101 protein-coding genes (2 of these 101 cut by a window edge) are annotated in these 114,526 nt (G+C 71.3%); 45 read left to right on the forward strand and 56 right to left on the reverse strand.

The features are described from left to right. The 6 genes from ACWEVS_RS11130 to rocD form a co-directional block, all read left to right on the forward strand. Positions 1-363, forward strand: the final stretch of a protein-coding gene (locus ACWEVS_RS11130) for a CDP-alcohol phosphatidyltransferase family protein (protein ID WP_452551118.1). The gene continues 1,149 nt to the left of window position 1, outside the view; the window shows 363 of its 1,512 coding nt (coding positions 1,150-1,512); its start codon lies off the left edge, out of view; it ends in the stop codon at positions 361-363. After that, positions 360-1,064, forward strand: a complete 705-nt coding sequence (locus tag ACWEVS_RS11135) for a DUF5941 domain-containing protein (protein WP_449916649.1) — start codon at positions 360-362, stop codon at positions 1,062-1,064. Before ACWEVS_RS11130 ends, ACWEVS_RS11135 begins: the two co-directional genes overlap by 4 nt. A gap of 239 nt (positions 1,065-1,303) precedes the next feature. After that, positions 1,304-2,665: a glycoside hydrolase family 16 protein gene (locus tag ACWEVS_RS11140; protein ID WP_452551120.1), complete on the forward strand. Its 1,362-nt coding sequence runs from the start codon at positions 1,304-1,306 to the stop codon at positions 2,663-2,665. A gap of 213 nt (positions 2,666-2,878) precedes the next feature. After that, the gene (locus tag ACWEVS_RS11145) at positions 2,879-3,391 is read left to right on the forward strand and encodes an Lrp/AsnC family transcriptional regulator (protein WP_452551122.1); all 513 of its coding nucleotides are present in this window, start codon (positions 2,879-2,881) and stop codon (positions 3,389-3,391) included. Positions 3,392-3,441: 50 nt separating this feature from the next. Next, complete coding sequence (ddaH, locus tag ACWEVS_RS11150; protein ID WP_452551124.1) at positions 3,442-4,239, forward strand: dimethylargininase; 798 nt, start codon at positions 3,442-3,444, stop codon at positions 4,237-4,239. A gap of 2 nt (positions 4,240-4,241) precedes the next feature. Further along, entirely contained in the window at positions 4,242-5,450 is a 1,209-nt protein-coding gene (gene rocD / locus ACWEVS_RS11155; RefSeq protein WP_354906556.1) for an ornithine--oxo-acid transaminase, read from the forward strand. Between the two features lie 52 nt (positions 5,451-5,502). Here rocD and ACWEVS_RS11160 read toward each other — a convergent pair whose 3' ends face one another. From ACWEVS_RS11160 to ACWEVS_RS11175, 4 genes are all read right to left on the reverse strand, one after another. Continuing rightward, positions 5,503-6,768, reverse strand: a complete 1,266-nt coding sequence (locus ACWEVS_RS11160) for a CU044_5270 family protein (RefSeq protein WP_452551126.1) — start codon at positions 6,766-6,768, stop codon at positions 5,503-5,505. Next, on the reverse strand, positions 6,758-7,336 hold the full coding sequence (locus tag ACWEVS_RS11165) for an RNA polymerase sigma factor (RefSeq protein ID WP_449917561.1): 579 nt from the start codon (positions 7,334-7,336) through the stop codon (positions 6,758-6,760). The genes ACWEVS_RS11160 and ACWEVS_RS11165 overlap by 11 nt, the downstream gene beginning before the upstream one ends. 65 nt (positions 7,337-7,401) lie before the next feature. Further along, entirely contained in the window at positions 7,402-8,103 is a 702-nt protein-coding gene (locus ACWEVS_RS11170; protein WP_354906558.1) for a class I SAM-dependent methyltransferase, read from the reverse strand. After that, on the reverse strand, positions 8,093-9,604 hold the full coding sequence (locus tag ACWEVS_RS11175) for an alkaline phosphatase D family protein (protein WP_449916660.1): 1,512 nt from the start codon (positions 9,602-9,604) through the stop codon (positions 8,093-8,095). Before ACWEVS_RS11175 ends, ACWEVS_RS11170 begins: the two co-directional genes overlap by 11 nt. A gap of 199 nt (positions 9,605-9,803) precedes the next feature. Here ACWEVS_RS11175 and ACWEVS_RS11180 point away from each other — a divergent pair, with 199 nt between their 5' ends. Further along, positions 9,804-11,081 (forward strand): Glu/Leu/Phe/Val family dehydrogenase, encoded by a 1,278-nt coding sequence (locus ACWEVS_RS11180; RefSeq protein ID WP_452551128.1) that lies wholly within the window; start codon positions 9,804-9,806, stop codon positions 11,079-11,081. Between the two features lie 59 nt (positions 11,082-11,140). Beyond that, entirely contained in the window at positions 11,141-11,620 is a 480-nt protein-coding gene (locus ACWEVS_RS11185; protein ID WP_354906561.1) for a cupin domain-containing protein, read from the forward strand. An 11-nt stretch (positions 11,621-11,631) separates the two neighbouring features. On the opposite strand, the gene ACWEVS_RS11190 is transcribed toward ACWEVS_RS11185, so the two are convergent. Continuing rightward, on the reverse strand, positions 11,632-12,003 hold the full coding sequence (locus tag ACWEVS_RS11190) for a VOC family protein (RefSeq protein ID WP_354906562.1): 372 nt from the start codon (positions 12,001-12,003) through the stop codon (positions 11,632-11,634). Between the two features lie 164 nt (positions 12,004-12,167). Between ACWEVS_RS11190 and ACWEVS_RS11195 the strand changes: the two genes are divergently transcribed. Beyond that, positions 12,168-13,067, forward strand: a complete 900-nt coding sequence (locus tag ACWEVS_RS11195) for a trypsin-like serine peptidase (protein ID WP_452412765.1) — start codon at positions 12,168-12,170, stop codon at positions 13,065-13,067. Positions 13,068-13,176: 109 nt separating this feature from the next. Here ACWEVS_RS11195 and ACWEVS_RS11200 read toward each other — a convergent pair whose 3' ends face one another. From ACWEVS_RS11200 to ACWEVS_RS11210, 3 genes are read right to left on the reverse strand one after another with little or no spacing between them, the layout of a single operon-like run. After that, positions 13,177-14,088, reverse strand: coding sequence for a Gfo/Idh/MocA family protein (locus ACWEVS_RS11200; RefSeq protein WP_452551131.1), 912 nt, complete (start codon positions 14,086-14,088; stop codon positions 13,177-13,179). A gap of 44 nt (positions 14,089-14,132) precedes the next feature. Further along, positions 14,133-15,044, reverse strand: a complete 912-nt coding sequence (locus ACWEVS_RS11205; protein WP_452551133.1) for an NAD-dependent epimerase/dehydratase family protein — start codon at positions 15,042-15,044, stop codon at positions 14,133-14,135. A 48-nt stretch (positions 15,045-15,092) separates the two neighbouring features. Continuing rightward, positions 15,093-15,443: a YrdB family protein gene (locus tag ACWEVS_RS11210; protein WP_452551135.1), complete on the reverse strand. Its 351-nt coding sequence runs from the start codon at positions 15,441-15,443 to the stop codon at positions 15,093-15,095. A gap of 113 nt (positions 15,444-15,556) precedes the next feature. Between ACWEVS_RS11210 and ACWEVS_RS11215 the strand changes: the two genes are divergently transcribed. Further along, on the forward strand, positions 15,557-16,255 hold the full coding sequence (locus ACWEVS_RS11215) for a TetR/AcrR family transcriptional regulator (RefSeq protein WP_452551137.1): 699 nt from the start codon (positions 15,557-15,559) through the stop codon (positions 16,253-16,255). Positions 16,256-16,329: 74 nt separating this feature from the next. Here the strand turns inward: ACWEVS_RS11215 and leuA are convergent, their stop codons facing one another. Next, on the reverse strand, positions 16,330-18,036 hold the full coding sequence (gene leuA / locus ACWEVS_RS11220) for a 2-isopropylmalate synthase (protein WP_449916676.1): 1,707 nt from the start codon (positions 18,034-18,036) through the stop codon (positions 16,330-16,332). A 153-nt stretch (positions 18,037-18,189) separates the two neighbouring features. Beyond that, positions 18,190-18,948, reverse strand: coding sequence for a dimethylargininase (ddaH, locus tag ACWEVS_RS11225; protein ID WP_452551139.1), 759 nt, complete (start codon positions 18,946-18,948; stop codon positions 18,190-18,192). A gap of 38 nt (positions 18,949-18,986) precedes the next feature. On the opposite strand from ddaH (ACWEVS_RS11225), the gene ACWEVS_RS11230 reads away from it, so the two are divergent. From ACWEVS_RS11230 to ACWEVS_RS11250, 5 genes are all read left to right on the forward strand, one after another. Next, positions 18,987-19,232 (forward strand): DUF2630 family protein, encoded by a 246-nt coding sequence (locus ACWEVS_RS11230; protein WP_354906570.1) that lies wholly within the window; start codon positions 18,987-18,989, stop codon positions 19,230-19,232. 64 nt (positions 19,233-19,296) lie between these two features. Next, the gene (locus ACWEVS_RS11235; RefSeq protein WP_452551141.1) at positions 19,297-20,283 is read left to right on the forward strand and encodes a GNAT family N-acetyltransferase; all 987 of its coding nucleotides are present in this window, start codon (positions 19,297-19,299) and stop codon (positions 20,281-20,283) included. A 143-nt stretch (positions 20,284-20,426) separates the two neighbouring features. Further along, a complete protein-coding gene (locus ACWEVS_RS11240) occupies positions 20,427-21,740 on the forward strand; it encodes an MFS transporter (RefSeq protein WP_449916685.1) in 1,314 nt (437 codons plus the stop codon). Positions 21,741-21,816: 76 nt separating this feature from the next. Then, positions 21,817-22,479 (forward strand): response regulator transcription factor, encoded by a 663-nt coding sequence (locus ACWEVS_RS11245; RefSeq protein ID WP_354906573.1) that lies wholly within the window; start codon positions 21,817-21,819, stop codon positions 22,477-22,479. After that, positions 22,476-23,819, forward strand: a complete 1,344-nt coding sequence (locus tag ACWEVS_RS11250) for a sensor histidine kinase (RefSeq protein ID WP_449916689.1) — start codon at positions 22,476-22,478, stop codon at positions 23,817-23,819. The genes ACWEVS_RS11245 and ACWEVS_RS11250 overlap by 4 nt, the downstream gene beginning before the upstream one ends. On the opposite strand, the gene ACWEVS_RS11255 is transcribed toward ACWEVS_RS11250, so the two are convergent. Further along, positions 23,798-24,721 carry a TAXI family TRAP transporter solute-binding subunit gene (locus ACWEVS_RS11255; RefSeq protein WP_452551143.1) on the reverse strand — a complete coding sequence of 308 codons (924 nt, stop codon included), beginning with the start codon at positions 24,719-24,721 and terminating at the stop codon, positions 23,798-23,800. The two genes, ACWEVS_RS11250 and ACWEVS_RS11255, sit on opposite strands and share 22 nt — an antisense overlap. Before the next feature lie 185 nt (positions 24,722-24,906). Here ACWEVS_RS11255 and ACWEVS_RS11260 point away from each other — a divergent pair, with 185 nt between their 5' ends. Continuing rightward, positions 24,907-26,436, forward strand: a complete 1,530-nt coding sequence (locus ACWEVS_RS11260) for an endonuclease/exonuclease/phosphatase family protein (RefSeq protein WP_452551145.1) — start codon at positions 24,907-24,909, stop codon at positions 26,434-26,436. A gap of 248 nt (positions 26,437-26,684) precedes the next feature. On the opposite strand, the gene ACWEVS_RS11265 is transcribed toward ACWEVS_RS11260, so the two are convergent. Next, positions 26,685-27,164, reverse strand: a complete 480-nt coding sequence (locus tag ACWEVS_RS11265; RefSeq protein WP_449916697.1) for a MarR family winged helix-turn-helix transcriptional regulator — start codon at positions 27,162-27,164, stop codon at positions 26,685-26,687. Between the two features lie 100 nt (positions 27,165-27,264). Between ACWEVS_RS11265 and ACWEVS_RS11270 the strand changes: the two genes are divergently transcribed. Next, the gene (locus ACWEVS_RS11270) at positions 27,265-28,488 is read left to right on the forward strand and encodes an MFS transporter (RefSeq protein WP_452551147.1); all 1,224 of its coding nucleotides are present in this window, start codon (positions 27,265-27,267) and stop codon (positions 28,486-28,488) included. Positions 28,489-28,666: 178 nt separating this feature from the next. Here ACWEVS_RS11270 and ACWEVS_RS11275 read toward each other — a convergent pair whose 3' ends face one another. Next, positions 28,667-30,019: an erythromycin esterase family protein gene (locus tag ACWEVS_RS11275; protein ID WP_452551149.1), complete on the reverse strand. Its 1,353-nt coding sequence runs from the start codon at positions 30,017-30,019 to the stop codon at positions 28,667-28,669. 361 nt (positions 30,020-30,380) lie between these two features. On the opposite strand from ACWEVS_RS11275, the gene ACWEVS_RS11280 reads away from it, so the two are divergent. Further along, on the forward strand, positions 30,381-30,839 hold the full coding sequence (locus ACWEVS_RS11280) for a hypothetical protein (RefSeq protein ID WP_354906580.1): 459 nt from the start codon (positions 30,381-30,383) through the stop codon (positions 30,837-30,839). A gap of 468 nt (positions 30,840-31,307) precedes the next feature. Here ACWEVS_RS11280 and era read toward each other — a convergent pair whose 3' ends face one another. From era to ACWEVS_RS11320, 8 genes are all read right to left on the reverse strand, one after another. Then, positions 31,308-32,210, reverse strand: a complete 903-nt coding sequence (gene era, locus ACWEVS_RS11285; protein ID WP_354906581.1) for a GTPase Era — start codon at positions 32,208-32,210, stop codon at positions 31,308-31,310. Positions 32,211-32,224: 14 nt separating this feature from the next. Next, complete coding sequence (locus tag ACWEVS_RS11290; RefSeq protein ID WP_452551151.1) at positions 32,225-32,707, reverse strand: NUDIX domain-containing protein; 483 nt, start codon at positions 32,705-32,707, stop codon at positions 32,225-32,227. A gap of 1 nt (position 32,708) precedes the next feature. After that, entirely contained in the window at positions 32,709-33,029 is a 321-nt protein-coding gene (locus ACWEVS_RS11295; RefSeq protein WP_354906583.1) for a cytidine deaminase, read from the reverse strand. 9 nt (positions 33,030-33,038) lie between these two features. Beyond that, complete coding sequence (locus ACWEVS_RS11300) at positions 33,039-33,692, reverse strand: hypothetical protein (protein WP_452551153.1); 654 nt, start codon at positions 33,690-33,692, stop codon at positions 33,039-33,041. A gap of 463 nt (positions 33,693-34,155) precedes the next feature. Then, positions 34,156-35,448 carry a hemolysin family protein gene (locus ACWEVS_RS11305; RefSeq protein WP_449916715.1) on the reverse strand — a complete coding sequence of 431 codons (1,293 nt, stop codon included), beginning with the start codon at positions 35,446-35,448 and terminating at the stop codon, positions 34,156-34,158. Beyond that, complete coding sequence (ybeY, locus tag ACWEVS_RS11310; protein WP_354906586.1) at positions 35,445-35,921, reverse strand: rRNA maturation RNase YbeY; 477 nt, start codon at positions 35,919-35,921, stop codon at positions 35,445-35,447. Before ybeY ends, ACWEVS_RS11305 begins: the two co-directional genes overlap by 4 nt. After that, positions 35,918-36,952 carry a PhoH family protein gene (locus ACWEVS_RS11315; protein WP_354906587.1) on the reverse strand — a complete coding sequence of 345 codons (1,035 nt, stop codon included), beginning with the start codon at positions 36,950-36,952 and terminating at the stop codon, positions 35,918-35,920. The genes ybeY and ACWEVS_RS11315 overlap by 4 nt, the downstream gene beginning before the upstream one ends. A 90-nt stretch (positions 36,953-37,042) precedes the next feature. Continuing rightward, positions 37,043-37,387 (reverse strand): histidine triad nucleotide-binding protein, encoded by a 345-nt coding sequence (locus ACWEVS_RS11320; RefSeq protein ID WP_449916719.1) that lies wholly within the window; start codon positions 37,385-37,387, stop codon positions 37,043-37,045. Positions 37,388-37,687: 300 nt separating this feature from the next. Here ACWEVS_RS11320 and ACWEVS_RS11325 point away from each other — a divergent pair, with 300 nt between their 5' ends. Both ACWEVS_RS11325 and ACWEVS_RS11330 read left to right on the forward strand, forming a co-directional pair. Continuing rightward, entirely contained in the window at positions 37,688-38,167 is a 480-nt protein-coding gene (locus ACWEVS_RS11325; RefSeq protein ID WP_183660508.1) for a SigE family RNA polymerase sigma factor, read from the forward strand. After that, positions 38,164-38,784 (forward strand): hypothetical protein, encoded by a 621-nt coding sequence (locus ACWEVS_RS11330; RefSeq protein WP_449916721.1) that lies wholly within the window; start codon positions 38,164-38,166, stop codon positions 38,782-38,784. Before ACWEVS_RS11325 ends, ACWEVS_RS11330 begins: the two co-directional genes overlap by 4 nt. Positions 38,785-38,786: 2 nt before the next feature. Here ACWEVS_RS11330 and ACWEVS_RS11335 read toward each other — a convergent pair whose 3' ends face one another. From ACWEVS_RS11335 to hrcA, 3 genes are all read right to left on the reverse strand, one after another. Next, positions 38,787-39,518 carry a 16S rRNA (uracil(1498)-N(3))-methyltransferase gene (locus ACWEVS_RS11335; protein ID WP_449916723.1) on the reverse strand — a complete coding sequence of 244 codons (732 nt, stop codon included), beginning with the start codon at positions 39,516-39,518 and terminating at the stop codon, positions 38,787-38,789. A 126-nt stretch (positions 39,519-39,644) separates the two neighbouring features. Further along, the gene (gene dnaJ / locus ACWEVS_RS11340) at positions 39,645-40,781 is read right to left on the reverse strand and encodes a molecular chaperone DnaJ (protein ID WP_449916724.1); all 1,137 of its coding nucleotides are present in this window, start codon (positions 40,779-40,781) and stop codon (positions 39,645-39,647) included. An 11-nt stretch (positions 40,782-40,792) separates the two neighbouring features. Next, positions 40,793-41,797, reverse strand: coding sequence for a heat-inducible transcriptional repressor HrcA (gene hrcA / locus ACWEVS_RS11345; RefSeq protein WP_449916726.1), 1,005 nt, complete (start codon positions 41,795-41,797; stop codon positions 40,793-40,795). Between the two features lie 243 nt (positions 41,798-42,040). Here hrcA and ACWEVS_RS11350 point away from each other — a divergent pair, with 243 nt between their 5' ends. Further along, positions 42,041-42,847 carry a DUF3097 domain-containing protein gene (locus tag ACWEVS_RS11350; protein ID WP_354906593.1) on the forward strand — a complete coding sequence of 269 codons (807 nt, stop codon included), beginning with the start codon at positions 42,041-42,043 and terminating at the stop codon, positions 42,845-42,847. Beyond that, positions 42,844-43,695: a DUF4870 domain-containing protein gene (locus ACWEVS_RS11355; RefSeq protein WP_452551155.1), complete on the forward strand. Its 852-nt coding sequence runs from the start codon at positions 42,844-42,846 to the stop codon at positions 43,693-43,695. Before ACWEVS_RS11350 ends, ACWEVS_RS11355 begins: the two co-directional genes overlap by 4 nt. Positions 43,696-44,193: 498 nt before the next feature. On the opposite strand, the gene hemW is transcribed toward ACWEVS_RS11355, so the two are convergent. Then, the gene (gene hemW, locus ACWEVS_RS11360; protein ID WP_452551157.1) at positions 44,194-45,414 is read right to left on the reverse strand and encodes a radical SAM family heme chaperone HemW; all 1,221 of its coding nucleotides are present in this window, start codon (positions 45,412-45,414) and stop codon (positions 44,194-44,196) included. A 125-nt stretch (positions 45,415-45,539) separates the two neighbouring features. On the opposite strand from hemW, the gene ACWEVS_RS11365 reads away from it, so the two are divergent. After that, positions 45,540-46,787, forward strand: a complete 1,248-nt coding sequence (locus tag ACWEVS_RS11365; RefSeq protein ID WP_452551159.1) for a glycoside hydrolase family 18 protein — start codon at positions 45,540-45,542, stop codon at positions 46,785-46,787. Between the two features lie 437 nt (positions 46,788-47,224). On the opposite strand, the gene ACWEVS_RS11370 is transcribed toward ACWEVS_RS11365, so the two are convergent. Continuing rightward, entirely contained in the window at positions 47,225-47,533 is a 309-nt protein-coding gene (locus ACWEVS_RS11370) for a hypothetical protein (RefSeq protein ID WP_452551161.1), read from the reverse strand. Between the two features lie 512 nt (positions 47,534-48,045). Next, positions 48,046-49,875, reverse strand: coding sequence for a translation elongation factor 4 (gene lepA, locus ACWEVS_RS11375; RefSeq protein WP_452551163.1), 1,830 nt, complete (start codon positions 49,873-49,875; stop codon positions 48,046-48,048). A 56-nt stretch (positions 49,876-49,931) separates the two neighbouring features. Between lepA and ACWEVS_RS11380 the strand changes: the two genes are divergently transcribed. The 4 genes from ACWEVS_RS11380 (at position 49,932) to ACWEVS_RS11395 (ending at position 53,435) form a co-directional block, all read left to right on the forward strand. Beyond that, positions 49,932-50,978, forward strand: a complete 1,047-nt coding sequence (locus tag ACWEVS_RS11380) for a hypothetical protein (RefSeq protein WP_452551165.1) — start codon at positions 49,932-49,934, stop codon at positions 50,976-50,978. A 153-nt stretch (positions 50,979-51,131) separates the two neighbouring features. Further along, complete coding sequence (gene rpsT, locus ACWEVS_RS11385) at positions 51,132-51,404, forward strand: 30S ribosomal protein S20 (protein WP_449916737.1); 273 nt, start codon at positions 51,132-51,134, stop codon at positions 51,402-51,404. Between the two features lie 413 nt (positions 51,405-51,817). Then, positions 51,818-52,747 (forward strand): ABC transporter ATP-binding protein, encoded by a 930-nt coding sequence (locus ACWEVS_RS11390; RefSeq protein ID WP_452551167.1) that lies wholly within the window; start codon positions 51,818-51,820, stop codon positions 52,745-52,747. After that, positions 52,737-53,435, forward strand: a complete 699-nt coding sequence (locus ACWEVS_RS11395; RefSeq protein ID WP_452551169.1) for an ABC transporter ATP-binding protein — start codon at positions 52,737-52,739, stop codon at positions 53,433-53,435. Before ACWEVS_RS11390 ends, ACWEVS_RS11395 begins: the two co-directional genes overlap by 11 nt. On the opposite strand, the gene ACWEVS_RS11400 is transcribed toward ACWEVS_RS11395, so the two are convergent. Beyond that, positions 53,392-54,564, reverse strand: a complete 1,173-nt coding sequence (locus ACWEVS_RS11400) for an MFS transporter (RefSeq protein ID WP_452412754.1) — start codon at positions 54,562-54,564, stop codon at positions 53,392-53,394. The genes ACWEVS_RS11395 and ACWEVS_RS11400 overlap by 44 nt on opposite strands. Before the next feature lie 121 nt (positions 54,565-54,685). Here ACWEVS_RS11400 and ACWEVS_RS11405 point away from each other — a divergent pair, with 121 nt between their 5' ends. Then, positions 54,686-55,093, forward strand: a complete 408-nt coding sequence (locus ACWEVS_RS11405) for a MarR family winged helix-turn-helix transcriptional regulator (protein ID WP_452412753.1) — start codon at positions 54,686-54,688, stop codon at positions 55,091-55,093. A 458-nt stretch (positions 55,094-55,551) separates the two neighbouring features. Here ACWEVS_RS11405 and holA read toward each other — a convergent pair whose 3' ends face one another. Continuing rightward, positions 55,552-56,490 carry a DNA polymerase III subunit delta gene (holA, locus tag ACWEVS_RS11410; protein WP_449916748.1) on the reverse strand — a complete coding sequence of 313 codons (939 nt, stop codon included), beginning with the start codon at positions 56,488-56,490 and terminating at the stop codon, positions 55,552-55,554. A gap of 675 nt (positions 56,491-57,165) precedes the next feature. Then, positions 57,166-58,104 carry an AraC family transcriptional regulator gene (locus tag ACWEVS_RS11415; RefSeq protein WP_452551172.1) on the reverse strand — a complete coding sequence of 313 codons (939 nt, stop codon included), beginning with the start codon at positions 58,102-58,104 and terminating at the stop codon, positions 57,166-57,168. Between the two features lie 70 nt (positions 58,105-58,174). Between ACWEVS_RS11415 and ACWEVS_RS11420 the strand changes: the two genes are divergently transcribed. Then, on the forward strand, positions 58,175-59,059 hold the full coding sequence (locus tag ACWEVS_RS11420; RefSeq protein ID WP_452551174.1) for an SDR family oxidoreductase: 885 nt from the start codon (positions 58,175-58,177) through the stop codon (positions 59,057-59,059). A 417-nt stretch (positions 59,060-59,476) separates the two neighbouring features. Further along, positions 59,477-59,917 (forward strand): nuclear transport factor 2 family protein, encoded by a 441-nt coding sequence (locus ACWEVS_RS11425; RefSeq protein WP_452551176.1) that lies wholly within the window; start codon positions 59,477-59,479, stop codon positions 59,915-59,917. 13 nt (positions 59,918-59,930) lie between these two features. Here ACWEVS_RS11425 and ACWEVS_RS11430 read toward each other — a convergent pair whose 3' ends face one another. From ACWEVS_RS11430 to ACWEVS_RS11455, 6 genes are all read right to left on the reverse strand, one after another. Further along, entirely contained in the window at positions 59,931-62,096 is a 2,166-nt protein-coding gene (locus ACWEVS_RS11430; protein ID WP_452551178.1) for a ComEC/Rec2 family competence protein, read from the reverse strand. A gap of 658 nt (positions 62,097-62,754) precedes the next feature. Beyond that, positions 62,755-63,591: a helix-hairpin-helix domain-containing protein gene (locus tag ACWEVS_RS11435; protein ID WP_452551180.1), complete on the reverse strand. Its 837-nt coding sequence runs from the start codon at positions 63,589-63,591 to the stop codon at positions 62,755-62,757. Between the two features lie 1,667 nt (positions 63,592-65,258). Further along, on the reverse strand, positions 65,259-66,077 hold the full coding sequence (locus ACWEVS_RS11440; RefSeq protein ID WP_452551182.1) for a DegV family protein: 819 nt from the start codon (positions 66,075-66,077) through the stop codon (positions 65,259-65,261). 13 nt (positions 66,078-66,090) lie between these two features. After that, positions 66,091-67,299 carry an imidazolonepropionase gene (hutI, locus tag ACWEVS_RS11445; protein WP_354906614.1) on the reverse strand — a complete coding sequence of 403 codons (1,209 nt, stop codon included), beginning with the start codon at positions 67,297-67,299 and terminating at the stop codon, positions 66,091-66,093. A 430-nt stretch (positions 67,300-67,729) separates the two neighbouring features. Beyond that, complete coding sequence (hflX, locus tag ACWEVS_RS11450) at positions 67,730-69,175, reverse strand: GTPase HflX (protein WP_449917565.1); 1,446 nt, start codon at positions 69,173-69,175, stop codon at positions 67,730-67,732. A 117-nt stretch (positions 69,176-69,292) separates the two neighbouring features. Next, on the reverse strand, positions 69,293-69,991 hold the full coding sequence (locus ACWEVS_RS11455; RefSeq protein ID WP_452551184.1) for a DUF4097 family beta strand repeat-containing protein: 699 nt from the start codon (positions 69,989-69,991) through the stop codon (positions 69,293-69,295). Between the two features lie 132 nt (positions 69,992-70,123). Here ACWEVS_RS11455 and aceB point away from each other — a divergent pair, with 132 nt between their 5' ends. From aceB to ACWEVS_RS11480, 5 genes are read left to right on the forward strand one after another with little or no spacing between them, the layout of a single operon-like run. Next, positions 70,124-71,701, forward strand: a complete 1,578-nt coding sequence (gene aceB, locus ACWEVS_RS11460; RefSeq protein ID WP_452551186.1) for a malate synthase A — start codon at positions 70,124-70,126, stop codon at positions 71,699-71,701. A gap of 48 nt (positions 71,702-71,749) precedes the next feature. Continuing rightward, the gene (locus tag ACWEVS_RS11465) at positions 71,750-73,192 is read left to right on the forward strand and encodes an FAD-binding oxidoreductase (RefSeq protein ID WP_449916767.1); all 1,443 of its coding nucleotides are present in this window, start codon (positions 71,750-71,752) and stop codon (positions 73,190-73,192) included. Next, entirely contained in the window at positions 73,192-74,382 is a 1,191-nt protein-coding gene (locus ACWEVS_RS11470) for an FAD-binding oxidoreductase (RefSeq protein WP_452551188.1), read from the forward strand. Before ACWEVS_RS11465 ends, ACWEVS_RS11470 begins: the two co-directional genes overlap by 1 nt. A 4-nt stretch (positions 74,383-74,386) precedes the next feature. Further along, positions 74,387-75,643 carry a (Fe-S)-binding protein gene (locus ACWEVS_RS11475; protein ID WP_452551189.1) on the forward strand — a complete coding sequence of 419 codons (1,257 nt, stop codon included), beginning with the start codon at positions 74,387-74,389 and terminating at the stop codon, positions 75,641-75,643. A gap of 2 nt (positions 75,644-75,645) precedes the next feature. Continuing rightward, positions 75,646-76,389 (forward strand): IclR family transcriptional regulator, encoded by a 744-nt coding sequence (locus ACWEVS_RS11480; RefSeq protein WP_452412984.1) that lies wholly within the window; start codon positions 75,646-75,648, stop codon positions 76,387-76,389. 9 nt (positions 76,390-76,398) lie between these two features. Here the strand turns inward: ACWEVS_RS11480 and ACWEVS_RS11485 are convergent, their stop codons facing one another. After that, positions 76,399-77,292, reverse strand: a complete 894-nt coding sequence (locus ACWEVS_RS11485; RefSeq protein WP_354906621.1) for an SPFH domain-containing protein — start codon at positions 77,290-77,292, stop codon at positions 76,399-76,401. A 74-nt stretch (positions 77,293-77,366) separates the two neighbouring features. Between ACWEVS_RS11485 and ACWEVS_RS11490 the strand changes: the two genes are divergently transcribed. Together ACWEVS_RS11490 and ACWEVS_RS11495 are read left to right on the forward strand one after the other, a co-directional pair. Beyond that, entirely contained in the window at positions 77,367-77,579 is a 213-nt protein-coding gene (locus ACWEVS_RS11490; protein WP_354906622.1) for a DUF2277 family protein, read from the forward strand. Between the two features lie 31 nt (positions 77,580-77,610). Continuing rightward, the gene (locus tag ACWEVS_RS11495) at positions 77,611-79,515 is read left to right on the forward strand and encodes a hypothetical protein (RefSeq protein ID WP_452551191.1); all 1,905 of its coding nucleotides are present in this window, start codon (positions 77,611-77,613) and stop codon (positions 79,513-79,515) included. A gap of 93 nt (positions 79,516-79,608) precedes the next feature. Here ACWEVS_RS11495 and ACWEVS_RS11500 read toward each other — a convergent pair whose 3' ends face one another. The 7 genes from ACWEVS_RS11500 to ACWEVS_RS11530 form a co-directional block, all read right to left on the reverse strand. Continuing rightward, the gene (locus tag ACWEVS_RS11500; protein ID WP_449916781.1) at positions 79,609-80,268 is read right to left on the reverse strand and encodes an HNH endonuclease family protein; all 660 of its coding nucleotides are present in this window, start codon (positions 80,266-80,268) and stop codon (positions 79,609-79,611) included. A gap of 357 nt (positions 80,269-80,625) precedes the next feature. After that, positions 80,626-81,384: an SDR family NAD(P)-dependent oxidoreductase gene (locus ACWEVS_RS11505; RefSeq protein ID WP_452551192.1), complete on the reverse strand. Its 759-nt coding sequence runs from the start codon at positions 81,382-81,384 to the stop codon at positions 80,626-80,628. Beyond that, positions 81,385-83,667: a tetratricopeptide repeat protein gene (locus tag ACWEVS_RS11510; RefSeq protein WP_449916784.1), complete on the reverse strand. Its 2,283-nt coding sequence runs from the start codon at positions 83,665-83,667 to the stop codon at positions 81,385-81,387. Between the two features lie 19 nt (positions 83,668-83,686). After that, a complete protein-coding gene (locus tag ACWEVS_RS11515; protein WP_354906627.1) occupies positions 83,687-84,442 on the reverse strand; it encodes an SCO6745 family protein in 756 nt (251 codons plus the stop codon). Between the two features lie 55 nt (positions 84,443-84,497). Then, on the reverse strand, positions 84,498-85,304 hold the full coding sequence (gene dapF, locus ACWEVS_RS11520) for a diaminopimelate epimerase (RefSeq protein ID WP_452551194.1): 807 nt from the start codon (positions 85,302-85,304) through the stop codon (positions 84,498-84,500). After that, a complete protein-coding gene (miaA, locus tag ACWEVS_RS11525) occupies positions 85,301-86,194 on the reverse strand; it encodes a tRNA (adenosine(37)-N6)-dimethylallyltransferase MiaA (protein ID WP_449916791.1) in 894 nt (297 codons plus the stop codon). The genes dapF and miaA overlap by 4 nt, the downstream gene beginning before the upstream one ends. A gap of 65 nt (positions 86,195-86,259) precedes the next feature. Beyond that, the gene (locus ACWEVS_RS11530) at positions 86,260-86,784 is read right to left on the reverse strand and encodes a methylated-DNA--[protein]-cysteine S-methyltransferase (protein ID WP_452551196.1); all 525 of its coding nucleotides are present in this window, start codon (positions 86,782-86,784) and stop codon (positions 86,260-86,262) included. A gap of 328 nt (positions 86,785-87,112) precedes the next feature. Between ACWEVS_RS11530 and ACWEVS_RS11535 the strand changes: the two genes are divergently transcribed. After that, positions 87,113-88,009: a ribonuclease Z gene (locus tag ACWEVS_RS11535; RefSeq protein WP_452551345.1), complete on the forward strand. Its 897-nt coding sequence runs from the start codon at positions 87,113-87,115 to the stop codon at positions 88,007-88,009. Positions 88,010-88,245: 236 nt separating this feature from the next. Here ACWEVS_RS11535 and ACWEVS_RS11540 read toward each other — a convergent pair whose 3' ends face one another. The 4 genes from ACWEVS_RS11540 to miaB all read right to left on the reverse strand — a co-directional run bounded on the left by ACWEVS_RS11540 (position 88,246) and on the right by miaB (position 94,007). Next, positions 88,246-88,926 carry a hypothetical protein gene (locus ACWEVS_RS11540; RefSeq protein WP_452551198.1) on the reverse strand — a complete coding sequence of 227 codons (681 nt, stop codon included), beginning with the start codon at positions 88,924-88,926 and terminating at the stop codon, positions 88,246-88,248. 476 nt (positions 88,927-89,402) lie between these two features. Then, positions 89,403-90,137, reverse strand: a complete 735-nt coding sequence (locus ACWEVS_RS11545) for an isocitrate lyase/PEP mutase family protein (RefSeq protein WP_449916802.1) — start codon at positions 90,135-90,137, stop codon at positions 89,403-89,405. A gap of 482 nt (positions 90,138-90,619) precedes the next feature. Then, complete coding sequence (locus ACWEVS_RS11550) at positions 90,620-91,213, reverse strand: hypothetical protein (protein WP_449916804.1); 594 nt, start codon at positions 91,211-91,213, stop codon at positions 90,620-90,622. A 1,312-nt stretch (positions 91,214-92,525) separates the two neighbouring features. Then, entirely contained in the window at positions 92,526-94,007 is a 1,482-nt protein-coding gene (miaB, locus tag ACWEVS_RS11555; protein ID WP_452551201.1) for a tRNA (N6-isopentenyl adenosine(37)-C2)-methylthiotransferase MiaB, read from the reverse strand. Positions 94,008-94,131: 124 nt separating this feature from the next. Between miaB and ACWEVS_RS11560 the strand changes: the two genes are divergently transcribed. The 5 genes from ACWEVS_RS11560 (at position 94,132) to ACWEVS_RS11580 (ending at position 99,283) form a co-directional block, all read left to right on the forward strand. After that, positions 94,132-94,881, forward strand: a complete 750-nt coding sequence (locus ACWEVS_RS11560) for an amino acid ABC transporter ATP-binding protein (protein ID WP_354906638.1) — start codon at positions 94,132-94,134, stop codon at positions 94,879-94,881. Between the two features lie 20 nt (positions 94,882-94,901). Beyond that, positions 94,902-95,771 carry a glutamate ABC transporter substrate-binding protein gene (locus tag ACWEVS_RS11565; protein ID WP_452412736.1) on the forward strand — a complete coding sequence of 290 codons (870 nt, stop codon included), beginning with the start codon at positions 94,902-94,904 and terminating at the stop codon, positions 95,769-95,771. A 76-nt stretch (positions 95,772-95,847) separates the two neighbouring features. Continuing rightward, positions 95,848-96,516 (forward strand): amino acid ABC transporter permease, encoded by a 669-nt coding sequence (locus tag ACWEVS_RS11570; protein WP_449916813.1) that lies wholly within the window; start codon positions 95,848-95,850, stop codon positions 96,514-96,516. Then, entirely contained in the window at positions 96,513-97,427 is a 915-nt protein-coding gene (locus ACWEVS_RS11575) for an amino acid ABC transporter permease (RefSeq protein ID WP_449916815.1), read from the forward strand. Before ACWEVS_RS11570 ends, ACWEVS_RS11575 begins: the two co-directional genes overlap by 4 nt. Positions 97,428-97,465: 38 nt before the next feature. Continuing rightward, positions 97,466-99,283 (forward strand): S9 family peptidase, encoded by a 1,818-nt coding sequence (locus ACWEVS_RS11580; protein WP_452551203.1) that lies wholly within the window; start codon positions 97,466-97,468, stop codon positions 99,281-99,283. 229 nt (positions 99,284-99,512) lie between these two features. On the opposite strand, the gene rny is transcribed toward ACWEVS_RS11580, so the two are convergent. The 3 genes from rny to recA form a co-directional block, all read right to left on the reverse strand. After that, the gene (gene rny / locus ACWEVS_RS11585) at positions 99,513-101,132 is read right to left on the reverse strand and encodes a ribonuclease Y (protein WP_354906643.1); all 1,620 of its coding nucleotides are present in this window, start codon (positions 101,130-101,132) and stop codon (positions 99,513-99,515) included. A 1,000-nt stretch (positions 101,133-102,132) separates the two neighbouring features. Next, positions 102,133-102,597 (reverse strand): regulatory protein RecX, encoded by a 465-nt coding sequence (locus ACWEVS_RS11590; RefSeq protein ID WP_449917569.1) that lies wholly within the window; start codon positions 102,595-102,597, stop codon positions 102,133-102,135. Between the two features lie 3,262 nt (positions 102,598-105,859). Further along, positions 105,860-106,957 carry a recombinase RecA gene (recA, locus tag ACWEVS_RS11595; RefSeq protein ID WP_354906645.1) on the reverse strand — a complete coding sequence of 366 codons (1,098 nt, stop codon included), beginning with the start codon at positions 106,955-106,957 and terminating at the stop codon, positions 105,860-105,862. A 226-nt stretch (positions 106,958-107,183) separates the two neighbouring features. On the opposite strand from recA, the gene ACWEVS_RS11600 reads away from it, so the two are divergent. Next, on the forward strand, positions 107,184-107,474 hold the full coding sequence (locus tag ACWEVS_RS11600) for a hypothetical protein (protein ID WP_354906646.1): 291 nt from the start codon (positions 107,184-107,186) through the stop codon (positions 107,472-107,474). 177 nt (positions 107,475-107,651) lie between these two features. On the opposite strand, the gene ACWEVS_RS11605 is transcribed toward ACWEVS_RS11600, so the two are convergent. From ACWEVS_RS11605 to ACWEVS_RS11625, 5 genes are all read right to left on the reverse strand, one after another. Continuing rightward, on the reverse strand, positions 107,652-108,074 hold the full coding sequence (locus ACWEVS_RS11605; RefSeq protein ID WP_449916823.1) for a MarR family winged helix-turn-helix transcriptional regulator: 423 nt from the start codon (positions 108,072-108,074) through the stop codon (positions 107,652-107,654). A gap of 48 nt (positions 108,075-108,122) precedes the next feature. Continuing rightward, positions 108,123-108,680 carry an AAA family ATPase gene (locus ACWEVS_RS11610; protein ID WP_449916825.1) on the reverse strand — a complete coding sequence of 186 codons (558 nt, stop codon included), beginning with the start codon at positions 108,678-108,680 and terminating at the stop codon, positions 108,123-108,125. Between the two features lie 16 nt (positions 108,681-108,696). Beyond that, positions 108,697-108,891, reverse strand: a complete 195-nt coding sequence (locus ACWEVS_RS11615; protein WP_354906647.1) for a DUF3046 domain-containing protein — start codon at positions 108,889-108,891, stop codon at positions 108,697-108,699. Between the two features lie 243 nt (positions 108,892-109,134). Next, positions 109,135-109,623 carry a VOC family protein gene (locus tag ACWEVS_RS11620; protein ID WP_354906648.1) on the reverse strand — a complete coding sequence of 163 codons (489 nt, stop codon included), beginning with the start codon at positions 109,621-109,623 and terminating at the stop codon, positions 109,135-109,137. A 42-nt stretch (positions 109,624-109,665) separates the two neighbouring features. Then, the gene (locus ACWEVS_RS11625; protein ID WP_452551206.1) at positions 109,666-110,985 is read right to left on the reverse strand and encodes a pyridoxal phosphate-dependent decarboxylase family protein; all 1,320 of its coding nucleotides are present in this window, start codon (positions 110,983-110,985) and stop codon (positions 109,666-109,668) included. 116 nt (positions 110,986-111,101) lie between these two features. Between ACWEVS_RS11625 and ACWEVS_RS11630 the strand changes: the two genes are divergently transcribed. Next, a protein-coding gene (locus ACWEVS_RS11630) for an ATP-dependent helicase (protein WP_452551208.1) crosses the window boundary here: on the forward strand, positions 111,102-114,526 show its 5' portion. Its footprint extends 1,258 nt past the window's final position; 3,425 of the gene's 4,683 nt are visible here — the first part of the coding sequence; its start codon is at positions 111,102-111,104; its stop codon lies beyond the right edge, outside the window.

Below are 114,526 nucleotides of genomic sequence, written 5' to 3' on the forward strand. Positions count from 1 at the left end.
GTCAAGCACCTGCTCGACTTCTCCTTCGGCGCGGCCAACCGGCGCAAGGCGCCGTCCCCGCTGCCCACCACCCCGATGACCGCGCCCGACGACCGCGACCTGCGCAAGGCGCTGGAGCGGCGCAAGGTCGAGCGCAGCACCGGCATCCGCGGCGTGCTCAAGATGTGGACCAAGGCGGGCAAGTTCCGCTTCGTCTACTGGGCGCGCAAGATGGTCGTGTTCCCCATCGGCGAGCGGTTCGCGGCCATCGCGATCACCGCCGCCCTCTTCGACGCCCGGGTCACCTTCATCACCCTGCTGATCTGGGGAAGCGTCGCCTCCGTCTACACCGTCACTGGACGCGTCATGAGGTCTCTCGCATGATCACGCAGCCGCAGACCACCGCCACCTCCGCTCCCGACCCCGACGAGGAACGGCGCCGCATCCAGACCGCCAGGCTCCTGGCCTACCGCGATGACGGTCCGCTGGTCCACGCCCTCGCCTCGCGCCTGGGCAAGGGCCTGCCCCCGGTCCCCACGCTGCTGGTCGCGCTCCTGGCGACGATCGGCCTGGCCGTCGCGGGCCTGTCGCCGCTCGTCTCCGTCGCCGTCATGATCGTGCTCGTGCTGCCCACGGGGGCGCGCGACCACCTCGGCCGCCTCGACTGGCTCGTGCCGCCGCTGCTGCGCGGCACCGAGTTCCTCGTCGTCATCCTGGTCGGCCTGGCCTACGACGCGCCCAAGTGGCTGCTGTTCGTGCTGCTGTACGTGGTCGGCTACCACACCTACGACACCGTCTACCGCACCAGGCAGAGCATCTGGCCGCCCACGTGGGTCTTCATGGCCGGTCTCGGCTGGGAGGTCCGCCTGCTGATCATCGCGGTGGGCGCGGCTCTGGGCGTGCTGACCCCGGTGCTGTACGTGCTGACGGCCTACCTGTTCGTGCTGTTCGCGGTGGAGAGCGTGACGAGCTGGGTACGGCTCGACAAGGCCTCGGCGCAGGCCAGCGCCGACGCCGAGCAGGACCTGGAGGCCTCGCCCGAAGAGGTGCTGGAGCAGGCCACCGGCGAGGCCGAGAAGGCCTGACACCGGGGCTCCGGAGAGAGTCCCTGTCAGGTTTCCCAGTCCGGGGCCGTGTGAATGAACCGCGGCCCCGGCTGCGTGTACGGGGGTCCAGATCTCCTCGGCGAAGAGCGCTCTCCGAGAGCTAGCCCGCCCACCGACAGGGTGTCAATACGTGGTTGACAGCGCTGGAATACCATGGTCACATCAAGGCCAGAGAGCGCTCTCTCGTCCGTTGCCCCCTGCTCGCACGGAGAACCGCCATGCCCTCCACGTTCCTCACCCGCCTGGCCGCGACGGTGGCCGGGATCCTGGCGGCGGGCGCCCTCGTGGCCGCCGTGCCGCCGACCCCCACCGGCTGGAGCCTGGTGTGGGCCGACGACTTCGACGGCCCCGCCGGGTCCCCGCCGTCCTCCGGCAACTGGATCATCGACACCGGGCACTCCTACCCCGGCGGCCCCGCCAACTGGGGCACCGGGGAGATCCAGAACTACACCGCCGATCCGGCGAACGTCCGCCTCGACGGCGCGGGCAACCTGCGCATCACCCCGATCGGCAGCGGGCAGAACTGGACCTCGGCCCGCGTCGAGACCCGCCGCGCCGACTTCAAGCCCGCCGCCGGCCGCATCCTGCGGATCGAGGGCCGGATCCAGATGCCCGACGTCACGGGCGACGCCGCGCTCGGCTACTGGCCCGCCTTCTGGGCGCTCGGCTCGCCGTACCGGGGGAACTACTGGAACTGGCCGGGCATCGGCGAGTTCGACATCATGGAGAACGTCAACGGGATCAACGCGGTCTGGGGCGTGCTGCACTGCGGCGTCAGCCCGGGCGGGCCCTGCAACGAGACCTCCGGGCTCGGCGCCAGCCGGGCGTGTCCCGGCTCCACCTGCCAGTCGGCCTTCCACACCTACCGCTTCGAGTGGGACCGCAGCGTCTCCCCCAACCAGCTGCGCTGGTACGTCGACGGCCAGCGGTTCCACAGCGTCAGCCAGGCCCAGTTCGACGCGGGCACCTGGAACGCCATGACCGGCCACGCCGGCTACTTCCTCCTGCTGAACGTGGCCATGGGCGGCGCCTTCCCGAACGCGCTGGCCGGGCCGACGCCCACCGCGGCGACCGTGTCGGGCCGGCCGATGGTCGTCGACTACGTGGCCGTCTGGCAGAGCGGCGGCGGCACCCAGCCCACCGACCCGCCCACCGAGCCGCCGGGCGGGGTCGACGCCCGCTCCACCATCCAGGCCGAGCGCTTCCAGGCCCAGTCGGGCACCATCGTCGAGGCGACCACCGACACGGGCGGCGGCCAGAACGTCGGCGCGATCGCCAACGGCGACTGGCTCCGCTTCGACGGCGTGAACTTCGGCAGCACGCCCGCCCGGCAGTTCGTCGCGCGCGTCGCCTCAGGCGCGGCGGGCGGGGTGAGCGGTCTGGTCCAGGTACGGCTCGGCAGCCCCACCGCGGCCCCCATCGGCGACTTCGCGATCGCGAGCACCGGCGGCTGGCAGAGCTGGCGCACCGTTCCCGCCAACATCGCGCCGACCACCGGCACGCACACGGTCTACCTGACCTTCGCCAGCGGCCAGCCGGCCGACTTCGTCAACGTCAACTGGTTCACGTTCGCCACCTAGCGTCGCGGCGCCGCGCCGTCGTAGGCCACGGCGGGGGCGATGCGCGTGACCTCTCCTCGCTCGGCGGGCTGGTCCTTGAAGCGCATCAGGTCTCCAACGCGGTCCGCGTGGTTTCGACGCTGAACGCTGATCTCGCGCCCGTCCCGGAGACGCGGGCGTGCCCTGCCTGCGCCGAGCCGCTGGCTGTACAGGACAGGCTGTATACAGGGGGACGTGGAACTGGATCGGTTGGATCGGGACATCATCGGGGCGCTGGTCGACGATGCCCGAGCGACATATGCACAAATCGGACAGCGCATCGGTCTGTCGGCGTCGGCGGTGAAGCGCAGGGTGGACCGCCTGCGCGACGCGGGCGCGATCACCGGGTTCAGCGCCCGCATCGCCCCGCAGGCGCTCGGCTGGACCACCGAGGCCTACGTGGAGCTGTTCTGCCAGGGCAAGACCTCCCCCGCCGCGATCGGCCTGGCGATCGCCCGCCATCCCGAGGTGGTCTCGGCCTGCACGATCACCGGCGAGGCCGACGCGCTGCTGCACATCAGGGCCACTGACGTGCGGCACGTGGAGCGGGTGATCGAGCGGATCGCGGCCGAGCCGTTCGTCGTGCGGACCAAGAGCTCGATCGTGCTGTCGCGGCTGGTGGACGAGGCGCAACGGATCGGCGCCGGAATGCCACAAGACGCAACAGACCCGCCCCAACGCGCAATATCGGGCGCTTGGCCTGCGTAAACACTGTTCCTAGGCTGCTGCCGTCCCCCTCGACGAGTTGGAGCCGCAGCATGCCCAAGCACTTCCTGATGTGCCGACCTGACTTCTTCGCGGTGGAGTACGCGATCAATCCGTGGATGGATCCGGACGCGGGTGCCGACCGCGCCGTCGCCATCAGGCAATGGGAGGGGTTGAAGGCGGCCTACGAGGAGCTCGGTCACCAGGTCAGCCTGATCGACCCGATCGACGGCCTGCCCGACATGGTGTTCGCCGCCAACGGCGCGCTCGTGGCGGGCGGCAGGGTCTACGGTGCCCGCTTCGCCTTCCCGGAGCGGGCCGCCGAGGGCCCGGCCTACCTGAGCTGGTTCGCCGAGCGTGGCTACCCGACGTACGAGCCTGCCCACGTGAACGAGGGCGAGGGCGACTTCCTCGCCATGGACGAGGTGATCCTGGCGGGCACCGGCTTCCGCACCTCGCGCGAGGCGCACAGCGAGGCGCAGGAGTTCCTGGGCCGCCCCGTCGTCTCGCTCCAGCTGGTCGACCCGCGCTTCTACCACCTCGACACCGCGCTGTTCCCGCTGCACGGGCGGAATATCGCCTACTACCCCGGAGCGTTCTCCGAGGGGAGCCGGCGCGTCCTGCGGCGGATGTTCCCGGACGCGGTGATCGCGGGTGCCGACGACGCCGAGGTGCTCGGTCTCAACGCCGTCAGCGACGGCACGAACGTCGTGATCAACGTGGAGGCGCACGACCTCCAGCTGGACCTCAAGCGGCGTGGATACGAGGTGATCCCCGTCGACCTCAGCGAGCTGCGCAAGGCGGGCGGCGGTCCCAAGTGCTGCACACTGGAAATCAGGGGGGAGAACTGACAATGACCACCAGTGCGGAACACATCGAGGTAAGCGAGCGCCGCAGCGCGCACAACTACCACCCGCTGCCCGTCGTGATCCACGAGGCGCACGGCGCCTGGGTGACCGACGTCGAAGGCAAGCGATACCTGGACTTCCTGTCCGGCTATTCGAGCCTCAACTTCGGCCACGGCAACCCGAAGATCATCGAGGCGGCGCAGGAGCAGCTCAGGAACCTCACCCTGACCAGCAGGGCGTTCTACCACGACCAGTTCGCCACGTTCTGCGCCGGGCTCGGCGACCTGACCGGCAAGGACATGGTCCTGCCGATGAACACCGGCGCCGAGGCCGTCGAGACCGCGATCAAGGTGGCCCGCAAGTGGGGCTACAAGGTCAAGGGGGTGGCGCGGGACCAGGCCAACATCATCGTGATGGAGGACAACTTCCACGGCCGCACCACCACGATCGTCAGCTTCTCCACCGACGACGACGCACACGCGGACTTCGGCCCGTACACCCCCGGCTTCAAGATCGTGAAGTACGGCTCGGCCGAGGCGATCCGCGAGGCGATCGACGCCCACACGGTGGCGGTGCTGGTCGAGCCGATCCAGGGCGAGGCGGGCGTGCTCGTGCCGCCGGACGGCTACCTGACCCAGGTGCGCGAGCTGTGCACGGAGCACAACATCCTGATGATCGCCGACGAGATCCAGTCGGGTCTCGGCCGGACGGGCACGACCTTCGCCTGTGACCACGAGGGCGTCGTGCCCGACATCTACGTGCTCGGCAAGGCCCTCGGCGGCGGCGTGGTCCCCGTCTCGGCCATCGCGGCCGACGAGAACGTGCTCGGGGTCATCCAGCCCGGGCAGCACGGCTCCACGTTCGGCGGGAACCCGCTGGCCTGCGCGGTCGCCAACGCGGTGATCGAGCTGCTCAACACCGGCGAGTTCCAGGCCAGGGCGGCCAGGCTGGGCGAGATCCTGCACGGTCGCCTGCGCGAGCTGATCGGCAACGGCGTGGTGACCGTGCGCGGGCGCGGGCTGTGGGCGGGCGTCGACATCGACCCCTCGCTCGCCACGGGCCGCGCGGTGTCCAAGGCGCTGCTGGAGCGCGGCATCCTGGCCAAGGACACCCACGGCTCCACGATCAGGCTCGCCCCGCCGATCGTGATCTCCGAGGAGGACCTGCACCACGCCGTCGACCAGCTGGCCGACGCGATCGCCGCGCTCAGGTAGCCACCCCCGGTACGGCTCGCGCCCCGCGCGGCGCGAGCCGTACCGACGGTGGTCAGCGGTCGGCGCTCGGCATCATCGTCACGGTCACGGTCGGGACGGGTGCCTGCGGCGCCGACTCGGCGGGCACGTCCTGCGGCCTGGGCGGCGCGCCACTGTCCTGGGCCGCGGAGGGCGCGTCCCGATCCGGTACGGGCGTCACGGTCACCGTCGGCTCACCGGGCGCGGGCGCCGTCGACTCGGCGGACCCGGGCAGTGTCGGCTCGGCGGAGACGGGCGCCGTCGGCTCGGCCGAGAATCGCGGGTCGGCCTTCGTCGTCGGCCGGCCCACGTCCTCGCAGCTGCTGTCGTGCGCGGCGGAGGCGCTCTCCGCCGGGAGCGCGTCGACGACGGAGACACTGGTCTGCGCGGTCAGCGCGAGCACCGAGCCGACCGGCGCCCCCGCGCTCTTCGCGTCCACGACCGTCCCGCGCTCCCCCATGAACATGAAGGTCGTGGGGTCGAAGACGAGCTGTTCGAGCATGCCGCCCTGCGCCTTGCTGCCGAGCGCGGTGCCCTTGCGGCCCGCGCCGTCCTCCACTCCCTCGGCGACCTCCACCCCGGGCAGCGCCTTGGCGGCGTTGAACAGCGCCTCGCGTTGTGGCCGTGGCAGATACGTCTCCCTGATCAGGTCGCCCACCACGCCGAAGGCGTTGTTGTTGGTCACCTTGCCGCGCTTCTCCAGGTAGGCGCGCATGCCGTCCGCGTCGGCCGGGAGCGTGGCGAGATAGGCGTGGTCGGAGCGGGCCTCGCCCATCCTGTCGGGGCAGTTGGCCAGCCGCATCCACTCCTTGCCCTGCCGCTTGCCGGCCTCCTCCGGCATCGGCCAGCCGGGGAACTGCTTGGGCTCCAGCCCTTCGATGGACAGCAGGCCGTCGGCGCTGGCGTCCGCCGAGCGCCACAGCCGGCGCTTGGTCCGGTAGAGGTAGCGGGTCTCCTGCTCGCCCATGGACATGGCGGTGTACATCGTCTCCGACTCCACCAGCACGAACTGTCCCGGCTTGGGCGCCGGCTCGTCGCTCACCCCCGCCAGGACCGGCGCCGCGGGACGGGCCACCGTGCCGTCCCGTCCGGTGGCGGACAGCGTGAACGCCACGCCGCCGACCAGCGCCACGGTCAGGCCGAAGGCCCCCGCCGCCTGCCAGCCGATGCGGGGCAACCGGAAGCGGTGCCGCGCCGTGGTCTCCTGCACCAGGCGGCGGCGGGCGGTCTCCCGCGCCTCCGAGGGGTACGGTGGGACGGCCGGCCGTCCCTCGGCGAAGATCCTGATCTCATCGTCCATGCTCGGGCTCCTCCTTGAAGGGATCGATGCCGCCAAGGGCCCTGCGCACCTTCGTCCTGAGCCGGTGCAGGCGTGAGCGGACGGTGCCGACGGGGATGTCGAGTGCGAGCGCCACATCCTCGTAGGTCAGATCCGCCCACGCCACCAGCAGCAGCAGGTCCCGTTCGGCCGCCGACAGGCGCGTGAGCGCCTTGGCGAGCCTGGGTTGAAGCTGCTCCGCGGTGACCCGGTCGGCGCTGCGCTCGTCGAAGGATCCCGGCCGGTCGGGCGAGAGGCGCGCCATGGCCTGCGTACGGCGGCGCTCGGCCCTGCGGTGCTGCGCCACGACCTTGGTCGCGATGCCGTACAGCCATGGCCTGGCGTCGGAACGCGAGCGGTCGTAGCGCGCCCTGCCGCGGAAGGCGGCCAGGAACACCTCGCCCACGGCGTCCTCGGCCAGTTCGGGGCCGAGCCGCCGCGCGGCGTACCTGAAGATCTCATCGGCGTGCCGGTCGAACAGCGTGGCGAACACCTCCGGTTCGCTCACCGACTGCCCGACCAACGTCGCGTCGTCCAACGCCTGCGCCATCACCACGGAGGGATTCCTTTCTGCGGTCACCCTGTACTTGGCCGCAGCCGGGAGTCCGGTTCCCCCTACTTTGCGAGCCTCCATGCCAGCAGCCCCTCGGGCGCCTCGTCGGGCACGAAGCCCGCCTCGGTCAGCTCGGCGCGCAGGGTGGCGGCGGAGGGCCGGTAGGTGACGCTCTCGACGACGTCCTCGCTGATGACGGCGTCCCCGTGGACGATCCGGTAGGTGAAGCTCGCCTCGATCTTCTCGCCCTCGACGGCGTGCGTCCGCCCCCAGATCTCGTAGGTGTGCCTGCCCACCGGGTAGGCGGCCATCCGGGAGGGCTCGCCGGGCACCGGCATGGGCCGCTCGGCGAAGTTGAAGACCAGCCGGCCGCCGGGCACCAGCCGGCGGGCGAGGGTCTCCCACAGCTTCGGCCGGTCGTCGATCGCGTAGAGCACGGCGATCATCACGACCATGTCCACCGGCTCGTCGAGGTCGACGTCCAGCGCGCCGTACGGCAGGACGGTCACCCTCTCCAGCAGGCCGGGACGGGCCGCGAGCCTGGACAGCAGCACCGACCGCATGCCGAGAGAGGGCTCCAGGGCGAAGATCTCGCCGTCGGTGGCGTCGGCGATGACCTCGGTGATGAGGCCGGTGCCCGCGCCGATCTCCAGCACCGACCCGCGCACCAGCGGGGGAAGCTTCTCCCTCACCTCAGGCACGTGCCCGTCCTCGTGCCACAAGTCATAGAAGGGGACAGCCGGGGCGTACTGGTCAAAGGTCATGGACTGTTTCTAGCGGCTGCAGCGACTCGCCGTACCAGACAACGGTGATCCGCTCGCCGAACTCCAGCGCCGCCAGCGCGTTCTGGAACACCGGCCCCTTGGTCACCCGCCAGCGGAACGGCGGGCGCGGAAGGCGGGCGAGCGAGGCGAGCAGGCCGCCGATCAGCGTGGCGACGCCGAACTGGGTGAAGATGTTGGCCAGGCGCAGCGCCTTGCTCAGCGGGTTGCGGATGGGCGAGCAGACGATCTGGTAGATCGGCCCGGGCGCCTGCGCCAGGTACGAGTAGTGCACGTCGCCCGACAGGATCAGCACCGGCTCGCCGAGCTTGACCAGCAGCCGCGCGAGGTCGTCGAAGGAGCGGCGGAAGGCGGCCCAGTGCTCCAGGTCGAAGGTCTGCCGGAACCACTCCGACAGCCGCGCGACGGTCTTGCCCCACTTGCCGTCGCACAGCGCCTCGTTCCAGTTCTGGACGTAGTGGACGCCCTCGGGCAGCAGGAACGGGATCGACGAGCCGATGATCAGCCGTCCTCGCGTGCGCGCGATCTGGTCCCGCAGCCATTCCCACTCGCCGGGGTCGAGCATCCGCCGGTCGCCGGGCGTCAGCTGGCGCGCGCACCTGGTGTCGACCACGATCAGCCGGGAGTGTCCGAGGTCGCGGGCGTAGCTCCACCTGTTGCTGCTCGGTTCGGCGTCGGCCTTGGCGGCGAAGTCGTCGAGCACGGCGGCGCCCTCGCCCCGCTTCAGCGCGGCCAGCACCGGGTCGCCCGCGCGCTCGTCCGGCGACATGTTGCCCAGGTGCTGGTAGATCCAGTAGGCGCCGAGCCCGGCGACCACGCGCCGGTGCCACCAGGGGGTGTGCGCCATCGCGGCGCGCCAGTCCTGGGAGGTGTTCCAGTCGTCGCGCAGGTCGTGGTCGTCGAAGATCATGGCGGTGGGCACCGTCGACAGCAGCCACCGGATGTCGGGGTCGTCGGTCCACGCCTGGCGGTAGAGCGCGGCGTACTCCTCGAAGTCGGCGATCTCCTGGGCCGGCTCCTCGCCGGGACTCCTGCGCGAGGCGATGAGCTCCAGCACGGCCGGTGCGGGCTTGTCGGCGTAGACCTGGTCGCCGATCATCAACAGCAGCTCGGGCAGCGGCCTGTCGCTGCGCGCGTAGGCGCGCAGCACGTCCACGCCGTGGGTGGCGGTGTGCGCCGCGTCGTGCGGCACACTGGTACGGCAGGAGCCGAACATCACCCGCGAGGGCCCTTCGGGCGGCATGAGTTCGATCCGGCTGGGCCGGTCGATCGGCCACACCTGCTCGCCGTTCACCTCGACGGTGTACTCGCCCTGGAAGCCCTCCAGGTCGACGATCGCGTAGTGGTGGCCGTGGACGGTGAAGGTGGGGGTGTCCCACCGCCCGCACACCGTGACCACGCCGGGCTGGTCGGTCTCCACCCAGATGGCGGCGTGCGTGGAGTCGACGTAGCGGAGCATCGGACCGACGAGCAGATCAGCCATTCGTCCCCTCGATGTGACGTTTCGGCGCGGTTCTCGCCTCAAGACTGCCAGAGTGGCATGTTCCCCTCGCGTCGATCTCCAGCTTGGATCTTCAGTATGGGGATCAGCCACGGGTTACGCTGATCATCACAGAACCGCCCATGGGTAAAGCAATGGCGCTTTTCCCGCTTGGGCGTACATAACAGGAGGAATCCTTCCCATGACCGTCATGGTGCCGTCAAGGACGCCGGCCCTGATCACACCCGGGCGACAAGCCCTCGACTCCGCTCTCCACCAGCTCGACCAGGCGGCCGAGCACCTCGGCCTCGACCAGGGCCTGCGCACGATGCTCGCCACGCCGCGCCGCTCGCTGACCGTCTCCGTCCCGGTCCGCCGCGAGGACGGCACGATGGACGTCGTGCAGGGCTTCCGCGTCCAGCACAACGTCTCGCGCGGCCCCGCCAAGGGCGGCATCCGCTTCCACCCGGCCACCGACATCCACGAGGTCACCGCGCTGGCCATGTGGATGACCTGGAAGTGCGCGCTGGTGGGCATCCCGTACGGCGGCGCCAAGGGCGGCGTGTGCGTGGACCCGACCGCGCTCACCACCAGGGAGCTCGAGCGGCTGACCCGCCGCTACGTCAACGAGATCCTCCCGCTCATCGGCCCCGAGAAGGACATCCCCGCCCCGGACGTCGGCACCGACGAGCAGACCATGGCCTGGATCATGGACACCTACAGCGTCAACGCCGGGTACTCGGTGCCGGGCGTCGTCACGGGCAAGCCGATGACGCTGGGCGGGTCGCTCGGCCGTGCCGGGGCCACCTCCAGGGGCGTGCAGATCGCGACGCTGTCCGCGCTGGGCCGCTCCCCCGAAGGGGTGAGCGTCGCCGTGCAGGGCTTCGGCAAGGTGGGCGCGCTGGCCGCGCAGTACCTGTCCGACGCGGGCGCCAAGGTGGTCGCGGTCTCCGACGTCACCGGGGCGGTCCACAACGCCGCCGGGCTCGACATCGCCGGCCTGCGCGCATGGGTGGCCGAGTCCGGCGGCGTCGCCGGCTACCGGCACGCCGACGCGATGGACCACGCCGCGCTGCTGGAGTTGGACGTGGACGTCCTGGTTCCCGCCGCGCTGGAGGGCGCGATCACCGCCGAGAACGCGCCGCGGGTCAAGGCCCGGCTCATCGTCGAGGGCGCCAACGGCCCGACCACGCCCGAGGCGGACGAGATCCTGGCGGCGCAGGGCACCACGATCGTCCCCGACATCCTGGCCAACGCCGGCGGCGTGATCGTGTCGTACCTGGAGTGGGTGCAGAACATGCAGGCCTACTCGTGGAGCGCCGACGACGTCGAGATCAGGCTCCGCGACCTCATGGAAGGCGCCTTCGGCGAGGTCAGGTCGGTGGCGGAGGCGCGCGGGATCACCCTGCGCCAGGCGGCCCACGTGATCGGCGTGGGCAGGGTCGCCGAGGCCCACCAGATGCGCGGTCTCTACCCCTGACGCGTGTCCGGGCGGCGCGGGTGAAGATCCGCGCCGCCCGGGTCCTTAGGATGCGCGCTATGACATATCCAGACCCGATCTACTTCGACGACAAGGGCGAGAACAGCGCCGTCCACCGTCCCGCCGGATCCGCGCCCGACCTGGTCTACCCGACCGGCAACACCGTCGACTACCTGGCCACCGGTGCCTCCACCGGCGGCCTGTTCGGCCTCTACCGCTGGAACATGGGGCCCACGCCGAGCGGCCCCGGACCGCACTTCCACAAGACGATCACCGAGTCCTTCTTCGTCCTCGAAGGCACGATCAGCATCTACAACGGTGACCGCTGGCTCGAGACGAAGCCGGGCGACTGGGTCCACGTGCCCGCGGGCGGCGTGCACGGCTTCCGCAACGAGTCGGGCGAGCCCGCCTCCATGCTGCTGCACTTCTCGCCCGGCGCGCCTCGCGAAGGCTACTTCGAGGGCCTGCTCGACGTCGCCACCATGAGCGACGAGGAGAAGGCCGAGTTCTACCTCCGCCACGACAACTACTGGCTCTGAGCGGTTCAGGCTTACGCGTAGGGGGCGGTGATGACCTCCATGCGGTGGCCGTCGGGGTCGTCGAAGTAGACGCCGCGGCCGCCGTACAGGTGGTTGATCATCCCCGCCTTCGCGTGCCCTGGATCGGCCCAGAAGTCCAGGCCGCGCGCCTGGATGCGCCCGAAGATCTCGTCGAACTCGGCCTCGCTGACGATGAAGCAGTAGTGGTTCGGCCGGACGTCGGCCGAGTCCATGTAGTCGAGGGTGACGCCGTTGGCGGTCTCGACGGGCACGAACGGGCCCCACTGCGGGCCCGCCTTCAGTCCCAGGATCTCCGCGATGAAGGCGGCGGAGGCGTGCTTGTCCCTGCTCGGCACGATGGTGTGGTTCAGGTCGACAGCCATGACACCACCGCACCATCGTTCACCGCCCCTGGCAATTCCGGCACGCGCCGACACGTACACAGTCGCCAAGCCGGCCCACGACCCCGGCCCGCGACATGGCCCGCGACCGGGCCCATGACCTGGCAGAACGCCACCCTGCCCGATAGAGTGCGCAAGATCAAAACTTGGGGGGACGGGTGCTCAGGCTCGTGGTGGCGGCGGGGTTGCTCCTGCCGGTGGGCGCAGGTCCCACCGTGGACGCGCGCGACTCTGCCGGCGGGAGCGGCGCGGCGGTTCCCGCGATGTCAGCGCTGTCGGTGCCGGACCGGCGGGTTCTCACGCCGGGAGGCGACCGGCTCGGGCACGCGCCCGTGGCGCGACCGTACACGGGCAGGTACCGGCTGGCGGGGCTGCTGGTGAGCCACGACCCCGTCAGCCGCAGGGAGCTGACCTGCGGCGCGGTCGTGCTCCGGTCGCACAGCCGCAGCCTGGTGCTGACCGCGGCCCACTGCCTGTACGGCGACGGCCACCGCTTCGACCGGATCGTCTTCATGCCCGCCTACAACCGCGACGGCTCGGGCCGTCCGGCGCTCGGCGTCTGGCCCGCCGTGCGCTTCTGGGTGCCCAAGCGATGGCGGGCCAGGCCGTACTCCACCGCCCAGCTGCCCTACGACGTCGGCGTGGTGGGCGTCGCCGCCGGGAACCGGCAACTGGAGGAGATCACCGGGCCGGGGCTGCGGCCGCGCCTCACCCGCAGGGGCGACTCGCTGTCGCACCTCGAACTGCTCGGCTACCCGATCGGCGGCTCCTACCCCGGCAGCGACCTCCACCGTTGCGTCGGCGACGCCGTCGAGGGCGGCGCGGCCGGGCCCGGGGTGCTCGTCACGCGCAACTGCCACGCCGCGCCCGGCGACAGCGGAGGGCCCGCCGTGCTCGGCCGTGCGGTGGCCGGCGTGGTCTCCTCCTCCAGCCCGTTGCGGGACGCCGCCGGGTTCACGGTGATGACGCGGCTGACCCCGAGACCGTTCGGCAGGCTCCTCGCCGCCGCCGACCGCGCCATGGCCCCCCGGACGTTCACCCGCTGAGAAGACCCGCTCCCCACGGACCATCCCTCGGCCGCCCCGAACCATCCATCGGCCCCGCCGGCCTTCGCCCGCCGAGGTGCCCCGCTCCCCGCGGATCGTCCGCAGGTCCTCAGGCGACGAGGGCCGCCTCGCGGTCGCAGGCGGCGACGATCTCCTCGCAGACCTCGTGCGTGACCAGCGCGTCCTGCGCGCTCAGCACCTCGCCCGCCCGCACCGCGGCGAGGAAGGCCATGCCGGCCTGCTCGACCCCGCGCTGCCGCGACACCGGCACCCAGTCGGGCCGCCGCACCAGCGTCTCCCCCGCGGGGCCGTGGTCGACGACGTCGCCCAGGTTCACCACGCGGCGCTTCACGCCCTCGCCCAGCACCTCCAGGCTCTCCTCCGAGGCCGCGCCGACCCTGTTCATGACGCCGTGCGCCATGAAGCCCTCGCCCGCCAGCTCCAGCACCAGGTGCTCGACCAGCCCGTCACGCATCCTGGTACGGATGCGTGTCTCCGTCACGGGCCCGGGAGCGAGGAAGCGGAGCGTGTCGACCACGTGGATGAAGTCGTCGAACACCGCCCTTCTCGGCGTGTCCGGCAGGGCGGGACGGTTCTTCTGCATGAGGACCAGATGGCGCGACAGGTCGAGCATGCCCGCGTAGCCGGGGGCGTAGCGGCGGTTGAAGCCCACCATGAGGGAGACGCGCCGGTCGGCGGCCAGCCGTACCAGGTGGCGGGTCTCGTCGAGGGTGTAGGCGACGGGCTTGTCCACGTAGACGTGCACCCCCGCCCTCAGCAGCGGCTCCACGATCGCCGGGTGGGCCTCGGTGGCCGCGTGCACGAACGCGGCGTCGACACCCGCCTCGACCACCTCCTCGACCGAGGTGGACCGCTCGGCCACGCGGTGCGCGGCGCCGAGCCGGCGCAGGGTCCGCTCGTTGCGGGTGCACAGGTGCAGGTCGAGGTCGGGCTGGGCGGCCAGCACGGGGAGGTAGGCCTTCTCCGCGATGTCGCCCAGGCCGATCATGGCAATCCTCATGCACCGAGCGTAGTGCGCCCGCTTCGCGCCCGCCCGCTGCCCTCTCACACGCCCAGCGTCGCGCGGAGGGCGTCGTCGATCGGGGTGGGCTTGATCCCGAAGGTGTCGGTGAAGGCCGACGAGTCGATCTCGAACGGCGCCACGAACTGGTAGCGGGTGTGCCGCAGCTCGCCGATCAGCGGGTTGACCAGCCCGATCGCCCGCACCAGCGGCCACGGCAGCCGGCTCATCCGCGGCGCGGGCAGTCCCAGGACGGTCGCCATCCGGTCGCCGATCTCCCTGAACGTCAGCGGCTCGCTCGTCGGCACGTGCCAGGCCCTGCCCCAGGCCCGTTCGTCCGCGGCCGCGACGACGAGCGCCTCGGCCACGTCCGGCAGGTACGTCCAGCTGTGCGGAACGTCGGCCGGCCACACGAGCGGGATCGTCCTGCCCGCCCTGAGCGGCTTGATGAAGCGGTCACCCAGGAAGGACTGGTCCGTCGCCCCGGGTCCGAAGTAGTCGGACCCGCGCACCTCGGCCACCCTGACCCTGCCCGCCTCGTGCGCGGCCAGCATGTCGGCCCACATCGCGGCCCGCACCTGGGCCTTCGGGCTGTCGGAGGCCGGCGGCAGGTCCTCGGTCATCGGCCCCTGAACCGGGCCGTAGCTGTAGAGGTTGCCCAGCGCCACCAGCACCGCGCCGCTCTGCTCGGCCGCCGCCAGGAAGGACGCGGCCATCGGCGGCCAGTCGGTGAGCCAGCGGTGGTACGGCGGGTTGACGCAGTTGTAGACGGCGTCGGCACCCCTGGCGATCTCGATCAGCGCGGCGCTGTCGGCCACGTCGGCGGCCACCTTCCTGACTCCTTCGGGACCGCTGCCCGAGCGGGTGACGACCACGACCTCGTGACCCTGCGCGATCAGCTTGCGAGCCACGTGCCGGCCGACCTGACCCGCGCCCACGACGACATGCTTACCCATGATCAACCTACCTTCAGAAGAGACGCGTACGAGTGTGGCCTGATCTCACTACTGGTGCCACAGCAGGCGAAGGACCCCGTTGACGACGAAGGCGGCACCCAGGACGGCCGCCGGGGTGAGCGCCCCGGCAGCGTAGAGCGCGAGCGCCCCGCCGCCGAACCAGGCGACCTCGAACAGCCCGCGCGCGATCCCCGTGAGGGGGTAGGTGGCGTTGGCGCCACCGCCCGCCGCGAACAGGCCCCACAGCACGCCGAACAGGACAGGCGCGCCGAGGCCCAGCAGCAACCGCAGGGCCCAGGAGGATCCGGCGGTGAAGCCCCAGTAGCCGACCGCGCCGATGACGCCGAGCTCCAGGAAGAACATCAGAGCCAGGTTGGCTCCCTTGGCGATGGCGAGCATGCGAACCTCTTCGTGAGCGCCGTTCATTGACGAGAGCAATGCTCTCCCAAGAGAGCGGAAGAGTCAAGAGCAGTGCTCTCGTTTTTTGGCGGCGCTCTGGTAGCGTGCTCCGCATGACGACCGCAAGCCGTACCGCCAGAGAACGCGTCCGCGCGGAGCTGATCAGGGAGATCACCGACATCGCCCGCCGGCACCTGTCCACCGACGGCGCCGCGGGCCTGTCGTTGCGGGCCGTGGCGCGGGAGATGGGGATGGTCTCCTCGGCCATCTACCGCTATTTCCCGACGAAGGACGATCTGCTGACGGCGCTGATCATCGACGCCTACAACGCGGTCGGCGCGGCCGTCGAGCAGGCCGACGCCGGGTGCGCCCGGGACGACTTCCTCGGGCGCTGGCTGGCGATGTGCCGGGCGATCAGGGCGTGGGCGCTGGCGCACCCCCACGAGTACGCGCTGATCCACGGCACGCCGGTGCCCGGCTACCAGGCCCCGGCCGACACCGTCGATCCCGCGGCGCGTGACGGGATCATGTTCGCGAAAGTGCTGTCGGACGCCCACGCGGCGGGGGCGATCCAGGTGCCCGCCGACACGCCGGCCCCGGAGGAGTTCGCCGGCGACGCCGCCGCGCTCCGGGAGGCGATCTTCGTGGGGCTCCCGGACGAGGTGATCCTGCGCGGCATCCACGCCTGGACGTGGGTCTATGGGGCGGTCAGCTTCGAGCTGTTCGGCATGTACAACAGCGTCGTGACCGCGCCGGCGGCCACGTTCGAGCACGGCGCCCGCTCGATCGCGCACTACCTGGGCCTTCGCTGAAACGCGAGGCCCGGCCGGCCATGACGCCGACCGGGGGTACGGCGAGGCGTGCCGTACCCCCGGGGTGAGTCACGTCAGCGGGAGGCCCGGTTCACCGCCGAGATGATCGCCTTGAGCGAGGCCGTCGTGGTGTTGCCGTCGATGCCGGCTCCCCACAGCACCTGGCCGTTGACGTCGCACTCCAGGTACGAGGCGGCCTTGGCGTCGCTGCCGGCGCTCATCGCGTGCTCCACGTAGTCGAGCACGCGCACCTCGAACCCGAGCGCCGAGATCGCGTCGATGAACGCCGAGATGGGCCCGTTGCCGGTGCCCTCGACCTCACGGATCTCCCCGTCGATGCGCACGTCGGCGCTGATGCGGTCCTTCTCGTCGACGGTGGACTCGTGGCGGTGCGCCATCAGGCTGAGACGGCCCCAGCGGTTGGCCGGGTTCGGCAGGTACTCGTCGGTGAAGATGTCGAACATCTGGGCCGGCGAGATCTCGCCGCCCTCCTCGTCGGTGCGGGCCTGCACGACCTTGGAGAACTCGATCTGCAGCCGGCGCGGCAGGTCGAGCTGGTGGTCGGCCTTCATGATGTAGGCGACCCCGCCCTTGCCGGACTGGCTGTTGACCCTGATGACCGCCTCGTAGCTGCGGCCGATGTCCTTGGGGTCGATCGGCAGGTACGGCACCGCCCACCGGAAGGAGTCGACCGGCACCCCTGCGGCGGCCGCGTCGGCGGCCAGGTGCTCGAAGCCCTTCTTGATGGCGTCCTGGTGGGAGCCGGAGAAGGCGGTGTAGACCAGCTCGCCGCCCCACGGGTGGCGCGGGTGCACGGGCAGCTGGTTGCAGTACTCGGTGACCCGGCGGATCTCGTCGATGTCACTGAAGTCGATCTCGGGGTCGACGCCCTGCGAGAACAGGTTCATGCCCAGGGTGACCAGGCAGACGTTGCCGGTGCGCTCGCCGTTGCCGAACAGGCAGCCCTCGATGCGGTCGGCTCCGGCCATGTAGCCCAGCTCGGCGGCGGCCACGGCGGTGCCGCGGTCGTTGTGCGGGTGCAGCGACAGGATGACGGAGTCGCGGTAGGCCAGGTTGCGGTGCATCCACTCGATCTGGTCGGCGTAGACGTTCGGGGTCGCCATCTCGACCGTCGCCGGCAGGTTGATGATCACCTTGCGGTCGGGGGTGGGCTGCCACACGTCGTTGACCGCGTTGCACACCTCGACCGCGTACTCCAGCTCGGTGCCGGTGAACGACTCCGGGGAGTACTGGTAGTGGACGTCCACGTCGGAGGCCTCGGCCAGCTTGCGCACCAGCTTGGCGCCCTCGACGGCGATCGCGGTGATGCCCTCCCTGTCCATGCCGAACACCACCCGCCGCTGCAGCGTGGAGGTGGAGTTGTACAGGTGGACGATGGCCTGCTTGGCGCCCCTGATGGCCTCGAAGGTCCGCTCGATCAGCTCCGGCCTGGCCTGCGTCAGCACCTGGATCACCACGTCGTCGGGGACGCGGCCCTCGTCGATGATCTGCCGGACGAAGTCGAAGTCGGTCTGCGAGGCGGACGGGAAGCCTACCTCGATCTCCTTGTAGCCCATCCGCACCAGCAGCTCGAACATCTTGAGCTTGCGGTGGGAGTCCATCGGGTCGATCAGCGCCTGGTTGCCGTCGCGCAGGTCGACGGCGCACCAGCGGGGCGCCTTGGTGATGACCCGGTCGGGCCAGGTGCGGTCGGGCAGCCGGATGGGCTCGAACGGCTGGTATCGCTGGAAGGGCATGGAACTGGGCTGCTGAGCGGTCATGTCATGATCCTCGTCGGTCGGAAGGAAACGGCCGACGCGCATGACTCGCTCCGCGACGAGGGAGCCGGCCTTCTAGAGGCCCCCGCCGCGGCGGCTAAGAAGCAGTCCACGCAACACGTCAAGCACGCTACCAGACGCTCAGGAACGCTTGTGTCAAGGTCTCGCATCGCGAGACACGAGCACGGACAGACAGGTCACGCAGCCTTCGAGCTTCTCGAACTCGGAGATGTCCACCTGGACCACCTCGAGCCCGCGCTTCTCGAGCGACGCGGCGGTGGCGGGCGCGGAGGCGGCCATCAGCACGCGGTCGCCGCCCAGCAGGACCAGGTGGGATCCGGCCTCCTCCTCGGGCACGAGCAGGCCGGGCAGGTCGACGTGCCCGGGAACGCCGATGAGGGTCCCGTCGGGCAGCGCGGTGACGGCCGACTTCAGATGCAGCACGCCGCGCATCTCGACGGGCACGACCTCCCGCTCGGGCAGGTGCGCGGCGAGCTGGGCGATGCCCTCGTCGTTGGTCCTGGCCGACCTGCCGACGTAGATCCGCGAGCCGACCTGCAGGACGTCGCCGCCGTCCAGGGTGCCGGGCCCCTCGATGCGCCTGATCTCCAGATCCAGCGCCTGGACGGCCGCCGCCACCGTCTCCACCTCCGGCCGCCGCTCGGGCGCTCCGGGCCTGGTGAGCACGGCGGTGCCGGCGCTGACCACGACCGCGTCCTCGACGAAGACCCCGTCGGGAAGGTCGTCGGCCCGCTCGACGTGGCGGATCTCCCAGCCGTTCGCGCTGAGAGCCTCGACGTAACGCTCGTGCTGGCGCGCCGCGAGGTCGGCGTCGACCGGCTCGCGCTCGATGTTGGTGACGATGCCCTCGGCCAGATGGGGGCCAGGCGTTCTGACCAGCGCAATACCCGACATGGGATGATTTCTACCACGCGATGGTTAGAGTCTGATCCATGCAGGACAACGAGATTCTCAGCAGGATCAACGCCCTCGTGACCGAGGAGCACGAGCTGCGCGGCCGGCTCGCCTCCGGCGAGGTCACCACCGACGAGGAGAACGCCCGCGTCAAGGAACTGGAGGCGGCGCTCGACCAGTGCTGGGATCTGCTGCGCCAGCGCAGGGCCCGCCGCGGCGTGGGCGATGACCCCGACTACGCCGCCCCCCGCCCGGCCGACGAGGTGGAGAACTACCAGCAGTGACCTGCGCCGCGCCCGGCCGGTAATTCGCTGGCGGTCCGCCGCGCTGGTGGGGTTGCCTGGCCTCATGGACATCCAGCGCATCGACCTCGACCCGCCCGGCGACCTGCTGACCGGGCTGCACGCGGCGTTCCTCGCCGCCGACGCCGACCATCCGGGACCGGGCATGTCGCTGCCCGGCTACACCGCCATGGTGTCACGCGGCTTCCCCGGCGACGTGATGGAGGCGTGGGCGGTGGTCGAGGACGGCAGGGTCGTGGCCGGCTACGGCCTGGGCCTGCCGATGACCGACAACACCCACCTGGGCGTGGTGCGCAGCCTCGTGGTGGTCCCCGAGCGCCGTCGCCGCGGCCTCGGCACCGCCCTGGTCGCCCACGCCGCCGACCGGGCCCGTACGGCGGGCCGCCGCATGCTGCTGACCGAGGCCCCGGCGGAGGGCCCGGCCGACGGCTTCGCCCGCGCGACCGGCTTCACCCCGTCACTCGGGGAGGCGCGCAGGGCGCTCGACCTGCGCGCGGCCGACTGGGCCCGCGTCGAACGCATGCTGGCCGACGCCGAGCCGTACGCCGCCGGCTACCGTCTCGAGCGCTGGGCGGGCACGGCCGCGCCCGAGCTGCACGCGGACCTGGCGTTGCTGATGGAGGGCATGAACGACGCTCCCCACGGCGACGACGTCGAGGGCATGCGGTGGGACGCCGGGCGCATCGAGGCGATCGAGGCGACGAACGCCGAGTTCATGCAGCAGACCTACTCCATGATCGCCAGAAGGGCCGCCGACGGGGCCGTGGCCGGCTACACCCGCATCTACGTCGACCGCGCCGAGCCGGACGGCTGGGGCCGCCAGGCCGACACCGTGGTGCTGGGCGAGCACCGGGGGCACCGCCTCGGGCTGGTGCTGAAACTGGCCAACCTGCTGTGGTTCCGCGAGATGGAGCCGGACGTCGACCGCATCATCACGTGGAACGCCACCTCCAACGCGCACATGCTCGCGATCAACGAGGCGATGGGATTCGAGCTGGTCGACGAGTGGACCGAGTGGCAGCGGGAGGTCTGACGGCGCCAGGCCGAATAATTCATCCTACCTTCGGGTGATTTCCGTTGTGTTAAGCGGAGGTTAGATAAACCGTCATCCCCCTGGACGGAACAACCCTCTGTGGAGAGCCTACGACCTGCAACGACTCTCGCAGGAGGTCCCCCTTGACGACACACGCAGCCGCGCGCACCCCATGGAAGGCGGTGCTCGGCGGATCGGTTGGAAACCTGGTCGAGTGGTACGACTGGTTCGTCTACAGCAGTTTCGCCGTCTACTTCGCGAGCTCGTTCTTCCCGAAGGGCGACGCCACCGCCCAGCTGCTCAACACCGCCGGCATCTTCGCCGTCGGCTTCTTCATGCGGCCGATCGGCGGATGGCTGCTCGGCCGCTACGCCGACAGAAAGGGCCGCAAGGCAGCCCTCACCCTGACCGTCACGCTGATGTCGGCCAGCGCCCTGCTGATCGCCATCGCACCCACCTACGCCGCGGCCGGGTACTTCGGCGCGGCCGTCCTGCTGGTGGCTCGCCTCCTGCAGGGCATCTCGGTCGGCGGTGAGTACGCCGCCAGCGCCACCTACCTCACCGAGGCCACGCCGCCCGGCAAGCGCGGCTTCGCCTCGAGCTTCCAGTACGTCTCGATGACCGCGGGCCAGATCGTGGGCCTCGGCCTGCAGATCATCCTGCAGAACACGATGACCGAGGAGGCGCTGAAGTCGTGGGGCTGGCGCATCCCGTTCATCATCGGCGCGCTGGCCGCCGCCGTGGTGTTCTACCTGCGCCGCAACCTCATGGAGACCGAGGTCTACGACGAGCAGGAGAAGGGGGTCGAGCGCGAGCGCGGCACGCTGCGTCAGCTCTTCGCCCACAAGCGCGAGTTCCTGCTGGTCATCGCCCTCACCATGGGCGGCACGGTCGCGTACTACACCTACACGACCTACCTGACCAAGTACCTGTCCAACACCGCGGGCCTGGAGAAGACGACGGCGACGCTGGTCAGCTTCTGCGCGCTGTTCATCTTCATGTGCCTGCAGCCGCTGGCCGGCGCGCTGTCGGACCGGATCGGCCGCCGCCCGCTGCTGATCACCTTCGGTTTCGGCTCGATGCTGGGCACCGTCCCGCTCATGACCGCCCTGTCGGGTGTCAGCGGCTTCGGGGGCGCGCTGGTCCTCTCGCTGACCGGTCTGATCATCATCACCGGCTACACCTCGATCAACGCGGTGGTGAAGGCGGAACTGTTCCCGACGAACGTGCGGGCGCTCGGCGTGGCGCTGCCGTACGCGATCGCCAACGCGCTGTTCGGCGGCACGGCCGAGTACGTGGCGCTGTGGTTCAAGGACTCGGGCATCGAGTCCGGCTTCTACTGGTACGTCTCGGCCTGCGCCGCCGTCTCGCTGATCGTCTACTTCACGATGCGCGAGACCCGCGACGCGGCCCTGTCCTCCAGCGAGAAGGCCGAGCCGCAGCTGGCTCGCGTGTAGGACGCGCGGACGCGTGCGGCAGGCCGCCGCGAACCCGTGGTCCCCATCACGCGTTTGTTGTCACTACGCTCCTCACATGCGAGTTCTCCTGGTCGAAGACGACGACCGGCTCGCGGCCGCCCTGACCACGGCCCTGTCGCGACACGGTCACCAGATCGTGCGCGCGGGGCTGGCGGTCGACGCCCTCCGCCTGGCGGGGGGCGTCGACTTCGTCCTGCTCGACCTCGGCCTGCCCGACATGGACGGGCTGGAGGCGCTGCGCCGCGTCCGCCGGGTGTCCGCGGTGCCCGTCATCGTGGTCACTGCCCGCACCGAGGAGCGTGAGATCCTGCGCGGTCTGCGCTCCGGTGCCGACGACTACCTGGTCAAGCCGTTCCGTACGGCCGAGCTCATGGCCCGCATGGAAGCCGTCGTACGCCGCGGCACCCGCCCCATGCCGGCCAGGGACCACGTGGTCATGGCCGGCGACGTGCGGATCGACCTGGAGACCCGCCAGGTGAGCGTCGCCGGCGAGCCGGTCACGCTGACCAGGCGGGAGTTCGACGTCCTCGCGCTGCTGGCCAGGGAGCCCGGCGTGGTGCGCAGCCGCGAGGAGATCCTCGACGAGGTGTGGGGCGACCCGCTCCTGTCGGCCTCCCGCTCGCTCGACGTCCACGTCGCGGGCCTGCGGTCGAAGACCGGCCGTCCCGGCCTGGTCGAGACGCTGCGCGGCACGGGCTACCGGCTGGGAGGGCAGTGAGACACCGGCTGGTCGTCACCTTCACCACGCTCATCGTGCTGATGATCGCGGCGCTGGCCGTACCCCTGGGGATGGCCTACGCCTCGCACCGCACCAACCGGCTGCTGCTCGACCGCCGCGCCGACGCCACCCGCTTCGCCGAGCTGGCCGACCAGGCCGCGCGCGAGAACGACAGGACGGCGCTGACGGCCGAGGTCATCCGCTACGCCGACCTGTACGGCGCCGCCGTCGTGGTCAAGGGCCGGGACGGCACGACCCTCGTCCAGGCCGGCGACATGCGCGCCGACACGGGCGCCGCGATCCGCCTGGCGCTGTCCGGGCAGACGACCGAGGACCTGCCGACGATCAGTCCGTTCGGGCCGGGCCACGTGCTCATCGCCGAACCCGCCGGCCGCGACGCGCAGCTGTCGGGCGTGGTGCTGCTGCAGGCGCCCACGACACAGGCGCGGGCGGACGTCTCCCTGGTGTGGGCGGGCCTCGCGCTGGGGGCGCTGGTGGCGCTCGGCTACTCGGTGCTGGCCGCCAGAGGGCTGGCCAGGTGGATCCTGCGGCCGGTCACCGAGCTCGACCGCACCACGCAGGCGATCGCCGAGGGCCACCTCGACGCGCGCGCCCATCCGGGTGTGGGGCCGACCGAGCTGCGGCGGCTGGAGGAACGGTTCAACGCGATGGCCGACGCGGTCTCCACGACGCTCGACCGGCAGCGGGCGTTCGTGGCCGACGCCTCCCACGAGCTGCGCACCCCGCTCACCGTGCTGTCGCTGCGCCTGGAGAACCTGGAGCCGCACCTGAAGTCCGAGGGCACGTCGGAGTTCGAGGAGGCGCTGGCCGAGGTCGACCGGCTGGCGGGCCTGGTGGAGGACCTGCTGGCGCTGGCCAGGGTCGAAGCGGGCGCGGTGGCCCAGCAGCTCGACTCGCTCACCCCGCTCGCCCCCCGGCTGGCGGGCTGGCGCGAGGTCTACACCGCGAAGGACCTCACCCTCGAGGTCGACCTCGAGCCTGACGCGACGGTGCCCGAGGCGGCCGCGCGGGTGGCCGACATCGCGCTGGACAACGCCCAGAAGTTCGTCCCGCCCGGCGGCACCGTCACCGTCACCCTGGCCGGCGGCGTGCTGCGGATCGCCGACGACGGCCCCGGCCTTCCTGAGGAGGAACGGGTGCAGGCCCTCGGCAGGTTCTGGCGGGCGGGCACGCACGCCAACGTGCCCGGCAGCGGGCTGGGGCTGGCCATCGCGGCCGAGCTGGCGAGGGCCTGCGGGGCGACGCTGGCGCTGGAGGCCAACCGGCCGCGGGGGCTGGTGGTGGAGCTGCGGCCGGCTCAGCCGTACACGGACCTGTAGTAGCGGGCCGCGCCCTCGTGCAGCGGCACGGCGCCGGTGCCGATCGCGTAGCGCCTGTCGAGCCGCCCGCCGGGCGCGTCGGGGGCTTCGAGCCGGTCGCGGCTGGCGAAGAGGGTCTCGGTGACGGCGAAGGCGACGTCGGCGCCGAGCCCGGCCCTGCACACCAGGTAGCTGGGGGTGCCGATGGTGGGCACCGGGGCCGGCTGGCCGTACTCGCCCGCCGGGACGATCGCGCTCTCGTAGAGCGGGCCGTACTGCCTGCGCAGCGGCCCGACCAGCCAGTCGAGGGGCAGCAGCCGGACCGGGAGGTCGCCGGCGGCCAGGGCCGGGGTGGGCACGCCGCCCGACCAGAAGAAGGCGTCGACGGCGCCGACGGCCAGCGCTCTGAGCGACTCGTCCAGGCCGAGCCTGGAGGTGCGGGCGCGTTCCTTGAGCGCGGCCTTCGCCAGCACGCGCTCGGCGGTGAACGCGGTGCCCGAGCCCTCCGCGCCGGTCGAGACCGCGCGGCCCGCCAGGTCCTGGATCCTGGTGACGGGCGAGTCCTCGCGGACCACCAGATGGACGTAGTTCATGTACATCCTGGCCAGCGCGAAGACGGGAGCGTGGCGCACCCGCACCGCCTCGTCGGCGCTGTCGGCCAGCGACAGGCCGAGGTCGGCCCTGCCGTCGGCGAGCATGGTGAGATTCTCGATGCTGGCGGCCGTCTTCAGCACGGTGACGTCGAAGCCGCGCCGCCCCAGCTCGGCGGCGAACCTGTCCCCCAGCGCCTCGTACGGTCCCCCGGCGGGGCCGGTGGCGAAGCGCAGGCCGGCCACCTCGTCGCGGTCCGCCGAACAGCCCGCCTGCCAGCCGACCGCCAGTCCCGCCGCGACGGCGAGGAAGGCACGGCGGGTGACGGACATGCCCCCCAAGGTATCCGGTCATGAGGCCGGCGGGCTCAGGACGCCCTTTGCGTTCCCATGGCACAGGGAGATCCCCTTAGGGCGGCTTGTTCAGACAAGCTGTGCGCACTTGTCCAGCTAGCAGAAAAGACGACTGGTCAATCTGTGTACATCTGGGCTTTACTCGCGTCATGGATGCTTCCTCCATGCGCAGGACTCTCTCCATCGCGGCCGCCCTCCTCGCCGCCGCCACCCTCACCGCCGCCGCCCCCGACGGCACGCTCACCCCCATCTCCGCCTCGGTGAAGGCCGGCGACCCCGTCCAGCTCCGCTACTCCACCCCCGCACCCGACCCCAAGAACTGGATCGGCCTCTACAGCGACCCCGGCAACGGCCCCGTCGACCAGAAGTACGTCGGCGCCTCGCTGAAGTGGGTCTACATCCCGCAGGGCAGCGGCACCGCCAGCCTCGACACCGACGGCCTCGAACCCGGCAACTACGTCGCCTACGCGCTGGCCAAGGACGGCTACCAGTGGCTGGCCGCCCCCGCCAAACTGAAGATCGTGAGCAACGAGGCTCTGCGCTTCGTCACCGGGACGATCCCGCTGCGCAACGCCCGCGCCAAGAGCCCCTACACCGCGACCGTGCGCGGCCTGGTCAGGGGCCAGGTCACCGGCTTCCGCAAGGTCAGCGGGCCCGAGTGGCTCGACGTCGCCCAGGACGGCACCATCACCGGCACCCCGCCCGCCGCCGCCTCGGCCAAGACCGTCACCGCCACCGTCGAGGCCGTCAACGACGGAGGCGAGAGCGCCACCGCCCAGGTCAGCGTGGACGTCAGGCCGCCCGGCGCGCCTCTCGTGCCCGAGCTGAAGGCGCTCAGCTGGAACCTCTGGCACGGCGGCAGCCAGGTGCGCGGCGGCCGGGAGAAGCAGCTGAAGTTCCTGCTCGACCACGACATCGACGTGGTGGGCGTGCAGGAGAGCTCGGGCACCTCCGCCAAGGACCTGGGCGAGGCGCTCGGCTGGGACCACTACCAGGCCGGTCCCGACGTCGGCTTCGTCAGCCGCTACCCGATCACCTCGCGCGGGCCGCTGCCCCAGCAGTCAGGGCTGCCCGCCGCCAATGTGAAGATCAAGGTCGACGACCGGCGCGGCACCGAGATGGCGCTGTGGAACGTCCACCTCGGCTACACCCCCTACGGGCCCTACGACGCCTGCTTCGGCAAGTACCCGGTCGAGCGGCTGATGGCCAGGGAGGCGGAGTCCGGCCGTACCAGGCAGATCGAGGGCGTCATCAAGGCGATGGAGGGCGACCTGGCCGCCTCGGAGCGCACCCCCGTGCTGCTCATGGGCGACTTCAACGCCCCCTCCCACCTCGACTGGACGCCCGAGGCGAACAAGTGCGGCTACGACGCGGTGGCGTGGCCCACCTCCGTCGTTCCCGAGCGGGCCGGGCTGAAGGACTCCTTCCGCGTCGCCAACCCCGACCCCGTCGCCGAGCCGGGCATCACCTGGTCGCCGATCTACACCACCTTCACCGGCGGCTACGGGCACGACTCCCACAAGGGCGAGCCGGAGCCGAAGGACCGCATCGACTTCATCCACTACAAGGGCGACCTGCGGGTCCAGAGCTCGGCCGCGGTCGTCGAGGGCGACCCGGCGCCGATTCCCGGTCACCGCGACAACCTCTGGACCTCTGACCACGCGGCGGTGCTGACGGTGTTCGGGGTCGAGTAGCCCGAACCGGGTCCGGCACGGTCGCGCGACGATCGGGAGCCCGCGCCTCTACGGCCCGACCCCGCGGCTTACCCCACACGAGCAGGAACGCCTGCTCATCCATGCCGCCGGGTCGCGCGCGGCAGGCGGGCCGGCAGGTGCCGGCCCGCCACGACGTCATGGACGGCACGCCGGGACAGCACGGCCGCCCCGACGGCGGGTGAGGTTGAACCCCGGCGGGGAGGGGCGCCCCGCCATCCCGTGTCGCGTCAGGCCCCCGGGCGCGCCTCGGCGGGCGCGGGAACCTGGGGCCGGGTGGAGTCGAGCGCGCGCAACGCCGCCACCAGGGGAGCCAGCTCCGGTTGCCGGTCGGCCTCGGCCAGCGCCTCGGCCAGCGCCGCGTCGTTGGTCGGCTGCGCCTTGGCCAGCAGGTCCAGCCCTGCGGGGGTGACGTCGGTGTAGATGCCCCGCCGGTCGGTCGCGCACAGGTAGCGCGACAGCAGCCCGCGGTCCTCGAGCCTGGTGACGAGTCTCGTCGTGGCGCTCTGGCTGAGCCCGATCGCGTCGGCGAGCTGGTTCATCATCAGGTGCCCACCCTCGCCCGGGTGCTGCGCGCTGAGCAGCACCAGCGCGGAGTACTCCCGCACGCTGAGGTCGTGCGCGGTCTGCAGAGCGCGCTCGATGTGCGCGTCGATCCTGTTGTGCAGCGCGGACAGCGTGCACCAACTGTGTGCCCGAAGGTTCGGCATGACTTCAGGTTACCTCCTCGTGCAATAGTCGGCGCTTGCATATATCCCGCGCATGCAATTATTGTGGACGCGTTCCATTCTTCTAGTCGAGGGATCTGTCATGCCCATCGCACTCCTGGCCCTGGCCATCGGCGCCTTCGGGATCGGGACGACCGAGTTCGTCATCATGGGGTTGCTGCCCCAGGTCGCCGCGGAGTACGGCGTCTCCATCCCCACGGCCGGATACCTGGCTTCGGGATACGCCATGGGAGTCCTCATCGGCGCGCCGATCATGACGATCCTGGGCACCCGCGTCCCCCGGAAGACCATGCTCACCGCCCTCATGGTCATCTTCGTGGTGGGCAACCTGCTCTCGGCGGTCGCGCCCGCCTTCGGCCTCATGCTCGCCGGCCGGATCGTCACCTCCCTGGCACACGGCGCCTTCTTCGGCATCGGGTCGGTGGTGGCCGCCAACCTCGTCGCCCCGCAGAAGCGGGCCAGCGCGATCGCGCTGATGTTCACCGGGCTCACCCTCGCCAACGTCGTCGGCGTCCCGCTCGGCACCTGGCTCGGCCAGCAGACCAGCTGGCGCCTCACGTTCGCCGCCGTGCCCGCCCTCGGCGTGCTCGCGGTGATCGGCGTCGCCACGCTCGTGCCCGCCGACGAGGCACCCACCGCCGCCAACAAGCGCATACACGGCGGGAAGGGACTGCTCCGCCGCGAGCTGGCCGCCTTCGGCGACGTGCAGGTACTGCTGGCCATGGCGATGACCGTCCTCGGCTTCGGCGGCGTCTTCGCCGCGATCACCTACATCGCGCCGATGATGACCGAGGCCGCGGGCTTCGCCGAGTCCGGAGTCACCTGGATGCTGGTGCTGCTCGGCATCGGCATGGTGATCGGCAACCTGATCGGCGGACGCCTGGCCGACCGCGCGCTGATGCCGCTCCTGTACGGCTCGCTCGCCGCCGTCGCGGTCGTGCTCGCGCTGTTCACCGTCGCCGCCTACTCCCAGCTCGCCTCGGCGGTCGCCGTCGTCTTGATCGGCCTGCTCGGCTTCGCCACCGTGCCGCCGCTGCAGAAGCGGGTGCTCGACCTGGCCTCGGGCGCGCCGACGCTCGCCTCCGCCGTCAACGTCGGCGCCTTCAACCTGGGCAACGCGCTGGCCGCGTGGCTGGGCGGTCTGGTCATCTCCGGCGGCTTCGGCATCACCGCCCCGAACTGGGTGGGCGCGCTGATGGCCGGCTCGGCGCTCGTGCTGGCCCTTGTCTCGGGACTGCTGGACCGCAGGCAGGCCAGGCGCCCGGCCCGCGCCACCGCCGAGGTCGCCGCGGCGGAGCGGGTCTGACCAGGATTCACCTGGTGAAGGTGACACCGTCCGCACGGACCTGCCACCCCGTGACGGCCCAGGGCCCGGCATCGCCGCCGACCCTGGGCCCTCACACGTCCCGGACCGCCACGCGCCCCGGACCGTCGTCACACGCCCCGGGCCGTCACGGCCCGGGGCCGTCATACCTCCCGGGCCGTCACGGCTTCCGTTGGTCGGCCTCCCGTACGTCGTGGAGGTGGATCAGGACGTCGAAGGAGCGGGCGAGCGCGAGGTCGGCGAGCGGGTAGGGGTACTGCGTGCCGATGTTGCGCGTGGGGCGGACGACCTCCAGCCAGGTGCGCGCCGCGGCCGGGGCGGTGCGGATGTCGAGGTAGTAGTCCCGGTGACGGACCTTGTCGAGGGTGTACTCGTTCGTGCCGGGCCCGGCCGCGCCCACCGTGAACTTCTTCCAGTCGCCGCCGAGAGCGGCGTCCTTCGACAGGAAGGAGCCCCGGTCGAAGGTGAACCCGATGGGAAGGTACTTCTGGCCCAGCGTGTCCCGCAGGAACGACCCTTGCGTCTTGGGATACAGCGCGGGCTGGCCGGCCACGTAGCCGACGTGGTCGTTCTGCGCCGACAGCAGCATCTTGTCGCCGGTGCGCCGCTGCCACCAGGCGGTGTTGTCGGCCATCACCTGGTCGCGGTAGCGCTGCGCGACGGGAAGCCAGGCCTTGTCGGTGAGGTCGAAGGCGAGGAACGTGGCCGTCTGGGAGATGGACCGGGCGTTCTGGACCGTGAGCTCGAACTCGTCCTCGTCCGTGCCCTTCAGACTGCTGACCAGGTTCAGGGCCTGCCGTGCCTTGGCGGCGAGCCGCTGCCGTTCCGCGAGCGGCTTGCCGAGGTAGGCGAACACGTCGTCGATCGGGCGCAGACCGGCGTAGAGGTCCGTGACGTGCGGCAGCGACTCCGGGTGGGTCCGCCGCACGTAGCCGGTCACGCGCTCGAAGAAGTCGTCGCTCAGTGTGGGGGCGCCGATGTCGTTGCCGATGAAGTGGACCGTGCGGCCGGGGTGGCGGCGGTTGTGGTCCCGCATCCACTCGATGAGGCTCACGAACTCCTCCCTGTCCCACGGCGAGTTGGCCAGCGCCGCTGTCGCGATCTCGCGTGCGTCGCCCTTGCCGGTCTGGAGGTAGTCGTCGATCTGAAGTCCCGAGGACCAGCCCAGTTCCAGGGCGAAGGTGGTGAAGCCCTTCTCCTCGACGAGGTAGCGGAAGACCCGCTCCTTCATGGCGAAGAACTCGTGCGAACCGTGGGTCGCCTCGCCGAGGCCGACCACCTTGGCGTCGCCGATCATCGCTCCCAGCGCTCGCAGGTCGGCCGTCTTGCTCCCCGGCTCGGTCGAGCGCAGCGGGTGCGCCGCCCGCTCCAGCGCGCGGACCGGGTCCTGCTGCCCGCCGGTCGTGCCGGCCGAGGCCGCCTGGGCCGCCACGGGGGCGAGGACCGCTCCCATCGCGATCACCGCCGTCGCCCGCAACCCCCACCGGCCGATGCGCCTTCGGTCCCTGGCCATGCCTTACCCCTTACCGTTTACCTAGCGTCCTGCCACGTGAGACCGATCAGGCCTCACGGTGAAATCGATACGCCGACGAGAGTATGGCCGCGCGATCGCGCCCCCCATGACGCTGACCAGCATCTTCGCGGTACGGCGAGCAGGCGCGTCAGGGTGGGGCCGGCACTACCCGGAGGCCGCCACGAGCCGGCCCGGCGGCTGTGCTGACCTCATCGCGCGACCGGCCCAACCGCACCCGGAACGATCGGTAGGACGTCGCCCTCGGGACGGCGGGCGCGGGCAGGGCAGGAGTCGCGGGGTCATGGGCGGCCATGGCGTTGACAGCATCGGCCTCGCGGGCGTCGCGGCGTATCGTGAGGGCGTGGCCGACACTCTCGCACGCCCCAGCAAGCGCGGCGTCGCCGCCGCCGTCGTCCTCGCGGGGCTGCTCCTCGCCCTGTCAGCGCTGCTCCCGTGGGCGGGCATCGACGCCAGACTGGACGTGCTGGGGGCCGGCATCAGCCAGGAGATGCGCGGCGTCGACGACCCGTTCGGCGTCTACACGCTGGTCGCGGGCCTGGCCGCCGCCGCGTTCGGGCTGGCGGGCCTGCTGCGCGGCCGCCTGCTGACGGCGCTCGCCGCGCTGCCGGGGACGGCCGCGGCCGTGCTGCTGGTGGTGTACGTGGCCGACCCGCGCGGCATCGGCGACCGGGTGTCGGTGGATCTCGGGGTGCTGTCGATCGAGCCGGGCCTGCGGCCGGGCTGGTACGCCGCGCTGGCCGCCGCGCTCGCCGTCACCGCGCTCGCCCTCCTCGCCCTCCCCCGCCCTCGCCAGCGCTGACCGACCCGCTCCCCGCCCTCACCCACGCTGACCGACCCGTCCCCCCGCCTCGCCCGCGATGACCAACCCGATCCGCGCCGTCACTCACGCTGACCGACCCGACCCCCATCCCGTACGGCAAGCCGGGTCAAGCCCCCCGTGGTCACCGCTGACCGCCCGTCCATCACGCGTACTCCAGCAGGACTTCGGCGCAGCCGCGCAACGTCCGCCCGGCAGGGAAACGGCACGCCGGGGTTCGCCACCCAGGAGCCCGACGGGGCGCCGTGACGGCGGGAACCGGAGTCCTGCCCGGTGAGCGCCCGTGACAGACGGCACCCCGCGCGAACGGAGGCGCTGGAGCCGGCTTGCCGTAAACGAATGACCCCCGAACCGGACGGCCCACGGACGGCGGCGGAACGATCGGCCCGCACGGCTTTCGGTCTGTGCCCCGGATGCCCGCACGGGACGGTCCGGGTGGAGGCGCGGGGATCAGTCGTAGAAGCCCAGGCGGCGCAGTTGTTTCGGGTCGCGCTGCCAGTCCTTGGCGACGCTGATGCGCAGGTCGAGGTAGACGCGGGTGCCGAGCAGCGCCTCGATCTGCTTGCGGGCCTTGGTGCCGACCTCGCGCAGCCGCTCGCCCTTGTGCCCGATGACGATCGCCTTCTGCGACGGACGTTCGACGAACATGTGCGCGTAGATGTCGAGCAGGTCGTCGCGCCCCTCTCGGGGCAGCATCTCGTCGACCACGACCGCGATCGAGTGGGGCAGCTCGTCGCGCACCCCTTCGAGCGCCGCCTCCCTGATCAGCTCGCCCACCAGCACCTGCTCGGGCTCGTCGGTGAGTTGCCCGCCCTCATACAGCGGCGGCGACTCGGGCAGCTCGGAGATGAGCACGTCGGCCAGCGCGTCGAGGTTGTCACCGCGGTTGGCCGACACCGGCACGACGTGCGCGAACTCGGCCAGCTGGGACACGGCCAGCAGTTGTTCGGCGATCTGCTCCCTGGACGCCAGGTCGCACTTGGTGACCACGGCGACGACGGGTGTGCGCTTGACCGCGCCCAGCTTCTCGGCGATGAAGCGGTCGCCCTTGCCGATCGGCTCGTTGGCGGGCACGCAGAAGCCGATGACGTCGACCTCGGTCAGGGTGGACAGCACCAGGCTGTCGAGCCGCTCGCCGAGCAGCGTGCGCGGGCGGTGCAGGCCCGGCGTGTCGACGATGATCAGCTGGGCGTCGGGGCGGTGCACGATGCCCCTGATGACGCGCCTGGTCGTCTGCGGCTTGGAGGAGGTGATCGCCACTTTGGTGCCGACCAGCGCGTTCATCAGCGTGGACTTGCCGACGTTGGGGCGGCCGACGAAGCAGGCGAACCCGGCGCGATGGTTACTGGTCACCTATGAATTCTCGCCTATGCCGACCAGCGCTCTCGCCACCAGGCGAAAGCCTGGGGCAGGACCCGCGGCGCCCAGGCGGGCATCGGCAGGCTCGTGAGCTCGCTCTCGGCGGCGAAGCGGGCGTCGGTGATCTCGTCGCCGTCGGGCGTGATCGTGCCGCCGACGATCGCGCAGCCGTAGACGGCGTTGACGTAGGCGACCTGGTGGCCGTTGGGGTAGGTGGTGCGGAACTCGGGCCCGCCGAACACCCCGATCAGCCCCCGCACCTCGATGTCGACGGCGAGTTCCTCGCGCAGCTCGCGCACCACGGTGTGCTCGGGACGCTCGTCGGGGTCGATGCCGCCGCCCGGCGGCGCCCAGCTGCCCTGCTCGCCGGTGTGGCGGGCCACCAGCAGCCGTCCTTCGTCGTCGAAGACGCAGCCGGTGGCCGCGGGCAGCATCAGCAGGCTGTTGCCGACCTGCCGGCGCAGGTCGGCGAGGAACGGCGACATGGCCATGTCAGGCCCTGAGCGTGCCGTCGGGGCCCGCCACGAACAGCGCCTTGGCGCCCAGCTCGCGGACCACCGCCTCGTCGTTCTCGCTCGCGCTCTCGGCCTCCGTGACCAGTGCCGCCGCCTCGAGCGACCGGGCGCCGCCGGAGACCGCCATGGCCACGGCCACCTGCACGGCCGACAGCGTCAGCGAGGCGAGGGCGACGTTGGTCGCGGCGTAGGTGCGGCCTGTCTCGTCGCGCACCGCCGCGCCCTCCCGCGCCGCGTTGCGCGCCCTGGTCGCGCGGGCCAGCGTGATGATCTTGGAGTCTTCGGCATCGAGAGTCACGAGCCAAGGTTAGCGAGCCAGCTCGGCGAACGTCTTGGCGAGCTGTTCGGTCCGCTGAAGGTCAACGGTGCCCAGGCCGGTGTGGACGAGCGACAGCAGCCTGTCGCCCAGGCGGACGAACACCACGTCGAGGGCGTAGGGGTAGCCGTTCAGCCGTCCGCGCAGCTGCCTGCCGACCGCCTCGTCGCCCAGCGGCGGAAGGGTGAGCGGGGACAGCCGCAGCCGGGTGGCCCGTCCCGGCTCGGTCACCTCCATCCGGGGGCAGCGGTCGAGGGTCCGGCCGAGCTCGTCCAGGTGCCACGCGGCCTGGGCGCCGCCGTAGACGGCCACCCCGACCGCGGCCAGTTCGCCGAGCACGTCGCCCTGGTAGCTGGCCGCCGCGTGCGCCTCCAGCGCCCGCGCGGGCGGGCGTCCCGCCGCGGTCTGGAACGCGGCCGCGCACTGGGCGCCCGTCTTGAGGAACGGCGAGCGCCACGCCGCGCCCGCCTTGGGGGAGAACCCGTCGGGCAGGACAGGCTGGCCGCGCAGGATGCCCCGCAGCCGGGCGCTCTCCTCTGTGGCCGCCGACTCGGCGTAGGGACGCCGTTCGGCGCACCCGGCCAGACTGGTGACCAGCAGCCCGCAGGCCATGGCGGCGAGTGCCGCCCTCATGATCAGCGCCATGATCTCCCCCGATGATCGCTCACGCCGACGGCATATCTCCCCCGTCGACGAAAACGGCAATCCACCGGAGTCGCCAACTTCATTACCTGTGTTGAAAAGACCCTGGAAAACCTGTAAGGGTGCTCTCGCCCGGTTCAACCCGGGCGAGAGCACCCTTGACGAAGTGCAACGCCTGGCCGCGGCTAGCAAGCCGGGCGTCGCGTTCCCCCCGGAGCCCCCTCCGCGCCGCGAACCCCTTCCGGCGCCTCGGTGACTCCCTCCGACACCCACCGCACAGGGTGTCGAGAAACATCGTGCTCGGAGGGCCTTGCAAGATGCTTGTAGAACACTTGCGGCCTTGGCGAACCCTCTGATGTCTTGTACGGACTCGACGCTCAGCGCGGCCTTGCGCCGGGGTCCGCGCAGTGTGTCGGTCGAGCGCCTGGTCCGCGCTGTGTGTCAAGCGCCGGGTCCGCGCGGTGTGTCAGTCGTGTTCGGCGGCCGCGACGACGGCCTCGTCCTCGGGCGGCGCCACCCGCCGGACGACCACCGTGCTGATCCGGTTGCGCCGCCCCGCCAGGCTCTCGGCGGTCAGCCGCAGCCCGGCCACCACCGCCTGCGACCCCGCGATCGGCACCCGTCCCAGCGCGTGCGCCAGCAGCCCGCCCACCGTCTCGACGTCGTCGACGTCGATCTCGGCGTGGAACAGCTCGGCCAGCTCGTCGACCGGCATCCGCGCGGTCACCCGCAGGCCCCCGTCGGGCTGCGCCTCGACGCGGGGCGCCTCCTGGTCGTACTCGTCGGTGATCTCGCCGACGATCTCCTCGAGGATGTCCTCGATGGTGACGAGCCCGGCGGTGCCGCCGTACTCGTCGATGACGATGGCCAGGTGGATCTGGCGCGCCTGCATCTCGCGCAGGAGCTGGTCGATCGGCTTGCTCTCGGGCACGTACGTGGCCGGACGCATGATCGACTCGACCTTCGCGCCCGCGTCGCCGGACGACTCCTGCACCCGCCGCGCGATGTCCTTGAGGTAGGCGATGCCGATGACGTCGTCCTCGTTCTCGCCGACCACCGGCACCCGGGAGAAGCCGCTGCGCAGCGCGAGCGAGAGCGCCTGGTTGAGCGTCTTGCCGCGCTCGATGAAGACCATGTCGGTACGGGGCACCATGACCTCGCGCACCAGGGTGTCGCCGAGCTCGAACACCGAGTGGATCATCTCGCGCTCGTCCGGTTCGATCACCCTGCGCTCCTCGGCCAGGTCGACCAGGTCGCGCAGCTCGGCCTCCGAGGTGAACGGCCCGTCGCGGAAGCCCTTGCCGGGGGTCAGCGCGTTGCCCAGCAGGATCAGCAGCTTGGGCAGCGGCCCGAAGATCCTGGTCAGGCCGTAGACGAGGGGGGCGGCGGCCAGCGCGATCGGTTCGGCGTGCTGGCGGCCGAGGGTGCGCGGGGAGACGCCGACGATGACGTAGCTGACCACGATCATGACGGCGGCCGCGGCGGCATAGGCCCACCCCTGGTCGCCGAGCAGATCGATGAACAGCAACGTGGCGATCACCGTGGCGACCAGCTCACAGCTCAGCCGGAGCAGCAGCAGGAGGTTGAGGTAGCGGGGCGGGTCGGCGACGATGGCCTGCAGCCGCTCGGCTCCTCTCCGACCCTCACGCACGAACTCCTCGGCGCGCACCCGGGAAATGCGGGACAAGGCCGTTTCGGCACTGGCGATCAGACCTCCGATCACCACGAGACCGACGGCCGACAGCAGCCACGCGTTCACCGCTGGGTGCGCACCTCCCGCCACGACTCCAGGAGCTGGGCCTGCAGGCCGAACATCTCCTTGTGCTCCTCCGGTTCGGCGTGGTCGTAGCCGAGCAGGTGAAGGATGCCGTGGGTGAGCAGCAGGTCGAGCTCGTCGGCCGTGCTGTGGCCGGCGGTGGTGGCCTGCTTGGCCGCCACGTGCGGGCACAGCACCACGTCGCCGAGGAGCGCGGGATCGGGGCCGTTGTCGGCGTCGCCCCGCGCCCCGCCGCCGGGGCGCAGCTCGTCCATCGGGAAGGACAGCACGTCGGTGGGGCCGGGCTCGCCCATCCACTTCTCGTGCAGCTCTGCCATGACCCCCTCGTCGACCACGAGGATCGACAGCTCGGCGAGGGGGTTGACGCCCATCTCCTGCAGCACGTGCCCGGCGAGGGCGGCGAAACCCTGCTCGTCGACCTCGACGCCGGACTCGTTGTTGACCTCGATGCTCACGGTCGCTTCCCTCGTCGCTGCTGGTGGATCTGCTTCGGCTCCTGGAGCGCGTCGTAGCGCCCGTAGGCGTCGACGATGTCGCTGACCAGCTTGTGGCGCACCACGTCGGAGCTGCTCAGCCGCGCGAAGTGGATGTCGGGGATGCCGTCGAGGATCTCCTGCACCACGCGCAGACCGCTGACCGTGCCGGTGGGCAGGTCGACCTGGGTGACGTCACCGGTCACGACGATCTTGGAGTTGAAGCCCAGTCGCGTGAGGAACATCTTCATCTGCTCGGCCGAGGAGTTCTGCGCCTCGTCGAGGATGATGAAGGCGTCGTTGAGCGTGCGACCGCGCATGTACGCCAGCGGCGCGACCTCGATCGTGCCCGCGGCCATCAGCTTGGGGATGGACTCGGGGTCGACCATGTCGTGCAGCGCGTCGTAGAGCGGGCGCAGGTAGGGGTCGATCTTCTCGTAGAGCGTGCCGGGCAGGAAGCCGAGCCGCTCCCCCGCCTCGACGGCGGGCCTGGTCAGGATGATCCGGTTGACCTTCTTCTCCTGGAGCGCGCGTACGGCCTTCGCCATGGCGAGATAGGTCTTGCCGGTGCCGGCGGGGCCGATGCCGAACACGACCGTGTGCTTGTCGATCGCGTCGACGTAGCGCTTCTGGTTGACGGTCTTGGGCCGGATGGTGCGCCCGCGCGAGGAGAGGATGTCGAGGGACAACACCTCGGCGGGGCGCTCGGAGGTCATCTTCAGCATGGCGATGCTGCGCTCGACGGCGTCGGCGGTCAGCTCGCCGCCGCTGCGCAGCACCTCGACCAGCTCCTCGAACAGGCGCACGACGGCGCCGCTCTCGTCGGGGCTGCCGGTGACGGTGATCTCGTTGCCGCGCACGTGGATGTCGGCGCGGAACGCGCCCTCGATGACGCGCAGCAACTCGTCGCGGGAGCCAAGGAGGGTGACCATCGGATATTCGTCCGGAATCAGCACCTTTGCCTGAGTGCGCGAGGGTGGTGCTGTTCTACGGGATTCGTTTAGCTCAGACATGGGCAGGCCTGTCGGCCTGATGCCTCCCGGTCTCGGTAGGGTGTTCTCACTTCATGGTAGCCGGGCACCCCCACCCGGCTCGCGTCAATATCAGCCGGGCGGCCAGGACAGCGCGCGCCCGCCCAGAACGTGCGCGTGCACGTGGAAAACGGTCTGGCCCGCGCCCGGTCCGGTGTTGAAGACCACGCGATAGCCGCCCTCGGCCACACCCTCCTGCGTCGCCACGGCGTGCGCGCTCTTGAGCACGTCGTCGGCCAGGCCGTCGTCGGCCTGGGCCAGCGCGGCGGCGTCGGCGTGGTGAACCTTGGGGATCACCAGCACATGCATGGGCGCCTGCGGATTGATGTCGCGAAAGGCCAGCGTCCTGTCGGTCTCGTAAACGATCTCGGCAGGAATCTCCTTCGCCACGATCTTGCAGAAGAGACAGTCGGTCACGGTGGAACCCTATCGTCACTCGAGAGAAAGGAGGGGACCCGCTGTTGCCAATCGGTAATCCGTCATACCGTGCGTACAAAGATCCCCGCGGTTAGGGTGTGTGTGCGACAATCCACCGAAAACTAAGACGATTCAGGGTCGGGCGAGGCCACCTGGCGAGGACACGACTGGGTCATGCCCCCTAAGGAACCGCAAGAGCGTAAACCCCCCGGGAAGGCTGAGCGTCCCACTGATGTGACCACCGAAACCCTTCTGGCCGACAGGTCGTTAGGGGCGGTGCCGGTCGGGTGGGATGCCGACATGGCCGTGACCGCGCTCTACAGCGCCCACTTTCGGTCATTGGTGCGTCTCGCTGTGTTGCTGGTACGCGACATAGCAACCGCGGAGGAAGTCGTGCAGGACGCGTTCGTCGCCATCCATGGCGCCTGGCGCAGACTTCGCGACCCCGACAAAGCACTCGCCTACCTACGTCAGTCTGTCGTCAACCGGTCCCGTTCCGTGCTGCGTCACCGCGCGGTCGTCGAAAAGTACGCTCCCAAAGGCCTGCCCGACGCCCCGAGCGCCGAGAACGGCGCGATCGGCGAGCTTGAACGCTCGGCCGTCATCGAGGCACTGCGGGCCCTGCCCGCGCGACAGAGAGAGGCGCTCGTTCTTCGTTATTACGGTGACCTGTCCGAGGCCGAGATCGCCCATGCCATGGGCATCAGCAAGGGCGCCGTCAAGAGCCACACGGCTCGCGGCATGGCGGCCCTGCGTTCCGTTCTGGAGAAGATGTCATGACCCTGCCACCCGACGAGCACGGCGAGATCCTGCGCCGGGTGCTGCGCGCGGAGGCGGACGCGGTCGTGCCGTCTCCCGAGGGCTTGGAGATCATCCGCGCCCGCATCGAAAGGCGCGGGCTGCGGGGACTGTTCTGGTGGCGGGCGGGCGCCGCGGCGGCGGGCGCGGTTCTCGTGGCGGGGACGATCGTGATGGTCGTCCCCGACCTCCGCAACATGGTGATCGTCCCCGCGGTCCCCGTCGACAACGGCACCGAGCTGCCCCCCGACAACTCCTCGACCACCCGCCCGCCGGCCAAGCTGCCGCCGACGCGGCGCACCCAGCCCGCCGTCCCGCCGCCTCCCGTGACCCACTCACCGGCCACCGAGACCTCCGAGACGCACGCCCCGGTCAAGAAGACCCCGACGCCGACCCCCACCCCGACGCCGTGCGCCAAGGAAAGCGCGCAGCCGCGTGCGGAGGAGTGTCTCGACGCCACCCCGACGCCGACCCCGTCGGCCACGCCGTCAGAGACGACCCAGAACCCCGACAACCCCGACTGCAGCGCCGAGCAGTGCTCGCCCGAGGACCCCGCGCCCTCACCGAGCGAGATCGCCACCCCGCTGTCCAGCCCCTAGCATCACCAGCGCCCCGTACGCGCCTGCACGACGGCGGCCGCCGCGACCCCCGCCGTGGAGGTGCGCAGCACCGTCGGCCCGAGCAGCACCGGCACGGCCTTCGCCGCCGTGAACCTGTCGAGCTCGTCCTCTGAGATCCCGCCCTCGGGCCCCACCACGAGCACGATGTCGCCGGCCACCGGCAGTTCGACGCTCGCCAGCCCCTCCTCCGCCTCCTCGTGCAGCACCAGCGCCAGCGCGGCCCCGGCCAGCAGCTCGGCCACCTGGGCCGTCGAGTGCTGCGGCGTCACCTGGGCGGCGTGGAACCTGCGGGCCTGCTTGCCCGCCTCCCTGGCCGTCGCCTGCCACTTCGCCAGCGACTTGGCCGCCCGCTCGCCCTTCCACTGCGTGACGCTGCGCGCCGCCGACCAGGGGACTATCACGTCGACGCCCGCCTCGGTCATCATCTCCACCGCCAACTCGCCCCTGTCGCCCTTCGGCAGCCCCTGCACCACGACCAGCCGCGGCGACGGCGCGGGAACCTCGAAACGGCGCAGGACCTCCACCCGCAGGCCGTCCTTGAGCACCTCGACGGCCACACACTCGGCGACCGCGCCCGCCCCGTCGGTCAGGTCGATCCGCTCGCCCGCCCGGATACGCCGCACGGCTGCCGCGTGCCGCCCTTCGGGGCCGCCGAGAACGAACTGCGCGCGGCCGAGATCGGCCGCGTCGGCGAGGAACACGGGCACGGTCACAGGAGCCTCCCCTGGGCGGGCGACGTTACGGCGGCCGGCCGGAGTCCCGCTGGAGCAGCGTGATGGACGGGCCCCGGCCGCGTGACCGCGGTGGGGCCGAGCCGGCCTGCCGTACCGGACGGTGGACTAACGGCCGTTGAAGGCGTCTCTCAGCCGGGAGAAGAACCCCTGCTGGCCGGGGGCGAACTTGCCCGGCGGACGCTCCTCACCGCGCAGCTTGGACAGCTCGCGCAGCAGGTCCTCCTGCGCCTGGTCGAGGCGGGTGGGCGTCTCCACGTTGACGTGGATCAGCAGGTCGCCGCGGCCCGTCTCGTTCAGGCGCTGGACGCCCCTGCCGTACATGGTGATGACCTGGCCCGACTGGGTGCCCGGCCGGACGTCGATCTCCTCGGCGCCGTCGAGCGTCTCCACCGTCAGCGACGTGCCGAGGGCCGCAGCGGTCATCGGGATCTGCACGGTGCAGTGGAGGTCGTCGCCGCGCCGCTCGAAGATCTCGTGCGGCTTCTCGACGATCTCCAGGAACAGGTCTCCGGGAGGGCCGCCGCCGGGGCCGACCTCGCCCTCGCCGGCCAGCTGGATGTGGGTGCCGTCCTCGACGCCCGCGGGGATGCGCACCTTGATCGTACGGCGGGTGCGGACCCGGCCGTCGCCCGAGCACTCCTGGCAGGGGTGGCGGATGATCGAGCCGAAGCCGCCGCACTGGGGGCACGGCCGCGAGGTCATGACCTGGCCCAGGAACGACCTGGTGACCTGGGAGATCTCACCGCGCCCCTGACACATGTCACAGGTGTCGGGATGCGTGCCTGGAGCGGCGCCCGAACCGGAGCACACCTCGCACAGCACGGCCGTGTCGACGTTGAGCTCCCTGGTGGTGCCGAACGCCGCCTCGCGCAGGTCGAGCTCGACCCTGATGGTCGCGTTGCGCCCTCTCCTGGCGCGCGAGCGGGGGCCTCGGGCGCCGCCCGCCGTGCCGAAGAAGGCGTCCATGATGTCGCTGAAGGGGAAGCCTGCGCCGAATCCGCCGGCTCCGGCACCCGCGCCCGCGCTCGCGAAGGGGTCGGCGCCCAGGTCGTACATCTGGCGCTTGTTGGGATCGGACAGGACCTCGTAGGCCTGCGTGATCTCCTTGAAGCGCTCCTGGGTCGCCGGATCGGGGTTCACATCGGGGTGCAGCTCGCGCGCCAGCCGACGATACGCCTTCTTGATCTCGTCCTGACTGGCGTCACGGCGCACCCCGAGGGTGCCGTAGTAGTCGTTTGCCACTTATCGACCTCTTATGATGCAGCCAGGATCTGGCTGACGTAGCGGGCCACCGCGCGTACAGCGCCCATCGTCACGGGGTAGTCCATCCGGGTGGGACCGAGCACGCCGAGGCGGGCCCCGGAACCGTACCCGGTGGCGACGAGGGAGGTGCCACGCAGTCCTGTGTAGGGGTTCTCCGAGCCGATCCTGACGGTGAGCGTGGTCGGCATGTCGGAAGTCTCGCCGAGCAGGCGCATGAGCACGACCTGCTCCTCCAGCGCCTCGAGCACGTCGCGCAGGCCCGTGGTGAAGTCGGCGCCCGCCAGGTTGGCCGCCCCGGCGAAGACGATCTTCTCGTCGTGGCGGTCGACCAGGGTCTCCAGCAGCACCGACAGGATCGTCGCCGCCGCCGGCCGGTCCTCGACCGCCAGCCGCTCGGGCAGGTCGGCGACCTGCTCGGGCACCTTGTTGAGCCCGCAGCCGTCGAGGCACGCGTTGAGCACCGCGCGCAGGTGCGCGACCCTCGACTCCTCGATCGGCTCGGGTAGCTCGATGACGCGCTGCTCGACCCGGCCGGTGTTCGTGATCAGCACGAACATCACCCGCCTGTCGGTCAGCGGGACCAGCTCCAGATGACGGACCGTCGACTGCGACAGCGTCGGGTACTGCACCACCGCCACCTGTCTGGTCAGCTGCGCCAGCAACCGGACCGTGCGGGTGACCACGTCGTCGAGGTCGACCGCACCGGCGAGGAACGTCTCGATCGCCCTGCGCTCGGCGGCCGAGAGCGGCTTGATCTGCGACAGCCTGTCCACGAAGAGCCGGTAGCCCTTGTCCGTCGGCACCCGTCCGGCGCTGGTGTGGGGCTGGGCGATGTAGCCCTGCTCCTCCAGCGCCGCCATGTCGTTCCTGACCGTGGCCGGGGAGACGTTCAGGTTGTGGCGCTCGGCCAGCGCCTTCGAGCCCACCGGTTCGTTGGTGGACACGTAGTCCTCGACAATGGCGCGGAGCACCGCAAGCTTCCGATCATCGAGCACGTGCTCACCTCCCTGCCTGTTGAGGAACGACAGGTCTAGCACTCTGTGTTCCCGAGTGCCAAGTGTACGGCTCTCGCCCACAAGGTGCGATAACACGCGGAGTCAAGCCGGCCGCAAGCCGTACGCCGACAATACTGTCCATGACCGACGTTCCACCGCCCCCCTGGCGGTACCCCGAAGAGGGGCCCTGGCGTCCTTCTCGTCGCGCGCCGCTGCGACACGGCGATTTGCTACGGTCCCCCCATGTACGAGCGTGACGTCCTTGCGGGGAACTGGCGGCGCCCCGGCAAGGGGAAGATCCCGGTCGTGCCGGCCGAACGCGACCTGGTCGTGGAGGACGCCGACAGCGGGTTCTGCGGCGCGGTGGTGGCCTGCGACAAGGAGGCGGTCACGCTCGAGGACCGCTTCGGCAAGCGGCGGCTGTTCCCGCTGGCGCCCGCCGCGTTCCTGCTGGAGGGCAGGCCCGTGACCCTGGTACGGCCCGCCGCCGCCCCCGCCGGTCCCCGGCGCAGCGCCTCCGGCTCGATCGCCGTCGAGGGGCTGCGGGCCAGGGTCGCGCGGGAGAGCCGCATCTACGTCGAGGGCGTGCACGACGCCGCGCTCGTGGAGAAGATCTGGGGTCACGACCTGCGGGTCGAGGGCGTGGTCGTGGAGTACCTCGAGGGCGTGGACGACCTGCCCGCCATCGTGGCCGAGTTCGCGCCGGAACCGGGGCGCAGGCTCGGCGTGCTGGTCGACCACCTGGTTCCCGGCTCGAAGGAGAGCCGCATCGCCGCCCAGGTCACCTCCCCGCACGTGCTGGTCGTCGGGCACCCCTTCGTCGACATCTGGCAGGCGGTCAAACCGTCCGTGCTGCGCATCCCCGCGTGGCCGGAGGTGCCGCGCGGACTACCGTGGAAGGAGGGCGTGATCGCCGCGCTGGGCTGGGGACTCGAACCGGCCGACGCGTGGCGCAGGATCCTCGGCGCCGTGTCCACCTATGCCGACCTCGAGCCGTCACTGCTCGGCCGGGTCGAAGAGCTGATCGACTTCGTGACGGAGACATCATGAGCGAGAACCATCCGCAGCCGGACGGCGACGCCACCAGACGCGTCGAACGTTCCGACCTGCCGGGCTCCGGCCCGCAGCCCGGCGGCCCGCCCTCGGAGGGTCACGGCCTTCCCCAGGGTCACGACCAGGCGGGCGGCCACGGCCAGCCCTCCGGCGGGTATGGCCAGCCCTCCGGCGGGCACGCCCAGCCGCCCGGCGCTTACGGCCAGCCTTCCGGTGGGTACGGCCAGCCGCCCGGCGGTTACGGCGCACCCCAGGGTCACGGCACCCCTTCAGGCGGTCACGACCCCTCGCAGGGTTACGGCTCCGCCCAGGGTTACGACCCCTCCCAGGGTTACGGCTCCGCCCAGAATTACGGCCCGCCCCAGGGTTACGGCCCTTCGCCCGGCCACGGCCCGTCCCAGGGTTACGGTCAGCCCTACAGCGCGCCCCAGGGCTACGGCCAGCCGCCCGGCTACGGCTCGCCCGGATACGGCCCTCCCGGCTACCCGCGCCCGCCGCACGTGCCCGGCCAGTTCGGCCCGCGGCCCGGCAGCGACGACACCAGCATGGCGATGCTCGCCCACCTGCTCGGCATCCTCACCGGCTTCGTCGGCCCGCTGATCCTCTACTTGGTCAAGCGTGACGAGTCCCCCTACGTCCGCGACCAGTCGGCGCAGGCGCTCAACTTCCAGATCACCGTGTTCATCGGGTACATCGTCTCCATCGTGCTGGCGTTCCTGCTGATCGGCTTCCTGATGATGTTCGTGCTGTGGATCGCCTCGCTGATCTTCGCGATCATGGCGGCCATGGCGGCGAACCGGGGCGACAAGTACCGCTATCCCGTCAACATCAACTTCGTCAGCTGACGGGGCGCCGGGCCCCTCGGCGACCGGGTGGGCAGGCGTCGGTGTCCGGTTGGGCCTTCTCGTCCTCACACGGGCTTCCGAGCCTGCTCCACGGGCCGGTCGCAACCGGCCCGAACCGGCGCGCGGTATCCGACCGGCATCAACCGCCCGGCACCACCCGCACCAGACCCACCTCGACCACCCGGCACCGCCCGCACCAGACCGGTTTCGACCACCCGCACCTGACCGACCGACCCGGACCGCGCAGACCCGGCCGCCCCCCGCCGGCACGGAAGGCATGCGACGCGCACCCGGCCGCTCCCCCGCTGGCATGGAAGGCATGCAGCGTGGACCCGGCCGCCCCCCGCCGACACGCAAGGCATGCGACGCGCACCCGGCCGCTCCCCCGCCGGCACGGAAGGCATGCGGCGCGGACCCGGCCGTCACCCGCCGGTACGGATGGCGTGCGGCGCGAGCTCGCTGGCACGGAAGGCGTGTGACGCGGGCTCGCCGCGCGGGTCACATGGTCAGGTCGCGGATCAGGGCGTCGGCCAGCAGCCGGCCCCGCAGGGTGAGCACCATGCGACCCGCCTTGAAGGGCTCGGTCTCCAGCAGCCCGTCGCCCATCGCCCTGGCCACGGCCGTACGGGTGTTCGCGGCCACGTCGGCCAGCGGATAGCCGGAGGCCAGCCGCAGCTCCAGCATCAGCCGCTCCACCTCGCGGTCGTCAGCGCCGAGCACCTCCCGCGCGTGCGCCGGTGAGGTGCCCGCGGCCAGGCGCTGGGCGTAGGCGGCCGGGTGCTTGACGTTCCACCAGCGGGTGCCGCCCACGTGGCTGTGCGCGCCGGGCCCGACCGCCCACCAGTCGCCGCCGGTCCAGTAGAGCAGGTTGTGCCGGCACCGGCCCGCGTCGGAGGTGGCCCAGTTCGACACCTCGTACCAGGCGAAGCCCGCCTCCGACAGCATCTCGTCGGCGATGACGTAGCGGTCGGCGGCCACGTCGTCGTCGGGCATCGGCAGTTCGCCGCGCCTGATCCTGGCCGCCAGCCTGGTGCCCTCCTCGACGATGAGCGAGTAGGCCGACACGTGGTCGGGCTCGGCCGCGATCGCCGCCCGCAGCGAGGCCCGCCAGTCGTCGTCGCTCTCCCCAGGGGTGCTGTAGATCAGGTCGAGGTTCACGTGGTCGAACCCGGCCCGCTTCGCCTCCTGGACGGCCTGCGCCGCCCGTCCGGGGGTGTGGTGCCGGTCGAGGACCTTCAGCACGTGCTCCCTGGCGCTCTGCATGCCGAAGCTGACCCGGTTGAAGCCGCCCTCGCGCAGCCGTTCCAGGTAGGCGGGGTCGACGGACTCGGGGTTGGCCTCGGTCGTCACCTCGGCGCCGGCGGCCAGGCCGAACTCCTCGTCGATCGCGCGCAGGATCCTGGCCAGGTCCGCCGCGGGGAGCAGGGTGGGCGTGCCGCCGCCGAAGAAGACGGTCTCGACGGGCAGGTCGGCGTCGCCGAGGACGCGGCGGGCCAGCCGTACCTCCTCGATGGCGGTGTCGGCGTAGTCGCGGTGGGAGGCACCCGGGCCCAGTTCGGCGGCGGTGTAGGTGTTGAAGTCGCAGTAGCCGCAGCGCGTCACGCAGAAGGGGACGTGGACGTAGAAGCCGAAGGGGCGCTCGCCCAGGCCGTTCAGCGCGCTCGCGGGCAGTTCGCCTGACGCGGGCGCGGGGTCGCCGTCGGGAAGGGTGGATGGCACGCTTCCAGTCTGCCGTGCCCCGCGTACCACCCTGGCCCACCCCATTGACGCGCCGATCGCACCGGCCTACGATCCGGGTCAACTTAAAGGAAAGTTTCCTATAAGTTAACCGACTGGAGACGCCTGTGAAGAGAGTCCTCGTCGTCCTTTCCTCCTTAGTCCTGGGCCTCACGGCGGTGGCGCTGCCCGCCGAGGCCCGCGGCGGGTTCAAGCGGGTCGCCTACTTCATCCAGTGGGGCGTCTACGGCAGGAACTTCCACGTCAAGGACATGGACACCAGCGGCGCCGCCGCCAAGCTGACCCACATCAACTACGCCTTCGGCTTCGTCGGCGCGGACGGCACCTGCGTCTCGGCCGACCCCTGGGCCGACTGGCAGCGCCCCGTCCCCGCCGAGCAGAGCGTGGACGGCGTCGCCGACGCGCCCGGCCAGGCGCTCAACGGCAACCTCAACCAGTTGCGCAAGCTCAAGGCCAAGCACCCGAAGCTGCGTGTGCTCCTCTCTCTCGGCGGGTGGACGGGCTCCCGCTACTTCTCCGACGCCGTCCTCACCCCCGAGTCGCGCGCCAAGCTGGCCACCTCCTGCGTCGACATGTGGCTGAAGGGCGACCTGCCGGGCCTCGAACCGGGCGCGGGCGCCGGTGTGTTCGACGGCCTCGACCTCGACTGGGAGTGGCCGGGCTCCGAAGGCGCTCCGGGCAACGTGATCAGGCCCGAGGACAAGCGCAACTTCACGCTGTTCCTGGCCGAACTCAGGTCGCGGATGGCCGCGCACTCCCGCTCCGCCGAGCTCACCGCGTTCCTGCCGGCCTCGGCGGCGAAGATCGACGCCGGGTTCGAGGTGCGCAAGGTGTTCAGGCTGCTCGACTTCGCCACCGTCCAGGGGTACGACCTGCGCGGCTCGTGGGAGTCGCGGACCGGGCACAACGGCAACCTCCTCACCGACCGGCGCGACCCGAACCCCGTGCGGTACAGCGTCGACCAGACCGTGCGGGACTACCTGTCGCGCGGTGCGCCCGCCCGGAAGATCGTCGTCGGCGTGCCCGCCTACGGGCAGGGCTGGACCAGCGTCACCGCGGGCGGCGACGGCCTCTACCAACCCGCCTCGGGACCCGCGCCCGGCAAGTGGGCAGCGGGCAGCGAGGACTACAAGGACCTCGCGAGCAAGCCCGGCAAGCGGTACCGGGACCTGCGCACCGGCACCGTGTGGCTGTACGACGGCAACGAGTTCTGGTCGTACGACGATCCCGCGGTGATGACGCAGAAGGCCGCCTACATCCGGCTCAAGGGGTTGGGCGGGTCGATGATGTGGTCCATCGACCAGGACGACGCCAAGGCTTCGCTCACCTCGGCGCTGTACCAGGTGCTCCGGTGACGTCGCCGACACGGTAGGCGCTTCGGGGGCTGTCTCGTGGGGACGGCGCAGGGGTTCGCACCGTCCCCACGACCCCGCTCCCCCGTTCCCCAGGACCAGCCCTTCCACCGACCGGGCCCCGCACCTCTTCCCCGAGCGCACCCCCCACCCCGACCTCGCGACTCTTGCACTTCCCCCGACGGCCTCGCTCCCGTACGGCGGAAGCCCTCGCTTCCCGGCCCGGCTCCCGTACGGCGGAAGCCCTCGCTTCCCGGCCCGGCTCCCGTGCAACGGGAACCCTTGCCTCCCGACCCGGCTTCCTTCTCCCCTTCCCGCGTTCTCGCGCCAAGGAGGAGCGCCCTCGAAAACGGTCGTGCGGCGTTGCCGGGCGGAACCGGGAAGGAGTCAGAAGCCCCGCCGGCGTACGGCGTTGCCGGGTAGGAACCGGGGAGGCGAGGTCAGCAGGCCCGCCGGTGCAACGGCGACTCCTCGTCGAACCCTGCCAGCTGTAACAGGCTGTCCAGCGCGGCCTGCCGCATCTCCTCGACCGAGGACCCCTTCTCCGCAAAACACTCGGCCGCCACGTCGAGCACCGCCTCCACCACCGCCGAGTCGGGATACGGCACCTCGACGTGCACCCTTCCGTCGGACCCCACCTCGCTCGGCGTGAAATGCAGCCGCAACAGCCGCCGGGTCTCCTCGGCCACCGCCACACCCAGCACGGCGGCCTTGACGAACCGCTCGGACTCGACGATGTCGCCGTCCATGCCACCTCCACAGTCGGACATGTGTTCGATCCGAGAAGAAGCTACGGCACCGCACCGACAAAAACCGGCCGCCACGATCCACCCGCCCCGGCAGCCGGCCCCGCCCCGGCAGCCGGCCCCGCCCCGGCAGCCGATCCCGCCCCGCGACGACCTCGGGCCGGCAACGGGATCAACCCCGCGCCGTGGAGCCGGCGGGTGGCCGGACCGACTGCTCGGACAACGAACCAGGCCACCCCCACACGGGACCAACACGGAACCCACACGGGACCCACCTGTGTCACCGACCCCGCACCCCGCGAGCCCCTGTTTCCGGAAGCACCGCGGACCTCTGCTTCCGGAAGCACCGGGCCCTGTTTCCGGAAGCACCGCGGGCCCTGTTTCCGAAACACCGCAGACCCCTGCTCCCGGAAACACCGCGGACCTCTGCTTCCGGAAACACGACAGGGCCCGGTGCTCCAGCGGGGAGCTCCGGGCCCTGGTGCGGTGACTACCTCGGTGACGACTTCGGGTGGCTACTTCTTGGCCTTGTCCGCGCTCGACTCGGTGGACAGCGCGGCGACGAAGGCCTCCTGCGGCACCTCGACCCTGCCCACCATCTTCATGCGCTTCTTGCCTTCCTTCTGCTTCTCCAGCAGCTTGCGCTTACGCGAGATGTCACCGCCGTAGCACTTGGCGAGGACGTCCTTCCTGATCGCCCTGATGTTCTCGCGGGCGATCACGCGCGCGCCGATGGCCGCCTGGATCGGCACCTCGAACTGCTGCCGCGGGATCAGCTCGCGCAGCTTCTTGGCCATGTCGACGCCGTAGCCGTACGCCTTGTCCTTGTGGACGATCGCGCTGAAGGCGTCGACCGGCTCGCCCTGCAGCAAGATGTCGACCTTGACCAGGTCGGCCTCCTGCTCGCCGGCGGGCTCGTAGTCGAGCGAGGCGTAGCCGCGGGTACGCGACTTGAGCTGGTCGAAGAAGTCGAAGATGATCTCGCCGAGCGGAAGCGTGTAGCGGATCTCGACGCGGTCTTCCGACAGGTAGTCCATGCCCTGGAGCTGGCCGCGCCTGCCCTGGCAGATCTCCATGATCGCGCCGATGAACTCGGCGGGCGCCAGGATCGTGGACTTGGTGACCGGCTCGAAGACCTGCGCGATCTTGCCGCCGGTCGGGAACTCCGACGGGTTGGTGACCGTGATCTCCTTGCCGTCCTCCATGACGACCCGGTAGACCACGTTCGGCGCGGTGGAGATCAGCGACAGGCCGAACTCCCGCTCCAGCCGCTCGCGGATGATCTCCATGTGCAGCAGGCCGAGGAAGCCCACGCGGAAGCCGAAGCCGAGCGCGGCGGAGGTCTCCGGCTCGTAGACCAGGGAGGCGTCGTTGAGCTGCAGCTTGTCGAGCGCCTCGCGCAGCTCGGGATACTCGTCGCCGTCGATGGGGTAGAGCCCGGAGAACACCATCGGCCTGGGGTGGTCGTAGCCCGCCAGCATCTCGGTGGCACCACGCGCGGCCGAGGTGACGGTGTCGCCGACGCGCGACTGGCGCACGTCCTTCACGCCGGTGATGAGGTAGCCGACCTCGCCGACGCCCAGCCCCTTCTCGGCCACCTTCGGCTCGGGCGAGATCACCCCGATCTCGAGCGTCTCGTGGGTGGCCTGCGTGGACATCATGGTGATGCGCTCGCGCTTGCCCAGGTGGCCGTCGACGACCCGGACGTAGGTGACGACGCCCCTGTAGGTGTCGTAGACCGAGTCGAAGATCAGCGCGCGCGCCGCCGCGTCGGCGTCGCCCACGGGGGCCGGAACGGTCTCCACGACGTGGTCGAGCAGCTCCTTCACCCCGACGCCTGTCTTGCCCGAGACCCTCAGCACGTCGGAGGGGTCGCAGCCGATGAGCCCCGCGAGCTCCTCGGCGAACTTCTCCGGCTGCGCGGCGGGCAGGTCGATCTTGTTGAGCACCGGGATGATGTGCAGATCGTTGTTCATGGCCAGGTAGAGGTTGGCCAGCGTCTGCGCCTCGATGCCCTGTGCGGCGTCGACCAGGAGGATCGCGCCCTCGCACGCCTGCAGCGACCGCGAGACCTCGTAGGTGAAGTCGACGTGGCCCGGCGTGTCGATCATGTTGAGGACGTGGCCGTTCCACGGCAGCCGCACGGCCTGCGACTTGATCGTGATGCCGCGTTCGCGCTCGATGTCCATCCTGTCGAGGTACTGGGCGCGCATCGAGCGATCGTCGACCACGCCGGTGATCTGCAGCATCCGGTCGGCAAGCGTCGACTTGCCATGGTCGATGTGCGCGATGATGCAGAAGTTGCGGATCAACGCGGGGTCGGTCTGGCCAGGCTGATTGCGCACCGAAGTCCGTTTCGACAAGGGTTGAGGTCAAGCGTCTTTCATGGTGACATGCCCGGGTGGTTGCCCGAACCGTCATCCGCCACGGTCTGCGCGTACTGGCGCTGGCCCTGGCCGTCTTGGTCGCGCTCGCCGCCCTCCTGGCGACGGCACTTCGGCTCCAGTTTACCGGGGCACCGGAGGCCTGGGCGAAGAGCACGGGCAACGATGCGCTGTGGCTCGGGCACGCGTGGGTCGACGGCCGCCGCACGGAGCGCGACGTGGAGGCGATGGCGGTACGGCTGCGCGGCACCGGCATCAGGGACGTCTACGTTCATTCCGGCCCCTTCGAATGGGATGGCAGCCTCAACCCCACCAAGCACCCCAATGCCGGAAATTTCCTGAAGTGGTGGCGGAAACATCTGCCTGACGTACGGGTCTCGGCCTGGCTCGGGCAGGCCGTCAAGAACGGCCTCGACCTCGACGACCCCGCCGCCCGTGCCCGCGTCCTGGCGGGGGCGAAGCACATCATGGACCTCGGGTTCGACGGCATCCACTACAACTTCGAACCGATCGGCGACGGCGACACCGACTTCCTCGACCTGCTGGACCGCACCAGGCCGCTGACCAGGCTGCTGTCGGTCTCGACGCCCCAGATCGAGCCCTATCCGCTCATGCGGCCGGCGACCCGGGCGATCCTCGGCCACGACAAGTACTGGTCGCAGGGCTACTACCAGGAGGTCGCCGGCCGTACGGACCAGGTGGCGATCATGACCTACGACTCCGGCCTTCCGCTGCAGTGGCTGTACGGCGGGTACGTCGTCCGGCAGGCGGGTCTCGCGCTCGACCTCACCCCCGCCGCCACGTCGATACTCGTCGGCGCGCCCGCCTACCACGACCACGGCGTGCCGTACGGCGACGCGGCGGAGAGCGTGGCACTCGCGGGCGAGGCGGCCCGCTTGGCGTTGTCGTCGTACGGCAGGCGGGAGGGCTTCGGGCTGGCGCTGTACGTTGACTTCGCGGCGACGGAGCAGGACTGGAAGGAGTACGCCGACCACTGGGCCCGGCCGGCGCCCTCGCCGGGAAAGAATGGCGAGGTGGGCGCGCCGGGAGGCCGTGAGGAGTGAGGTCCATGGAGTCAGCCCGTATGCTGGTGAGGCGCAGGTCGTCGATTTGAGCGGCGACCTGAATTATTGGTAACCTGTTCAACTGCGTGTGGCGCGCCCTCTCATCGAGCCCGCGCGCCCCATCCGATTCCTGACCTTCACCGAGGCTTCTTCGTGGCGAACATCAAGTCCCAGATCAAGCGCAACAAGCAGAACGAGAAGGCTCGTCTGCGCAACAAGGCTGTCAAGTCTTCCCTGAAGACGGCGATCCGCAAGTTCCGCGAGGCCGCCGAGCAGGGCAACGTCGACGAGGCCGTGGTGCTGCAGCGCGCCGCCGCCCGCCAGCTCGACAAGGCCGCCAGCAAGGGCGTCATCCACAAGAACCAGGCCGCCAACCGCAAGTCGGCGATCGCTCAGCGCGCCGCCGCGCTGCAGGCTGCCAAGTAGTCGCAGACGCTCCAGCGACGCCGCACTCCGGATGACGGGGTGCGGCGTTTTCGTGTGCCCGCGACCTGCCGCGGGCCCGCATACCCCCGGCCTGCCGCACGCCGGTGACCGCAGCTGCCGTAGGCCCCGCGCGCCTGCGGCCTGCCGCACGCGGGTGGCCCCGCGCCTGTGCGCCTGCGGCGTCCCCCATGCCAGGAAATATCCGGACCGCATGGAGAATGTGTCACAGTTCGGACATCACCCCGGCGTTTCGGCTGTGTCACCATTGAGAAGATCCACTTGCCGTGACCCATGACCATCCCCGAGGGTTCAACAGAGCACCGTCCTCGCCGCTCTCACGGCCGTCCGGGAGATCTCCCCATGATTACGATCATCGCCCAGGCAGCCCTCGGCTCCGCCCCAGAGGGTGACCGGTGACCAGCACGCCCACCATCTCCGACCTCGAGGCGCGGGCCGCGCGGGAGCGCCCCGTCTTCGGCGCCGACGCGCACATCGTTTGCGACAACCTGGTCCGCATCTACAAGACCGAGGGTGTCGAGGTGGTCGCCCTGCAGGGCCTCGACCTGCTGATCCAGAAGGGCGAGCTGATCGCGATCGTCGGCGCGTCAGGCTCGGGCAAGTCGACGCTGCTGAACGTGCTGTCGGGCCTCGACGTGCCGACGGCCGGCGTGGCCAGGGTGGCGGGCATGGACCTGCTGTCGATGACGGCCAAGGACCGGCTGCGCTACCGGCGCGAGGTGGTCGGCTTCATCTGGCAGCAGACCGCGCGCAACCTGCTCCCCTACCTGACCGCGCGGGAGAACGTCGAGCTGCCCATGAAGCTCGCGGGCACCAAGGACAGGAACCGGGCGATGGAACTGCTGACCCTGCTGGGCGTCGGCTCCTGCGCGGGGAGGAAGCCGTCGGAGATGTCGGGCGGCGAGCAGCAGCGCGTCGCGATCGCCGTGGCGCTGGCCAACTCGCCGCAGCTCATCCTGGCCGACGAGCCGACCGGCGAACTCGACAGCGAGACCTCCGAGGAGGTGTTCGACGCGCTGCGCAGGGCCAACCGCGAGCTCGGCGTCACCGTGGTCATCGTGACGCACGACGCGCTGGTCTCCGAGCAGGTCGACCGGACGATCGGCATCCGCGACGGCCGTACCAGCAGCGAGACGCTGCGCCGCGAGGGCGCCGAGGGTCAGATCATCGCCGAGGAGTACGCCGTCCTCGACCGCGCGGGCAGGCTGCAGCTGCCGCGCGACTTCATGAGCGCCCTCGACATGGAGCGCAGGGTGCGCCTCGAGCTGGAGTCCGACCACATCGGGGTGTGGCCGTCGCGTGAGGAGCCCGCGGATGAGCGCTGAGCCGCTGGTGGTCGTGGAGGGTCTGCGCAAGGTCTACCGGACGGGGCCCAAGGAGGTCGTCGCGCTGCGCGAGGTCTCGTTCGCGGCCTTTCCCGGCGAGCTGGTGGCGATCACCGGCAGGTCGGGTTCGGGCAAGACCACGCTGCTGAACCAGATCGGCGGGCTGGACCGGCCCGACGCCGGACGCGTGGTGGTGGCGGGGCAGGAGGTCACCTCGCTTCCCGAGGACCGGCTGCTGGCGCTGCGCAGGGACGTGGTGGGTTTCGTTTTCCAGTCGTTCGGCCTGATCCCGGTGCTGTCGGCGGCCGAGAACGTCGGCGTGCCGATGCGCCTGGCCCGCACGCCCGTCGACGAACGCGACAAGCGGGTGCGCGTGCTGCTGTCGCTGGTCGGGCTCGAGCAGCACGCCAACCAGCGCCCCTACGAGCTGTCAGGCGGCCAGCGCCAGCGGGTGGCGATCGCCAGGTCGCTGGCCAACCGGCCGCGCCTGCTGGTGGCCGACGAGCCGACGGGTCAGCTCGACTCGCAGACCGGGCGGCAGATCATGCAGCTGATCAGGGCGCTGGTGCGCAGCGAGGGCGTCACCGCGCTGGTGGCCGCCCACGACCAGAGCCTGATCTCGCTGGCCGACAGGGTGCTGGAGATCAGCGACGGGGTGCTGCGAGAGGCCGCGGCGCAGGCGTCCTGACCTCCCGTACGGCCAGCACGCTCAGGCTCGCCGCGGCCACCGCGACCGCCGCGACCCACAGCGGCACCGCCGTACCGGCCCATCCGGCCAGCGGGGCGGCGACGGCCAGGCCGAGCGGACGGCTGGCGAACGAGATCAGCGAGTCGAAGGAGCGCACCCTGCCCAGCGCCTCCACCGGGATCCTGTCGGCGACCACGGTCTCCCACAGCGGCACGAGCACGCCGAGCCCGAACATCGCCACGCCGTAGGCCACCGCCACCGCCCACCCGTTCAGCGGCACGGCGAGCGCCGCGAGCGGCACGGCGTAGAGCGAGGCGCCCACCGCGCAGCCGACGAGCGGGCTGCGGACCGGCAGGCGGGGCGCGACGAACACGCCCGCGAGCATGCCCACCGTGCCGCACTGCACGATGATCACCCACATCGTCTCGCCACCGCGGACTGTGATCAGCGGGCCGAGCGTGAGGAACAGTCCCGCGCAGAAGTGCCACACGCCGTGGCCCAGGACGCTGACCAGGAACCACGGGCGGCGCCTGATCTCCTGCCAGCCCCTGGCCAGCGAGTGCTTGCCGGTGGGGGCGGCCGTGGCCGTACGGACGCCGCCCAGGGTGAAGGCGGAGGCCGCGAAGAGCGCGGCGGTGACCAGCGACGCCCAGCCGGGGCCCGCGCCCAGGACGAGCGCCCCGGCGAGGGCGGGCGCGCCCACGGCCGACAGGCTGGTGGCCAGGCTGATCCGCGCGTTGGCGCGCAGCCGCGCCGGTCCTTCCACGGTCGCGGCCACCAGCCTGGGTACGGCAGGCGTGCCGAACGCCACCGCCGCTCCCGTGATCGCGGCGAGCACTGCCAGGTCGGCGATCCTCTCGACACCGGCCAGCAGTTCCACCCCGATCGCCGCCTGGGCGGCGCACCTGGTCAGGTCAGCGAGCAGCGCGACCCGCTCGGGCGGGAAGCGGTCGGCGAGCACGCCGCCGAACGGCAGCAGCACCAGCATCGGCACCAGCTCGCACGCCAGCACGATGCCCAGGTCCGCGGCGTCGCCGGTGACCCTGAGCACGACGAGGGTCAGCGTCGTCGGGATGAGCGCGGTCGCCAGCGCGGACAACGCCCGGCCGATCACTAGTCTGGTCAGCATGGGACGGGAGAATAGTTCGCCAGCGAATGTTTCGTCAACGTATGATTCTGTCGACAAGCATCTGGCGCGCTGGCACGGCAAGGCGCCCTACGACGAGCGAGCGGAGGCGATCATCACGCGGATGCAGCTGCTGGTGAAGCACGTCCGCCTCGCCAAGGAGGCGGCGCTGGCCGAGGTCGGGATGCAGGACTTCGAGTTCGAGACGCTGCACCGGCTGGCCTCCCGCGACTCCCGGCAGGCCACGCCGTCCGAGCTGGCGGGCGAGCTGATGCTGTCACCCGCGGGGATGACCGGACGCATCGACACGCTGGAGAAGGCCGAGCTGGTGCGCCGGATCCGCAGCGAGGAGGACCGGCGCAGGGTCGACGTGGCGCTGACGGACAAGGGGCACGAGCTGTGGTCGGCGGCGATGCAGGTCAGAGCGAGAGCGGAGAAGGCGATGGTCGCCGTCCTGGAGCCGGACGAACAGGAGGTCCTCGACGGGCTCCTCAAGCGCCTCCTGACCAGCGTGGAATCAGCCCGAGGCTGACACCGGGACACCCGCCCCCCGGTCCATGATCGTGACGGCACGAAACATCAACCCCGGCCAGCCGCCTGACCACCGAACCTCGATTCGACCCCGGCCTACCGCCTGACGGACACCAACCTCGACCCCGGCCCACCGCCCCGCCAGACACCAACCCCGACCCCGACCCACCGCCCCGCCAGACACCAACCCCGACCCCGACCCACCGCTTTTGGCGACACAGGCCGAAAGCCTTGGACTCAGCGGCCCGCCCGCATGACACGAACCCGGCCCGGGTGAGCCGGATCGGACCGAGTGATCCCGAATCCGGCGCGCGACGCCGACGACGCGCGGCCCGAGAGACCGCTCGCCTGGGCGGGACCCGCCCCACCGTCCGGCCGGACCCGGACAGCCGCCGACCTGCAACGGCCGGACGCGCCGCTCAACAGCCGGACGCGCCGCTCAACGGCCGGGCGCGCCGTTCAGCGGCCGTTCCTGGCGGCGACGATCGTCTGGATGGCGTGCTCGAGCGCGTAGGCCGGGTCGGCACCACCGCCCTTGACCTGCTCGTCGGCCGCGGCGACCGCCATCAGCGCCGCCGCCAGCCCCTCGGGACCCCACCCCCGGAGCTGCCGCTTGGCATTGTTGATCTGCCACGGGGCCATCCCGAGCTGCGCGGCCTGCACGTTGCGCCCCGCCCCGCCCACCTTGGCCAGCGACCGCAACGACCTGGCCAGCGCGCTGACCAGCAGCACCGGCGCGACCCCCGTGCTCAACGCCCAGCGCACCTGCTCCAACGCATCCGCCAGGCGGCCCTCGACCGCCGAGTCCGCCACCGTGAACCCGCTCACCTCGGCCCGGCCCTTGTGGTAGCGGGCGACGGCGTTCAGGTCGATGCTCTTGCCCTCGGTGTCGAACACCAGCTGGCTACAGGCCGCGGCCAGCTCGCGCAGATCGTTGCCCACCGCGTCGAGCAGCGCCTGGGCGGCGTCCCCGGTGATCGTCCGGCCCGCCCGCTTGATCTCGCTCTTGATGAAGTCGAGCCGCTCGGCGGGCTTGGTCAGCTTGCTGACGGTGACGACCTCGGCCTTGGTCTTCTTGATGCCGTCGACCAGCGCCTTGCCCTTGGCACCCCCCGGATGCACCAGCACCAGGACGGTGTCGTCGCCCGGGTTCTTGGCGTAGCCGACGACCTCGGTGATCACTTCCTTGGACAGGTCCTGCGCGGACCTGATGACCACCACCGACCTGTCGCCGAACAGCGAGGGCGAGGTTAGGCGCGTCAGCTCACCGGGCTCGACCTTGCCGCCGACCAGATCGTGCACCTCCGCGCCCGCGCCCTGCGCCTTCACGGCGCCGACTACGGCGCCGACCGCCCGCTCGGCCAGCAGTTCCTCGTCCCCGACGACCAACGTCACCATGCGGTCAATTCTCCTGTACGGCAAGCACCCGATAGGCCACCGCGGTCACCGGTGACCGCCCGTCCATCACGCTACTGCGGGCCCACGGGGCCGGCCCCCGTAACGCCGACCCGCCAACACCACCCTCCCCATGGCCCGACCCCCTTGACCCGACCCCCTTGACCCGACCCCCTTGGCCCGACCCCCTTGGCCCGACGCCTCGGCCTGCCAACCCGACCGACCGCCCGCCCCGCCGTTCCATCCCCACCCGCCCCTCCACCAGCGAGCGACACCAGTCCAGGAGCCTCCCGCACCCACTCCGCACCTCCCCGACCCACACCGCCAAACCACCAGTCGCCGACCGCCTCGCCGTCGAGCCGACCCAAGCCCGACCGAGCCCGCCACCGCCACGCAGGTCTCGGCCACCAGTCGCCGACCGCCTCCACCACCGAGCCGACCCGAGCCCAACCGGCGCCCGCCACCACACCCACTCCGCACCTCCCCGACCCACACCGCCAAACCACCGGTCCCCGACCGCCTTCGCCGTCGAGCCGACCCCAGCCCAACCGCGCCCGCCACCGCCACGCAGGTCTCGGCCACCAGTCGCCGACCGCCTCCACCACCAAGCCGACCCGAGCCCAACCGCGCCCGCCTCCGCCACCGGACCGCCGCCGCCGGACCGCCGCCTGGCCACGGTCAGCGCGCGACCGGCGGCGCCCCTCCCGAACGCCTGTACTCCCCCGGCGTCTGCCCGCACCACTGACGAAAGGCCAGGTGGAAGCCCACTTCCGACTGATAGCCGACCCGCTCGGCGATCCGGCTCTGCGGCAACGCCGACTCCTTCAGCAGCCGGGAGGCCTCCTGCATCCGGCGCGCCATCAGATGCCGCATCGGCGCCTCCCCCACCAGCTCACGGAAGCTCGCCGCGAACGCCGATCGTGACAGCCCCGCCTCCCCCGCCAGCGACGCCAGAGTCCACGGCTCGGCGAACCTCGTCTGCACGGCCAGCAGCGCCCGGCTGATCCCCGGATGCCGCAGAGCATGGAGCACCGGCTTGTCGAGATCGCGCAACGCCACCCGCAGCGCCAGCACGAACACGAGCTCGAACGCCCGCAACGCCACCAGCACCCCGCCGGGCTCACCGCCCTGCCACTCCGCCGCCAGGAGGTCGAGTGTGCCCGACAGCAGCGGCTGGCTTTCGAGCAGCTTCCTGTCCAGGACGAGCACCGGTGGCAGCGCCTGGTACAGCGGCGCGGCGGCGGCCCCGTCGTAGTGCAGGCCGCCGCACAGCATCGTCGTGGCGGCGCCGGGACCGTCGATCTCCACCGTGCGGGCACCGCCGGGCTCCCGCTGGGGCAGCACCGCGGCGAGCGGCACGGTCGCGCTGCCCGGCCGATCAGTCAGGCGATGGGCGGCGCCATGCGGGAAGACGGCCAGGTCGCCCGCGCGCAGCCGTACCGGCTCGGGCAGTTCAGGCATCTCCACCGTGCACTCGCCCTCCTGGACGTAGTGGAGCAGCGCGCAGTGCTCGCGCTTGCCGGCGATCCCCCAGGGGGCGCGCGCCGACCACCGGCTGTGGAAGACGCCGTGCAGCCGCAGCGGCGTCAGCAGCTCGCTCAGCAGATCCTCATTCACGGACGATCCTTAAAGCTTTGAAGACTTGCCTTTATCGATCGTAGCCACAGTGATCAGCAGGCTGGACGGCATGAACATTCTCGTGATCGGTGCCAGCGGAGCCCAGGGCGGCGCGGTGGCTCGACGTCTCGTCGGTTCGGGACATTCGGTGATCGGACTTACCAGAACGGGCGCGGGCCTGCCCGACGGCGTGAAGCCGGTGATCGGCGACCTCGCCGACGCCTCCGCCGTACGGGCCGCGTTCGACGGGGTGACGCACGCCAGCGTGATGCTGCCCATGGTGTACTCGGCCCCGGTCGTGGACTCGTACGTGCGCAACATCGCCACGGCGGCGGCCGAGGCGGGCGTGCGCCGGCTGGTCCTGAACACCGGCACCCGCATCCCTTCCGAGCCGACGACGGTGGCGGCCTTCGAGACGCGCCGGACGGCGGCGGCGACCCTGGCGGCGAGCGGGGTGCCCACCGTGGTGCTGCGTCCGCCGGTGTACCTGGACAATCTGTGCGCGCCGTGGGTGGCGGGGCCACTCGTCCACGAGGGCGAACTGCGCTACCCGTTGCCGGTCCATGCCCGAGTCGCCTGGCTCAGCCACGACGACCTCGCCACCGCCACCGTCGCCGCCCTCACCCAACCACTGACCACCCCATCCGCCCTCACCCTCGACATCGGAGGCCCCGACGTGGTGACCGGGCCGATGCTCGCCGCCGCCTTCGCCACGGTCCTCGGCCGTCCCGTCCGGTTCGTCGCCCAGGACGTCGACGAGTTCGAGAAGGCCCTGACCCACGCGCTCGGAGCATCCACCGCGGAAGGCGTCGCCGGGACCTACCGCTGGGTCGCGGAGAACGACGGCGACGTCTACGGCCTCAACCCCGCCGAACTCGAAGCCGCCCTCGGCATCCGCCTCACCCGGCTCCACGACTGGATCGCCGCCCGCCCCTGGCACGACCTCGCCCCCTGACCGCCGCTCCCTCCGCTCTCTTCGACGGGTTGTCACCGGGTATGCGGAGGATGAGACCGCTGCGCTCCTTGTCACTGGGTCTGCGGAGGAGGAGACCACTGCACACTGCCACCCGCGGCTGCGGGAACGTCCGGCCGCCCCACTCCTGAGTACGACAGGCACATGCAACCGCCCTGCGCGGAGACCAAGACGGGTGTGGAGGCGGCCGGGGACCCTGCGCTTCAGGACATCGCACTTCGAAACCCCACGTTTCGAGACGCCGCCCCAGGGACGCCCGCCGCCCTGCTGACCACGTCCCCGTCCTGTGGCCCCTGCCTGCTCCTTTTGCTGACCAACCTGCCCATCAGCGCCTCTACCGCGACGGGCGACCCGCTCATGAAGATCAACTGACCCACTACCGCGAAAGCCGAGACCAGCATGGAATCCGACACGACCCCGGACCTCACCTCCTCCGCACTCCGCCTGGAAGCGACCCTGGAGGCGGCCAGAGCCGAGGTCGAGCGCCATCACGAGGTCATCGAACGCTGGCTCACCGGACGTGGCCCGCGCACCGACCTCGACGCCTTCACCTCCGCCCACACACCCGACTTCACCTTCGTCACCCCGGACGGCGAGACGCTGACCATGCCTCACCTGCTGGCCATGATCGAACCCGCGCACGGCGCCGCGCCCGCCCTCACGATCGAGATCCGGAACGTCACGGTGGTGGCCGAGGCCGGGACCGTGGTGGTCGCCACCTACGACGAGCACCACCTCGGACCCGATCCGCGCGACCGCCGTGCCACGGTGGTCCTCGTCCGTGACGCCGCCGCTCCTCACGGCCTGCGCTGGCGGCACCTCCACGAGACCTGGATCTAGCAGAAGCCGCAGGTCATCCATCGGGCCGCCCCTTGGACACCACCGCGAGGCGGCCCGACTGGTCGATGACCGCCAGGGCGCCCGACTGGTCGGTCCGGTGGACGCGCATGCCGAGCCGATGCAGCAACCCCACCGTGCGCGGGGACGGATGCCCGTACCCGTTGTCCGACCCCACGCTGATCAACGCCGCCCTCGCTCCGATGGCCGCGAGGAAGCGAGGGTCCTGCCGTACCGAACCGTGGTGGGGGACCTTGATGAGGTCGGCGCGCGGCAGTCCCGCTCGCAGCAGCTGCACCTGCGCCTCCGTCTCGACGTCGCCGCTGAGCAGCATGGAGCCCGCCGCCCAGCGCACGAGGAGAACCACGCTCTCGTTGTTGATCACGCTCCCTTCGCCCGGCCCGCTGAGCAGGGAGCCAGGAGCGGGGCCGAGCACGTTCAGCTCGGAGGGGCCGAACCGCCAGCGGGCGCCCGGTGCCGCGACCCATTCGGGGATGCGGCGCCTGCTGAGGTCCCTCGAGATGCGGGCGGACTCGCCGACCGGAGCGCGACCGGGGCTGACGATGACCGCGCCGACGCGCCGTCCCGATCTGAAGACGCCGTCGAGACCTCCGACGTGGTCGCGGTGCGGATGGGTGAGGATGAGGAGCGGTATCTCCCGGACCGCCAGGTCGCGCAGGCAGCGGTCGACCAGGGTGGGATCAGGTCCGGTGTCGACGACGACGGCTCGTCCCTGGCCCGCGGCGACCGCGAGAGCGTCGCCCTGCCCGACGTCGCATGCCACGAACAGCCAGCGCGGCGGCGGCCACGGGGCGATCACCGGCCCGGCCACGAGTACGGCGGCCAGGCCCGCCGTACCCATGACCAGGACGATGCTGCGCGTCCCCGCGCGCCGCAGCAGCGGTATGGCCACCGCGGCGGCCCCACCGAGCAGCAGCAGCCCGGCGAGGCCGCCCGGCCACGGCAGTTCGGCCAGTGGAAGCCGGGCGGCGTGCTCGGCCACGGCGATGATCCAGCCGACCGCGTAGCCCGCGGGGAGCACGAGGAGCCGCGCCAACTCCATCGAGACGGGCGCCACCAGCGTCGCCGCGAACCCGATCACGGTCGCCGGTGCCACCGCGGGCCCCGCCAGCAGGTTGGCCGGAACCGCGGCCAGCTGCACCTGCCCGGCCATGAGCACCAGCACGGGGGTCACCGCCGCCTGCGCCGCCGCCGGTACGGCCACGGCCTCGGCGGCCCAGCGCGGCATCCTGGCCGACAGCCGGTCTCGCCAGCGGGGGGCGAGCAGCAGGATGCCGCCCGTGGCGCAGACCGACAGCGCGAAGCCGTACTCGCGGGCCAGACCGGGATCGAACATGATCAACAGCAGCACGGTGCCCGCCAGTGCCGCGACGCCGTCCCGCGCGCGACCGGTGCCCAGGGCGACCGCTCCGACCAGCCCCATCAGCAGCGCCCGCAACACGCTCGGCGAAGGGCGGGCCACGACCGCGAACGCGAGCATGGCGACCGCCGCCAGCCCCGCCCGTACGGCGAGCGGCATCCCGGCGAGCCGGGACAGCGCCACCACCGCGCCCGACATGATCGCGAGATTGGCTCCGCTGACAGCGGTCAGGTGGCTGAGCCCGGCGTCCTTGAAGTCGGCGCTGACGTTCGGGTCCATGCGCGACTCGTCACCCACGACGAGCCCGGGAAGCAGGCCACGCTGGTCGGGCGGCAGCACGTCCGTCGCACGTCGCAGGGCCGCACGCAGGTCACCGGCAACTGTCTGCAGGGTCGATGGCGCGGACAGGACCACCGGCGGGCCCCGGACGAGCAGCACGGCGCCGACCAGCTCGCCCGGTTCGGCGGTGCCCAGCCTGCCCGTCACGCGCAGGCGCTGGCTGGGCAGAAGCGGCCGCCACGCGCCGCCCGATCCGAACACCACGACAGGGCTGTGGACGGCGAGCCGTCCTGCCGGGGTGTCGAGGGATTCGATCGTGGCCTCGACCACCACACTGTCGCCGTGGAAGGCTGCTTTGGCACGTCGCACGCGGGGATCACCGGTGAGCACGATGTCGGCGTGGACGGTCGCCTCCTTCGCGGCGAGCTCGGCCACCGGGCCGGTGGTGACGGCGTGCACCCGGAAGGCGACACCGGCACTGGTGGCGGCGACGCAGCCAAGGACGGCGATGGCGACATTCATCCAGATGCGCTGGGGGTCCTTCCTGTGGCGGTGGTTCGCCGGCTGGCGGGTCCGGCGCGTCCAGAGTTGCCGGGCGAGGGTGAAGAGGGTGTGTCGATCGCCGACATGGCGCTGAACTGGCGGACCAAGGCGTTGAGCGCCCTTTGACGGACCCAGAGGTGGGTGTGGTCCATGCTCCGGCAAACCAAGGGGCTGATGCTGTACGCCCTGTGGTGAACCCAGAGGCCGGTGTTGTAGGAGCTCTGGCGAGGCAAGGGGCTGACGCTGTGCGCCCTCTGACTGGCCAATGCGGGGGTGTTGTGCGTGCTCGATCCTGGCGACGTCGTTGAGGTGCGGACGCCGGTGGGTGCGCAGGAAGGCAACAGTGAGAGGAATCGCCGCGGCGCCCAGCGCGGCGGCCACCGCGCAGGCCCAGCCCACCGGTGCGGGGCAGCCCAAGAGGACCAGTGCGGTCGCCCAGGAGGCGAGCGCGGGCGGGACCAGGACCACCGAGAAGGTGGCTGACCTTTCAGGACGGGGGTCCTCTGGCTGGAGGGCTGAATCTTCATGGGGCCTCCTTGCCGGCTGGCCGTTTTGAGCGCTCTGGACTGGCGACCACAGCGCGGTCCATTTCGATGGCGGCATGTCGTTTCGTCACCTCCGGGCCGCCCGAACGGCGTCAGACACGGACCTTGTCTTTCAAGTCGGCGTACTTTCTCTCGCCGATGCCGGTTACCTCCTGCAGCTGGTCGACGCTGCGGAATCCGCCGTGGGTCGCACGGAACTCGGCGATCCTGGCGGCGAGCACCTCGCCCACTCCTGGTAACTGCTCCAACTGGTCGGGGGTGGCGGTGTTCAGGTCGAGCAGGTCCGAGCCGGGTGGGGCGGCGACCGTGCCGCCCTGGCTGACGCCGCCCGGGGCGCCGACGACGATCTGTTCGCCGTCGACCAGGCGTCTGGCGAGGTTGACCGACGCGGTAGCGGTGTCGGTACGTGCGCCGCCCGCCGCCTCGACGGCGTCGGCGACACGCGAGCCGCCGGGGAGGGTGTAGACACCGGGCTTGCGTACCTTGCCCGTGACGTGGACCAGGACCGACGAGGTGGGCGTGGGGCTGACGACGGCGGCCGGGGGCGCGGCGGAGCCGCTGATCGGGGGTGGGGCGGCGAGGGGTTCCGGGGTGGGGCTGGAACGCCAGGCGTAGATCCCGCCGGCGACGGCGGCGATGAGACCGAGAACGAGGAGGACGCGCAGGCCCGGACGCCCGGGGTCGAGGGCGGGTGCCTGCGCGGTGACGGCGGCGCGGAAGGCGGCGAAAGAGGACGGGACGGGCGGGGAGATGCTGTCAGAGTTGGTCTGGCCCATTCGTGGGGCGGGATCCCAGTCGTTGTGGTGTCCGCGGTCGACGGTGGCGGGTGAGTGAAGGAACTCGTCGGTCTGCTCGGGGGCGGGGATGGTGAGGTCATCCGGTGTTCTGCCGCTCGGCCGGCGGACGACTCGGCGGTCGTAGGGGTGCACCCGGGCATCGGCCGGCTTCTCCCGTGGATGCGGGTTGTCGTCCGGTGCCGAGAGGCGGCCGTCCGGTGCCGAGAGGCGGTCGTCCGGTGCCGAGAGGCGGTCGTCCGGTGCCGAGAGACGGTCGTCCGGTGCCGAGAGACGGTCGTCCGGTGCCGAGAGGCGGTCGTCCGGTGCCGAGAGGCGGTCGTCCGGTGCTGAGAGCGAGAAGACCGCGGGGTGCAAGTAGTGCCGGTCGTCGCCGCTCGCGTGGTGGAGACCAGGGGTGGCTGGGGTGCCATGTGCGGTGAGTTGGGCATCAAACGGCTTCCGGTGGGAGGCGAAGGTGGCGGTTGACTCACCATCCCGGTCTGCCGCGCGCTGGTCGATGGAGACCCCGGCTAGATCAACATCGCCGGCTGTCCGCCGGCGGCCAAAGGGGACAGCGATTGACTCGACAACGCCGCCTGACTGGCGCGGGTTGACGGACACCGTGGTCAGATCGGCGACTCGCTGTGGCCGGTGGTGATCGACGGGGGCAGGAAGCGGCCCGACATCGCCACGCGCCCCGCGCGCGTCGAAGGCGGCCGAGGCCAGACCGGCATCTCTCACCGGGCGGTGGGGGCCGACGGCGGCCACGGGAGGCGAAGCGTCACCCGCCCCCCGAGAGTGCCCACCGAGGGCAGGAAGCGGCCCTGCATCACCACGCGCCCCGCGCGCGTCGAAGGCGGCCGAGGCCAGACCGGCATCTCCCACTGGGCGGTGGAGGCCGACGGCGGCCACGGAGGGCAGCGCGTCACCCGCTGTCCTAGGGTGGCCACCGACGGCAGGAACAGGCCCGGCGTCATTGCGTGCTCCGCCCGGCTCCGAGAACGCTGAGGCCAGATCGGCGCCTCTGGTTGCTCGGTGGCGGCCGAAGGGGGCAGCGATCGGCTCGGTGTCGTTCGTTGCTCGGTGAGGGGCAAGGCGGGCCGCTGAGGGCGGAGCGTCGCCAGGTGTCCGGCCTGGGACAGAGGCAGAGGCCAGGACATCGCCAGGCGCGGGTGGCGCGAAGGCACCCGGGTGTAGCAGGACATCGCCCCTGGGGCCGATGGGTTCGGTGGACGCCACAACGCCGGGGCTGGAGTCGGGAGTGGCAGAGGAAGGCAGGGCGAGGCCCGCCGCCTGACGAGAGCCCGAAGGGTCCGAAGGGGTGGGTGGGATGCCGGCTGAGGGTAGCGCGGTTCCCGCGCGGCTCTGAGGGACGCGCATGCCGGAGGAGGGCATCGAGGTGGCCCGCCGTAGCCGGCGTGCGGCCACTGCCCGCTCAACGTTCTCCTCCGAGTTCCGCACAACTCGAGAAGGTATGGCCGACACGCCCTCAAGCCGCTCACCGAACCTGCTTCTGTGGACAACAGGGTCAGTGAGTCGAGACGCCTGTGGACAACCAGGCCGAGAGGCCGAACGCCTGCGGGCGCTCCGGATCAGACGACAGGACGTCTGGAACCGCAGGCCGAGAGGCCGAACGCCCGCGGGTTCCGGATCAGACGGCGGGACGTCTGGAAACGCAGGTCGAGGAGACGAACGCCGCTGTGCGGCCGGGTCAGACGGCGGGGCGGCTGGACATAACCCGGCCGAACCGCCCAACGCCGCCACACACCCGTGTCACAAAGCAGAAAACCCCGGCGCAACCAGGCCGGGGACGGCCTCGGTTACGAGGTGGGCGACACCGTGATGCCCAGCGCGCCCGGCCCCACGTGGACCCCGATCACCGCTCCCACCTCGACCACGCTCATCCGTACCAGCCGCTGCAGCCGCTTCGTCAGCCGCTCGGCCAGCGCCTCCGCGCGTCCCTGGGCCGACAGGTGCTGGACGGCCACGTCCACCGGCTCGGTCCCGGCCGTCTGCAACGCCAGGTCCTCCAGCCGGGCGATGGCCCGCGTCGCCGTCCGGACCTTCTCCAGCGGCACGATCCGGCCGCCCTGCAGGTGCAGCAGCGGTTTGATCGCCAGCGCCGAGCCGACCAGTGTGGCCGCGGCTCCGATGCGTCCGCCGCGGCGCAGGTACTCCAGCGTGTCGACGTAGAAGTACGTCTGGGTGCGCGCGGCCGACCTGGCGGCCACCTGCGCGACCTCGTCGAGGGGCCGCCCCGCCGCGGCGGCCCTGGCCGCGGCCAGGACGGGGAAGCCCAGCCCCATGGCGATGGACCTGCTGTCGACCACCTGGACCGGCCCTGCAGCCTCCTCGGCGGCGAGCCTGGCCGCCTCGGCCGTACCGGACAGGTCGCCGGACAGGTGCACGGAGACGACCCCAGGGGTGCCGGCGGCGAAGGCCGCCGCGTAGGCGGCGGCGAAGCGGTGGGGCGCGGGCCGGGAGGTGGTCACGGGAGTCCACTCGCCGATGCCGGTCTGCGTGCCCTCGTCGTACGGCCGGCCGCCCACGATCACCTGGAGCGGCACCACCGTCACCCCGGGCGGAACGGCGGGCAGGTAGGCCGTGGAGTCGGTGACGATCGCGACGGGGGGCGGCATACCCAGAGAGTAGCTACTGGACCGGCGTGCCGCCCCGCCAGACCCGGCGCGGCTTCAGCCCGAAGGACCAGGCGAAGGCGCCCTCGTGGTCGGCGTCCCACTGCACGATGTCGGCCAGCCGTCCGGGCGCCAGCACGCCCCTGTCGGGGGCGCCGAGCACGGTGGCGCCGCCGAGCGTGGCCGCCCGCAGCGCGTCGCCGACGCTCATGCCGAACGCCGCCACGGCCAGGCTGATGACCAGCGACATGGAGGTGATGCCGCAGTGGCCGGGGTTGTGGTCGCTGCCGAGCGCGATGGTGACGCCCTGGGAGATCATGCGGCGGACCGGCGGGAGGCTGCCGCGCTGCATCGCGGTGGCGGGGCAGAGCACGGCGGGCACGCCGTAGCGGGACAGGACCGCGATGTCCTCGTCGGAGGTGTGGTGGAGCAGGTCGGCGGAGGCGCAGCCGAGCTCGGCGGCCAGCTGGACGGCGCCGCGGCGGCTGAAGGCGCCGGCGTGGACGCGCGGCAGCAGCCCGACGTTGCGGCCCGAGGCCAGCACCCAGCGCGACTCCTCGGTGGTGAAGTGGCCCTCGTCGCAGTAGACGTCGACGCTGTCGGCGCCGGCCGCGGCCGCGTCGGCGCACCACGCGCCCACGGCCTCGACGTAGTCGCGCTGGCGGCCGAAGTATTCGGGCGGCACGACGTGCGCGGCCAGGAAGGTGACGTGCACGCGCGGCATCATCGGTTCCTTCTCCAGCTCGCGCAGGAGCCGCACGTCGGCCAGCTCGCCGTCGCGGGTGAGGTGGTAGCCGGTCTTGGCCTCGACGGTGGTGGTGCCGCTGAGCAGCCAGGAGCGCAGCCGCTCGCGCACGCCGTTGCACAGCGTCCACGGGTCGGTGCCGCGGGTCACGGTGACGGTGGAGCCGATGCCGCCGCCCGCCGCGTTGATCGCCGAGGCGGAGGAGCCGCTGGAGCGCATGGCCATCTCGGCGTAGCGGTTGCCGGCGTAGACGGGGTGGGTGTGCGCGTCGATCAGGCCGGGGGTGACGAGCGCGCCGCTGAGGTTCTCGACCTGGTCGACGTCGACGATGTCGTCGACGACGCCGGGGACGCTCTGCGGGAGGTCGGCCGCACGGCCCACCCAGGCGATGCGGTCGTTGTGAACGAGGAGGGCCGCATTGCTGATGACGTCGTTGCCCGTCCACATGCGGCCGATGTTGGTGAGCAGCCGAACGGTCATCGCACCACCCCGCACACAGGCAGCGGAGAGCGAGCGGCGGCTACCGCGCCCACTGAGTCCGCTCCGGGTCCGGCCGACATCGGGGGTCTCCTGCTCTCATCCGCAGCGCTCGTGCGGTGACCGGTCGCCGGGCTCATGATCCGACGATTTCAGTTCAGTTACGTTATTTCACAGGTCGGCTTGCTGTACAGGGTTATTCGGAAGAAAGCCCGCGCATCACAACGGCGTCTGCGCCTCTTGGAGCAGCTCGGCCCCGTCCGTCCCTTTCGGCCCCCGCAGGTGACATCACTCGCAGCAGCCATCTCGATACCCGCGCCATCAGTGTCGGTAAGGCTTGACTTATGGTAGCAATCCAAACGTTCAAGGACCACCGTGGTTTTGCCCGAAAATGTGAGAATCGCGCGGGGAATCCCCGCGCGATTCTCGCAGCTCAGACCCGTTCGACGGGCTTGCCGACCTCCACCAGTTCGTGCAGGAGGCTCGACGGCACGCGAGCGTGGAGGACGGTGCCGTCGCCCACGTGCTCGACGGAGATCACCTCACCCTCCGTGTGCGCGCGGGAGATCAGGTCCCCCCTGCCGTACGGCACGAGCAGGAACACCTCGTGGTCGAGCACCGGCAGCTGACTCTCGATCATGGCCGTCAGCTCGCCGATCCCCTCGCCCGTGCGGGCGGAGACGACGACGCTGTTGCGCTCGGCCCTGACCAGCCTGTCGAGCACGTCCTGGTCGGCGGCGTCGGCCTTGTTGATCACCACGATCTCGGGCACGTCGAGCGCGCCGTCGATCTCGGAGAAGACCTGGCGGACCGCGCTGAGCTGGCCCTCCGGGTCGGGGTGCGAGCCGTCGACGACGTGGAGGATCAGGTCGGCGTCGGCGACCTCCTCCAGCGTGGAGCGGAACGCCTCGACCAGCTGGGTCGGCAGCAGCCGGACGAAACCGACGGTGTCGGCGATCGTGAACAGCCTGCCCTCCGGCGTGCGCGCCCTGCGCACGGTCGGGTCGAGGGTGGCGAACAGCGCGTCCTCGACCAGCACGCCCGCGCCGGTGACGCGGTTGAGCAGCGAGGACTTGCCCGCGTTGGTGTAGCCGGCGATGGCGACGGCCGGGACCTCGCGGCCCGAGCGGTGCGCGCGCATGGTCTCGCGCGCGGTGGACATGCCGGCGATCTGGCGGCGGAGCTTGGCCATGCGCTCGCGGATGCGGCGCCGGTCCAGCTCGATCTTGGTCTCACCGGGACCGCGACCGCCGATGCCCACGCCGCCGGCGGCGCGACCGCCGACCTGCCTGGACAGGTTGCCGCCCCAGCCGCGCAGGCGCGGCAGCAGGTACTGCAGCTGGGCCAGCTCGACCTGGGCCTTGCCCTCGCGGCTCTTGGCGTGCTGGGCGAAGATGTCGAGGATCAGCGCCGTGCGGTCGATGACCTTGACCTTCACCACTTCCTCGAGCTGGCGGAGCTGGCCGGGGCTCAGCTCGCCGTCGCAGATCACGGTGTCGGCGCCCGTCGCCTCGACCACGTCGCGCAGCTCGAGCGCCTTGCCCGAGCCGATGTAGGTGGCCGGATCGGGGCTCTGCCGCCGCTGGATGAGGCCCTCGAGGACCTCCGAGCCGGCGGTCTCGGCCAGGAGCTTGAGCTCCAGGAGCGAGTTGTCCGCCTCGGCCGCCGTGCCTGAGGTCCACACGCCCACGAGGACGACCCGCTCCAGCCGTAGCTGGCGGTACTCGACCTCGGTGACGTCCTGGAGTTCGGTGGACAGGCCCGCCACACGGCGGAGCGCATGGCGCTCTTCCAGATCCAGCTCGCCGATCTCGACGTCGTCGGTGGCGAAGGTGGCGGCGGAGTCACGCGTGTAGCGAGTACGGGAGTCGTTGTGCATTCGTGTCATCTCTAGGAGGCAACGTTCGGATGTCTCAGAATCATCCCCGACGGCCGGCCGGTCAGTCACCTGGTTAATCAACGAGGCAGGCCTACGTCGACGAGACTGCGGAACCGGTCAACGAGGCAGGACGCGCGCGTCGCCCGAGCCCGTGCGGACGCTGACCTTGCGCGGCGAGCTCGAGTCGTCGGTCACCTTCACCTGGGCGTCGCCGGAACCGACCTCGGTGACGACGTCGTAGGGGACGTTGGGCAGGTAGAGCGTGACGTCGCCGGAGCCGGCCTGCGCCTCGACGCTGTCGGGCGGGTTGGTGAACCTCAGTTCGACGCCGCCCGAGCCGGTCTCCGCGAGGACGCGCTTGCCGCCGAGGTTGTTGGCGTCGATCGTGCCCGAGCCCGCCTTGGCCTCGACCTCGCCCGTCAGGGAACGCATCGTGACGTCGCCCGACCCGGCCTCGGCCGCGATCCGCAGGCCCTTCGGCACCTCGATCGTGTAGTCCACCCAGCAGCTGTCGCCGCGCGCGCAGTTGTAGCGCAGTTCAAGGGTGTCGCCCTTCACCTCGTGCGTGGTCTCGGGCTCGTGGTCACGCCAGTGCTGCTTCTCGGTGACCTTGATCCCGGTCCTGCCGGTCTCGTTGATCACGATGTCGCCGGCGCCGCTCATCACGTCCAGAACCGCGACCTTGTCTTTCACCTCGTAGGTCTCGGTCTTCTCGTCGGCGGGCCCGCTCATCGCCATGAATCCACTGCCGCAGCCGGTCAACGCGGTCGTGGCCAACACCAGCGCACCCAGAGCCACCAGGCCTTTCGTCCTCATGTCTCCATGCTGCTCCGGCGATGGGAAAGGCAGCATCGGGGATCGCCCTTACCTTGTCCCGGACCAACCCTGTGAAGTAGCGTCACTTCCATAATCCAGAACTTATTTTCCACAATGCGGAAAGAGGCTCCTATGGAGATCACCGGCCCCATGCACGACCGGTTCGAGGAGATCCTCACGCCGGAGGCGCTGGCCTTCGTGGCGGAGCTCCACCGGAAGTTCGACGCGAGGCGCCTGGAGCTCCTCGAGGCGCGGCAGGCCAGGCAGGCCGAGCTGGCGGCCGGCGGCACGCTCGACTTCCTGCCCGAGACCAAGCAGGTCAGGGAGGGCGAGTGGCGGGTCGCGCCGCCCGCCCCAGGCCTGGAGGACCGCAGGGTCGAGATCACCGGGCCGGTCGACCGCAAGATGACCATCAACGCCCTCAACTCCGGCGCCAAGGTGTGGCTGGCCGACTTCGAGGACGCCAACTCCCCGCTCTGGGACAACTGCGTCAGCGGGCAGCTCAACCTGCGCGACGCGCTCGACCGTGTGATCGACTTCGAGACCGGCGGCAAGAGCTACGCCCTCAAGCCCGACGCGGAGCTGGCCACGATCGTCGTGCGGCCGCGCGGCTGGCACCTCGACGAGAAGCACGCCCTGGTCGACGGTCAGCAGGTCTCGGCCTCGCTGTTCGACTTCGGCCTGTACTTCTTCCACTGCGCCTCCAGGCAGCTGGCCAAGGGCAAGGGCCCGTACTTCTACCTGCCGAAGATGGAGTCGCACCTGGAGGCCCGCCTCTGGAACGACGTCTTCGTGCACGCCCAGCGCGCCCTCGGCCTGGACAACGGCACCATCAGGGCGACCGTCCTGATCGAGACCTATCCGGCGGCCTTCGAGATGGAGGAGATCCTCTACGAGCTGCGCGACCACTCCGCCGGGCTCAACGCCGGACGCTGGGACTACCTGTTCAGCGTCATCAAGAAGTTCCGCACCAGGGGCCGGGAGTTCCTGCTGCCCGAGCGCAACGCCGTGACGATGACCGCCCCGTTCATGCGCGCCTACACCGAACTGCTCGTGCGCACCTGCCACAAGCGCGGCGCCCACGCCATCGGCGGCATGGCGGCCTTCATCCCCAGCCGCAGGGACCCCGAGGTCAACGCCGTGGCGCTGGACAAGGTCAGGGCCGACAAGACGCGGGAGTCCGGCGACGGCTTCGACGGCTCGTGGGTGGCCCACCCCGACCTGGTGCCGATCTGCCGCGATGTCTTCACCGCGGTGCTCGGCGACCGCCCCAACCAGCTCGACAGGCTGCGCGAGGACGTCGAGGTCTCGGCCGCCGACCTGCTCAACGTCTCCGCCACCCCCGGCGACATCACAGAGAACGGCCTGCGCAACAACGTCGACGTCGCCCTGCGCTACCTGGCCGCCTGGATGGGCGGGCTCGGCGCGGTCGCGATCCACAACCTCATGGAGGACGCCGCCACCGCGGAGATCTCCCGCTCGCAGATCTGGCAGTGGATCCACAACGGCATCACGCTCGCCGACACCGGGCAGCCGGTGACCAAGGAGCTGGTCGAGCGGATCATCGCGGAGGAGCTCGCCAGGATCGCCGCCGAGCCCGGCTACGACGAGCACCTGTACGGCCAGGCGGAGGCGCTGTTCAAGGAGGTCGCGCTCGACGACGACTTCGCCGAGTTCCTCACTCTCCCCGCTTATGCCCGCATGCCGTAGCTTTCTGCACCGGGGCCGGCGTCGGCGACCGGTCCCGGGGAGGTGACCATGATCTCGACCGCGCTCACCGAGGACCTGCGCGCGCTGCTGCCCGCGGACTCGGTGATCACCGACCCGGTGCGGCTGCGCACCTACGAGTGCGACGGCCTCACCTATCACCGGGCCATGCCCGGCGTCGTCGTCCTGCCGGAGAGCGCCGAGCAGATCGCGGCGGTGGTCAGGCTGTGCAACGAGCACGGCGTGCCGTTCGTGGCGCGCGGCTCGGGCACCGGCCTGTCCGGCGGCGCGCTCCCCCGCACCGACGGCGTGCTGATCGTCACCTCGAGGATGCGCGCCGTCCTCGAGATCGACCTGCCCAACCGCCGGGCGGTCGTGGAGCCGGGCGTGACGAACCTGGCGATCACGGAGGCGGTCCGCGACCAGGGCTACTACTACGCGCCCGACCCCTCCAGCCAGCAGATCTGCTCGATCGGCGGCAACGTGGCGGAGAACTCCGGCGGCGCGCACTGCCTGAAGTACGGCTTCACCGTCAACCACGTCGAGGCCTGCGAGATCGTCACGCCCGACGGCGACATCGTGGTGCTGGACCGCCGTGACCCCGGCTACGACCTGCTCGGCGCGTTCATCGGCTCGGAGGGCACGCTGGGGATCACGACCAAGGTCACCGTACGGCTCAGCCGCGCCCCCGAGACCGTGACCACGGTGCTGGCCGCCTTCGACGGCATCGAGCGCGGCGGGGAGGCGGTCTCGGCGATCATCGCGGCGGGCATCGTGCCGGCCGCGATCGAGATGATGGACGCGCTGGCCATCGCCGCCGCCGAGGCCGCCGTGGCCTGCCGCTACCCGGAGGGCGCGGGCGCGGTGCTGATCGTGGAGCTGGACGGGCCGCAGGTGGAGGTCGACAGGCAGTTCGAGCAGCTGGAGAAGATCTGTTCGGGCGCCTTCGAGCTGCGGGTGGCCGCGGGGCCCGAGGAGCGGGCGGCCATCTGGAAGGGCCGCCGGTCGGCGTTCGCCGCCGTCGGGCGCATCAGCCCCGCCTACATCGTGCAGGACGGGGTGGTGCCGCGCACGGCGCTGCCCGAGGTGCTGGCCGGCATCGACAGGCTCTCCCGCGAGCACGGCATCAAGGTCGCCAACGTCTTCCACGCCGGAGATGGCAACCTGCACCCGCTGGTGCTGTTCGACGACGCCGAGCCCGGGGCGGGAGAGCGGGCCGAGATCGTCTCGGGCCGGATCCTCGACCTGTGCATCGAGCACGGCGGCTCGATCACCGGCGAGCACGGCGTCGGCGTCGACAAGGCCAGGTACATGCCGCGGATGTTCTCGCCGGAGGATCTCGACACCATGCAGCTGGTCAGGTGCGCCTTCGACCCGCGCGGGCTGTCGAACCCGGGCAAGGTGTTCCCCACGCCGCGCCTGTGCGGGGAGGTGCCGGGCGTGCGCAAGGGCGTGCACCCGCTGGTCGAGTCGGGAAAGGCGGAGCAGTGGTGATGCCGAGCGGGGTCACCGTCAGGCAGGCGGACCGCGGCGACGAGGTGGCGGGCGTACGCCCGCGCTGGGTCGCGCTGCCTGAGACGACCGAGGAGGTCGCCGCCGTCCTGAAGGCGGCCGCCGCGGACGACCTCGCGGTCGTGCCCGTCGGCGGGGGCTCCAAGCTGCACTGGGGGCCGCCGCCCGAGCGGTGCGACGTGCTGCTCGACACCTGCTGTCTCAACCGGGTGGTCGAGCACGCCTCCGGCGACCTGGTGGCGAAGGCGCAGGCGGGCGTCACCATGGACGCGCTCGCCGACGTCCTCGCCGCGCGGGGTCAGGAGCTGGCGCTCGACGTCCCGGTGGCGGGCGCCACCGTGGGCGGCACCCTCGCCACCGCGACGGCCGGGCCCCGCGCCTTCCGGTACGGCACCGCCCGCGACCTGCTCATCGGCATCACCGTCGTGCTGGCCGACGGCACCGTCGCCCACTCGGGCGGCAAGGTGGTCAAGAACGTCGCCGGCTACGACCTCGGCAAGCTCTTCACCGGCTCCTACGGCACGCTCGGCGTGATCGCCGAGGCGACCTTCCGGCTCCACCCGGTCGCCGCCGAGCGGCGCTGGGTCCGCTTCCCCGCCCCGCGGGCCGGACAGGGCGCCGATCTCCTGCGGGCCCTGGCCGCCGCCCAGGCCGAGCCGGCGGCCATCGAGGTCGACCGGGCGGGCGACGAGGCGGCGGCCGAGCTGGCGGTCCTGGTGGAGGGCACCGCGGCCGAGCCCCGCGCGCGGGCCGTCGCGGCCCTGGTCGACGGCGCGACCTCCGGCGGCACGGCCGTGGTCGAGGACCGCGCCCCGTCGTGGTGGGGGGCGCTGCCCGACGACGAGGTGCTGCTGGAAGTGCGTTTCCCGGCCTCGCGCGCCGACGAGGTGCTGAGCGCGACGCTCGGTCTCGGCGCGACGGCCCGCGGCTCGCTGGCCTCGGGAGCCCTGTGGCTCGGTGGCGGCGAGCGGCTGGCCGCGGCCGTGGCGGCGCTGCGGGAGCGGCTGGGGACGTGCGGCGGCAGGGTCACGGTGCTGGCCGCGCCGCCGTACCAGGGCCAGGGCCTGGACCGGTGGGGTGAGATCAGCGCGCTGCCGCTGATGCGCCGCGTGAAGGAACGTTTCGATCCCGGGCGCAGGATGTCTCCCGGCAGGTTCGTGGGAGGGATCTGAGCGGATGGACCCCGAGCTGATCAAGGATTGCGTGCACTGCGGGTTCTGCCTGCCGACGTGCCCGACCTACGTGCTGTGGGGCGAGGAGATGGACTCGCCCCGCGGCCGGATCCACCTGATGGGCCAGCACGTCGAGGGCACCGCCCTCACCCCGGCCATGGCGGGACACTTCGACGCTTGCCTGGGCTGCATGGCGTGCGTGACCGCGTGCCCCTCCGGCGTCCAGTACGACAGGCTGATCGAGCGGACCCGCGCCGTGGTGGAGCGCGAGCACGTGCGCGACCCGCAGGAGCGGGCGGTGCGCGGGCTGGTGTTCGGCCTGTTCCCCTACCCCCGCAGGCTGCGCGCGCTGCGGCCGACGCTCGGCCTCGCCAGGCGGCTGCAGCCGCTGTTGGAAAGGGCGCATCCGAGCCTGGGCGCGATGGTCGCCCTCACGCCGCCGCCGGTCAGGCGGCAGCGGCTGCCGCGCCGCGTCACGGCCGCCGGGCCGCGCAGGGCGGTGGTCGGGATGCTGACCGGTTGCGTGCAGGGCGAGTTCTTCCCCCAGGTCAACGCGGCCACCGCGCGGGTGCTGGCGCTGGAGGGGTGCGACGTGGTGATCCCGCCGCGCCAGGGGTGCTGCGGCGCGCTGAGCGTGCACTCCGGGCGCCCGGACCAGGCCAGGCGCTTCGCCAGGCGGACGATCAGGATGTTCGAGCGGGCCGGGGTGGACACGGTGGTGGTGAACGCGGCGGGCTGCGGCTCGTCGATGAAGGAGTACGCGGAGCTGCTCGGCGACCGGCCGGAGTGGGCCGCCAGGGCACGCGCGATCAGGACGGTCGACCTGGCCGAATGGCTGGCCGAGCTCGGGCCGGTGGCCGAGCGGCATCCGCTGCCGGTGACCGTGGCCTACCACGACGCCTGCCACCTGGCGCACGCCCAGGGGATCAGGAGGCAGCCGCGGGAACTGCTGCGCGGCATCCCCGAACTGTCGCTGCGGGAGATCCCCGAGTCGGACCTGTGCTGCGGGTCGGCGGGGACCTACAACATCTTCCAGCCCGCGGCGGCGCGCGACCTCGGCGACAGGAAGGCGGCCCGGGTGCGCTCGACGGGAGCCGAGCTGCTGGTGTCGGCCAACCCGGGCTGCACGATGCAGATCGCGGCGGCGATGCGGCGGCGCGGCGAGCAGATCAGGGTGGCGCACACGGCCGAGGTGCTGGACGCCTCCCTTCGCGGCGTGTCGCCCTCGGTCCTCGGCGCTCCCGCGGGGAGGCGCGCGTGAGCGTGCAGTCGGTCGACCGGGCGCTGGACGTCCTGGAGGCGCTGGCCGCGCACGGCGGCGAAGCGGGCCTGTCGGAGATCGCCGCCCGCACCGGCCTGCCGTACGGGACGATCCACCGGTTGCTGCAGACGCTGCTGGTCCGCGGGTACGTGCGGCAGGAGTCGGACCGCAGGTACGCGCTGGGCGGCGCGCTGGTACGGCTGGGCGGGGTGGCCGAGCGCATGGTGGGGGTGTGGGCGCAGCCGTACCTGACCAAGATGGTCGAGCTGTCGGGCGAGACCGCCAACCTCGCCGTCCTGGAGGGCGACTTCATCGTCTACGTCGCGCAGGTCCCCTCCCCGCGCCGGCTGCGCATGTTCGCCGAAGTGGGCAGGCGGGTGCTGCCGCACAGCACGGCCGTGGGCAAGGTGCTGCTGGCCGACCGCCCGGACGGCGAGGCCATGGCCGTCTTCGAGCGGACCGGCATGCCCAGGCGCACGGCGAACACCATCACCGACGCCGGGGCGATGCGCGCCGAGCTCGCCACGGTCAGGGACCGGGGCTACGCCATGGACCTCGGGGAGGAGGAGCTCGGCGTGCACTGCCTGGCGGTGCCGGTGAACGACGGGGCCCGCGTGGTGGCCGCCATGTCGGTCTCGGGCCCCGCCGAGCGCATCGAGGCCCTCGACCGCGACGAGCTGGCCGAGGGCATGCGGAAGATCGCCCTCGACTTCGGCCGCGAGCTGGGCTCCTCCAACGGTTGGTGAGGTCCCTCCTCAGCGCTTCGGCGTGATGTTGATCGTGCCGTTCTGCGGCACGGGCACCACGTCGACCTTGCCGTCCTGGATGGCCTTCCACAGGATCGCGCCGTTCGGCCCGAGCACCCTGACCAGGTCCTGGATCGACTCCAGCTCGGTCTTCACCTTGGCGTTGATCTGCTGCTGGGCCAGGTTCTGCTGCTTGGCGGCCTGCTCGGCGGCCAGGGCGTTGATGAGGGTGTCCGGCGGCTGCGGCTTCTGGATGGTCAGCACCACGTCACCGCAGTCGCCGGCACCCGCGTAGTTGGGCTGGCAGAAGTACTCCGCGCCCGCGGTCTCCTTGATGAACTGCCGGGCCAGCTGGCCGACCCGCTGCTCCCACTGCTGCTTGACCGTGGGGTCGTTGAACAGCTTCTTCCACTCGAACTCCTGCGAGGCGGCGTCCATCGCCCGGTCGAGCGGCTGCTTGAAGTAGAAGTTGAGCATCTTGGTCCAGCCGCGCGACTCCCCGTCGTCGAAGTAGGCGCCGAACTTGCGGCCGATCTTCTCGTGGAACTGCTGGAGGACCTTGCAGTCGGTGTTGAGCGTGAAGGTCGCCGAGCCCGAGACCTTCATCTCGACGTTGTCCTTCGACACGATGCTGATCCCGCCGGACTCCGCCTCGTCCGATCCGGAGAAGTCGAAGGTCCGCTGGCCGAAGGGGTAGTGGTAGTCGGTGTCACCAGGGCCGAGCCAGGTGGCGCCGCTGGAGGGGTTGATGCAGCGCTCGAACTTGATCGCCTCGAAGGTGCCGCCCGCGTAGTGGAGCACGACCTCGTCGGGTTCGGTGCTGACACGGGAGAAGCCGGTGGCGACGACGATCAGGGCGACGAGCGCCGCGCCCACTGCCGCGATTAACAGTCCCTTTCTCACGCGGCGAGATACTAGCGGGCCGTGCTCACGATCCCGCCCCGAGAACGTCGGTCGGGGAAGGTAGCGTGCGAGTCATGTGTAGAAGCATCAAGACGCTGCGCCCGCCGTACACGGAGGACGTCACCGAGGAGGACGTGCGCGCCGCCGCGCTGCAGTACGTCAGGAAGATCTCCGGCTTCCGCGCGCCCGCCGCCCACAACGCCGCTGCCTTCGAGGCCGCCGTCGAGGCCGTCACCAAGGCCTCCGAGGAGCTGCTGGCGAGCCTGCGGGTGCGCGGCGCCCATTGACAGCCGCACCGGGCGGGGGAATGTTCCTCGTATGCCCCCCATCAGCGGCCTGTATCGCGGCCACGACCGCGAGTCCCAGCTCGACCTGAGGGTCGACGTCGACGGAGCGCGACCGACGGGACGGCTCAGCGGTGACCTGTTCACCACGACCGGCGCGACGACCGCCTACCAGGGCTCGTTCGTCGTGCACTCCACCACCCGGCAGGGTGACAGGATCGAGGGGCAGGGCGCCTTCACCTTCACCGCTCCCGACCGGCACGTGACGGTCACCGTCACCGCCGAGGCGGCCACCGCGACGGTCGCGGGCAGGACCTACCCGCTCGAGCGTGTCTCGCCGTACTTCAGGAGCGTGCTGCTGGAGCAGGACTCGGTGGCGGGGGCGGTACCGTTCGTGTCCTACGACACGGGCTCGCTGCCGACCCCCTCGGGCCGGCGGGTGCTGACCGTGGCGGAGGCGTACGCCGAGGCGGGCGTGGAGCTGCGCGTCGCCGAGCCGGGCGTCATCCCCGTGGACGGCGCCGGCGAGGATCTGGCGTGGGACGACGCCGAGCTGCACAACGCGATGACCCGGCAGTTCGCCTCGTTCGGCGACGAGGCCGCCTGGCGGGTGTGGTTACTGGTGGCGAGCAGGCACGTCGGCGGCTTCCGCGGCATCATGTTCGACTACAACGACGCCTGCCAGCGCCAGGGCGCGGCCGTCTTCTACGACGCGATCAAGGGCGACTCGCCGCAGGCGCAGCGCGCCCAGCTGCGCACCTACGTGCACGAGCTCGGCCACGCCTTCAACCTGCTGCACTCCTGGCAGAAGAACCTGGCTCGCCCGCCCCAGCCGCTCGGCCCGCACGGCGGCTTCGGCGACCTGTCGTGGATGAACTACGTGCAGAACTACGTGCCCGGCGGCGAGCGCGCCTACTGGCAGGCCTTCCCGTTCCAGTTCACCGACGCCGAGCTGATCCACCTGCGCCACGGCTTCTTCCGCGACGTGGCCATGGGCGCCAACGCGTTCGGCACGGGCGCCGCCGAGATCGACCCGTTCGAGCAGCCGGTGGCCGACCGCTCGGGGTTGCGGCTGGAGGTGCGGGCGAAGGAGTCCTTCGGCTTCGGCGAGCCGGTCGTCGTCGAGCTCAAGCTGTCGGCCACGGACGCGCCGCGCACCACGCACGGCCACCTGCATCCCGACACCGAGTTCACCCAGATCTCCATCACGCAGCCGTCGGGCAGGACGGTCCTGTACCACCCGATGATGCGCCACTGCGTGGACGACTCACCTCAGATCCGGCTGGACGCCGGCAACCCGGCGATGTACCGCAGCGCCTACATCGGCCACGGCCGCGACGGGCACTACTTCCAGCAGCCCGGCGACTACCAGGTGCGCGGGCAGTACGTCGGCGCCGACGGCTCGCGCATCGTCTCGGCCGCCTGCCTGGTGCGGGTGCGGCATCCGGTCACGACCGACGACCACCAGGTGGGCGAGCTGATGCTGGGCGAGGAGCAGGGCAAGCTGTTCTCGCTGCTCGGCTCCGACTCCCCCGCGCTGCGCTCGGGCAACCAGGCGCTGGAGGAGGTCATCGACAGGTACGGCGACCACCCGCTGGCCGTCTACGCCCGGATGGTCAAGGGCCTGAACGCCGAACGCGAGTTCAAGGACGTCGGCGCGGACAAGAAGCTGCACGTGCGCCCGCCCGACACGGCCGAGAGCATCGCGTTGCTCGGCGCGGTGACCAGGGAGGCGACGATCGACAACATCACCCTCAACATGGTGACGCGCCGCCTGGCCCGCGCCGTGGCACGCAGGGGCGACCTCGATCGGGCGTTCGGGCTGATGGACGACATGGTGTCCAGGTTCGCGGTGAAGGGCGTCAACCCCGTCGTGCTGGGCCAGATCAGGCAGCAGGCGAGGCTGACCAAGCAGGCCCTCAGCGCCGAGACGGCATGACGGTCCGGCCCCGCCCGGCACGTCAGGTCCCAGCCGGCCCGGCACGTCAGGTCCCAGCCGGCCCGGCACGTCAGGTTCGGCCCCGCCCGGCGGTCAGCAGGCGGACAGGATGTCCTTCATCGCGGCCTTCTCCGCCGCGGTCGCCCACAGCGCGTACTTCGTCTTGACCTGGATCTGCCGGACGATGTACGCGCACCGGTAGGCCTTGCGCGGCGGCAGCCACGTCGCCGCGTCGGCGTCGCTCTTCTGGCCGTTGAGCGGACCGTCGACGGCCAGCAGGTTCAGCGGGTCGTTGGCGAACTCCTTGCGCTTGTCCTTCGACCACTGCTGCGCGCCCTTCTGCCAGGCGTCCGACAGCGGGATCAGGTGGTCGATCTGCACCTCGGAGCTGGTGTCCTGGCCGCGCCTGAACGTGATCTTCTTGCCCGAGTAGGGGTCGTCGAGGACGCCCGTCAGCACGATGCAGTCGTGCGTGCCCGGCTTGAACGTCTCCTCGCGCAGGTCCCGCTTGAGGATGTCGTTGCGGGTGTCGCACCCGTTGTGGTCGACGTCCGCCCACGCGGGACCGAACTTCTCCCGCTCGAATCCGGTCTTCGGCGCCCGTCCCTTGACCTCGAGCTTGTCGAGGTCCTTGCGCGCCTGGGCGACGTCGCCCGAGGCGGCCTTCTGGGGTTCGGTGTCGACGTCGGCCAACGTGCCGCACCCCGTCACCATCGCCGTCGAGGCCAGCACAACCGCCAACATCCGCTTCATTCGTAAAATTCTAGGATTAAAGCGGTCAAGACCTCGACTATCTGGTCAGCCAGGTATCAAACGCAGGGAGATCCCCGACGCGACTCCTCAGCGGACATGCTGCAGCACCTCCGGCACCGGGCAGCCGAGCAAGGCATCGCCACCACCGCGTTTCACCAGCGCATGGAGGCCCTGAACCTGCCCCGCCGCCGGCCTGACCGTGGCCGCGGTCACCGATCCGCACGGCGAGCCGACCCCCGCCGACGCCACCGACCTGCACGTCCGGCTCCAAGCCGCCCCCTGACCACTCCGCCCCGGCGCATGGTCAATTGAGCAGGCCCAGGGGCCGACCGGGCTGGGCGGGCAGCACCGGCGCGGTCAGGTGATGAGCAGACCCCCGTCGACCGGCAGCACCACGCCGGTGACGTAGGAGGCGGCGTCGCTGGCCAGGAAGACGGCCGCGGCGACCAGCTCGGCGGCCTCGCCCACCCGCTTCATCGGCACGCGTGCCTCCAGCATCGCCTCCACGTAGCCGGGCGGGTACGCCTCGGTCATCTCCGAGTGGAAGAAGCCGGGCTCCAGGCAGTTGACTCTGATGCCCTTGCGGCCCGTCCACTGCTGGGCCAGGTCGCGGGTCAGCCCGACGACCGCCGCCTTCGAGGCGCTGTAGGCGGCCTGCGGCAGGCCCGCGGTCGTCTCGCCGAGGACGCTGCCGACATTGATGATCGACGAGCCGGGACGCATGACCCGGCCACAGGCCTGCGCCATCCAGTAGGTGCCGTGCAGGTTGATGTCGACGACCTGGCGGAACTGCTCGGGCGTCTCCCGCGTGGCGGGCACCGCCGTACCGATGCCGGCGTTGTTGACCAGGACGTCGACGGCGCCGAACGCGGACATGGCGGCCTCGACCAGCGCGTCACAGTCGGCGACGACGGTCACGTCGGTCGGTACGGCCACGCACCGCCGCCCGGTCTGCTCGACCAGCCGTCGCGTCTCCTCCAGCCGGTCCTTGCGACGGGCACCGATCACGATGTCGGCGCCCACCTCGGCCAGCCCCCGCGCGAAGGCCACGCCCAGCCCCGAGGAGGCACCGGTGACGATCGCGACCTTCCCGCGCAGGCTGAACCTGTCGAGCATCTAGAGTCCGTACTCCTTCACGATCCGCTCGTGGCGCTCCACCTCGACGTCGACCTCCCTGGCCAGGTCGAGCCAGGCCAGCGGGTGGACCCACCGCTCGGTGGCGTCGTCGAGCAGGGCGTCGACCTCGACCGCCGACACGTTGGGCGGCACCGCGACCCAGCCGAACACGCCGGGCAGCTGCTCGCCGGTCGTCGGGTGGGTGACCTGGTAGGTCTCGTCGCTGTAGACCCACATCGGCCAGCCGCGCTCGGCCATGACCTCGGTGAACTCGGCCCAGTCCTCCTCGCTCGGCGCGGCGCCGTCGAAGAAGTAGCTGGTGTAGCCGCCGGGACGGAGCATGCGGACCGCCGCGAACGGCGGCACGAAGTTCTGCTGCTCCTGCGGGTCGTCGGGAACCGGCTCGAGCAGCTGCGGGTCGAAGACGACCAGGTCGCCCGCGTTGTACTCCATGCCGCGCGGCTGCGGCAGGGCGAGCCGCGCGGTGGCCGGACCGGTGCGGATGGACAGCACCTGGCGCTGGCCGCCGTCGGGCGCCGGCAGGATGATCCTGACCAGGCCCAGCTCCTCCTCGATCGGGCCCTCGGCCGACTTGACCGGCATGCCGATCTTCTTGGCGCCGACGCGGACGGTCTCCCAGTCTTCGGCCGAGGTCGCCATGACGATCATGCGCCAGACGTCCTCGTCGGTGATGTCGTCGGTGTCGAGAGCCTCGCGCAGCACCTGGGCGCCCTTGGCGTCCTGGTCGAGCTGCTGGCTGGCGCCCGCCAGCGCGCGCCGCGCCTCGATGCCGGCACCCGCGGCCAGCGCCTGCTCGGCCTCGGCGACGGCCGGCTCCCACCGCTCGCGGGCGATGTGGAGCCTGGCGAGCGCGAGGTGCTTGAGCTTGCCCGGCAGCAGCTCGGCCATCTGCTCCAGCCGCTCGTCCTGGCGGGCCTCGACGAGCAGGTTGGTCAGGAAGTCGACGTCCTGCGGGTCGGCGGTGGCCGTCCCGCCGGTGTCGACGAGCATCTTCCAGTAGATGTCGGCGCCGGTGGCGGGGTAGCCCAGGAAGCCGAGCGTGGTGGTGTGCCGGCGAGTGGCCTCGATGTCGGTGCCGGACAGCGGGGCCAGCCAGCCGACCCACTCCTCGGGGTTGGCGTTGATGCCGTCGGCGGCGTCGAAGTAGGCGACGCGCTCCTCCAGCGGGCTCGTGGCCTCGGGCGGCGTGGTGGCCGCGGCGGCGGCGCGCAGGGCGGCGACCCGCTCGGTCACGTCCTCGGCCGCGCGCAGCTCGGCCGAGGCCTGCTCGGCCAGGTCGGCCAGCAGCTCGGCCTGCCAGACGCCCTTCCTGTCGACGGCGAGGTCGCCGGCCACCAGGGCCAGCTCGACGCGGGCGCGGTAGCCGCCCATCATGCCGAAGTAGTCGATCCACTGGCGGAGCACGCGCCCGAGCTGCCAGGTGTTGGTGATCTGCGCCGAGCCGGCCAGCTTGGCGACGGCCTGCGCCCACTCGACGAAGTCGCGCGGGTGGTTGCCGACGACGTCGAGGTCGGGCAGCGCGTCGACGGCCTCGGTGGTGCGCCCCAGCGTGGCGAGGATCAGCGCACGGCGCACGCCCTCGCGGTGGGGCTTGGCGACCGGGTCGTCGGGCTTGAAGTCGGCGGCGGACTGGATGGCGGCCAGCGCGTCGTCGGCGCGGCCCGCGGCCAGCAGCGCGCGCGAGCTCTCGGCCCCGAGCTCCCAGCCGGCCTCCCGGCTGACCGCTCCGAGGCGCTGGATGGCGGCCTCGGCGTAGGCGACGGCCTCGTCGGCCCGGCCGGCGTCGGTCAGCGCCGCGACGTACTGCGTGATCAGGCCCGAGTAAGCGGGGTCGGTCGGCTCGACCGCCTCGATGGCCGGGCCGAGGGCGGCCAGGCGCTCGTCGGCGTAGCCGGGGCCGTCGGCGTTGGCGAGGGTGATCGCGTACGCCTCCACGGCCGCGGGAGCCGACGGGCAGTCACGCACGTCTTCGCGCTGGGCGAACGCCCGCAGCGCCTCGGCGTCGTCGATGGCGACCGCGCCCTGGGCCCTGTCGCCGATGCGGCCGACCAGATGCCAGTAACGGGCGTAGAACTCGAGCCACGGCAGGCCGAGGCTCTCCGCCTGCTGCGCGATGGCCGGGGCCATCACGTCGAGCTGCGGGTATCGACCCTCGTAGGCCTGAGCAGGCAGGTCGCCCAGCGCCATGGCGAACGGGGCGTTACCCGCCTCGGAAAGCTGCTGCTGGGTTTCGCCGACCCAGGCCCAGATGTCCACGTCCATGGGCAGCCAGTCTGCCAGGTCAACGGACGTGCCCCAAACGCATCAAGGTGACGAGCTCGTCGCGTTCCGCGTCGGTCAGGACGGCGAAGGCGGGCGCCATCAGCTCGTCCGTCAGCTCCTCCGCCTCCCGCCGCCGGGCGACGACCGGCTCGGCGACCGCGGGGTACGGCTCGGGCCAGGTGATGAAGCGGGCCATGTCCTGGCCGGACGACAGGCCCAGCGGCGTGCCCTCGTGGTCGGTGGCGAGCGCCGCGGTCAGCGGATCGAGCCCCATGGCCAGGACGGCGACGGCGTGCAGGCCGCCGCGCAGTTCCCTGACCACGTGCATGAGCTGGGTGGCCCTGGCGACCGGATCGTCGGGCAGCGGCACCGCCCGCCAGCCCGCGAACAGCGGGGATCCCAGAACGGAGGCGGCGCCGGCGACCTTCTCCAGGAGGTGGGCGATGCGGTCGCAGCCCTCGACCGCGCCGAGCTTGCGGCGGCCCCAGGCGTGGCAGGCGCCGGTGTAGAGCGCGACGGCCTCGTCGACGGGGAGCTTGCGGCCGCCCTCCCAGCTCTCACGCACGTGCTCCGGCGGGAAGAAGACCACGACGGAGGTGACGACGTCCGCGTCGACCTCGCCGAGGACCCCGCACCTACCCCTGAAGTAGAGCTCGCGTGGGCCGAGGCCGGTCCGCGCGCACAGCTCCTTGGCCTCGCGGGAGATCATGAAACCGCCGCCGAGCCTGCCGATGGTGCCCTTCACCGCCGCCGCGGCGCCCTTGGAGTCGACCATGCGGCAAGCATCACCCAACAGAACATCGTTCTGCAAGGGCCCTCCGGGGTGCGGGTCAGATCGCCAGTTCCCCCGACGCGATGATCACGGCGGGCCCGGCCAGGTAGCTGGTGTCCTCGTCGAGCGTGACCGTCAGGATCCCGCCGGGCACCTCGACCGTCCAGGTGCCGGTGCTCTCCCCGGCCAGATGCGCCGCGGCGACCGCCGTGGCGACCGCGCCGGTGCCGCACGAGCGGGTCTCGCCCGAGCCGCGCTCGTACACCCGCATCAGCGCCCTGCGCGGGCCCACCGCGTTCAGCAGCTCGATGTTGACGCCGTTGGGGAAGACCGCGGGGTCGAAGGCGGGCTGGTAGGTGAGGTCGAGCTGCACGACCGGGTCGCCGATGGCGCATGCCAGGTGCGGGTTGCCCATGTCGACGTGCAGCCCCTGGTACTCCTGACCGTTCACGACGGTGACGCTCGAGCCCAGCACGACCGGCTTGCCCATGTCGACGGTCACATCGCCGTCGGCGGCCAGCCGGACGCGCTTGGTGCCGCCCCTCGTCGCCACGGCGAACTCGCCCGGCTCGGCCAGCCCCGCGTCGACCAGGTAGCGGGCGAAGACGCGCACGCCGTTGCCGCACATCTCGGCGAGGCTGCCGTCGGCGTTGCGGTAGTCCATGAACCATTCGGCGTGGTCGGCCTGGTCGGCGACCTCCGGGCTGAGCTTGGTCCTGACCGCGTGGAGCACGCCGTCCGCGCCGATGCCCGCCCTGCGGTCACACACCGCCGCCACCCTGGCCGGAGGCAGGTCGAGCGCTCCGTCGGGATCGGGGAGGATGACGAAGTCGTTGTCGGTGCCGTGCCCCTTGAGGAATCTCATGCCTCAACCCTATCCAGGGCCTGCTGGAGCAGGTCCGGCGCGTCGAAGGGCAGCCAGACCACCCTCGGGTCGCGGCGGAACCACGACTCCTGGCGCCTGGCGAACCTGCGCGTGGCCCTGACCGTCTCCTCGAAGGCCTGCTCCTCGCTCCACTCGCCGTCCAGGAAGCGCAGCACCTGCGCGTACCCCAGGGCCCTGCCGGCCGTACGGCCCAGCGCCAGGCCGAGCGGGAGCAGCCCGCGCACCTCGTCGACGAGCCCGGCCTCCCACATGCGCCGGACGCGCAACTCGATACGCTCGTCGAGCACCGGCCTCGGCACCTCGACACCGAGCTGGACGCTCGGGTAGACGGCGTCGTAGGACGGCATGGTGGCCGAGAAGGGCCGCCCGGTCAGCTCGATGACCTCCAGGGCACGCACGATCCGGCGGCCGTTGCTCGGCAGGATGGCCGCGGCCGCGGCGGGGTCCTTCTCCCGCAGCCGCGCGTGCAGCACCCCGGATCCGCGCTCGGCCAGCTCGGCCTCGAGGGCCGCCCTGATGCCGGCGTCCGTGCCGGGGAACTCCAGGTCGTCCAGCGCCGCCCTGACGTACAGGCCCGAGCCGCCCACCAGGATCGGCACGTCGATGCGGTCCATCAGCGGCCGCACCAGCCGCTGGTACTCCGCCACGCTCGCCGTCACCGTGACGTCCCAGATGTCCAGAAGATGATGCGGAACGCCGCGACGCTCGGATTCATCGAGCTTCGCGGTACCGATGTCCATCCCCCGGTACAGCTGCATGGAGTCGGTGTTGATGCACTCCCCGCCCAGCCGGAGCGCCAGATCCACGGCGAGATCGGACTTTCCGGCCGCGGTCGGTCCGACGACGGCGATCACAGGCTGCTTCCCCACACCGACAAGTGTGACAAGCCGCGGGGTGTGGCCGGTCCACCCGCGAGACCGCACGGACCGCCCGGCTAGAGGTCGAGCAGCGTCGGCTGCAGGTAGCCCTCGTGGGTGAGCAGCCACCGCTTCGTCTCGACGCCCTCCCCGCCGCTGAACCCGCCGAGCCCGTTACCCGCCACCACGCGGTGGCACGGCACCACGATCGGAATGGGGTTGGCCCCCATGATCGAACCGATCCCCCGGGCGGGCACCCTCGACTGCGCCCTGCGAGCCAGCTCCCCATAGGTGACGACGGTGCCGTAGGGCACCTGGTGCAGCGCCTGGAGCACCTGGCGCGGCGTCGGGGCGATGAACCGCCAGTCGACCGGCGTCTCGAACACGCGCTGCCGTCCCGCGAAATATTCGGTCAACTCCGACACGATGCCAGCCGTGCGATCCGGGTCGTGAACCTCGACCAGGTCCTTCAGGCGCGGACGCGAACCCCAGCCGGCCGCGACCAGCCCCACCTCCGTGACGGCCAGCGTGAACCTGCCGACGGGCGTCGGGACATCGGCGTACGCGACCGTGACCGCCTCGGGACTCGGGTGGGAGGTCATCGTGTCCTCTCGCGAACTCGTGGTGCTCGGCTCATAGACACCGTAACCACAACGGATAGAAATTTCTTTCGAGTACCCCCAGACTACGAGCCGGTGATGAAGTGCAGGGCCGGGGAGAACCGGGCAGCCTGGAGGAGTGAATCCCCGGTTGCGATACGTCACCCACCGGCCGTACGTCGTGCCTGTCGGTCTCGAGGAACTGGCCGGGCCTACCACCGGCGTGGTCGAGCTGCCCACCCATCTCGACTGGTCGGAGCAGCGCGTCTACACGAACTCATTCGTCGGCCCGAAACACCGACGCCCGCGCCGAACGCCTACTATCGCGCTTGTGTCAGAGCGCGAACTCGTGGTGCTGGGCACCGCCAGCGCGGTGCCTACCAGACACCGTAACCACAACGGCTACCTTCTGCGATGGGACGGCCAGGGCCTGCTGTTCGACCCCGGCGAGGGCACCCAGCGGCAGATGGTGCACGCGGGCCTCAGCGCGCACGACATCCACTGGATCTGCGTCACCCACTTCCACGGCGACCACTGCCTGGGCGTGCCCGGCGTGGTGCAGCGCATCGCACGCGACAAGGTCAGGCACGAGGTGCGCGCGGTCTTCCCGGCCTCCGGCACCACCTACTGGCGCAGGCTCAGGCACGCCGCCGCCTTCGCCGACACCGACCGGATCACCGAGCATCCCGTCGCGGGCGAGACGGCCGTGGTGGGGCGGCTGACCGCGCGCCGCCTGTCCCACCCCATGGAGTCGTACGGCTACCGCCTGCAGGAGCCGGACGGCCGGCGCATGCTGCCCGACCGGCTCAAGGCGTTCGGCATCAAGGGGCCGGAGATCGGTGAGCTCCAGCGGACCGGCTCGCTACGCGGCGTCACGCTCGAGGAGTGCAGCGTGCCCCGCCCAGGGCAGTCCGTGGCCTTCGTCATGGACACCCGGCTCTGCGACGCGGTCTTCGAGCTGGCCGAGGGCGTGGACCTGCTGGTGATCGAGTCGACGTTCCTGTCGGCGGAGGCGGCGCTGGCCAAGGAGTACGGTCACCTGACCGCCTTCGACGCCGGGATGGTCGCCGCCCGCGCGGGCGTCAGGCGGCTGGTGCTGACCCACTTCTCCGAGCGATACAGCACGGCCGACGAGCCGGCCTTCCTGGAGGAGGTGCGGCGCAGCTACGCCGGCGAGGTGGTGCTCGCCCGCGACTTCACCACCGTCCCCGTGCCCCGGCGACGCTGAGCCCCTCACCACGTCGGCGCCTCGGGTGCCGCGGCCACCATGAGCGCCAACCGCGCAGGCGGCCCGGTGCTCCGCCGATGATGGACGGCCTACGCCCGGCACATCCGTCATACCGACGACGCCGAGCGCAGGCCCTAGCCGGCACATCCGTCATGCCGACGGCACCGAGCGCAGGCCCCAGCCGGCACATCCGTCACGCCGATGGCGCCGAGCGCAGGCCCCGGCCGGCGCCTTCGTCAGGCCCAGGTGGCCACGAAGTAGCCCACCCCGTAGGGTGCGATGCTCTCCAGCAGCCTCGCCCCCCGGGGTGCGGTGCCCTCCGCCGCGCCCGCCAGCACCTGGAACGCGGCCCTGCCCGCCACCCACAGCCCGGCAGCCTCGTCGCGGTCGAGCGCGGCCAGCGCGCCGGCGTCACCCGCACCCAGCGCCGCCGCGATCGCGTCGTTGTACGGCTGCGCCGCGGGGTCGAGGTAGCCGGGCGCCTTCTCGGTGAGGCAGGCCGAGCCGTCGCCCATGACCAGCAGCGCCGTACGCCCCTCCGCGACGAGCCGCTCCCCCAGGCGCAGGCACTCGCCCGGCTCCGCGTCGAACGCGATCTCGTGGAAAGCCGCCCTCTCCGCCACTTCGTCGCCCAGCAGCCAGCGGCCGATGGTCAGCGACAGCGGCAGGACGGGGTCGCCCTCGCCCACCCTGACGTCGACACCCCAGGGGCGCAGCGTCCCCGCCGGCTGCCCGCCGTACGCCGTGGTGGTCTGGCCGCCGCCCACGACCACCAGCCTGTCGTGCTCGACGGCGAGCGTCGCCTCGACCGCGGCGGCGCAGGCCGCGCGCAGGCCGTCGAGCTCGGGGGCGGCGGCCCCGGCGAGCACGGGCACGAGCAACGGCGGATGCGGGCACACCGCGGCGGCGACAAGCACCGGACCAGGCTAACCGAGCCGCCGCCACACCCGGATGTCGCGTGTGCCATCGACCACGGCAGGCGTCGCACCCGCGCGCAGTCCGCTGGTACAGGCCCCGAGCACGGGCCACCGGCCTGGACCCACGAGCACGGCCCCTCAAACTGGGGCCTGCTGGGATCACCTCACGCGGGCACAACCCCACAGGTGCAGCCGCCTCATAGGCGCGGCCGACGAGCGCGGCCCCACAAGCGCAGCCCTACAAGTACCGCCCGACACATGCGGCCCCACAAGCGCGCAGCCCTACAAGTGCCGCCCCAACATGCGGCCCCACAAGCGCAGCCCTACAAGTACCGCCCCACACATGCGGCCGCGCAAGCGCAGCCTACAGGTGCCGCCCCACACATGCGCGGCCCTGCATGCGCCGAACCCACGGGTTCGGCCTGAAGGTACGGCCCGCGGGCACGGATCCGCGGGTGCCTCCCGCGAGTACGGGTCTACTGGTATGGGTCGCGGCCTTCGGCGACGGCCGCGAACAGGCTCGTGGCGTAGGCGTGGGCGGCCCGGTGCAGGCCGTGGCCGTAGCTCACCCTGGCGACGCCGAACGCGGCCAGTTCGGACAGCGAGGGGACGCCGGGACGGAAGTAGACGTTGATGGGCAGTTCGGCGGCCAGCGTCCTGATCTCCTCGGCGTCCGCGACGCCGATCGGGTAGACGCAGTCCACGCCCGCCTCCAGGTAGCGGCGGCCCCTGCGAAGGGCGTCCGCGGTGCTGCCGTCGCCCGCCACGTAGGTGTCGACGCGCGCGTTGACCACGAGATCGTCGCCGGCCGCCGCCTTCACCGCGGCGAGGAAGTCGGCCTGCTCCTCGGGGTCGATCAGCACGCCGTCGCGGGAGTCCTCCAGGTTGCAGCCGACCGCGCCCGACTCGGCCAGGCGCTCGGCCAGTTCGGCGGGCTTGAGCCCGTAGCCGCGCTCGACGTCGGCCGTCACCGGGACGCCGACCGCCCTGGCGATCCTGGCGATGGCAGCGAACATCTCCCCCGGCGGCGTCCGCTCGCCGTCCTCGTAACCGAGCACCGCCGCCACCGCCGCGCTGCCCGTGGCCACGACGGGGAAGCCGGCCTGCTCCACTGCTCCGGCCGACGCGGCGTCCCACGCGTTGGGCAGGATCAGCGGGCTCCCTTTCACGTGAAGGGAACGCAGGCGGGCGGCGGCAGTCACGATCGTCATGCCGCGGACCCTACGCACGCCTCCCGCCCGGCTGAAGGGCCACTCCGCGACGAAACACCTGAGCCCCCCTGAGAGTCACGAGCCCGTCCACGCGCCGTGAAGCCCACGGCGCGTGACCGCGGGCTCCACGGTCCTGATGGCGAAGCCGGGCCCGACCGTGAACACCTGGGCTCCACGGTCCCGATGGCGGAGCCGGGTGCGACCGTGAACACGTGGGCGCCACGGTCCTGATGGCGAGCCGGGTGCGACCGTGAACACGTGGGCGCCACGACCCTGATGGCGAGCCGGGCCCGACCGTGAACACGTGGGCGCCACGACCCTGGGGGTGAAGTCGGGCGCGACCGTGGAACACGCGGGCGTGACCGCAGGTGCGACGGCCCTTGAGGCCGGGCGCGACCGTGGAACCTGCGGCGACTGTGAACCCACAGACATGACCTCGGAAGCTACGAAGACCGTTGGGGCCGCGGGGCCGTACCCCCCGATCAGCAGCCGTTCTTCGCGCACTGCCCGGGGACGGCGCCCGGAGGGCCGTCGGCCGGGCCGGGCTCGGCGGGCTCGGACGGCCGGTCGGTGCCGCTCGAGGAGCCGGGATCGTCCTGCCGGTCGGTGCCGTTCTGGGAGCCGCCGGGCTCGTCCTTGGAGCCGTCGCCGCGGCTCGCGGGGCCCGCCGACCCGGAGTCGGAGTCGCCGGCGGGCCTGTCGGCGGGAGCGGGGTCGCCCCCGGCCGACTCGCCGCCCTCCTCGGGAAGCGTGGCGTCGCCCTCCGCGCTGTCGCCCGGATCGCCGAGGTCCTCTCCTGGCCCCTCGCTGTCCTCCTCGGCCGCGCCGGCGCCCGCCGGTCCCGATCCCTGCCGGGCCTCGTCGCCGGGCTGCGAGACCGACGTGCCCTTGCCGTCGCCGCCGGCGCCCAGCACCGCGAACCCGACCCCGCCCGCCGCGAGGAGGGCGACGAGGGCGGAGGCGGCGATGACGACGCCCTTCCTGCTCCTGCGCGGTCGTGGATCGTGTCCGGGCCCGGAGAGGATCTCCACTCCGTGGTCAGGCTGGCCCGTCGGGGAGGGGACGTGCCCGTGCATGAGAGAACTCCCTGCGGTCGTATCGGGGGAAACGCGATGGCTTCCGCGGGTGATGGACCACACTAACCGCAGGAGCCGAATGCCCGCACACCAATCACAAAGGAATCACGACTTGTCATCATTTGACGCCATATGCCCAGGTTGGCGGGCGAGAGCGGTTCCCATCGCGGGCGTGGCCGCCGTCCTCGGGACCGCCGGACTGGGGGTTTTCCTGGCGCTTCCTGCGGATATCGATGATCGTTCCGATGAGCGTCGGCCTGGGGCGATAAGGGCACTTACCGCAAATCCTGAAATATCAACTTCCACGGCGAAGACAGACTCCCCGTGGGTACGGCCGGTGCCCGCCCCGCCGTACTCAGCGGCCGGAGGGTGGTTCGGCGGCGGCCGCCCCGGGGAAACGGTGCCGCCCATGGACGGTGCGGCGTTCCTCGACGGAATGCCGCGGTCCGGCGGGCCGACGCTCCTCGACGGAACACTGCGGTCCGGCGGGGCGGCGGTGGTGGACGGGACGCCGCGCTCCGGTGGGCCGTCTCCGGCCGAGGGGGAACGCGTCGCTGGAGCGCCGCGTTCGGGTGGGGCCGCGGGCGTCGACGACGGAGCGCCGGGTTCGGATGGACCGGGGGAAGTCGGCGGAGCGCCTGGCTCCGGCCGGCCGACCGGTGACGAGGCCCCGGGCGGTCAAAACGGCGGCGCCCCGCCGCGGGCGAACGTGGCGGAGCGGACGCCGCGAAGCGAGCCCCGCACGCCCGCGGTCCAGCCGTCCGCGCCGGGCCCGGCGCCCGACCCCTGCGCCACGTTCCATGACCTGCGGCGCACTTACTGCTACGACGTGCTGGACCGCCTGTCCCCCTGAACGGCACGGCCGCCGCGAGGAGGCCTCCCCTGCCCGAACGGATACCCATGCCCCGGACACCGCCCCGGGGCGCCGCCACCCAGGAGGTCCCAGTGCCGGCGCTCCGGCCGAGGATGCAGACGGCCACGCCTCCCTACGCTCCGCTCAGGGATGCGACGGCCAAGCCGACCGGGGACGCGACGGCCAAGCCGACCGGGGACGCGACGGCCACGCCGGCTGGGGACGCGACGGCCGAGCTTCCGTCACCCGGGCTGACGCCGCCCAGGCGACCCTGGCTCGGGATGTCGACACATGAGGACGCCCCGGAATGACGCAGCCGCCGGCCGGGAGGCCGCGGCGCGGGATCACGAGGTTCCGGGGGGCGTCACCTCGAATGGCCCGCGGCGGGCACGGTTGCCTGGGGAAACCCGAAGGGCGGGGCCGCCCCACGTGCAGGAGCGCCCCGCCGTACGGCACGCGTCAGGAGGTGACGGCGCAGCCGGACGGTTCGACGGGCAGGGGCGCGGGCCTGCCGATGGTCGGCATGCCGAGCGCCACCCCCTTCGGCCTGGCAGCGGCGCCCTGGCGGGCTTCCCACGCGTCGCCCGCGCGGGTGCGGCGCAGCCCGAGCGGACGGTCGGCGACCAGGTGGTGCGGGGCGGCGTAGGTCACCTCGACCGTCACCATGTCGCCGGGCCGCGGCGCCTGCTCGCCCACCGCGAAGTGCACGAGCCGGTTGTCGGGCGCGCGGCCCGACAGGCGCCTGGTGGTCTCGTCCTTGCGGCCCTCACCCTCGGCGACCAGCACCTCGAGCGTGCGGCCGACCTGCTTCTTGTTCTCCTCCCAGGAGATCTCCTCCTGAAGGGCGATCAGGCGCTCGTAACGCTCCTGCACGACCTCCTTCGGCACCTGGTCGGGCATGGTGGCCGCGGGGGTGCCGGGGCGGATGGAGTACTGGAAGGTGAAGGCGTTGGCGAAGCGGCTCTGCCGTACGACGTCGAGGGTGCCCTGGAAGTCCTCCTCGGTCTCGCCGGGGAAGCCCACGATGATGTCGGTGGAGATGGCCGCGTCGGGCATGGCGGCGCGGACCCGGTCGATGATGCCGAGGAAACGCTCGGCCCGGTAGGAGCGGCGCATCGCCTTCAGGACCCGGTCGGAGCCCGACTGCAGCGGCATGTGGAGCTGGTGCATGACGTTCGGCGTCTCGGCCATGGCGGCGATGACGTCGTCGGTGAAGGCGGCCGGATGCGGGGAGGTGAAGCGGACCCGCTCCAGCCCCTCGATGTCGCCGCAGGCGCGCAGCAGCTTGCCGAAGGCGAGCCGGTCGCCGAACTCGACGCCGTAGGTGTTGACGTTCTGGCCGAGCAGCGTGACCTCGAGGACGCCCTGCTCCACCAGCGTCCTGACCTCGGCCAGGACGTCGCCGGGCCGCCTGTCCTTCTCCTTGCCGCGCAGCGAGGGCACGATGCAGAAGGTGCAGGTGTTGTTGCAGCCGACCGAGACCGACACCCATGCCGCGTACGGCGACTCGCGCTTGGTCGGCAGCGTCGAGGGGAAGACCTCGAGCGACTCCTTGAGCTCGACCTGCGCCTCCCCGGCGATGCGGGCGCGTTCGAGCAGCACGGGCAGCGACCCGATGTTGTGGGTGCCGAAGACCACGTCGACCCACGGGGCCTTGCGGACGATCTCGCCCTGGTCTTTCTGCGCCAGACAGCCGCCGACGGCGATCTGCATGTCGGGGTTCTTCAGCTTGGCCGGCCGTAGGTGGCCGAGATTGCCGTAAAGGCGGTTGTCAGCGTTCTCGCGAACGGCGCACGTGTTGAACACGACCACGTCGGCGTCCTGGCCCTCGGGGGCGGGAACGTAACCGGCGTCCTCCAGCAGGCCGGAAAGCCGCTCGGAGTCGTGCACGTTCATTTGGCACCCGTAGGTGCGCACCTGATAAGTCCGGGTCACAGTCATGGCACTTCCAAGCGTAGGCGTTCCGCCGCAACACTCGCGCCGGGGCCGAAAATGAGGATGCCGTGATCGGATCGGTACCACCCGGTTAGTGACCGTTGCGTCCGACCCCTCTACGTTGTCATCCATGACGGAGAACTCGACTCCGCTGGTCAAGCTGGAGAATGTCCAAAAGCACTTCGGGGCGCTGCACGTCCTGAAGGACATCAATCTGACCGTTTCCCGCGGTGAGGTCCTGGTCGTGATCGGCCCTTCGGGCGGTGGCAAGTCCACCCTCTGCAGGACGATCAACCGCCTGGAGACCATCGACGGCGGCCAGATCATCTTCGACGGCACTCCGCTTCCAGCCGAGGGCAAGGCGCTGGCGAGCCTCCGCTCCGAGGTCGGCATGGTCTTCCAGTCGTTCAACCTGTTCGCCCACAAGACGATTCGGGAGAACGTCACGCTCGGGCCGACCAAGGTGCGCGGCGTCGCCAAGGACAAGGCCGACAGGCGGGCGATGGAGCTGCTGGAGCGTGTCGGCATCGCCGCGCAGGCGGACAAGTATCCCGCCCAGCTGTCCGGCGGGCAGCAGCAGCGCGTGGCCATCGCCAGGGCGCTCGCGATGGACCCCAAGATGATCCTCTTCGACGAGCCCACCTCCGCACTGGACCCCGAGATGGTGCAGGAGGTTCTCGACGTCATGATCGGGCTCGCCCGCGACGGGATGACCATGGTGGTCGTCACGCACGAGATGGGCTTCGCCCGCCGGGCGGCCAACAGGGTGGTGTTCATGGCCGACGGCCAGATCGTCGAGGAGGCCACCCCCGAAGAGTTCTTCACCAACGCCCAGACCGATCGGGCCAAGGACTTCCTGTCCAAGATTCTTACGCACTAGAACTAGAAGAGGTGTCATACATGCGTGTTCAACGTGCGGGTGCCGCGATTGCGGCAGCGGGCGTCCTGGTCGGGAGCCTGGCGGCTTGTGGCGGCGACAAGACCTATTCCAGCGTGCTTGAGAAGGCCCAGGACGGTGCGACGGTCGTCGTCGGCACCAAGTGGGACCAGCCGAGCCTGGGCTTGAAGAAGGGCGCCGAGCCCGAGGGTTTCGACGTTGACGTCGCCAAGGCCGTGCTCAAGGAGATGAACGGCGGCAAGGATGTCAAGATCGAGTGGAAGGAGTCGGCCTCGTCCAACCGCGAGCCGTTCCTGGCCAACGGCACGGTCGACATCATCTTCGCCACCTACTCCATCACCGAGGCCCGCAAGCAGAAGGTCACCTTCGGCGGGCCGTACGTGGTCGCCCACCAGGACGTGATGGTCCGCGGCAACGACACCGCGATCACCAAGCCGCAGGACCTGACCGGCAAGCGCATCTGCAAGGCCTCGGGTTCCAACTCCTACAAGCGGATCACCGACCCGCCGCCGGACGGCCAGCTCGACCTCGACGCCACGACGGTCGACGCCGCCAACTACTCCGAGTGCGTCCAGAAGCTGCAGGGCAGCAACCTCGACGCCGTCACCACCGACGACCTGATCCTGGCCGGCTTCGCCAAGCAGGCGCAGGCCTCCGGTGGCAACTTCAAGGTGCTCGGCCAGCCGTTCACCGACGAGAAGTACGGCGTCGGCCTGAAGAAGGGCGACACCAAGACCTGCGAGGCCGTCAACACGGCCGTGGCCAAGCTGTGGCAGAACGGCACCATGAAGCAGCTGCTCGAGAAGTGGTTCGGCGGCATTCAGGGCCTGCAGCTGTCGTCGGAGGCCCCGAAGGCCGAGGGTTGCGCCTAGCCGGACGGCGAGCGACGGACCGGACGCGGCGGCCGGGTAGCCTCGGCCGCCGCTGTCATATCAACGGTGGAGCACTGTGGACGAACTGATTCAATACGCCCCTGAACTGGCGCGGGGGTTCATGGAGAACATCAAGCTCTCGCTCGTGGGCCTGGTGGTCTCCCTCACCCTCGGCACGGTGCTGGTGGCGATGCGGGTGTCTCCGATCCCCGTCATGCGCGTGGCCGGCACGGTCTACGTCAACATCGTGCGGAACACGCCGTTGACGCTGGTGCTGGCGTTCTCGGCGCTGGGCCTGAGCGACACGCTCGGCCTGGTCTTCTCCGACATACCGCGGACCAACTCCTTCTGGATCGTCGCGATGGGCCTGTCGTGCTACACGGCGGCGTTCGTCTGCGAGGCGCTGCGCGCGGGCATCAACACGGTGCCGCTCGGCCAGGCGGAGGCGGCGCGGGCGATCGGGCTGACGTTCTTCCAGTCGCTCAGGCTGATCATCCTGCCGCAGGCGTTCCGCGCGGTCGTGGCGCCGCTCGGCAGCGTGATCATCGCCATGGTGAAGAACACCACGGTGGCGACGGCGGGCGGCTTCCTCGGGGAGGTGGCGGCGACGATGAAGGAGATCTTCGACACCACCGGCGCCTCGATCCCGATCTTCGTGGGCATCGTGCTCGCGTTCATGGCCGTGACCCTGCCCATCGGCTACTTCACCGGATGGCTCTCCCGACGGTTGGCGGTGGCCCGATGAGCACCTCTGTCCTGTTCGACGCGCCGGGGCCGCGGGCCAAGATCCGCAACGGCATCCTGACGGTCGTCAGCGTGGTCGCGGTCGCGGCCGTGCTCTACGGCATCTACGCGGGCTTCGACGCCAAGAACCAGTGGGACGGCCGCATCTGGCGGCCGTTCCTGCAGGCCGAGACGTGGGAGATCTGGATCATCCCCGGCCTGATCGGCACGTTGCGGGCGGCGGCCGTGGCCGCTGTGCTCGCGCTGCTCTTCGGGGCGGTGTTCGGCCTGGCCAGGCTCTCCGACCACAAGTGGATCAGGGTCCCGGCGGGCGTGGTGGTCGAGGTCTTCCGCGCCATCCCGCTGCTGCTGCTGATCTTCTTCATCTTCTACCTGGCGCCCACGCTGTTCGGCGGCGGCGACTACGCCTTCATCTCGGTCGTCCTCGGCCTGATGCTCTACAACGGCTCGGTGCTGGCCGAAGTGGTCAGAGCCGGTGTGCTGGCCGTGCCCAAGGGCCAGTCGGAGGCGGCGTACGCGATCGGCATGCGCAAGAACCAGGTGATGCGGCTGGTCCTGCTGCCGCAGGCGGTCACCGCCATGATGCCGGCGATCGTCAGCCAGCTCGTGGTCCTGCTCAAGGACACCGCGCTCGGCTACATCATCGCCTACGTCGACCTGCTCAACACCGGCTTCAAGATCCTTCCCTCGGCGCTCTTCGGCTCGCTGATCCCGGCCGCGATCGTGATCGGCGTCATCTACGTCGGCCTGAACATGGCGCTGAGCGCGCTGGCCACCTGGCTGGAGCGGCGCAGCAGGCGCAGCCGCAAGACCGCGGCGCCGCCGGTCGTCCCGCCCGCCGCGGGCATGCTCGGCGGCGGACCCGCTCCGGCGGCCCCCGGCGCGGCGGAAGCCGTGGCCACGATGGAGTAACGGCCACGAGAGGCATGGTTTTCCGGCAGGATGCGGCTATGCCTCTCTGGCTTTCTCCCATCTCCACCACCGACGTCGCGAGCTCGGGCCTGCGGCTGGCGTGGCCCACCGTCTCCGGCGAGGAGATCTGGTGGACCGAGGACCGGCCCGACGAGGGCGGCCGCACCACGATCGTCCACCGGGCGGCCGACGGCACGCGCACCGAGCTGCTGGCCGCCCCGTGGAACGCCCGCAGCAGGGTCCACGAGTACGGCGGGCAGCCGTACCTGGTGACGCCGCGCGGGGTCGTCTTCGTCAACTTCGCCGACCAGCGCCTCTACCTGGTGACCTCCGGCGAGCCGCGACCGCTCACCGCCGACGACGGCTCCCGCTACGCCGACCTGCACCTCGGCGACGGCCGATTGTGGTGCGTGCGCGAACGCCACGACGGCAAGGTCACCCGCGCCATCGTCTCGATCCCCCTCGACGGCGGCGACGCCGGCGAGCTGGTGACTGGCAACGACTTCTACGCCTCCCCCACCCTCTCCCCCGACGGCCGGCACCTGGCCTACATCTGCTGGAACCACCCGCGCATGCCGTGGAACGGCACCGAACTGCGCGTCGTCCGCCTGTCCGACGGCGACTCGTGGACCGTCAAGGGCGGATCCACCGAGTCGGTCCTGGCGCCGCAGTGGAAGGACGACAGCCACCTCTACCTCGTCTCCGACTCGTCGGGCTGGTGGAACCTCTACCTGATCGGCATCCACGGCACCTCCCTCCAGGCGCTCCACCCGGCCGAGGAGGAGTTCGCGGGGCCGCTGTGGTTTCTGGGCGGCCAGCCGTACCAGGTGATGGGCGACGGGCGGCTCGCCGTCCTGCACGGGCGGGGCGACCTGCGCCTCGGTCTCCTCGACCCGCAGACCGGCGTCCTGAACGACCTCGACGTGCCCTACTCGGGGTGGGATCCGGCCCTGTCCGCCGACGGCACGATGCTGGCCGGAGTCGCGTACGGCGGGGCGATCCCCCGCTCGGTGGCCAGGATCGACACGGTGACCGGCAGGGTCGAGGGCCTGCGCCGCGACATCACCGAACTGCCCGACGTGGCCTACCTGCCCACGCCCGAACCCGTCGAGTTCACCGGCCGGCTCGGACGGCAGGTGCACGCCTTCCTCTACCGGCCGATCCACGCCGACGGCGCGGCACCCTACGTGGTGTTCGTCCACGGCGGGCCGACCGCGCACAGCAGCTCGGCACTCGACCTGGAGAAGGCGTTCTTCACCTCGCGCGGCATCGGCGTGATCGACGTCAACTACGGCGGCTCCACCGGGTACGGCAGGGCCTACCGCGACCGGCTGCGCGGCCAGTGGGGCATCGTCGACGTCGAGGACACCGTCGCCGCCGCCGAATGGCTCGTCGCCGAGGGGATCGCCGACCCGGCGCGCATCGCCGTCCGCGGGGGAAGCGCGGGCGGCTGGACGGTGATGGCGGCCTGCTGCCGGTCGGACGTCTTCGCCGGCGGCGTGTCCTACTACGGGGTGAGCGCGCTCGCCCCGCTCAACGCCCACACGCACGACTTCGAGTCGCGCTACACCGAATGGCTGGTCGGACCGGAGGATCCCGCGCTCTACGCCGGACGGGAGCCGCTGGCACTGGTCGGCGGGGTGTCGTGCCCGATGCTGCTGCTCCAGGGGCTGGACGATCCGGTGGTACCGCCCGCGCAGTCGTCGGCGTTCGCCGACGCGCTGTCGGAGCGAGGGGTGTCGTGCACGTATCTCGCGTTCGAGGGGGAGTCGCACGGCTTCCGCCGCACGGAGACGAGGACGGCGGCGCTGGCCGCCGAGCTGTCGTTCTACCAGCAGATCTTCACGTTGCCGTAGGGGCCGGGGCGGCGGCCCGCGCACCACGGGCGCGGGACCGGCCTCAGGCTTCGAGCCGGTGGTTGGTCGCGGGACCGGCCCCGGCCGGCGGACCGAAGGACCCGGCCGGCGTCCCCGACGTGACGGCGGGCACCGAAGTCCTGCTGGAGCACGCGTGGGAGGACGGACGGTCACCGGTGACCCCGGTGGCCTCGACCGTGGCGTGCCGTGCGGGAAGGACCGGACGGCGTCAGCGGGCGAACTCGGTGGCCCGGGACTCGCGGACGACGGTGATGCGGATCTGGCCGGGGTAGGTGAGCTCCTCCTCCACCTGCTTGGCCACGTCGCGCGCGATCACCTGGGCCTGGATGTCGTCGACGGCGTCCGGCTTGACCATGACGCGGATCTCGCGGCCCGCCTGCATGGCGAACACCTTGTCCACCCCGTCGAAGGAGGTGGCGATCTCCTCCAGGCGCTCCAGCCGCTTCACGTACGCCTCCAGCGACTCGCGCCGCGCCCCCGGCCGCGACCCGCTGATCGCGTCGGCAGCCTGGGTGAGCACCGCCTCCACCGTGCGCACCTCGACCTCGTTGTGGTGCGCCTCGATGGCGTGGACGACGTCCTCGTGCTCGCCGTAGCGGCGAGCGATCTCCGCGCCGATCAGCGCGTGGCTGCCCTCGACCTCGTGCGTGAGCGCCTTGCCGATGTCGTGCAGCAGCGCGCACCGCTTCAGCAGCTGATGGTCCATCTTGAGCTCGGCGGCCATGATCCCGGCGATGTGCGCGGACTCGATCAGGTGCTTGAGCACGTTCTGCCCGTAGCTGGTGCGATAGCGCAACTGGCCCAGCAGCAGCGTCAGCTCCGGGTGCATGTCGGTGATCCCGAGCTCGACCAGCGCGTCCTCGCCCGCCCGCGCGCACAGGTCCTGCACCTCCTGGCGGCTGCGGTCGTGGGCCTCCTCGATGCGCTGCGGGTGGATCCGCCCGTCGAGCACGAGCTTCTCCAACGTCAGCCGCGCCGTCTCCCGCCGCACCGGGTCGAAACAGGACAGCAGCACCGCCTCGGGCGTGTCGTCGATGATGAGGTTGACCCCCGTCGTCGACTCGAACGCCCTGATGTTGCGCCCCTCACGGCCGATGATCCGGCCCTTCATGTCGTCACCGGGCAGGTGCAGCACGCTGACCACGGACTCCGCCGTCTGCTCGGCCGCGATCCGCTGCACCGCCAGCGTCACGATCTTGGTGGCGCGCTTCTCGCCTTCCTTGCGGGCGTCGCTCTCGATCTCCCTGACGATCAGCGCGGCCTCGCGCTTGGCCTGGTTCTCGATCTCCTTGACCAGCTCGTTCTTGGCCTGATCGGACGTCAGCCCCGCCACACGCTCGAGAATGGCCCGGCGCTCGGTCTCGACCTGCAGCAGCTCCTCACGGCGGTCGGCCAGCTCCGTCTCGGTCTCGGCAAGCTTCCTGCCCCGCTCGGTCTGCCGTCGAGCCTCCTCGTCGAGCCGCTGCTCCCGCTCGCCCAGGCGGTTCTCCCTCCGCTCCAGGTCGGCCCGCAGCTCCTTCAGCTCGTTCTTGAGGATGCGGCTCTCCTCCTCGACCTGCTGCCGCATCTGCGCCGCCGTCTCTGCCGCCATCTCCGACCTGCGCAGGATCTCGACGGCGTCGGACTGGGCCTTGTCCCTGATCTGTACGGCTTCGCGGCGCGCCTCCTCCAGCTCCGACTGCACCGCGGCCAGCTCGTCCGGTGACGGTTTGACCGCCTGAGGCGGCGTCAGGGCGGCAGTACGGCGCAACAGCACGACAAACGCGACGATCATCACGCACGCCAGCAGGAGCACCGCCACCGCCAGCACCACGACAGGCGTCTCCATGTGCGCCCCGCCCTCCTCGCGTCACAGCTTCCAAACGCCCCAGGAGGGGTCACGTGCACGGCACGGATCGCCCCATCGGTGTCTCCACCAGGACAAATATCAAGCCAAGGCGGACCGGGCGTCGACGTGGACCGCCGACACCTTGTCGTTCATGGTCAATCGAGCTCGCTCGTCCGTAGTTCACCGGTATGGCAATCCGCACTGCGCGGAGTAACTCCTCACTGCCGTCGAGGTTATGCGTCGAAGAGGTAACGGGCAAGCAAAGACTCATTGTCAAGCGTGTCCTACCATCAAATCGAGCACATACCGCACGATCTTTCCCAAAATTGCCGACATGCCGTCATTTACCCAGCTAATCCTGACCTGACGCGCCCCGGAGACGCTGATCTCAGCACCTCTTACCGGTTCATGACCGGACCTCCGCACCACCCCTGATCATGATCGTCGGAGGGTCGGAGCGACCACGATCAGGCCTGCTCGAACCGGCGTTTCCACCGCGCCTGACGGGCTCCTCGCGGATCATCCCACCGGCCCCGGTGCGGGGCTCCTTAGTTTGGAGAACGGTCTAACGTCCGGGGGCGATCGCACGGTCCCCCGACTCCCCCGCACGACGGGTCGTGCAGCCCCATGACCAGCGCAACCACCCTCGACGGGCCCGCCCAGGCCCCAGCTCCCGGGCAAGGCGAGGTCGGCGAGACCTCATGGCCGGGTCAAGCACCCGCCGTCGCCAGGAAAACCCACCCTCCTCGGCTGAGGGAGGCCGCCTACCGCTCGTCCGAGGGAGACCGCGTGCCGCTGTCTGGAGGGTGCCACCTACCGCCTCGGATGGTGGAGAAGCCCCTGCCGCGGCGGAGAAGCCCCGCCCGCCTCCGCGTCGCGAGGGAGCCGCAAAGCACTCCCTCCGCGTCGTGGGGAGCCGCAAAAAGCTCCCTCCGCGTTGCGGAGAAGCCGCGGACCACCCCTTCGCGACGCGAGAAGCCGCAAAACACTCCCCCCGCGTCTAGGGGAAGTCGTCCTCCACCTCGACACCCTCGCTCTCCAGCGCCTCACGGACCACCCGGTAGGCCACCCCTGCCCCGTACCCCTTCCGCGCCAGCATCCCGGCCAGCCGCCGGGTGCGGGCCTGCGGATCAAGCCCACGGGTGGAGGCGAGCTTGCGTTCGACGAGCCTGCGGGCCGTCTCCACCTCCTGGTCGGAGTCGACACGCTCGACGGCCTCGTTGATCGTGTCGCTGTCGACGCCCCGGTGCCGCAACTCCGCCGCCAACGCCCGACGTGCGAGCCCCCGACCATGGTGCCGGGAGTCCACCCACGCGTCGGCGAACGCCTCGTCGTTGATCAGCCCCAGCTCGGTGAACCGATCCAGCACCGCCTCCGCGGCCTCCCTGGGCACATCGCGCTTCCGCAACGCCTCGGCGAGTTGCGCCCTCGTCTTCGGCGCCATCGTGAGCAGCCTCAGGCAGATGGCCCGCGCGACCGACTCCGGGTCCGCCTCGGGGCCCGAGGCCGCCTCGGACCCTTCCTGCGGCCCCTCCGCCCAGCCTGCGGAGCGAGCTCTGCCGCTTCCCTTCCGCGACCCGCCGCCGCGCCGCCTTCCCTGCCCCTGACGCCGCCCCTCACGGCGCCCATCTTCCGCCCCGGACCATCCTTCAACAGAACCGTCCTTCGACCCGAACAGGCCACCCTCGGGCCCGTCCCCGGCCCTCAACAGGCTGCCACCGGGCCCCTCTCCCGACCCGAACAGGCCATCACCGGGCCCCTCTCCGAACCCGAACAGGCCGTCACGGGATCCCACCCGGGCGTCACCAGGCCGGTCTTCCGCCCCGGACCGCCCTTCACCAGGCTCCTCTCCGAACCCGAACAGGCCATCACGGGGCTGCTCTTCCGCTCCGGACCATCCTTCGGCAGGACCGACTTTCGCCCCGGACCGCGCTTCACCAGGCCCGTCTTCGGACCCGAACCGTCCTTCACCGGCACCCAGGTCCGGCGCCGACCTGTAAGGACCGACTCCGGCCGCGTCCGTCTGCCGCTCCTGGGGCTCGTCGTCCTGCTCCCGGTGTCCCTGCTCGTCGTGTGGCGGACGCTCGGCCGAGCCTCGCCTCCGGGGGATGGACTGTGGCCACCCCGTAGGGCCCTTGCCGCCGACCTCCCCGACGCCCCCGGAACCGGACGTTCCGGAAACGGCAGGACGGTAATCGCTGGATGGCCCAGCCGACCACGCGGCATCCGACGCTCTGTTCGGCGGGTCCTCTCCCCTGGCCCACTCGGGCGCCTCACCCTCGGAGTCGAAGTCGACGAAGCCGTCACCTGAGCCGAAGCCAGCACGCCCCCGTCCCGAGCCGGCACGATCCCGGCCTCGGCTGCTACCCCAGCCGCCCTCAGCGCGACCATCCGAACGGCGACCGCCCCGACTGCCATCGCTACGCCGGCCTGAGGAGCTTGCATCCCAGCCGCCCCCATCACGGCCGGCACCCCGGTCGCCATCAAGCTGTCGCCCCGAGTCGCTCGCCCCCCAACCACCGTCACCGCGGCTGCCTGAAGCACCCCAACCACCGTCACCACGGCTGCCTGAAGCGCTTCCGCCCCGGCCGCTCTCACCACGGCCACGTGAAGCGCCAGCGCCCCGGCCGCCCTCGCCACGGCCACCCGAGGCACTCACACCCCGAGCGCCATCACCACGGCCGCCTGAAGCACCCCAACCACCGTCACCACGGCCACGTGAGGCGTTCCCGCCCCGGCCGCCATCGCCATGACCATCCGTGCTGCCGTCATCCCAGCCGCTGTCGGCGTGATCGGTCGAGAGGTCGTCACCCCAGCCGGTAGGGGTCGAGGAACGCCTTCCCGTAGACCCGGCGCCACCACGGGTCGACCGAGGGGCGCTGTCGTCACTGCCGGTCCAGCGGGACTCACCTCGGGCGCCGCGGGAGCCCTTACGCGAGCGTGATGCCCCGCGACTCCCCGACAGGCCGTCGTCGCCGGAAGCGAGCCCACGTTCCGAGTGGGTGCCGTCATCTCCTGACTCCAGCCACCCGTACGGCCGGCCGCCGTCATCGCCGGAGTCGAGCCACGCGTTCGACCCGCTGCCGTCGTCGCCCGAGCCGAGCCCTCCCTCGGGGACGGCCCACTGGTCCCTGGACGGTCGGGCCTGAGACCGGCGCTTGGATCGTGGTTCCCGCTGCGGGATGTCAGGCCACGCGCCCCAGTCATGCGCCGCCCCCGGACGGTCATCCTCTTCCTCTCGGCGGGAGGGCGGTTTCAGTGCGGTGGTGTCTGCCACGGGGTCTTCTGTACGCGCGCTGCTGGGCGATGGTTCCGGCGAGGCCGTGTTCTCGCCGGCCGACGGAGCGGCGGCCGGTTCTCTGACGACAGGGTCGCCACGATCGTCCCGAGAAGCGCCCCCTTCGCCCCCACCGGCCGCCTGAGCGAAGGACGGGCGTCCCTCCCCATGGGACGAGCGTCCCTCCGCGTGGGACGAACGCTCCGCCACGAGTGGAGTCGGTCCCTCGGTGTGGGAGCTGCCGCCCTCCACACGGGCAGTCCGTTCCCCGGCCCGGGAAGTGCCGCCCTCCACACGGGCAGTCCGTTCCTCGGCCCGGGAAGTGCGGTCTTCCACACGGGAGGCGCGTTCGTCTCGTGTCGAGGGACGCGCCTCTGCCTGGGGCGTCCGATCCCCACTATCGGAGGCGCGGTCGTCAGGGTGGTCGGTGGGTTCAGCGCTGCTGGTGGGTGACCAGGCCGGGCCTGTCGCGGCGAACGGCCAGGCGGGGGCGGGCTCGTCGGCCGAACGCGGCCGTGCCCGGCCTCTTCCACGCGACGCGCGGGGTGAGGCCAGGTCGGCGACGCCGTCGGGAATGCTGCCCCAGGCGTCCGCGCCGGTGCTGTTCGTGTCCCACGAACCCGTGCTCCGGGATGCCGTGCCCCAACTGTCGGCGCCCGCGCTGTTCGTCTCCCACGAACCCGAGCCAGGGGATCCCGTGTCCCAGGTGTCCGCGTCCGTGCTGTCCCCGCCCCACGGACCTGAGCCAGTGGGCCCCGGGCTCCAGGCGTCCGAGCCGGCACTGTCCGTGCCCCACGACCCTGAATCCTGGGTCCCCGTGTCCCAGGATTCAGGGTCGGCGCTGTTCGTGTCCCGCGAGCCCGAGCCAGAGGGTCCCGGGCTCCAGGCATCCGCGCCGGCACTTTCCGCGTCCCATGAACCCGAGCCCCGGGATTCCGAAAGTCGGGATGCTGTGCTCCAGATGCCCGAGTTCCACTGGTCAGCGTCATACCGCCGGCCGGGGCCCCAGCCGGTGGGGTTCCGTAGGTCCCAGGAACCAGAGTCGAGTGAGGTCCGCGAGTCGGGGTCTGCCGTGTGCCGGCCGTCCGGTCCGCGGTCATCGAGGCCCCAGCGGTCGCGGGGTCGGTCACCGGTGTCGCGGCCGTCATGGTCGCTACTGGCCAGGGGGTGGTGTGCGCAATCGTGAGGGTCACCGGCGAAGGTGCCGTCGTCGGTCGAGGGCTCACCGTGGGCGGGGGTGACGGCATCGCGGTCGCCGGAAGACGTGGGAGGGGTGGCTGAGCCGCCGCGCAGTTCGGAGGCGGTCGTGGGAGAACCCGCCACCTCCGAGGGAGTGCGCGCGTCAGGACCCTGGCCCGGCCGCTGGAGGGTCGCGGAGGCGGGCGGCTCCGGCGTGGAGCCGGAGGGCCGCTGGTCAGGGTCCGACGACGTGCTCATGGCTCAGCCCGGATCAGACGTCACCAGGCTTGGGCGCGGAAGCCTTGGAGCCGCGGCCCGAGGAGGCGGGAGCCGGAGGGGCGGCGGGAGCGGCGGCCTCGGCGGGCGCGTCGACGCGCGGGCCCACGCCCAGCTTCTCCTTGATCTTCTTCTCGATCTCGTTGGCCACGTCGGGGTGGTTGCGCAGGAAGTTACGCGCGTTCTCCTTGCCCTGGCCGAGCTGGTCGCCCTCGTAGGTGTACCAGGCGCCGGACTTGCGGACGAAGCCGTGCTCCACACCCATGTCGATGAGGCCGCCCTCACGGGAGATGCCCACGCCGTACAGGATGTCGAAGTCGGCGACGCGGAAGGGCGGCGCCATCTTGTTCTTGACGACCTTGACGCGGGTGCGGTTGCCGACCGCCTCCGTGCCGTCCTTGAGCGTCTCGATGCGCCGGATGTCGAGGCGGACCGAGGCGTAGAACTTCAGCGCCTTACCACCGGTCGTGGTCTCGGGCGAGCCGAACATGACACCGATCTTCTCGCGCAGCTGGTTGATGAAGATGGCGGTGGTGCCGGTGCTGTTGAGCGCGCCCGCGACCTTGCGCAGCGCCTGGGACATCAGACGGGCCTGGAGACCGACGTGGCTGTCGCCCATCTCGCCCTCGATCTCGGCCTTGGGCACCAGGGCGGCGACCGAGTCGATGACGATGATGTCGACGGCGCCCGAGCGGATCAGCATGTCGGCGATCTCCAGCGCCTGCTCACCCGTGTCGGGCTGGGAGACGAGCAGCGCGTCGGTGTCGACGCCGAGCTTCTTGGCGTATTCGGGGTCGAGGGCGTGCTCGGCGTCGATGAACGCGGCGATGCCGCCGGCCCGCTGGGCGTTGGCCACCGCGTGCAGCGCCACCGTGGTCTTACCGCTGGACTCGGGACCGTAGACCTCGATGATGCGGCCGCGGGGGAAACCACCGATGCCGAGCGCGACGTCGAGCGCGATCGAACCGGTCGGGACAACCTCGATGGGAGCCCTGGCGTCATCGCCGAGGCGCATGACGGAGCCCTTGCCGAACTGCCGCTCGATCTGTGCGAGGGCAGTCTCAAGGGCCTTCTCGCGGTCGTTGATAGCCATGGGAACTCCCCGGGAGGGTCGTGGTGTGGTCGGTCGAGTGAAAGCTACGCGGTGGGACCGACAATTTTCCGCCGGACGCGCGAGGCACCGTGGCCGGCGCTTCTCATGGTAGCCGAACGGCTGTTCGATCGCGCCTCGAACACGCCGACCACCCGCCGTGCCCGGCCGACATTCCCTGACAATCCGCCGGGCCGGTTGCCATGGCCGCTGACCTGGGGAGATCCTGTTGGAAAGGTCGAGAGGCGGCGACGTGACGAGCACGTACACCGGGCAGCGGCGCACCCACCTGGAGGCGCTCGCGGCGTTGCTCCCCGGCTGTGGGCTCGTGGGGCGCATGATCGGCGGCGACGACCCGGTGCTGTGGGTGTGGCATCCGCGCACGGGCCGCCAGACCATCATCTTCGCGACCCCGTCCGCCGCCGCGTGGGTCTTCCTGTGGTCGCCGGGCGGCCAGGGCCACGCCGACGATCCCGCCGGTACGGCGGAGGCGCTCCACACCTGCCTGACCGACGAGTGACCCGGACCGGTACGGCAAGCGCGAGCCGGAGAAGCGCCCCCGATCGGTACGGCACACGCGGACCCCGCCGAGCGACCCGGACCTCTACGGCCCGCGCGACCCAGCCGAACGACCCAGCCGAACGACCCCCGCCGCTACGGCACGCGGGAGCCGCTCTGCGGACACCGCACGCGCCTGTCACCCGACGAACGACGCCCGCAGGCCCGCCACGGTGTTCGCCAGGCCGTCGGCCGCGGCCCGGTCGAGCGCTCCCGTGAGCGTCTCCTCGTAGGCCGCTCTCGCCCCGTTCCTGCGTTCCCTGCCCGCCTCGGTGATCACCGTGTAGACGCCTCGCCGATCCTTGGCGCACAGGTCGCGGCGGGTCAGCCCGGACGCCTCGAGCCGTCCCACCAGGCGGGTGACCGAGCTCTGGTTGAGCCCGAGCAGGTCGGCCAGCTCCTGCATGCGCAGCTCGCCGTCGGCGGCCGCGGACAGGTGGCACAGCGCTCGATACTCCGACAGGCCGAGGCCGTGCCGCTGCAACGCGGTGGCGAGTGCGTGCTCCACCCTGGCGTGCAGCCGTACCACCCCGGCCCAGACGTCCTGGTCGAGCGTCGCCATCGGTTCCTCCTACGGTGTCGGCGCCCACTTTATGGACAGGCGACGAACTCAGGCGCGTCCGAGGTGCCCGAGCACGAAGGCGGCCCGTTCCGCAACGGGAGCGCGCGGCAGTTCCACCAGTTCGTAGCCGTAGTCGAGGTAGGCCGAGGACACGGAGGCGTAGGTCCGCTCGGCCTCGTCGGGCGTCTGCTTCCGCTCGGCGTCGTTCTCGTAGATCTCCGGCCACGGCGGCGCGACGAAGACCGTGCGGTGGTAGCGGAAGCGCCTGGCCGCGGCGTCGACGTGGGCGGGCACGGGACGCCCTTCGAGGCGCAGGTAGCCCACGACGTCGACCACTCCCCTGTCGAAGGCGACGGTGCCGTCCATGGCCTCGGCGAGACGGTAGGAGCGTAGTTCCCAGCTCAGCATCAGCTCGGCGAACAGGTCGACGTCCTTCCACGGCAGCGCCTGGCCGCCGATGGCCACCTGGTCCTGGATGATCGCCCGCCCCGCCTCCCGCGAGCCGGACAGGCCCAGGCGGTCGATCAGGGTGCTCTTGCCCGATCCGGGGCCTCCGGTGAAGACCACGAGCCGCGGCCCCGCCGTGCAGCACGAGCAGGTGTGCACCGTTCCTCCCCGGCGGTCAGCGCAGCTTGCCGTCGACGTTCTCCACCTGGCACACCGCGCGCCAGACGTCCTTGGCGCTCTCGCCCTGGGCCAGTGCCTGCTCGACCGTGCGCCCGCCCAGCGGGGCGAGCACGTAGTCCCTGGCCCACGACTCGGCGTAGACGTCGCCGAAGTGGGCCCGCATCCTTCTCCAGAACTCGGTCAGACGCATGCTCCCCAGTATGGAACCCGCCCCGCACTGGGTAGGACAGACCGTATGGCGAAATCCTCCAAAGCGGCTCCCAAGCCGTCAATCGATTCCAGGTCACATCGGGAGCGACGCCGCGCCCTGCTCCTGCAGCAGCGGCTCGCCGTACAGAAGGAGAAGGCCGAGCGCGCCGAGCGGCACGCCGGTCTGAGGGCCGAACCCCGTGAGGGTGCGCCGCGCACCCGCAGGGCGTCACGAAGGTAGCGGCTACAGCACGCGCGAGCCGTACATCTCCCCCAGATGGTCGGCGAGCAGCTCCAGTCGGGCGCCGTCGGGGTCCCTGAAATAGATGGAGGCGCCGCTCTCGATCTGGTGCGGCACGCCGGCCATCTCCAGCTTGCCGCGCAACCGTTCCCACGTCGCGGGGTCCACGGAGATCGCGATGTGGTGCAGCCCGCCCAGGACCTCCTGGTACGGCCCCAGGTCGAGCCCGGGGAAGTCGAAGAACGCCAGCAAATTGCCGTTGCCGATGTCGAAGAAGAAGTGGTTGGAACCCTTGTAGTCACGGTTCTCGAAGATCTCCGTGAGGGGGAACTCCAGGAGCTCCTGGTAGAACCGGACCGTCCGCTCCACGTCGGAGGACAGCAGTGCGAAGTGGTGCAGACCGCGCGCGCTGCTCGATGGACGGTGCGGGAGGAGGTACTGCCGCTTGATACGCTCGCGATCAGCCTCGATGGCTGCGTAATCGATGGTCACGTCGCTTCACCTCTCCCGCTCTATGTCCCCGGGATCGGCGCCTCAATCGCGCATCGTGGCCACAATCTCCTTCACGATCTCCATCGTGGTGCCGGGGTGCAGGAAAGCGAAACGCGCGACGGTCTCGCCCTCCCAGCCGGTGGGGGTGACGAATCCGATCTGCCCGGCCAGCAGCCGTTCTGACCACGTGTAGTAGTCCTGGGCGGTCCATCCCGGACGCCGGAAGAGCACGGCGGACAACTCGGGCTCGCGGATGAGCTCCAGGTGGTCGCTCTCCCTGATCAGCTCGGCGGTCTCCCTCGCCAGGGCGAGCCCGCGCTCGACGGCCTCGGTGTAGGCGTCGGTCCCGTTGACCGCGAGCGAGAACCACAGCGGCAGCCCGCGGGCGCGCCTGGTCAGGTGGTAGGCGTAGTCCGTGGGGTTCCACTCGCCGCCGTCGGTGTGCAGGACGTCCAGGTAGGAGGCGTCCTGCGTGTGTACGGCACGCGCCAGGTTGGGGTTGCGGTAGATGAGCGCGGCGCAGTCGAACGGGGCGAACAGCCACTTGTGCGGATCGACGACGAACGAGTCGGCGTGCTCGATGCCCTCGTAGCGGTGCCGGACGGAAGGGGCGAACAGCCCGGCGCCGCCGTACGCGCCGTCGACGTGGAACCACAGCCCGCGCTCGCGGGCCACCTCCGCGACGCCCTTGAGGTCGTCGACGATGCCCGCGTTCGTGGTGCCGGCGGTGGCGACCACGCCGATGACGTTCTCCTGGCCTTCGAGCGCCTTCCGCAGGGACGTGCCCGTGAGGCGGTGGTCCTCGGAGGGCACGACGAGCGCCTCGACGCCGATGATACGCAGCGTGTTGGCGATCGAGGAGTGGGCCTGGTCGCTCACGGCGATCTTCGCGTTCGGCACGCCGGCCGTGTCCCTGGCCACGACGAGGGCCGACAGGTTGGCGGCGCTGCCGCCGGAGACGAAGCAGCCGCCCGCCGTGCCGGGCAGGCCCGCGTAGTCGGCGATCAACCGCAGGACCTGGTTCTCCGCCGCGATGGCGCCGGAGGCCTCCAGCCAGCTGATGCCCTGCAGCGAGGCGCAGGAGACCACCATGTCGAACAGCAGCGCCGCCTTCGTGGGGGCGGCGGGGATGAAGGACAGGAACCGGGTGCTGTCCGCGGAGATGACCGCGCGGGAGAGCTGCTGGTCGTAGACGTCCAGCACCTTGGCGGGGTCGGCGCCCTCCTTGGTGATCAGCCCGGCGAGCGCGGCGTCCAGCTTGTCCTTCTCACCCGGGTGGTCCAGGGGAACCGGGTCGCGGGCGAGGCGCTGCCTCATGTAGTCGAAGACCAGGGTGGTGAGGCGCTCGTCGTAGCTATGCACGCATGCAGTATGGGGATAAAACCGAAAAAAAGGGAAATAGCAGACGAAGATCTACCAAACCGGTTGGCCGGTACGGCCCGGCTCGTTTTGTCGGTGCCGGAAGGCACCATGGTGGAGTGAGCTTCCTCGACCACTTCAGCAGGGTGACCCGCGAATGGTTCACCGGGGCCTTCGCGGCTCCCACGCCTGCCCAGCTGGGGGCGTGGGAGTCCATCGCGCGCGGCGACAACACGCTGGTCGTCGCGCCCACCGGGTCCGGCAAGACGCTGGCGGCCTTCCTCTGGTCGCTCGACAGGCTCGCCGCCCGGCCGCCGGCCCAGGAGGGCAAGCGGACATGCAGGGTGCTCTACGTGTCGCCGCTCAAGGCGCTGGCCGTCGACGTGGAGCGCAACCTGCGGGCGCCGCTCGCCGGGCTGCGGCAGACGGCGCGGCGCCTGGGCCTGGCCGTACCCGAGATCTCGGTGGCGATCCGCTCGGGCGACACCTCGGCGGAGGACCGCAGACGGTTCGCCGCCAAGCCGTCCGACATCCTCATCACCACGCCCGAGTCGCTGTTCCTGCTGCTCACCAGCCAGGCCCGAGAGGCGCTGCGGGGCGTCGAGACGGTGATCGTCGACGAGGTGCACGCGGTCGCGGCCACCAAGCGCGGCGCGCACCTGGCGCTCAGCCTGGAGCGGCTCGACTCCCTCCTCGAACGGCCCGCCCAGCGCGTCGGGCTGTCGGCCACCGTGCGGCCGGTCAGCGAGGTGGCCGCCTTCCTCGGCGGTGCCCGCCCCGCGGCCGTGGTGCAGCCGCCCTCGGACAAGCGCATCGAGGTGGAGGTCGTCGTCCCGATCGAGGACATGACCGAGCTCGACGCGCGGCCGGTGTCCGACCCCGACGCGTTCGTGCAGGAGCCCGCGCGCAGGTCGATCTGGCCGCACGTGGAGGATCGCCTGTTCGACCTGATCGAGGCCCACAGCTCGACGATCGTCTTCGCCAACTCCCGGCGGCTGGCCGAGCGCCTGTGCACGCGGCTCAACGAGCTGGCCTACGAGCGGGAGCGGGGCGGCGACGACGTGATCGACCTGTCGATCTGGGAGAGCGGGCCCGAGCCGCCCGCCGCGCCGGCGGCCCTGCCGGCGCCTGCGGAGATGATGGCCCAGGCAGGCGCGAGCAAGGGCGCGGTGCCCGAGATCGTGCGGGCCCACCACGGGTCGGTGTCCAAGGAGGAACGCTCGCAGATCGAGGAGGCGCTCAAGTCGGGCCGGCTGCCCGCGGTGGTCGCCACCTCCAGCCTGGAACTCGGCATCGACATGGGCGCGGTCGACCTGGTGGCCTGCGTCGAGGCACCGCCCAGCGTGGCCAGCGGCCTGCAGCGGATCGGCAGGGCGGGCCACCAGGTGGGCGCGGTCTCCAAGGGCGTGATCTTCCCCAAGTACCGCGGCGACCTGATCCAGACGGCCGTCGTGGCCGAACGGATGCGCAGCGGCCAGATCGAGGAGCTGCGCTACCCGCGCAACCCGCTCGACGTGCTGGCCCAGCAGATCGTGGCGATGACCGCGCTCGACGACTGGACCGTCGACGAGCTCGAGGAGGTGGTCAAGCGGGCCGCGCCGTACTCCACGCTGCCGCGGAGCGCGCTGGAGGCGACGCTCGACATGCTCGCGGGCCGCTACCCGAGCGAGGAGTTCGCCGAGCTGCGTCCACGGCTGGTGTGGGACAGGGTGACCGGCGTGCTGCAGGGCCGCCCCGGCGCGCAGCGGCTCGCGGTGACCAACGGCGGCACCATCCCCGACCGCGGGCTGTTCGGGGTGTTCCTGGTCGGCGAGAAGGGCTCCAGGGTCGGCGAGCTCGACGAGGAGATGGTCTACGAGTCGCGGGCCGGTGACGTGTTCGTGCTGGGCGCGACCTCGTGGCGGATCGAGGACATCACGGCCGACAGGGTGCTGGTCTCACCGGCGCCCGGCCAGCCGGGCAAGCTGCCGTTCTGGCACGGCGACGCCCCCGGGCGTCCGGCCGAGCTGGGCAGGGCCATCGGGGCGTTCCTGCGGGAGCTGAACTCCAGCCTCGGTCCTTCCTCCGGTACGGCAGGCACGAGCGGCGCGGCCGACGCGCTGAACGACGGCCTGGCCGAGCGGATGCGGGCGGCGGGCCTCGACGAGTGGGCGGCGGGCAACCTGCTGGCCTACCTGCGGGAACAGCGCGAGGCGACGGGATACGTGCCCGACGACCGCACGCTGCTGGTCGAGCGCTTCCACGACGAGCTGGGCGACTGGCGCGTGGTGATCCACTCCCCGTACGGCGCGCGCGTCCACGCCCCCTGGGCGCTGGCCGTCAACCGGCGGCTGCGCGAGCGCTACGGCGTCGACGTGCAGGCCGTCCACTCCGACGACGGCATCGTGCTGCGCATCCCCGACACGCTCGCCGAACCGCCGAGCGACGTGGCCGCCTTCGACGCCGACGAGATCGAGCAGATCGTCACCGAGGAGCTGGGCGGCTCGGCGCTGTTCGCCTCCCGGTTCAGGGAGTGCGCGGGGCGGTCGCTGCTGCTGCCCCGGCGCACACCGGGAAAGCGCACCCCGCTGTGGCAGCAGCGCCAGCGGGCCGCCCACCTGCTGGGGGTGGCCGCGCAGTACGCGAGCTTCCCCGTGGTGCTGGAGACGATGCGGGAGTGCCTGCAGGACGTCTTCGACGTGCCGGGGCTGGTCCAGCTCATGCGCGACATCGCGGCACGGCGGGTGCGGGTGGTGGAGGTGGAGACCTCGCAGGCCTCGCCGTTCGCGGCCTCGTTGCTGTTCCACTACATCGGCGCGTTCATGTACGAGGGCGACGCGCCGCTGGCCGAGCGGAGGGCGCAGGCCCTCGCGCTCGACACCACGCTGCTGGCCGAACTGCTCGGCCAGGCCGACCTGCGCGAGCTGCTCGACCCCGACGTGATCGCCGACGCCGAGCGGGAGCTGGCCAGGCTCGACAGGCCGCTGCGCGACGCCGAGGACCTCGCCGACCTGCTGCGTTCACACGGTCCGCTGCTGGCGGCCGACGTGAGCGTGCGCGGCGGCGACCCGGCGTGGCTGGCCGAGCTCGAACGCGGACGGCGGGCGATCAGCGTCCGGATCGCCGGCGAGGAGCAGTGGGCGGCGATCGAGGACGCCGCCAGGCTGCGCGATGCGCTGGGCGCGCCCCTGCCGGTGGGCGTGCCGCACGCCTTCCTCGAGCCGGTCGCCGACCCGCTCGGCGACCTCGTGGCCAGGCACGCGCGCACCCGCACGCCGTTCCACGCCGGGGCGGCGGCGGCCAGGTTCGGGCTCGGCGTCGCGGTGATCAGCGACGCGCTGCGCAGGCTGGCGGCCCAGGGGCGGGTGGTGAGCGGCGAGTTCCGGCCGGGCGGACGCGGCGAGGAGTGGTGCGACGCCGGCGTGCTGCGGATGCTCAGGCGCAGGTCCCTGGCGCGGCTGCGCAAGGAGGTCGAACCGGTGCCGCCGGAGACGCTCGCGCTGTTCGCGCCGAGCTGGCACGGCGTCTCCGGCCGTCCCGCGGGGCGGGCCGCGGGCGGCGCCAT

Source organism: Nonomuraea sp. NPDC003754 (assembly GCF_053605785.1).

What these genes read in the sequence shown, in the direction of transcription:
- ACWEVS_RS11135 (WP_449916649.1), top strand. Translation starts at nt 360, where the DNA reads ATGATCACGCAGCCGCAGACCACCGCCACCTCCGCTCCCGACCCCGAC.
- ACWEVS_RS11140 (WP_452551120.1), top strand. Translation starts at nt 1,304, where the DNA reads ATGCCCTCCACGTTCCTCACCCGCCTGGCCGCGACGGTGGCCGGGATC.
- ddaH (WP_452551124.1), top strand. Translation starts at nt 3,442, where the DNA reads ATGCCCAAGCACTTCCTGATGTGCCGACCTGACTTCTTCGCGGTGGAG.
- rocD (WP_354906556.1), top strand. Translation starts at nt 4,242, where the DNA reads ATGACCACCAGTGCGGAACACATCGAGGTAAGCGAGCGCCGCAGCGCG.
- ACWEVS_RS11160 (WP_452551126.1), bottom strand. Translation starts at nt 6,768, where the DNA reads ATGGACGATGAGATCAGGATCTTCGCCGAGGGACGGCCGGCCGTCCCA.
- ACWEVS_RS11165 (WP_449917561.1), bottom strand. Translation starts at nt 7,336, where the DNA reads ATGGCGCAGGCGTTGGACGACGCGACGTTGGTCGGGCAGTCGGTGAGC.
- ACWEVS_RS11170 (WP_354906558.1), bottom strand. Translation starts at nt 8,103, where the DNA reads ATGACCTTTGACCAGTACGCCCCGGCTGTCCCCTTCTATGACTTGTGG.
- ACWEVS_RS11175 (WP_449916660.1), bottom strand. Translation starts at nt 9,604, where the DNA reads ATGGCTGATCTGCTCGTCGGTCCGATGCTCCGCTACGTCGACTCCACG.
- ACWEVS_RS11180 (WP_452551128.1), top strand. Translation starts at nt 9,804, where the DNA reads ATGACCGTCATGGTGCCGTCAAGGACGCCGGCCCTGATCACACCCGGG.
- ACWEVS_RS11185 (WP_354906561.1), top strand. Translation starts at nt 11,141, where the DNA reads ATGACATATCCAGACCCGATCTACTTCGACGACAAGGGCGAGAACAGC.
- ACWEVS_RS11190 (WP_354906562.1), bottom strand. Translation starts at nt 12,003, where the DNA reads ATGGCTGTCGACCTGAACCACACCATCGTGCCGAGCAGGGACAAGCAC.
- ACWEVS_RS11200 (WP_452551131.1), bottom strand. Translation starts at nt 14,088, where the DNA reads ATGAGGATTGCCATGATCGGCCTGGGCGACATCGCGGAGAAGGCCTAC.
- ACWEVS_RS11205 (WP_452551133.1), bottom strand. Translation starts at nt 15,044, where the DNA reads ATGGGTAAGCATGTCGTCGTGGGCGCGGGTCAGGTCGGCCGGCACGTG.
- ACWEVS_RS11210 (WP_452551135.1), bottom strand. Translation starts at nt 15,443, where the DNA reads ATGCTCGCCATCGCCAAGGGAGCCAACCTGGCTCTGATGTTCTTCCTG.
- ACWEVS_RS11215 (WP_452551137.1), top strand. Translation starts at nt 15,557, where the DNA reads ATGACGACCGCAAGCCGTACCGCCAGAGAACGCGTCCGCGCGGAGCTG.
- leuA (WP_449916676.1), bottom strand. Translation starts at nt 18,036, where the DNA reads ATGACCGCTCAGCAGCCCAGTTCCATGCCCTTCCAGCGATACCAGCCG.
- ddaH (WP_452551139.1), bottom strand. Translation starts at nt 18,948, where the DNA reads ATGTCGGGTATTGCGCTGGTCAGAACGCCTGGCCCCCATCTGGCCGAG.
- ACWEVS_RS11230 (WP_354906570.1), top strand. Translation starts at nt 18,987, where the DNA reads ATGCAGGACAACGAGATTCTCAGCAGGATCAACGCCCTCGTGACCGAG.
- ACWEVS_RS11235 (WP_452551141.1), top strand. Translation starts at nt 19,297, where the DNA reads ATGGACATCCAGCGCATCGACCTCGACCCGCCCGGCGACCTGCTGACC.
- ACWEVS_RS11245 (WP_354906573.1), top strand. Translation starts at nt 21,817, where the DNA reads ATGCGAGTTCTCCTGGTCGAAGACGACGACCGGCTCGCGGCCGCCCTG.
- ACWEVS_RS11255 (WP_452551143.1), bottom strand. Translation starts at nt 24,721, where the DNA reads ATGTCCGTCACCCGCCGTGCCTTCCTCGCCGTCGCGGCGGGACTGGCG.
- ACWEVS_RS11260 (WP_452551145.1), top strand. Translation starts at nt 24,907, where the DNA reads ATGCGCAGGACTCTCTCCATCGCGGCCGCCCTCCTCGCCGCCGCCACC.
- ACWEVS_RS11265 (WP_449916697.1), bottom strand. Translation starts at nt 27,164, where the DNA reads ATGCCGAACCTTCGGGCACACAGTTGGTGCACGCTGTCCGCGCTGCAC.
- ACWEVS_RS11270 (WP_452551147.1), top strand. Translation starts at nt 27,265, where the DNA reads ATGCCCATCGCACTCCTGGCCCTGGCCATCGGCGCCTTCGGGATCGGG.
- ACWEVS_RS11275 (WP_452551149.1), bottom strand. Translation starts at nt 30,019, where the DNA reads ATGGCCAGGGACCGAAGGCGCATCGGCCGGTGGGGGTTGCGGGCGACG.
- ACWEVS_RS11290 (WP_452551151.1), bottom strand. Translation starts at nt 32,707, where the DNA reads ATGGCCATGTCGCCGTTCCTCGCCGACCTGCGCCGGCAGGTCGGCAAC.
- ACWEVS_RS11300 (WP_452551153.1), bottom strand. Translation starts at nt 33,692, where the DNA reads ATGGCGCTGATCATGAGGGCGGCACTCGCCGCCATGGCCTGCGGGCTG.
- ACWEVS_RS11315 (WP_354906587.1), bottom strand. Translation starts at nt 36,952, where the DNA reads ATGTCTGAGCTAAACGAATCCCGTAGAACAGCACCACCCTCGCGCACT.
- ACWEVS_RS11325 (WP_183660508.1), top strand. Translation starts at nt 37,688, where the DNA reads ATGGCCGTGACCGCGCTCTACAGCGCCCACTTTCGGTCATTGGTGCGT.
- ACWEVS_RS11330 (WP_449916721.1), top strand. Translation starts at nt 38,164, where the DNA reads ATGACCCTGCCACCCGACGAGCACGGCGAGATCCTGCGCCGGGTGCTG.
- ACWEVS_RS11350 (WP_354906593.1), top strand. Translation starts at nt 42,041, where the DNA reads ATGTACGAGCGTGACGTCCTTGCGGGGAACTGGCGGCGCCCCGGCAAG.
- ACWEVS_RS11355 (WP_452551155.1), top strand. Translation starts at nt 42,844, where the DNA reads ATGAGCGAGAACCATCCGCAGCCGGACGGCGACGCCACCAGACGCGTC.
- ACWEVS_RS11370 (WP_452551161.1), bottom strand. Translation starts at nt 47,533, where the DNA reads ATGGACGGCGACATCGTCGAGTCCGAGCGGTTCGTCAAGGCCGCCGTG.
- ACWEVS_RS11395 (WP_452551169.1), top strand. Translation starts at nt 52,737, where the DNA reads ATGAGCGCTGAGCCGCTGGTGGTCGTGGAGGGTCTGCGCAAGGTCTAC.
- ACWEVS_RS11400 (WP_452412754.1), bottom strand. Translation starts at nt 54,564, where the DNA reads ATGCTGACCAGACTAGTGATCGGCCGGGCGTTGTCCGCGCTGGCGACC.
- ACWEVS_RS11405 (WP_452412753.1), top strand. Translation starts at nt 54,686, where the DNA reads ATGCAGCTGCTGGTGAAGCACGTCCGCCTCGCCAAGGAGGCGGCGCTG.
- holA (WP_449916748.1), bottom strand. Translation starts at nt 56,490, where the DNA reads ATGGTGACGTTGGTCGTCGGGGACGAGGAACTGCTGGCCGAGCGGGCG.
- ACWEVS_RS11420 (WP_452551174.1), top strand. Translation starts at nt 58,175, where the DNA reads ATGAACATTCTCGTGATCGGTGCCAGCGGAGCCCAGGGCGGCGCGGTG.
- ACWEVS_RS11425 (WP_452551176.1), top strand. Translation starts at nt 59,477, where the DNA reads ATGGAATCCGACACGACCCCGGACCTCACCTCCTCCGCACTCCGCCTG.
- ACWEVS_RS11430 (WP_452551178.1), bottom strand. Translation starts at nt 62,096, where the DNA reads ATGAATGTCGCCATCGCCGTCCTTGGCTGCGTCGCCGCCACCAGTGCC.
- ACWEVS_RS11440 (WP_452551182.1), bottom strand. Translation starts at nt 66,077, where the DNA reads ATGCCGCCCCCCGTCGCGATCGTCACCGACTCCACGGCCTACCTGCCC.
- hutI (WP_354906614.1), bottom strand. Translation starts at nt 67,299, where the DNA reads ATGACCGTTCGGCTGCTCACCAACATCGGCCGCATGTGGACGGGCAAC.
- hflX (WP_449917565.1), bottom strand. Translation starts at nt 69,175, where the DNA reads ATGCACAACGACTCCCGTACTCGCTACACGCGTGACTCCGCCGCCACC.
- ACWEVS_RS11455 (WP_452551184.1), bottom strand. Translation starts at nt 69,991, where the DNA reads ATGAGGACGAAAGGCCTGGTGGCTCTGGGTGCGCTGGTGTTGGCCACG.
- aceB (WP_452551186.1), top strand. Translation starts at nt 70,124, where the DNA reads ATGGAGATCACCGGCCCCATGCACGACCGGTTCGAGGAGATCCTCACG.
- ACWEVS_RS11465 (WP_449916767.1), top strand. Translation starts at nt 71,750, where the DNA reads ATGATCTCGACCGCGCTCACCGAGGACCTGCGCGCGCTGCTGCCCGCG.
- ACWEVS_RS11470 (WP_452551188.1), top strand. Translation starts at nt 73,192, where the DNA reads ATGCCGAGCGGGGTCACCGTCAGGCAGGCGGACCGCGGCGACGAGGTG.
- ACWEVS_RS11475 (WP_452551189.1), top strand. Translation starts at nt 74,387, where the DNA reads ATGGACCCCGAGCTGATCAAGGATTGCGTGCACTGCGGGTTCTGCCTG.
- ACWEVS_RS11490 (WP_354906622.1), top strand. Translation starts at nt 77,367, where the DNA reads ATGTGTAGAAGCATCAAGACGCTGCGCCCGCCGTACACGGAGGACGTC.
- ACWEVS_RS11495 (WP_452551191.1), top strand. Translation starts at nt 77,611, where the DNA reads ATGCCCCCCATCAGCGGCCTGTATCGCGGCCACGACCGCGAGTCCCAG.
- ACWEVS_RS11500 (WP_449916781.1), bottom strand. Translation starts at nt 80,268, where the DNA reads ATGAAGCGGATGTTGGCGGTTGTGCTGGCCTCGACGGCGATGGTGACG.
- ACWEVS_RS11505 (WP_452551192.1), bottom strand. Translation starts at nt 81,384, where the DNA reads ATGCTCGACAGGTTCAGCCTGCGCGGGAAGGTCGCGATCGTCACCGGT.
- ACWEVS_RS11510 (WP_449916784.1), bottom strand. Translation starts at nt 83,667, where the DNA reads ATGGACGTGGACATCTGGGCCTGGGTCGGCGAAACCCAGCAGCAGCTT.
- ACWEVS_RS11515 (WP_354906627.1), bottom strand. Translation starts at nt 84,442, where the DNA reads ATGGTCGACTCCAAGGGCGCCGCGGCGGCGGTGAAGGGCACCATCGGC.
- dapF (WP_452551194.1), bottom strand. Translation starts at nt 85,304, where the DNA reads ATGAGATTCCTCAAGGGGCACGGCACCGACAACGACTTCGTCATCCTC.
- ACWEVS_RS11530 (WP_452551196.1), bottom strand. Translation starts at nt 86,784, where the DNA reads ATGACCTCCCACCCGAGTCCCGAGGCGGTCACGGTCGCGTACGCCGAT.
- ACWEVS_RS11545 (WP_449916802.1), bottom strand. Translation starts at nt 90,137, where the DNA reads ATGACGATCGTGACTGCCGCCGCCCGCCTGCGTTCCCTTCACGTGAAA.
- ACWEVS_RS11550 (WP_449916804.1), bottom strand. Translation starts at nt 91,213, where the DNA reads ATGCACGGGCACGTCCCCTCCCCGACGGGCCAGCCTGACCACGGAGTG.
- miaB (WP_452551201.1), bottom strand. Translation starts at nt 94,007, where the DNA reads ATGACTGTGACCCGGACTTATCAGGTGCGCACCTACGGGTGCCAAATG.
- ACWEVS_RS11560 (WP_354906638.1), top strand. Translation starts at nt 94,132, where the DNA reads ATGACGGAGAACTCGACTCCGCTGGTCAAGCTGGAGAATGTCCAAAAG.
- ACWEVS_RS11565 (WP_452412736.1), top strand. Translation starts at nt 94,902, where the DNA reads ATGCGTGTTCAACGTGCGGGTGCCGCGATTGCGGCAGCGGGCGTCCTG.
- ACWEVS_RS11575 (WP_449916815.1), top strand. Translation starts at nt 96,513, where the DNA reads ATGAGCACCTCTGTCCTGTTCGACGCGCCGGGGCCGCGGGCCAAGATC.
- ACWEVS_RS11580 (WP_452551203.1), top strand. Translation starts at nt 97,466, where the DNA reads ATGCCTCTCTGGCTTTCTCCCATCTCCACCACCGACGTCGCGAGCTCG.
- rny (WP_354906643.1), bottom strand. Translation starts at nt 101,132, where the DNA reads ATGGAGACGCCTGTCGTGGTGCTGGCGGTGGCGGTGCTCCTGCTGGCG.
- recA (WP_354906645.1), bottom strand. Translation starts at nt 106,957, where the DNA reads ATGGCTATCAACGACCGCGAGAAGGCCCTTGAGACTGCCCTCGCACAG.
- ACWEVS_RS11605 (WP_449916823.1), bottom strand. Translation starts at nt 108,074, where the DNA reads ATGGCGACGCTCGACCAGGACGTCTGGGCCGGGGTGGTACGGCTGCAC.
- ACWEVS_RS11615 (WP_354906647.1), bottom strand. Translation starts at nt 108,891, where the DNA reads ATGCGTCTGACCGAGTTCTGGAGAAGGATGCGGGCCCACTTCGGCGAC.